86 protein-coding genes, 1 tRNA gene and 6 pseudogenes (2 of these 93 running past the window's edge) are annotated in these 115,343 nt (G+C 70.8%); 47 read left to right on the plus strand and 46 right to left on the minus strand.

Translation table 11 applies throughout. From position 1 onward, the window contains the following. The 6 genes from ACIHCL_RS15000 to ACIHCL_RS15025 form a co-directional block, all read right to left on the minus strand. Positions 1 to 419 carry the 5' portion of a hypothetical protein gene (locus tag ACIHCL_RS15000; protein WP_399861594.1) on the minus strand. It extends 37 nt beyond the left edge of the window, so the window shows 419 of its 456 coding nt (coding positions 1-419); it begins with the start codon at positions 417 to 419; the stop codon falls past the left edge of the window. A 55-nt stretch (positions 420 to 474) separates the two neighbouring features. Next, a complete protein-coding gene (locus ACIHCL_RS15005) occupies positions 475 to 1,704 on the minus strand; it encodes a helix-turn-helix domain-containing protein (protein ID WP_399861596.1) in 1,230 nt (409 codons plus the stop codon). Between the two features lie 259 nt (positions 1,705 to 1,963). Beyond that, positions 1,964 to 4,018 carry an NAD-binding protein gene (locus ACIHCL_RS15010; RefSeq protein WP_399861599.1) on the minus strand — a complete coding sequence of 685 codons (2,055 nt, stop codon included), beginning with the start codon at positions 4,016 to 4,018 and terminating at the stop codon, positions 1,964 to 1,966. Positions 4,019 to 4,056: 38 nt separating this feature from the next. Further along, entirely contained in the window at positions 4,057 to 9,132 is a 5,076-nt protein-coding gene (locus ACIHCL_RS15015; RefSeq protein WP_399861601.1) for a DNA repair ATPase, read from the minus strand. A gap of 416 nt (positions 9,133 to 9,548) precedes the next feature. After that, on the minus strand, positions 9,549 to 11,741 hold the full coding sequence (locus ACIHCL_RS15020) for a flotillin family protein (protein WP_399861603.1): 2,193 nt from the start codon (positions 11,739 to 11,741) through the stop codon (positions 9,549 to 9,551). 260 nt (positions 11,742 to 12,001) lie between these two features. Next, on the minus strand, positions 12,002 to 12,703 hold the full coding sequence (locus ACIHCL_RS15025; RefSeq protein WP_399861606.1) for a hypothetical protein: 702 nt from the start codon (positions 12,701 to 12,703) through the stop codon (positions 12,002 to 12,004). Between the two features lie 306 nt (positions 12,704 to 13,009). Here ACIHCL_RS15025 and ACIHCL_RS15030 point away from each other — a divergent pair, with 306 nt between their 5' ends. Beyond that, entirely contained in the window at positions 13,010 to 14,080 is a 1,071-nt protein-coding gene (locus ACIHCL_RS15030) for a PucR family transcriptional regulator (protein ID WP_399861608.1), read from the plus strand. Between the two features lie 272 nt (positions 14,081 to 14,352). Here ACIHCL_RS15030 and ACIHCL_RS15035 read toward each other — a convergent pair whose 3' ends face one another. The 5 genes from ACIHCL_RS15035 to ACIHCL_RS15055 form a co-directional block, all read right to left on the minus strand. Continuing rightward, positions 14,353 to 14,808, minus strand: a complete 456-nt coding sequence (locus tag ACIHCL_RS15035) for a tellurite resistance TerB family protein (protein WP_399861611.1) — start codon at positions 14,806 to 14,808, stop codon at positions 14,353 to 14,355. A 253-nt stretch (positions 14,809 to 15,061) separates the two neighbouring features. Continuing rightward, positions 15,062 to 16,402, minus strand: coding sequence for a cation:proton antiporter (locus tag ACIHCL_RS15040; RefSeq protein ID WP_399861613.1), 1,341 nt, complete (start codon positions 16,400 to 16,402; stop codon positions 15,062 to 15,064). Between the two features lie 2 nt (positions 16,403 to 16,404). Beyond that, on the minus strand, positions 16,405 to 16,875 hold the full coding sequence (locus tag ACIHCL_RS15045) for a cation:proton antiporter regulatory subunit (protein ID WP_399861615.1): 471 nt from the start codon (positions 16,873 to 16,875) through the stop codon (positions 16,405 to 16,407). Between the two features lie 363 nt (positions 16,876 to 17,238). Further along, the gene (locus tag ACIHCL_RS15050; protein ID WP_399861618.1) at positions 17,239 to 18,711 is read right to left on the minus strand and encodes a flotillin family protein; all 1,473 of its coding nucleotides are present in this window, start codon (positions 18,709 to 18,711) and stop codon (positions 17,239 to 17,241) included. 116 nt (positions 18,712 to 18,827) lie between these two features. Further along, positions 18,828 to 19,337, minus strand: coding sequence for a hypothetical protein (locus ACIHCL_RS15055; protein WP_399861620.1), 510 nt, complete (start codon positions 19,335 to 19,337; stop codon positions 18,828 to 18,830). A 391-nt stretch (positions 19,338 to 19,728) separates the two neighbouring features. Between ACIHCL_RS15055 and ACIHCL_RS15060 the strand changes: the two are divergent. Both ACIHCL_RS15060 and ACIHCL_RS15065 read left to right on the plus strand, forming a co-directional pair. Next, positions 19,729 to 20,460 (plus strand): annotated as a pseudogene (locus tag ACIHCL_RS15060) (alpha/beta hydrolase); the annotation flags it as partial. Positions 20,461 to 20,861: 401 nt separating this feature from the next. Beyond that, positions 20,862 to 21,134: a DUF1876 domain-containing protein gene (locus ACIHCL_RS15065; protein WP_399861623.1), complete on the plus strand. Its 273-nt coding sequence runs from the start codon at positions 20,862 to 20,864 to the stop codon at positions 21,132 to 21,134. Positions 21,135 to 21,352: 218 nt separating this feature from the next. On the opposite strand, the gene ACIHCL_RS15070 is transcribed toward ACIHCL_RS15065, so the two are convergent. Next, positions 21,353 to 22,159: an SDR family oxidoreductase gene (locus ACIHCL_RS15070; protein ID WP_399861626.1), complete on the minus strand. Its 807-nt coding sequence runs from the start codon at positions 22,157 to 22,159 to the stop codon at positions 21,353 to 21,355. An 819-nt stretch (positions 22,160 to 22,978) separates the two neighbouring features. Between ACIHCL_RS15070 and ACIHCL_RS15075 the strand changes: the two genes are divergently transcribed. Continuing rightward, on the plus strand, positions 22,979 to 23,752 hold the full coding sequence (locus ACIHCL_RS15075; protein WP_399861629.1) for a polyprenol monophosphomannose synthase: 774 nt from the start codon (positions 22,979 to 22,981) through the stop codon (positions 23,750 to 23,752). A gap of 148 nt (positions 23,753 to 23,900) precedes the next feature. On the opposite strand, the pseudogene ACIHCL_RS15080 reads toward ACIHCL_RS15075, so the two are convergent. Further along, positions 23,901 to 24,527 (minus strand): annotated as a pseudogene (locus ACIHCL_RS15080) (phosphoribosyltransferase); the annotation flags it as partial. Positions 24,528 to 24,862: 335 nt separating this feature from the next. Further along, positions 24,863 to 25,660: a VOC family protein gene (locus tag ACIHCL_RS15085; protein ID WP_399861632.1), complete on the minus strand. Its 798-nt coding sequence runs from the start codon at positions 25,658 to 25,660 to the stop codon at positions 24,863 to 24,865. A gap of 261 nt (positions 25,661 to 25,921) precedes the next feature. Between ACIHCL_RS15085 and ACIHCL_RS15090 the strand changes: the two are divergent. Continuing rightward, positions 25,922 to 26,650 (plus strand): annotated as a pseudogene (locus ACIHCL_RS15090) (ion transporter); the annotation flags it as partial. A gap of 412 nt (positions 26,651 to 27,062) precedes the next feature. On the opposite strand, the gene ACIHCL_RS15095 reads toward ACIHCL_RS15090, so the two are convergent. Both ACIHCL_RS15095 and ACIHCL_RS15100 read right to left on the minus strand, forming a co-directional pair. Then, a complete protein-coding gene (locus tag ACIHCL_RS15095; RefSeq protein WP_399861634.1) occupies positions 27,063 to 27,764 on the minus strand; it encodes a response regulator in 702 nt (233 codons plus the stop codon). After that, the gene (locus ACIHCL_RS15100; RefSeq protein ID WP_399861637.1) at positions 27,761 to 29,248 is read right to left on the minus strand and encodes a histidine kinase; all 1,488 of its coding nucleotides are present in this window, start codon (positions 29,246 to 29,248) and stop codon (positions 27,761 to 27,763) included. Before ACIHCL_RS15100 ends, ACIHCL_RS15095 begins: the two co-directional genes overlap by 4 nt. 292 nt (positions 29,249 to 29,540) lie before the next feature. On the opposite strand from ACIHCL_RS15100, the gene ACIHCL_RS15105 reads away from it, so the two are divergent. Continuing rightward, positions 29,541 to 29,993, plus strand: a complete 453-nt coding sequence (locus ACIHCL_RS15105) for a VOC family protein (protein WP_399861639.1) — start codon at positions 29,541 to 29,543, stop codon at positions 29,991 to 29,993. 239 nt (positions 29,994 to 30,232) lie between these two features. On the opposite strand, the gene ACIHCL_RS15110 is transcribed toward ACIHCL_RS15105, so the two are convergent. The 3 genes from ACIHCL_RS15110 to ACIHCL_RS15120 all read right to left on the minus strand — a co-directional run bounded on the left by ACIHCL_RS15110 (position 30,233) and on the right by ACIHCL_RS15120 (position 32,562). Continuing rightward, complete coding sequence (locus ACIHCL_RS15110; protein WP_399861642.1) at positions 30,233 to 30,388, minus strand: hypothetical protein; 156 nt, start codon at positions 30,386 to 30,388, stop codon at positions 30,233 to 30,235. Between the two features lie 97 nt (positions 30,389 to 30,485). Then, the gene (locus tag ACIHCL_RS15115) at positions 30,486 to 31,580 is read right to left on the minus strand and encodes a zinc-binding dehydrogenase (RefSeq protein WP_399861645.1); all 1,095 of its coding nucleotides are present in this window, start codon (positions 31,578 to 31,580) and stop codon (positions 30,486 to 30,488) included. Positions 31,581 to 31,785: 205 nt separating this feature from the next. After that, positions 31,786 to 32,562, minus strand: coding sequence for an IclR family transcriptional regulator (locus tag ACIHCL_RS15120; RefSeq protein WP_399861648.1), 777 nt, complete (start codon positions 32,560 to 32,562; stop codon positions 31,786 to 31,788). An 84-nt stretch (positions 32,563 to 32,646) separates the two neighbouring features. Here ACIHCL_RS15120 and ACIHCL_RS15125 point away from each other — a divergent pair, with 84 nt between their 5' ends. Continuing rightward, positions 32,647 to 34,113 (plus strand): aldehyde dehydrogenase family protein, encoded by a 1,467-nt coding sequence (locus ACIHCL_RS15125; protein WP_399861650.1) that lies wholly within the window; start codon positions 32,647 to 32,649, stop codon positions 34,111 to 34,113. A 195-nt stretch (positions 34,114 to 34,308) separates the two neighbouring features. On the opposite strand, the gene ACIHCL_RS15130 is transcribed toward ACIHCL_RS15125, so the two are convergent. Beyond that, positions 34,309 to 35,139 carry an enoyl-CoA hydratase/isomerase family protein gene (locus ACIHCL_RS15130; RefSeq protein ID WP_399861653.1) on the minus strand — a complete coding sequence of 277 codons (831 nt, stop codon included), beginning with the start codon at positions 35,137 to 35,139 and terminating at the stop codon, positions 34,309 to 34,311. After that, positions 35,136 to 36,266 carry a cytochrome P450 gene (locus ACIHCL_RS15135; protein WP_399861877.1) on the minus strand — a complete coding sequence of 377 codons (1,131 nt, stop codon included), beginning with the start codon at positions 36,264 to 36,266 and terminating at the stop codon, positions 35,136 to 35,138. Before ACIHCL_RS15135 ends, ACIHCL_RS15130 begins: the two co-directional genes overlap by 4 nt. A gap of 288 nt (positions 36,267 to 36,554) precedes the next feature. Between ACIHCL_RS15135 and ACIHCL_RS15140 the strand changes: the two genes are divergently transcribed. Next, positions 36,555 to 36,737 carry a hypothetical protein gene (locus ACIHCL_RS15140; RefSeq protein ID WP_399861656.1) on the plus strand — a complete coding sequence of 61 codons (183 nt, stop codon included), beginning with the start codon at positions 36,555 to 36,557 and terminating at the stop codon, positions 36,735 to 36,737. A 40-nt stretch (positions 36,738 to 36,777) separates the two neighbouring features. Here ACIHCL_RS15140 and ACIHCL_RS15145 read toward each other — a convergent pair whose 3' ends face one another. The 5 genes from ACIHCL_RS15145 to ACIHCL_RS15165 form a co-directional block, all read right to left on the minus strand. Further along, the gene (locus ACIHCL_RS15145) at positions 36,778 to 38,178 is read right to left on the minus strand and encodes a cytochrome P450 (protein WP_399861659.1); all 1,401 of its coding nucleotides are present in this window, start codon (positions 38,176 to 38,178) and stop codon (positions 36,778 to 36,780) included. 174 nt (positions 38,179 to 38,352) lie between these two features. Continuing rightward, a complete protein-coding gene (locus tag ACIHCL_RS15150) occupies positions 38,353 to 38,943 on the minus strand; it encodes a GTP-binding protein (RefSeq protein ID WP_399861662.1) in 591 nt (196 codons plus the stop codon). Further along, on the minus strand, positions 38,918 to 39,292 hold the full coding sequence (locus tag ACIHCL_RS15155; protein ID WP_399861665.1) for a DUF742 domain-containing protein: 375 nt from the start codon (positions 39,290 to 39,292) through the stop codon (positions 38,918 to 38,920). The genes ACIHCL_RS15150 and ACIHCL_RS15155 overlap by 26 nt, the downstream gene beginning before the upstream one ends. Continuing rightward, positions 39,289 to 39,693 carry a roadblock/LC7 domain-containing protein gene (locus tag ACIHCL_RS15160; protein ID WP_399861667.1) on the minus strand — a complete coding sequence of 135 codons (405 nt, stop codon included), beginning with the start codon at positions 39,691 to 39,693 and terminating at the stop codon, positions 39,289 to 39,291. The genes ACIHCL_RS15155 and ACIHCL_RS15160 overlap by 4 nt, the downstream gene beginning before the upstream one ends. Then, positions 39,690 to 40,925: an ATP-binding protein gene (locus ACIHCL_RS15165; protein ID WP_399861669.1), complete on the minus strand. Its 1,236-nt coding sequence runs from the start codon at positions 40,923 to 40,925 to the stop codon at positions 39,690 to 39,692. The genes ACIHCL_RS15160 and ACIHCL_RS15165 overlap by 4 nt, the downstream gene beginning before the upstream one ends. A 928-nt stretch (positions 40,926 to 41,853) precedes the next feature. Between ACIHCL_RS15165 and ACIHCL_RS15170 the strand changes: the two genes are divergently transcribed. Continuing rightward, the gene (locus tag ACIHCL_RS15170; protein WP_399861671.1) at positions 41,854 to 43,899 is read left to right on the plus strand and encodes a PA14 domain-containing protein; all 2,046 of its coding nucleotides are present in this window, start codon (positions 41,854 to 41,856) and stop codon (positions 43,897 to 43,899) included. Between the two features lie 429 nt (positions 43,900 to 44,328). Here the strand turns inward: ACIHCL_RS15170 and ACIHCL_RS15175 are convergent, their stop codons facing one another. From ACIHCL_RS15175 to ACIHCL_RS15185, 3 genes are all read right to left on the minus strand, one after another. Beyond that, positions 44,329 to 45,531, minus strand: coding sequence for an NAD(P)/FAD-dependent oxidoreductase (locus ACIHCL_RS15175; protein WP_399861673.1), 1,203 nt, complete (start codon positions 45,529 to 45,531; stop codon positions 44,329 to 44,331). Between the two features lie 113 nt (positions 45,532 to 45,644). After that, positions 45,645 to 46,589 carry an RNA polymerase sigma factor SigJ gene (gene sigJ / locus ACIHCL_RS15180; protein ID WP_399861676.1) on the minus strand — a complete coding sequence of 315 codons (945 nt, stop codon included), beginning with the start codon at positions 46,587 to 46,589 and terminating at the stop codon, positions 45,645 to 45,647. Between the two features lie 362 nt (positions 46,590 to 46,951). Further along, the gene (locus tag ACIHCL_RS15185; RefSeq protein WP_399861678.1) at positions 46,952 to 47,977 is read right to left on the minus strand and encodes a tetratricopeptide repeat protein; all 1,026 of its coding nucleotides are present in this window, start codon (positions 47,975 to 47,977) and stop codon (positions 46,952 to 46,954) included. A gap of 596 nt (positions 47,978 to 48,573) precedes the next feature. On the opposite strand from ACIHCL_RS15185, the gene ACIHCL_RS15190 reads away from it, so the two are divergent. Next, positions 48,574 to 48,726 (plus strand): hypothetical protein, encoded by a 153-nt coding sequence (locus tag ACIHCL_RS15190; RefSeq protein ID WP_399861681.1) that lies wholly within the window; start codon positions 48,574 to 48,576, stop codon positions 48,724 to 48,726. A gap of 95 nt (positions 48,727 to 48,821) precedes the next feature. After that, the gene (locus ACIHCL_RS15195) at positions 48,822 to 50,729 is read left to right on the plus strand and encodes a nucleotidyltransferase domain-containing protein (RefSeq protein WP_399861683.1); all 1,908 of its coding nucleotides are present in this window, start codon (positions 48,822 to 48,824) and stop codon (positions 50,727 to 50,729) included. A gap of 143 nt (positions 50,730 to 50,872) precedes the next feature. On the opposite strand, the gene ACIHCL_RS15200 is transcribed toward ACIHCL_RS15195, so the two are convergent. Further along, complete coding sequence (locus ACIHCL_RS15200) at positions 50,873 to 51,787, minus strand: hypothetical protein (RefSeq protein WP_399861686.1); 915 nt, start codon at positions 51,785 to 51,787, stop codon at positions 50,873 to 50,875. Positions 51,788 to 51,825: 38 nt separating this feature from the next. Between ACIHCL_RS15200 and ACIHCL_RS15205 the strand changes: the two genes are divergently transcribed. After that, positions 51,826 to 52,617 (plus strand): SDR family NAD(P)-dependent oxidoreductase, encoded by a 792-nt coding sequence (locus ACIHCL_RS15205; protein ID WP_399861689.1) that lies wholly within the window; start codon positions 51,826 to 51,828, stop codon positions 52,615 to 52,617. Between the two features lie 30 nt (positions 52,618 to 52,647). After that, entirely contained in the window at positions 52,648 to 53,085 is a 438-nt protein-coding gene (locus ACIHCL_RS15210; protein ID WP_399861692.1) for an NUDIX domain-containing protein, read from the plus strand. Positions 53,086 to 54,090: 1,005 nt separating this feature from the next. On the opposite strand, the gene ACIHCL_RS15215 is transcribed toward ACIHCL_RS15210, so the two are convergent. Then, positions 54,091 to 54,161: transfer RNA gene (locus ACIHCL_RS15215), tRNA-Gly, on the minus strand. A gap of 280 nt (positions 54,162 to 54,441) precedes the next feature. Between ACIHCL_RS15215 and ACIHCL_RS15220 the strand changes: the two genes are divergently transcribed. The 3 genes from ACIHCL_RS15220 (at position 54,442) to ACIHCL_RS15230 (ending at position 55,792) form a co-directional block, all read left to right on the plus strand. Further along, on the plus strand, positions 54,442 to 54,615 hold the full coding sequence (locus ACIHCL_RS15220; protein ID WP_399861695.1) for a hypothetical protein: 174 nt from the start codon (positions 54,442 to 54,444) through the stop codon (positions 54,613 to 54,615). A 94-nt stretch (positions 54,616 to 54,709) separates the two neighbouring features. After that, positions 54,710 to 55,285, plus strand: coding sequence for a dCTP deaminase (gene dcd, locus ACIHCL_RS15225; protein ID WP_399861697.1), 576 nt, complete (start codon positions 54,710 to 54,712; stop codon positions 55,283 to 55,285). 6 nt (positions 55,286 to 55,291) lie between these two features. Then, positions 55,292 to 55,792, plus strand: coding sequence for a phosphoribosyltransferase (locus tag ACIHCL_RS15230; RefSeq protein ID WP_399861699.1), 501 nt, complete (start codon positions 55,292 to 55,294; stop codon positions 55,790 to 55,792). A gap of 196 nt (positions 55,793 to 55,988) precedes the next feature. On the opposite strand, the gene ACIHCL_RS15235 is transcribed toward ACIHCL_RS15230, so the two are convergent. From ACIHCL_RS15235 to ACIHCL_RS15245, 3 genes are all read right to left on the minus strand, one after another. Beyond that, positions 55,989 to 56,981 (minus strand): Yip1 family protein, encoded by a 993-nt coding sequence (locus tag ACIHCL_RS15235; protein ID WP_399861702.1) that lies wholly within the window; start codon positions 56,979 to 56,981, stop codon positions 55,989 to 55,991. A 343-nt stretch (positions 56,982 to 57,324) separates the two neighbouring features. Continuing rightward, positions 57,325 to 59,592 carry a (Fe-S)-binding protein gene (locus ACIHCL_RS15240; RefSeq protein ID WP_399861704.1) on the minus strand — a complete coding sequence of 756 codons (2,268 nt, stop codon included), beginning with the start codon at positions 59,590 to 59,592 and terminating at the stop codon, positions 57,325 to 57,327. 102 nt (positions 59,593 to 59,694) lie between these two features. After that, positions 59,695 to 60,480 carry a sugar transferase gene (locus tag ACIHCL_RS15245; protein WP_399861706.1) on the minus strand — a complete coding sequence of 262 codons (786 nt, stop codon included), beginning with the start codon at positions 60,478 to 60,480 and terminating at the stop codon, positions 59,695 to 59,697. A 277-nt stretch (positions 60,481 to 60,757) separates the two neighbouring features. Between ACIHCL_RS15245 and dnaK the strand changes: the two genes are divergently transcribed. The 4 genes from dnaK (at position 60,758) to ACIHCL_RS15265 (ending at position 64,963) form a co-directional block, all read left to right on the plus strand. Then, positions 60,758 to 62,596 carry a molecular chaperone DnaK gene (gene dnaK / locus ACIHCL_RS15250; protein WP_399861709.1) on the plus strand — a complete coding sequence of 613 codons (1,839 nt, stop codon included), beginning with the start codon at positions 60,758 to 60,760 and terminating at the stop codon, positions 62,594 to 62,596. Beyond that, positions 62,593 to 63,246, plus strand: a complete 654-nt coding sequence (gene grpE, locus ACIHCL_RS15255; protein WP_399861711.1) for a nucleotide exchange factor GrpE — start codon at positions 62,593 to 62,595, stop codon at positions 63,244 to 63,246. The genes dnaK and grpE overlap by 4 nt, the downstream gene beginning before the upstream one ends. Before the next feature lie 93 nt (positions 63,247 to 63,339). After that, entirely contained in the window at positions 63,340 to 64,515 is a 1,176-nt protein-coding gene (dnaJ, locus tag ACIHCL_RS15260; RefSeq protein WP_399861713.1) for a molecular chaperone DnaJ, read from the plus strand. A 1-nt stretch (position 64,516) separates the two neighbouring features. Continuing rightward, complete coding sequence (locus ACIHCL_RS15265; protein WP_399861715.1) at positions 64,517 to 64,963, plus strand: heat shock protein transcriptional repressor HspR; 447 nt, start codon at positions 64,517 to 64,519, stop codon at positions 64,961 to 64,963. A gap of 547 nt (positions 64,964 to 65,510) precedes the next feature. Here ACIHCL_RS15265 and ACIHCL_RS15270 read toward each other — a convergent pair. After that, the gene (locus tag ACIHCL_RS15270; protein ID WP_399861879.1) at positions 65,511 to 66,362 is read right to left on the minus strand and encodes a helix-turn-helix transcriptional regulator; all 852 of its coding nucleotides are present in this window, start codon (positions 66,360 to 66,362) and stop codon (positions 65,511 to 65,513) included. A gap of 264 nt (positions 66,363 to 66,626) precedes the next feature. On the opposite strand from ACIHCL_RS15270, the gene ACIHCL_RS15275 reads away from it, so the two are divergent. Together ACIHCL_RS15275 and ACIHCL_RS15280 are read left to right on the plus strand one after the other, a co-directional pair. After that, positions 66,627 to 66,929 carry a 5'-nucleotidase gene (locus ACIHCL_RS15275; RefSeq protein WP_399861717.1) on the plus strand — a complete coding sequence of 101 codons (303 nt, stop codon included), beginning with the start codon at positions 66,627 to 66,629 and terminating at the stop codon, positions 66,927 to 66,929. Then, positions 66,926 to 67,246: a (2Fe-2S)-binding protein gene (locus tag ACIHCL_RS15280; protein ID WP_399861720.1), complete on the plus strand. Its 321-nt coding sequence runs from the start codon at positions 66,926 to 66,928 to the stop codon at positions 67,244 to 67,246. Before ACIHCL_RS15275 ends, ACIHCL_RS15280 begins: the two co-directional genes overlap by 4 nt. Positions 67,247 to 67,448: 202 nt before the next feature. Here ACIHCL_RS15280 and ACIHCL_RS15285 read toward each other — a convergent pair whose 3' ends face one another. Continuing rightward, positions 67,449 to 67,853 (minus strand): pyridoxamine 5'-phosphate oxidase family protein, encoded by a 405-nt coding sequence (locus tag ACIHCL_RS15285; protein WP_399861723.1) that lies wholly within the window; start codon positions 67,851 to 67,853, stop codon positions 67,449 to 67,451. Positions 67,854 to 68,047: 194 nt separating this feature from the next. Here ACIHCL_RS15285 and clpB point away from each other — a divergent pair, with 194 nt between their 5' ends. Together clpB and ACIHCL_RS15295 are read left to right on the plus strand one after the other, a co-directional pair. Then, positions 68,048 to 70,681 (plus strand): ATP-dependent chaperone ClpB, encoded by a 2,634-nt coding sequence (clpB, locus tag ACIHCL_RS15290; protein WP_399861724.1) that lies wholly within the window; start codon positions 68,048 to 68,050, stop codon positions 70,679 to 70,681. A gap of 295 nt (positions 70,682 to 70,976) precedes the next feature. Continuing rightward, positions 70,977 to 71,522 carry a YbjN domain-containing protein gene (locus tag ACIHCL_RS15295; protein WP_399861727.1) on the plus strand — a complete coding sequence of 182 codons (546 nt, stop codon included), beginning with the start codon at positions 70,977 to 70,979 and terminating at the stop codon, positions 71,520 to 71,522. A gap of 174 nt (positions 71,523 to 71,696) precedes the next feature. Here the strand turns inward: ACIHCL_RS15295 and metG are convergent, their stop codons facing one another. Further along, entirely contained in the window at positions 71,697 to 73,418 is a 1,722-nt protein-coding gene (gene metG, locus ACIHCL_RS15300) for a methionine--tRNA ligase (protein WP_399861729.1), read from the minus strand. Positions 73,419 to 73,763: 345 nt separating this feature from the next. Continuing rightward, positions 73,764 to 74,945 carry a pyridoxal phosphate-dependent aminotransferase gene (locus ACIHCL_RS15305; RefSeq protein WP_399861732.1) on the minus strand — a complete coding sequence of 394 codons (1,182 nt, stop codon included), beginning with the start codon at positions 74,943 to 74,945 and terminating at the stop codon, positions 73,764 to 73,766. A 1,107-nt stretch (positions 74,946 to 76,052) separates the two neighbouring features. On the opposite strand from ACIHCL_RS15305, the gene ACIHCL_RS15310 reads away from it, so the two are divergent. The 15 genes and pseudogenes from ACIHCL_RS15310 (at position 76,053) to ACIHCL_RS15380 (ending at position 95,076) form a co-directional block, all read left to right on the plus strand. Beyond that, on the plus strand, positions 76,053 to 76,577 hold the full coding sequence (locus tag ACIHCL_RS15310; RefSeq protein WP_399861734.1) for a DUF2617 family protein: 525 nt from the start codon (positions 76,053 to 76,055) through the stop codon (positions 76,575 to 76,577). Between the two features lie 194 nt (positions 76,578 to 76,771). Beyond that, positions 76,772 to 78,370 (plus strand): polyamine aminopropyltransferase, encoded by a 1,599-nt coding sequence (locus ACIHCL_RS15315; RefSeq protein WP_399861737.1) that lies wholly within the window; start codon positions 76,772 to 76,774, stop codon positions 78,368 to 78,370. A gap of 467 nt (positions 78,371 to 78,837) precedes the next feature. After that, complete coding sequence (locus ACIHCL_RS15320) at positions 78,838 to 80,130, plus strand: hypothetical protein (protein WP_399861738.1); 1,293 nt, start codon at positions 78,838 to 78,840, stop codon at positions 80,128 to 80,130. Between the two features lie 22 nt (positions 80,131 to 80,152). After that, positions 80,153 to 80,953 (plus strand): aldose 1-epimerase, encoded by an 801-nt coding sequence (locus ACIHCL_RS15325; RefSeq protein ID WP_399861740.1) that lies wholly within the window; start codon positions 80,153 to 80,155, stop codon positions 80,951 to 80,953. Between the two features lie 308 nt (positions 80,954 to 81,261). Beyond that, positions 81,262 to 81,801, plus strand: a complete 540-nt coding sequence (pyrE, locus tag ACIHCL_RS15330) for an orotate phosphoribosyltransferase (protein WP_399861742.1) — start codon at positions 81,262 to 81,264, stop codon at positions 81,799 to 81,801. A 211-nt stretch (positions 81,802 to 82,012) separates the two neighbouring features. Further along, positions 82,013 to 83,035, plus strand: a complete 1,023-nt coding sequence (fbaA, locus tag ACIHCL_RS15335; RefSeq protein ID WP_399861744.1) for a class II fructose-bisphosphate aldolase — start codon at positions 82,013 to 82,015, stop codon at positions 83,033 to 83,035. Positions 83,036 to 83,242: 207 nt separating this feature from the next. Beyond that, a pseudogene (locus tag ACIHCL_RS15340) lies at positions 83,243 to 84,487 on the plus strand (MalY/PatB family protein). Positions 84,488 to 84,665: 178 nt separating this feature from the next. After that, positions 84,666 to 86,447 (plus strand): MFS transporter, encoded by a 1,782-nt coding sequence (locus tag ACIHCL_RS15345; protein WP_399861747.1) that lies wholly within the window; start codon positions 84,666 to 84,668, stop codon positions 86,445 to 86,447. Between the two features lie 113 nt (positions 86,448 to 86,560). Continuing rightward, on the plus strand, positions 86,561 to 86,974 hold the full coding sequence (locus ACIHCL_RS15350; protein WP_399861749.1) for a DUF3151 domain-containing protein: 414 nt from the start codon (positions 86,561 to 86,563) through the stop codon (positions 86,972 to 86,974). 296 nt (positions 86,975 to 87,270) lie between these two features. Then, positions 87,271 to 88,119, plus strand: a complete 849-nt coding sequence (locus ACIHCL_RS15355) for a tryptophan 2,3-dioxygenase family protein (protein WP_399861751.1) — start codon at positions 87,271 to 87,273, stop codon at positions 88,117 to 88,119. Between the two features lie 148 nt (positions 88,120 to 88,267). Continuing rightward, positions 88,268 to 89,485, plus strand: a complete 1,218-nt coding sequence (kynU, locus tag ACIHCL_RS15360) for a kynureninase (protein ID WP_399861881.1) — start codon at positions 88,268 to 88,270, stop codon at positions 89,483 to 89,485. A gap of 421 nt (positions 89,486 to 89,906) precedes the next feature. Continuing rightward, positions 89,907 to 90,782 (plus strand): alpha/beta hydrolase family protein, encoded by an 876-nt coding sequence (locus ACIHCL_RS15365; protein ID WP_399861753.1) that lies wholly within the window; start codon positions 89,907 to 89,909, stop codon positions 90,780 to 90,782. Positions 90,783 to 91,204: 422 nt separating this feature from the next. Next, positions 91,205 to 92,524: pseudogene (locus tag ACIHCL_RS15370) on the plus strand (sensor histidine kinase); the annotation flags it as partial. A 347-nt stretch (positions 92,525 to 92,871) separates the two neighbouring features. Then, positions 92,872 to 93,567, plus strand: coding sequence for a response regulator (locus tag ACIHCL_RS15375; protein WP_399861756.1), 696 nt, complete (start codon positions 92,872 to 92,874; stop codon positions 93,565 to 93,567). A 243-nt stretch (positions 93,568 to 93,810) separates the two neighbouring features. Beyond that, positions 93,811 to 95,076, plus strand: a complete 1,266-nt coding sequence (locus ACIHCL_RS15380) for a cytochrome P450 (protein ID WP_399861758.1) — start codon at positions 93,811 to 93,813, stop codon at positions 95,074 to 95,076. A gap of 281 nt (positions 95,077 to 95,357) precedes the next feature. Here ACIHCL_RS15380 and ACIHCL_RS15385 read toward each other — a convergent pair whose 3' ends face one another. The 3 genes from ACIHCL_RS15385 to ACIHCL_RS15395 all read right to left on the minus strand — a co-directional run bounded on the left by ACIHCL_RS15385 (position 95,358) and on the right by ACIHCL_RS15395 (position 98,612). Continuing rightward, entirely contained in the window at positions 95,358 to 95,723 is a 366-nt protein-coding gene (locus ACIHCL_RS15385; protein ID WP_399861760.1) for a hypothetical protein, read from the minus strand. 235 nt (positions 95,724 to 95,958) lie between these two features. After that, entirely contained in the window at positions 95,959 to 97,593 is a 1,635-nt protein-coding gene (locus ACIHCL_RS15390; RefSeq protein ID WP_399861763.1) for an ABC transporter permease, read from the minus strand. Beyond that, entirely contained in the window at positions 97,590 to 98,612 is a 1,023-nt protein-coding gene (locus tag ACIHCL_RS15395; RefSeq protein WP_399861766.1) for an ATP-binding cassette domain-containing protein, read from the minus strand. The genes ACIHCL_RS15390 and ACIHCL_RS15395 overlap by 4 nt, the downstream gene beginning before the upstream one ends. Before the next feature lie 123 nt (positions 98,613 to 98,735). Here ACIHCL_RS15395 and ACIHCL_RS15400 point away from each other — a divergent pair, with 123 nt between their 5' ends. Continuing rightward, positions 98,736 to 99,326 (plus strand): GbsR/MarR family transcriptional regulator, encoded by a 591-nt coding sequence (locus tag ACIHCL_RS15400; RefSeq protein WP_399861769.1) that lies wholly within the window; start codon positions 98,736 to 98,738, stop codon positions 99,324 to 99,326. Between the two features lie 44 nt (positions 99,327 to 99,370). On the opposite strand, the gene ACIHCL_RS15405 is transcribed toward ACIHCL_RS15400, so the two are convergent. Next, positions 99,371 to 100,291 carry a diacylglycerol kinase family protein gene (locus ACIHCL_RS15405; protein WP_399861771.1) on the minus strand — a complete coding sequence of 307 codons (921 nt, stop codon included), beginning with the start codon at positions 100,289 to 100,291 and terminating at the stop codon, positions 99,371 to 99,373. 186 nt (positions 100,292 to 100,477) lie between these two features. Here ACIHCL_RS15405 and ACIHCL_RS15410 point away from each other — a divergent pair, with 186 nt between their 5' ends. After that, on the plus strand, positions 100,478 to 101,761 hold the full coding sequence (locus tag ACIHCL_RS15410) for an adenylosuccinate synthase (protein WP_399861774.1): 1,284 nt from the start codon (positions 100,478 to 100,480) through the stop codon (positions 101,759 to 101,761). A 114-nt stretch (positions 101,762 to 101,875) separates the two neighbouring features. Here the strand turns inward: ACIHCL_RS15410 and ACIHCL_RS15415 are convergent. Further along, positions 101,876 to 102,172, minus strand: a pseudogene (locus ACIHCL_RS15415) (phosphate ABC transporter substrate-binding protein); the annotation flags it as partial. A gap of 318 nt (positions 102,173 to 102,490) precedes the next feature. On the opposite strand from ACIHCL_RS15415, the gene ACIHCL_RS15420 reads away from it, so the two are divergent. Both ACIHCL_RS15420 and ACIHCL_RS15425 read left to right on the plus strand, forming a co-directional pair. Continuing rightward, positions 102,491 to 103,351 (plus strand): glycoside hydrolase family 19 protein, encoded by an 861-nt coding sequence (locus ACIHCL_RS15420; protein ID WP_399861883.1) that lies wholly within the window; start codon positions 102,491 to 102,493, stop codon positions 103,349 to 103,351. A gap of 357 nt (positions 103,352 to 103,708) precedes the next feature. Then, positions 103,709 to 104,602: a glycoside hydrolase family 19 protein gene (locus ACIHCL_RS15425; protein ID WP_399861777.1), complete on the plus strand. Its 894-nt coding sequence runs from the start codon at positions 103,709 to 103,711 to the stop codon at positions 104,600 to 104,602. A 146-nt stretch (positions 104,603 to 104,748) separates the two neighbouring features. On the opposite strand, the gene ACIHCL_RS15430 is transcribed toward ACIHCL_RS15425, so the two are convergent. After that, positions 104,749 to 106,677 (minus strand): PucR family transcriptional regulator, encoded by a 1,929-nt coding sequence (locus tag ACIHCL_RS15430; RefSeq protein ID WP_399861779.1) that lies wholly within the window; start codon positions 106,675 to 106,677, stop codon positions 104,749 to 104,751. 471 nt (positions 106,678 to 107,148) lie between these two features. On the opposite strand from ACIHCL_RS15430, the gene dnaN reads away from it, so the two are divergent. Further along, the gene (dnaN, locus tag ACIHCL_RS15435; protein WP_399861781.1) at positions 107,149 to 108,276 is read left to right on the plus strand and encodes a DNA polymerase III subunit beta; all 1,128 of its coding nucleotides are present in this window, start codon (positions 107,149 to 107,151) and stop codon (positions 108,274 to 108,276) included. Between the two features lie 290 nt (positions 108,277 to 108,566). On the opposite strand, the gene ACIHCL_RS15440 is transcribed toward dnaN, so the two are convergent. Then, complete coding sequence (locus tag ACIHCL_RS15440) at positions 108,567 to 110,672, minus strand: protein kinase (protein WP_399861783.1); 2,106 nt, start codon at positions 110,670 to 110,672, stop codon at positions 108,567 to 108,569. 518 nt (positions 110,673 to 111,190) lie between these two features. On the opposite strand from ACIHCL_RS15440, the gene ACIHCL_RS15445 reads away from it, so the two are divergent. From ACIHCL_RS15445 to ACIHCL_RS15455, 3 genes are all read left to right on the plus strand, one after another. Further along, a complete protein-coding gene (locus ACIHCL_RS15445) occupies positions 111,191 to 112,564 on the plus strand; it encodes an aspartate aminotransferase family protein (protein WP_399861785.1) in 1,374 nt (457 codons plus the stop codon). A gap of 229 nt (positions 112,565 to 112,793) precedes the next feature. Then, entirely contained in the window at positions 112,794 to 113,525 is a 732-nt protein-coding gene (locus tag ACIHCL_RS15450; RefSeq protein ID WP_399861788.1) for a GntR family transcriptional regulator, read from the plus strand. 113 nt (positions 113,526 to 113,638) lie between these two features. Then, a complete protein-coding gene (locus ACIHCL_RS15455; RefSeq protein ID WP_399861791.1) occupies positions 113,639 to 114,289 on the plus strand; it encodes a hypothetical protein in 651 nt (216 codons plus the stop codon). Positions 114,290 to 114,554: 265 nt separating this feature from the next. Here ACIHCL_RS15455 and ACIHCL_RS15460 read toward each other — a convergent pair whose 3' ends face one another. Further along, positions 114,555 to 115,343 carry the 3' portion of an SLATT domain-containing protein gene (locus ACIHCL_RS15460; protein WP_399861793.1) on the minus strand. It continues 9 nt past the right edge of the window, so 789 of the gene's 798 nt are visible here — the last part of the coding sequence; its start codon lies off the right edge, out of view — the gene reads right to left on this strand; the stop codon is at positions 114,555 to 114,557.

Raw genomic sequence — 115,343 nt, forward strand, 5'->3', positions numbered from 1 at the left:
GATTCCTGCGCCTCGATTAAATGGTCGAACTGCATGTAGTACAGCTCGACTTGCAGCGCGGTGAGCACGAGCAGCGTCTCGCAGACGCTGCCGTCCTCATAGTGCACGGTGACCGGCACTGCGGCCTGCTGGGCGCGGTGGTCGTATACGGCATCCCGCTTCATGGGGGTGACGTGTGTGACCGGGACGGGCACGGGGCGCAGCGTCCTGCCGTCGGACCTGGCCCGCCAGTCTTCACCACCGCCGGCAGGACGCAGTTGGTACGACGCCGAGATGTCACTCGGCAGAGCGACAACCACCCCGATCTTCCCGCCCTTGGCCAGGTCGAGAGCGAGGTCGCCGAGGCGGGGAAGGAACGGGGTGCCAGGGGTTAACTCGGCGCCCCGCATGGAGAGTTGCCGCGAGGTCTGTTCGGCCATATCCCGAAGCTATGAAGATACCCGGGGCCCAATATGAACCGCAGGAATACGACCCTCATCCGTCGAGGTGGAAGCGGTCCGACATGCGGCGCAGCTTTTCACGGGTGCTCGCCCGTTCGGCGTACACGATGCTGCGCAGGGTTGACCGTGCGATGGGGTGATTGCGGATGAGTTGGGGTGCGATGCGCTCGGCCGTCTCTAGTTCCTTCAGCGCCTTGTCACGGTTCCCATCCCACAGCCAAGCGCGGGCCAGGTCCATGTGGTGGTGTCCCTGACGGGAGTTGGGAAGCGATTCGATCAGCTCCTTATCCGTGCGCCGATTTATTGACAGCGCCTCTCGTTGCTCATGCACCTCCAGAGCGACGCTGATTGCGTGGATCTGCACGTTGCCCGGCGAGAAGGTCAGGCTGTGGCGGTCGTAGACCGGAGGGTCGACGGTCTCCGTCATCCGCTTGGCCGCACCCCGCGCGTGCCTGATCCGGTCCTTTGCTTCGGCCTTGCGACCGCTCCGCGCAGCCGAGACAGCCGCGCGCAGTTGTAGTGACCCCCACGCCCGCACGGCCAGCGGCTCGCCCTGCTCGTACGCCTGCTGCACGGAGCCAATCGCCTTGTCCGACAGCGTCATGGCGTCGTCCCAGTCCGCCGTGGCCCACATGTCCCAGACACGCATCCAGTCGGCGACGGCCGGCATGACGGAGTCGCCGGACAGCCGGGCAGACCACGCGGCCCGCTCACACGCCATGGCGATCAGCTCAGGGTGTCCGAGGGCGTGCGCGGAGGTGTGGGCGAACTTGCAGCACACGGCGTAGATGGCGAACGCCTCTTCCCGCTCGTGCCCCGTGGACACTTCGGCAAGGGCGCGTGCCTCACGGAACAGGTCGGGGAGAACTTCCGTGATCGCCACGTTGGCCGCGGCGTCGCGCAGGCGGTGAAGGCGAGTGGTTTCCTGCCAGAGCCGGCGCGCGGGTCGGGGTGTGCCGTCGAAGACGGGGGCGAGGTCGTAGCGGCGTAGCTCGCGCATGATGGCTGCGGCGGAGACCTGCCACTGATTCTCCGCCGGGGAGCTGTTGTACGGTCGCCCGATCAGGTCGTTCGGGTGTACGTGCAGCTCCGAGGCAAGCAGATTGAGCAGGCCGACACGGTCCAGCTCGATGTGTCCGCGTTCCATCTTCGAGACCCATCCCTGCGTCTTGCCGAGAGCGGCAGCGAGGTCGGCCTGAGTCATGCCGAGGCGGAGCCGTGCGCGGCGTGCGCGACGGCCGATCTCTTCGGCTTCTTCCAGCATCAGCGCGACCCCCTGTAGGTGAGGCGCCGGCGGTTCAGCGGGCGGTGAGGCATCATGCTCCATCCGTCGAGGCTTCTGCCCTTGACGGTACCCAGGCCGCGCCCTGTGTGTGGAGTGCTGAGCTTCGCGCGGACCTGCTGCGGCGATGTGCGCCGGACTCCATGAGGACCCGCCCAGCTCCTTCCGGCTGGGTGGTCCGCACGGAGAGCGTGGGGCATCGCTCGTTCCCGCCGCCGACCTGCCACGGCCCGGCGCCCCGCTAGGGCCGTACCGACGACACCCGGCGTCTGCGCAGCAGTTCGGCCAGGCCGCGCCGGGTCGCCGCGATCACCACGCGGTCCTCCGGGCGCAGGACGTACCCCGGACGCAGGTCCCACACCAGGCCCGACGGGTGGTCCGGGCCATCGGCAAAGGGGGCGGTCAGGTCCGGGCGGCGGTCCTCCGGCGGGGTGGCGTCCAGGGCCAGCACCCGCCAGGCACCCGCCTGGAACGCATGCTCGACCGTGCGGCCCTCCAGTTGCGGATGTCCCGCCACCTCGACCGCGGCGAACAGCATCACCTTCCGCTCCACCGGTATGGCGCCCAGGATCTGGCGGCCCATCATGGCGACCGCGAAGGACGGGGCGGCCAGGTGCGAGACGGACCGGGAACGGGTCACCGCCTGGGGGTGGGCGGTGCGCAGGGTGCGGTAGACCGCGGTCGCGAACTCGTCGTCGAACAGGCGCAGCGCCACCCGCAGGTCCGGCTTGACCGAGCGGGCGTAGAGGGCGGCCTCCAGGTTCGTGGTGTCGATGCTGGTCAGCGCCAGCAGGGCGCGGGCGCGGTGGATCTTCGCCCCCTCCAGCACGCCTTCCTGTGTGACGTCGCCGATGACCACCGGTACGTGCAGCCGCCGCGCCACGGGGATGCCCCGCGCGTCCGGGTCGTCCTCCACGCACACCACGGGGACGCCCATCTCGCGGAGCTGGACGAGGACCCGCGTTCCGATCTTGCCCAGGCCCAGCAGCACCACATGGCCGGACAGCCCCCGGGGCGGGCGGCGCAGCGACGACACCGTGCGCAGCGAGCCGAAAGCTTCCAGCACGGCCGCCACGAGCAGCGGGAGCAGCATCAACCCGGCTACACCGGACAGGAGTTGGATGATCTTACGGGCCGTCTCCTCGTCGGTCGCCGGGTCGCCCATGGCGAACAGGTCCAGCAGGGTCAGGTAGGCGGCGTGCAGCGGGGTGTCATCGGTGGTGAGCGTCAGGGCGATGGCCAGGGCGACGACACAGAGGCCGACACCCAGCGCGGACCAGCGCAGCCGTCGCGAGAAGATCCGGCCCAGCGGTGCGCCCCTGCCCGCCATCCGGGGCGGGGGCGCGTCGGGGTCGGCCCGGCTCACCGTCTCCAGCACGATCGTTCCGCGTCCCGTCGCGTCCGCCACCTGCCGCTCGTCCGGGAGGAGTTGGGGACCTTCGGCGCCGCTGCTGTCGGAACCCTCGGCACCCGCCGGGTCGTGGGTGGTGGAGGACAGCAGGGCGAGGGTGCACAGGCCGGGGTCGGCGACCCGGCCGTCCTCGGGCGGGGTGCGCTCGGCGGCGCGCAGCAGCAGGCCCTCCGCCTGGATCACCTTGCTGGAGCCGGTGAGCACGGTCGCGGCGAGGGCGGGTGCGGCGGTGTCGGCATCGGACAGCACGGTGGTGGAGGCGTCCAGCGCCGCCGGGTCGCGGCCGGGGGCGGCGACGGCGGCGGCCTGGTCGAGGAGCGTCGCCAGATGCTGGCCCAGCTTCCGGTTGTAGAGCCGGATCACCAGCCGCAGGCGGGGGTTGAGGCGGCGGGCGGTCAGCGCGGCGCGGATGTTGCGTTCGTCGTCCTCGTAGACCAGGGCCAGTGCGGCGGCCGATTCGACGTCCGCCTCTTCGAGTGCCTCGTCGGAGGGCTCGGCGGCCTCCAGGATGCGTACGGCCTCGACGCCCGCGTTGGTGTCGGAGCCGTCCAGGGTGATCACGCCGGAGCCGTCGCTGTCGCCGCCCGAGGCGGCCCCGCCGTGACCGCCGAAGCCGTACCCGCCGCCGTTCCCGCCCAGGTTGCGGTTCATCGCCGCCGACATCCGCCCGAACAGGGTGGCGGCCCGCCCCCGTCCCGTCAGCGGCAGTTCCGGGCGGCGCGCGTCGCGTCCGGGCGGGAGCAGCAGCGTGACCCGCTCCCCGTACACGTACCGCAGTTCCACCGCTAATCTGCGGGCGAGCGCGTCGTCGCCGCAGACGACCATGTGGCCGCCGGAGGAGGTGCGTTGGGGCTGCTGCGGAAGTGTGGACACGTGACCCAGCATGCCGTGCGCACCTCCGTTGTTCGACCGGTTCGGGCAGGTCAGTGATCTCCGTGTGGCATCGGTGGGTGATCGTTGAGGGGCGCGGGGCGCGGCGCGGCGGGGGGAGCCGCGTGCCGGGCCGTCGGGTTGGTGAGGACATGGCGCGGGTCGGCGACCCGGACGATCGCCGATTCCACCGCTGCGATCCGCTCCGCGAGCAGCCCCAGCGCGGCGACGGCCCGCCCCAGGGGGTCGTCGTCCGCGGCGCCGAGCGTCTGCGTGCGCACGTAGGAGGCGGTGATCTCGGCCCAGCGCGCGGCCTGTTCGCCGGTGAGCAGACCGCGCAGTGCGGCGAGCTTCAGCAGGTTGGCCTCGGCGCCCGTGGTGAGCGTCTGCGCCTCGCCGGTGTAGTGGTCGCCGATGACCGCCGACAGTTCGGCCGCGTTCATCACCGGCACGATCCGTTCGGCGATCTTGTTCATGTTGCGGTACGAGCCCTGGAGGCGGAAGGGCGGCTCGGTGCGCGACTCGTCGGTCTGCGCGGCGGAGGCGATGTACGCGCCGTTCACGGCCAGCACCGTGTCCCGGGCGGTCAGCAGATGGCGCAGCACCGCCGTGATCCGCTCCACTTCGGCGGGCGCGTACGGGTGGTCGAGCCGGTCCGGGCGGGCGGCCGGGTCGCCGGAGGCGAGGCGCACGAACAGCGCCAGGTCCTCGCGGGACCGCCCGGCGAGCGGGGCCAGTACCGGGTTGGCGGTCAGCGCGTTCTCGACGAAGCTCAGCGCGAAGACGTCCTCGCGGCCGGTCAGCACCTCGCCGAGGTTCCACACGTCGGCCCGGTTGGCGAGCATGTCGGGGATCTGGAACCTGGCCCCCGACTCGGTGTACGGGTTGCCCGCCATGCACACCGCGAACCGCTTGCCCCGCAGGTCGTAGGTGCGCGACTCGCCGTCTCGCACGCCCTCGATGCGTCGGGTGGCATCGCAGAGCGGGATGAACTTCTGGAGCAGTTCGGGAGAGGTGTGCTGGATGTCGTCCAGGTACAGCAGCGTGTTGTTGCCCGCCTCCAGCGCGAAGTTGATCTTCTCGACCTCCTGGCGGGCGGTCGCGGTGGGCGCCTGCGCCGGGTCGAGGGAGGTCACGTCGTGGCCGAGGTTCGGTCCGCTGACCTTGACGAGGACGAGCCCGAGGCGGTCGGCGACGTACTCCATGAGCGTCGTCTTGCCGTAGCCGGGCGGCGACACGAGCAGCAGCAGGCCCTGCGAGTCGGTGCGCCGGTCGGCGTCGGCGGTGCCGAGCTGCTTGGCGAGGCTGTCGCCGATCAGCGGCAGGTACACCTCGTCCAGCAGCCGGTTGCGGACGAAGGCCGACATGACGCGCGGGCGGTGGTCGTCGAGCCGCAGCCGGGCGCGCTCGGCCGTCACGAGCTCGGTGCGCAGACGCTGGTAGGCGCGGAAGCCGGGGACGGTCTCGGTGCGGAACTCGGCGGTGCGGGCGAGGAATTCGTCCAGCCGCAGGGTCATCCGGCCCCGGTCGACGCGCGGGTGGTTGCCGAGCAGCCCGTCCACGGTGGTGGTGAGCGGGGCCGCGCAGTCGTACCGGTCGAGCACCGATTCGGGGCACAGCTCCACGGCGACCGCCTCCGCGAGGTCGCCCGGCTCGACGCCGGTGCCGCTCGCCGCCGCGTATGAGGCGAGCCAGCCCTCGGCCAGCTGGCGGCGGGCCGGGAGGTCGTCGCGGAGGGCGGCCAGGTCCTCGTCGTAGGCCGAGGACCCGGTGGCGCGGCGGAACTTCTCCAGGAACGTGCGGACGGCGGCGCTGGTGACGAAGCCGTCGGGGCCGCTGGTCAGCTCCTCGAAGAGGTACGCGGCGACGGCCCGCGGATCGGCTTCCCCGTCCCCGGGCCCGCCGTCGGGGCCGGTGGCCGTGCCGTGGCGGCGGTCGCCGGGACGGGACTCCTCCCGGATACTGTCCGCCCACTCCTCCTGGAGCGCGGTCACGGCGGGTGCGAGCCCGAAGGTCTCGCGGGCGCGGGCCAGCGACACCGCCCGCCGGGTCCACGAGGCACGCCGGGCCTCGTCCGCCCGGTACGCCCAGAACAGCTGGGCCGCCGCCCGCACGGCGGGCGGGAAGTGCAGCAGACCGGCCCCGGGGAGGAGTTCGAGCAGGGCGGTGAGGATCGCCTTCGCGTCCTCGTCGTGCACTCCGCGCTGATGCCCCTCGTCGTACGCGGCGGCTGCGGATTCCCGTACCAGAGCGGCGAGTTCGGCCGGGTCCAGGGCGGCGAGGGAGTCCGCGCCGTGCTCGTCGAGGAGCCGCGCGGCCAGGTGCTCGGCGCGGTAGACGCGCGGCGACTCGGAGGGCAGCGTCTGGTCCCAGTACGCGCGGGTCGCCGCGAACTCGGGGGCGGTGACCGGTGACCGGTAGTCGGTGCCGGTCAGCGCGAAGGCCAGGCCCTCCCCGTGCGGGACGAGCGTCAGGTCGAACGGCTGGGTGTTCACCGCGAACCGGTGCCGGCCCAGCCGGATCGCGGACCCGCCGTCCGCGTACAGCTCGCTCCGGTCGCGCAGGGCCCGGCCGGCCTCCTGGCGGGCGGCCAGCAGGCGCCCGTCCAGCTCCTCGGCGCGTACCGGATCGCCCAGTTCCCGCAGTTCGTCCGCGGTGCGGCGGATCTTCGCCACCATCGGGTCGGAGGCGAAGTAGGTGTGGATGGCGTCCGGGTCGGGCAGCGCGGACACCCGCCGCGACACGGTCTCCAGGACCCGGGCGGCCGAGTCCGCCAGCCGCTCGGCCCGGCGGGCCCGCGCGTCCTGCAGGGCCTGCTTGCGGGCCGAGAACGCCTCGTACACCTCGGCACGCCGCTCGGCCAGTTGGGCGAGGAAGTCGTCGAACTCCGCGAACCGCGACTCCAGGTTCTCCAACTGGAGGAGCAATCGGGACAGTTGGTCGTCGCAGGCGTCGGGGGTGTCAGCGGCGGCCAGGGCCCCGGTGACGGCCTGCCCGAGCAGCGCGAACTCGGCGGCGAACTCGGCCCGGCCCTCGTGGTCCAGGAGTTCGCGGCGGCGCGCGTCGAGGGTGGCGCGGGCCCGGTTGACCTCGCCGAGCACCTCCGCGATCCGCTCCAGGATCGACGTACGGACCGTGGTGTCACCGATCTCCAGCCCGGCGACGACGTCCGTGACGGTGCTCAGGCCCTCCGTCATCCCGGTCAGCCGGTCGCCGAGCGCCGCGGCGTCGACGACGGTGGCCAGCGCGGACGCCTCGTCGGTCAGCCGGGCGATGTCGGCGTGGTAGTCGGCGAACGCGTCGTCCCGGCCGAGGAACGCGACGGCGCGCCGTCCGGCCGACTCGACGTCGTCGGCGGTGGCGGCGGTCAGTTCGGCGATCCGCTCGGTGTCCGCGTACCGCATCTCGGCGAGCGTCGCCAGATGCCCGTGCGCGCGCCGGAGTTCGGTGAGCTGCCCCACCCAGTCGGCGGCCGTGCGCGGGGCCTCGCCGCGCACGCGGCGAACCAGTGCGGTGATCCGGGCGGTGGTCTCGGTGAGGGCGTCGGCGGCCTGCCGGGTCAGCTCCCGCACGGTCTCGAACTCGCCGATGATCTGCTGCGCGGTCTCCCGCAGCTCGGCCAACGGGACGGCGATATCGCCCAGTTCGGGGTCGTCGAGCCAGTGGTAGCGGTCGGTGGTGCGGGTGCAGTCGGCGACCAGTGCCGCGTAGACGGCGGCGGTCGGGGTCGTCTCGGTGGCGCTGTGCGCCAGCGCCAGCAGATCGGAGATGCCGCGCACCAGATCGGCGTTGCCGATCCGGGCGAGCGGGCCCGTCCCGGTGGGGCGGGAGGCGGCGTACGTGTCGGCGACGTACGGGGTCCGCCAGCGCTGCACGGGGTGGACCCGGGCCGGTTCGTCGCTCCCGGCACCGGCCTTCAGCAGGACCAGCGTCCCGTCGTCGAGCAGGGCGTGGCCCCGCCCCTGGAGCGGGGTGTCGACCTCCTGCCGGATCAGGTTGTAGGGCAGGAGCAGGCTGCGGCCGTCGTCGGGGGAGCGGAAGACGTAGAGGACGTCCTCCCCGTTCGGGGAGCGGACCGCGCCCTCGAAGACCGGGTCGGTGAGCGGTTCGGCGATGTCGAAGGTCTTCGCGGTCCCGGTGGTGAGGTAGTAGCCGCCGGGGAAGATGATCCCCTGGTCCTCCGGGAGCCGGTGGCACGCGGGCCCGATGCCGTCGAGCCGCGTCACGACGCCGAGCAGCGAGTTGTAGACCAGGTACCGCCAGTTCTCCTCGTTGTACGGGCGCACGCGGAGCAGGACCAGCGGTCCGATGGCCGCGTGCTCGACATCGGCGTCGGCGAGGGACTGGAGGGGTGCGGCGACCGGCTCCTCGTAGATGCCGTCGGGGCTGTCGGTGTCGTTGACCGTCTTGATGGTGAGGGTGCCGCCGAGGGTGTCGACGAAGAGCACGCCCCCGTCCGGGTTGTCCGGGTCGCCGCCGATGGCGATGTGCGGGTGACGGCCCGGGACATGGGACTCGCGGCCCGCCACGGTCCAGGTGAAGTCGTGCGACGGCGGGAAGACGTGGTCGCGGTCGCCGCGCGCGTCGAGGAAGGCGCCGGGCGAGCCGTCCGCGCCCAGCGCCCAGCGCAGCACCCGGACCCCGTCGGCGTTCTCGCCGGTGCGGAAGACGGCGAGCAGCTTCCCTTCCACCCGGCGCAGCCGCAGCAGACGGGCGTCGCGGTAGTAGCGGTGCAGGGTGCCGAACTCGCGGACGAACGCCTCGTCGTCGAGCAGGCCGCCGTGCCCCGGGTACGGGTCCGGCTCGGCCAACTCCGGCCCGTACAGGGCGAGGACGTCGTTCACCTCGACCGGGTCCGCCGCCCCGGGGCCCCGTTCGAAGCCGAAGAGCAACCGCCCGCCCACGGCCACCAGGTCGCGGGGCACGCATGCCTGGGCGGTGTGGATCCGCTCGGTGCCGGTGAGGCGGAGTTCGGTCGAGCCGAACTCCTCGGTGCGGCGGGCGTTGAGCGCCTCGGAGCGGGCCGCGACTTCGGCGGCCCGGTCGTGGAGCCGGCGGCGCAGCACGTCGTACGTTCCCGCGTCCACGGGGCCGCCGGCGGACGGTGCGGTCGTGGTGTCGGTGTCCATGCGTGCGGCTTTCTGTGAGGTGTGCGGTGCGGGCGCCTGTGGGGCGGGCGGCGGTTCTGTGGTGCGGGGCGCCCGGGTGTGATTTCGGGTCCGGCGCGGCCGGCGGTGAGCCGCCTGCTGCGGGGCACGGCCTGGGGTGGAACGGTCGGGCGGGTGGTGAGGCTTTTTACGCCCCGTGCGTCGGGTGGCGGGGCGGTGCGGACCGTGCCGGGGCGATTCCGCGGTGGGGCGGCCCCGTGGCGGGCCCGTCCGGTGCCGGGGGACGGTTCGACGGTCACCGGACGGGCCCGGGGATGTCCGGGGCGCGGCCCGCCGCCCCCGCCCCGGACGGGTCCATGGCCGTTCGCGGCGCCCGGACCGGGCCGCCCGCGGGGCGAGCGGTGCCCGCGCGGGCGGCGCGATCCGGACGAGCGCGCCTACGCGATCGGCGTCCCGTTCTGCGCCGTGCGCGCGTCCGTGCCGGCATCCGGAGCGTTCACCGGGGCCCCGGTCCCCGTACCCGCGACGGCCGCGCCGACGGCTCCCGCCGCACCGGCGACCCCCGTCAGTGCGGAGACCGGCAGGTCCGCGAGGCCCGACTCCCGGGCGGCGGCCAGCAGCCGGCCCACCTGCTCCGGCGCGACCCCGGCCCCCGGAGCCCGCATGAGCTGCGTCAGCAGCGCCGACACCGTCAGGTTCCGCACGTCCCCCGTCGTCACCGAACCCACCATCCGGGTCAGGTCCTGCGTGAACGACGACGTTCCGTCCAGCCACGGCCCGGCGAGGGCCTTCGCGGTGTCCGAGTTCTCGACGAACCGGTCCAGGCTCTTGCCCATCGAGACGGCGGACAGCAGCCGGTCGAAGAAGACCGACTCCCCGCCGACGATGTCGATGTCGGCGTTCTCCAGGCCGGTGGCCAGCACGGTCGCCTGTGCCTCCGCGACCTGGCGCTGCACATCCAGCCCGGCCAGCCGGATCTCCTTCTCCGCGGCGAGCCGCAGTCGGTACTCCTCGTGTCCGCGCGAGGCGTCGTCCAGCGCCGCCATCGCCGCCGCCTTCTCGGTGAGTCCGGCCGCCTCGGCCTTCAGCTTCTCGCCGATCATCGCCGCGTCGGCGGTCGCCTGGGCCTGTGTGCCCTCCGCTTCCGCGAGGGCCTTGAGCCGGGCCCCCTCCGCCTCGGCCTTGAGCCGGGCGGACGTGGCCTCGGCCTCCGCGAGACCGGTCTTCTCGATGACCTCCGCCGCCGCGTCCTGCACCTGGACCTCCGCCAGGCCGGGCGCCGCGGACTCCGCCTGGACACCCTCCGCCAGCCGCAGCTTCGCCTGCGCGTCCAGATCCGCGGTCTTCAGCCGGGCCTCGGCGAGCGTGAGCTGCTCGGCGGCCCGGTGCGAGGCCGCGGCCTCCGCCGCCTCGGCGGCCTTGATGTCCTTGACCAGGTTCTCCTGCGCCTCGGCCTCGGCGGCGATGATGACGGCCCGACGGGTGCGCTCGGACTCCTCGACGGCCCGCAGCGTCTTGATCGACTCCTCCTGCTCCGCGACCGTGCGGTCCACGGCGATCCGCTCCCGGATGACGTCGGCGACCTCGCGGCGCTCGGACTCGACCTCCTTCGTCGCGGCGATCCGGTCGAGCTCCGTCTGCCGCTCGCGTGCGATGACCTCCAGCAGCCGGTCCTTCTCGATGCGCTCGTTCTCCACGGCGATGACCCGCTCGCGGTTCTTCTGCGCGACGGCCACCTCCCGGGCCTGGTTCTCGCGCTGGATGCCGAGCTGCTCCTCGGTGCGGATGAACGCGGCCTGGGCGTTCAGCCGCTCCTCCTCCTGGACCTTGGCGGTCACCGACTCCTCACGGGCCCGCAGCGTCTCGACCTCGCGGCGCTGCTTGATCTCGGCCTCGGACTGCCGCCGCTCCAGCTCCAGGATCGTCTCCCGGGCGTCGACGTTCTGCCGGGTGATCTCCTTCTCCTCGGTGCGCTGGAACTCATTGGTGCGCACGTGCTCGATCGCCGTCAGCTCGGTGATCTTGCGGATGCCCTGCGCGTCGAGGATGTTGGCGCCGTCGAGCTGCGCCATGGGCGTCTGCTCCAGGAAGTCGATCGCCGCGTCGTCCAGGTGGTAGCCGTTCAGGTCGGTACCGATGACCCGGATGATCCGGTCCCGGAACTCCTCGCGCTTGGTGTACAGGTCGACGAAGTCGAGCTGCTTGCCGACCGTCTTGAGCGCCTCGGCGAACTTCGCGCCGAAGAACTCCTGGAGCGCGGCCTCGTCGCTGGCCCGCTCCGTACCGATGGACTGGGCGACCTTGATGACGTCCTCGATGGTCTTGTTGACCCGGACGAAGAAGGTGATGTGGATGTCGGCGCGGATGTTGTCCTGGCAGATCAGGCCCTCGCGCCCGGTGCGGCGGATCTCGATGGTCTTCACCGAGATGTCCATGCTCTCGGCCTTGTGCAGCACCGGCAGGACGACGGCGCCGGTGAAGGTGACATCGACCTTCTTGGTCTTGGAGATGATCAGCGCCTTGCCCTGCTCCACCTTGCGGAAGAGTCGGCTGATGATGAGGAGCAGGGCGATGACGATGAGTAGGACGACGGCTATGAGCACGCCGAATCCCAAGGTGATGGCATCCATGGCAGTCCTTGACGCTGGTGCGGAAGGCGGAGAGATAGGGGAGCGGAGGGGCACGCCAGGCGGTTCGCCCGGTCGGCGGGCGGTCTGCCGACCATAACCGCGCCGAGCCCCGTGCGCTCGGATGGGCTCCGGTGAGGTACGGGCGCGGCCCCGAGCGCTCCGGTGGGTTCCGGTCGGCGGTGCGGGCCGGGCGGGAGCGGATCCGGCTCGACCTGTGCGCGGCGCGACCGGGGCCGGCCCGGCGGGGCGGCCCGTTCGGCTCAGGCGGAGTGACGGGGGACGCGTCGGGCGCCGGACCGTGCGGTCGCACGCGCGGTGGCACGACGCGCCGATAGGTCAGGTGACTTCGGCGGTCCGGGATCGAGCGCCTTGTCGTAGGGCGAGACCCAGAAGAACTCGCCGTCCTCGTCGTACGCGTACAGCAGCCCCGTGCTGCCCGAGACGAGCAGCGGGGCGTCCGTCGCACGCAACAGCCTGACCTGGACGATCGCGGTGGAACCGTCGTCCGCCACGACCTCGGCCTGACCGAAGTCGGCGCTCACGGAGCCGGTGTGGATCGTGCAGACCCGGCCGAGGAAGTCCTGCCGCGAGGGCGGAGGCACGTCCGGGAGGCGGCGGCGCAGCAGCCGTACCAGCGTCCGCGTGACGACCCAGGCGATCAGCAGCGCGCCGACGAGCACACCGCAGGCGAGCACCGCGCGGAGGGTACCCGTGGTCCCGCCGCGATGCAGCAGGACGGTACCGGTCAGGCTCGTGAACCAGCCGATGCCGATCAGCAGGGACACCGAGACGGTGACCGGCACTCCGCCGATCCCGGCCAGGCCGGTGTCGAGGTCCGCGTCGAAGGATTCATGGTCGGCCGCGCCGGCCAGCACCAGCAGCCAGAAGAAGATGACCACGATCAGTGCCGCACCGAACAGGACCGCCGGGAAGGCGGTCGCCGCGTTCAGGAACTCCTGCATCGGTCCACCCCTGTCTGTTCTGGCGGGGGCCGGTGGAGGAGGCGGGTGTGACCCTGGCGCCGCGGTCCGCGCAGAGCGGTGCCGCGGCAACCGGGTCGTCCCCCGTGTTCCCCCCGTGGGTCCCCCGTGTTCCCCCCGTGGGTCCCCCGTGTTCCCCCGTGGTGCTGGACCGATCGTGTCATCCGGGGCGGCTGCGCCGCACTGCCGGAATCCGGCAATCTTTATCCGTCCTTGATGCCGGGCACCGGCAGCACGGTGTGGGCGTTGGACGAGCGTCGGAGTCATATCGAGAAGTGAGGAGTGCGTGTGGCAGCGCCAGAGATTCCAGCGGATTATTTGGGGGATTATGTCAGTGTTCTGGCCGAAGTTGCGGCTACCGGCCGCCGGCTGACCCGGGATGAGCTGGATGCCCGTCGGGAGATGGGCCGTCAGGCCGCCGAGGCCGGTTTCCAGATACGCGCCCTGGTCGGCCTCCACCTCGCGGCGACCCGCTCCGACTGGCCGTGCGGCCCCTCGGCCGACGCCGCGACGACCGATTCCGTGCTGGCCGCGGTCGAGCAGGCCGTCGACGCCTTCGCCGACGGGTTCGAGCGGGCCCAGCGGCTGACCGTGCGACGCGAGGAGGCGGCACGCCGGGAGTTCATCGACGACCTGCTGTACGGGCGCAGCGATCTGGGGCGGCTCGCCGCGCGCGCCACCCGGTTCGGGCTGCGGCTCTCCCGTTCCCACGCCGTCGCGGTGGCCACCGGTCCGGACGCGTACACGGAGACCGACTCCGTGCCGCGCACGGTCGAGTCGGCGATGCTCACCCGGTTCAGCGGCCGGAAGATCCTGATCACGACGAAGGACGGGCGGCTGGTCTGCATCGCCCCGGCCGGCCAGCCCGATGTGCTGCGGTACTTCGCCAAGCAGTCGCACGCGGCGACGGACGGGGGCCGGGTCGCGGTGGGCCGCCCGCATCCGGGCCCGGGTGGCGTGGTCCACTCCTACGACGAGGCGCTCGAAGCGCTCGAACTCGCGGAACGGATGGACCTGGACGATCCGGTGCTGTACGCCGCCGATCTGCTGGTCTACCCGGTGCTGACCCGGGACCGGCAGGCCATGGCCGATCTGGTGCGCAGCCAGCTCGGCCCGCTCCGGCGGGCGCGCGGCGGGGCCGAGCCCCTGCTCAACACGCTCACCACCTACTTCGACGCGGGCTGTGTGGCCGCCGAGACGGCCCGGCGGCTGTCGCTGAGCGTACGGGCGCTGACCTACCGGCTGGAGAGGATCCATCAGCTGACCGGGGCCGATCCCTCCGACCCGATGCACCGCTACACGCTGCAGACGGCGGTGATCGGCGCCCGGCTGCTGGACTGGCCGACGAAAGACTTGTGACGCGGGCGGGGGAGTCGTGCCGCGGGGCGGGGGAGACGTGCCGCCGTGCCGCGGCGGAAACCCGGCCATGCCACGGGAGGGGGAGGCGGGGGAGGCGGCCTCCCGGGAGGGGAGGGGGCGGTGCGGACGAAGAGTGGCCGGGGGTGCGCATCGGGGGAATTGAACACCCCCGGCCTGCCGGGCGCGGATGCGGTGGTCGACCGGTCCGCGGCTGTCCCGGCGTACGGGGGGCGGGCCGGGGTGGCCGGCCCGCCGGGAGGGGGAAGCGCCGGCTACAGGTCGAACTCGTGCGGCGGGAGGTCGAGCGCGAAGCACGCCTCCCGTACGACGGCCCGCTCCGACTCGTCGAAGTGGCCGTCGGCACCGCCGATGACGATACCGATCTGGATGACGGCACGGGCCTCGGCCGGCTTCTTCTTCGCCTTGCCGATCTCCTGGAGGATGCTGACCTTCCCGAAGTCGAAGTCGGCGGTGAGCTTGCCCACGTAGTCGTTGAAGCGGCGGTGGAGGTCGTCGACCGGGAAGTTCTGCAGCACGTCGTTGGAGGCGATCAGCGAGGCGACCCGCTGACGCTCGGACGGATCGACGGAGCCGTCGGCGGCGGCGACGAGAGCGCACATGGCCATGCTCGCGTCACGGAAGGCGCCGCTCTTCAGCTCGTTCTTCTTCGCTTCCAGCTGCGACTGCATCGACGAAGCGGATTCCTTGATCCGATCCCACAGTGCCATGTCGTCTCCATACGTTGCGTTGCGTGGTCTGGCCGGAACCAAAATCAAACTCTACAGACGTGTAGAAGTTAGCAGCTGAGTGTGCTGCGTGTTCCGGAAACAGCACAGGGTGCAACGTGTGGCCGTCCGAAGAAGTGCCTCGACGGCGAAGCCCCGGTCGGCCGGACGGCGCCGCGCGGTGCGGGCGTCGTCCGGCCGACCGGGCGCGGTCACGGCCTGGTGCTGTGATGGGCAAACACCGCCGGTCACGGTATTAGTCGGCGGAGGCCGAGATCTCCTCCAGCGCGGCGGGGGCCGTGGGGGCCTCTCCATTTGCCGCGCTCGTGGCACCCAAGTCGCTCGCGGTCATCGCGGTGCTCGCGCCGACCGCGGTGGCGGCCTTGCTCGCGGCGCCCGCACTGCTCGCGGCGCCCGTGGCGGCGCCCGTGGCGGCGGCGCCACCGCGCCGGCTCAGCACCTTGGCGGCGATCGGCTCGGTCCAGCGGGCGGTGAGCGGTCCGGCGATCACGAGGATGAGGACGTACGCGGTCGCTATGGGCCCGATCCGGGGCTCGGTCGCCACGGCCAGCCCGGCGATGACGATGGAGAACTCGCCTCGGGCGACGAGCGTCCCGCCGGCCCGCCAGCGTCCCTTCGAACCGATCCCGGCCCGGCGGGCGGCGTACCAGCCGGTGGCGATCTTGGTGAGGGTGGTGACGACGGCCAGCAGCGCGGCCGGGAGCAGGGCCGGCGGAATCGCGGACGGATCGGTGGAGAGACCGAAGAACACGAAGAAGACGGCGGCGAACAGGTCTCGCAGCGGTGTCAGCAGCTTGCGCGCGCCCTCGGCGACCTCACCGGAGAGCGCGATACCGACCAGGAAGGCGCCGACGGCCGCGGACACCTGGAGCTCCTGTGCCACACCGGCCACCAGGACGGTCAGTCCGAGCACGACGAGCAGCAGCATCTCCGGGTTGTCGGAGGACACGGCCCGGCTGATCAGCCGTCCGTGGCGCAGGGCCAGGTAGAGCACGAATCCGACGGTGCCGAGCGCGATGAGCAGGGCGATGCTGCCTCCGGCCAGGCCGACGCCCGCGAGCATCGCGGTGAGCAGCGGCAGGTACACGGCCATCGAGAGGTCCTCGATGACCAGCACGCCGAGGACGACGGGCGTCTCCCGGTTGCCCAGGCGTCCGAGATCCGCGAGGACTTTGGCGATCACCCCGGAGGAGGAGATCCAGGTGACGCCGGCGAGCGCGACCGCGCCCACGGGCCCCCAGCCGAGCAGCAGTCCGGCCACCGCTCCCGGGGTGGCGTTGAGGGCGAAGTCCACGGCCCCGGACGGGTACTGGGTCTTGAGGCTGGTCACCAGCTCCGAGGCGCTGTACTCCAGCCCCAGCAGAAGCAGCAGCAGGATGACGCCGATCTCGGCGCCGACGGCCGTGAACTCCTCACTGGCCCCGAGGGGCAGGAGCCCGCCTTGCCCGAAGGCGAGTCCCGCCAGCAGATAGAGGGGGATCGGCGAGAGTCCTACCCGCGCCGCGAACCGCCCGATGATGCCCAGCCCCAGAATGACGGAGCCGAGCTCCACCAGCAAAGCGGTCATGTCATGCACTGTCAGCCCTCCGCGATGATGTTGGAGAGCGCGTCGACGCCCTCCCTCGTTCCGACGACGACGAGCGTGTCCCCGATGGCCAGCCGGAAGTCCGGCCCGGGCGACGGATGCGCACTGTGCGTCCGCAGCACCGCGACGATCGAGGCCCCCGTGCGGGTACGCGCCCGGGTTTCCGCCAGCAGCCGTCCGCCGTACGGGGAACGCGACCCGAGCGGGATGTGCTCGGTGACCAGGTCGATGCCCTCGGTCCGCACGGCGTCGATGGGCGCGGCGTCGATGAGGTGCGCGAGGCCGGTCGCCTCCTGTGGCGTCAGCGGTACCGAGAGGCGGCACGAATCAGGATCGTCCTGGTCGTAGAAGCCGAGGAACCGACGCCCGTCGTGGTGGACGACGACGGAGATGTGCTGGCCCGACTCGGTCGTGTAGTCGTACTGGACGCCGACTCCGGGCAGCGGGGTGCGGTGGGTCCCCATGGCTTCCTCCTGAGAGATGTGGTGACAAGTCGACACACGTGCTGATCTCTTTATCCGCGCATTACCTTAACCGGAGGGTTCCGCCGCCTCCGATACGTCGGTGCGGGAAAAGGTGGGAGGGCGCGGGGTTCGGGACCGGGCCCGAGGCTACGGGCACCGGGGAGACGGGACGTGTCCGTCCGGTGGTGGCCGGGGAACCGTTCCCGGCCGCTCGCGGGGATCGCGGGGATCGCGGGGATCGCGGGGACGGGAGGGGCACGGTGCGAGTGCCGTCCCGACATGCGTGTGCCCGGCCGGTGCGGTACCAGCCGGGCACATGCGGGGCGGGCCCGTGCGGATGGATCCGTACGGGGCGGGGCCCAGTCAGTCGGTGATCTCGATCTTCCCGTCGGCGGGTGCGACCTCGGCCCCGCCCGCCGGCCGGGCGGACGTGCCGTCCGACGCGGTCTTGCCCGTGGCGGCGCCGGTCGTGCCGCCCTTGAGGTTCTTCAGCAGCGAGGGGAGGTCGACGCCCGTGGCGGAGCTGAGGAGCTCCATCCCCTGGGCGACGTTGTCGGTGACCGTGCGCGACAGCTGGCTGGCGCCGTCCGTGGAGATCACGGTCATCTTGTCGACGGCGCTGAGCGGTTCCGACGCCTTGGCGACGACCTGCGGCAGCACCTCGACCAGCATCTGGAGGACGGCCGCGTCGCCGTACCGGGCGAAGGCGTCCGCCTTCTTCTGCATGGCGTCGGCCTCGGCGCCACCCTTGGCGGCGATGGCCGCGGCCTCCGCCTCACCCTCGATGCGCACGGCATCGGCGAGGGCCGAGCGGTGCAGCTTCTCACCCTGACCGGTCAACCGGGCGCGCTCGGCGTCCGCCTCGGCCTCCTTGACCTGGGCGATCCGGCGGGCCTCCGCCTCCTGCTCGGCCTGGTAGCGGGCGGCGTCGGCGGGCTTGCGGACCTTGGTGTCGAGCTCGCGGTCGGTCAGCGCGGCCTGGCGCTCGGCGACCTTCTCCTGCTCCGTGAGGATCTCCTGCTCGCGGGCGGCCTCCGCGAGCGGACCGGCCGCGTTGGCCTTGGCCGCGGCGGCCTCCGTCTCGGCCTTGATCTCCGACTGCTTGAGGTAGAACGTCCGCTCGGCGATGGCGATCTCCTCGGCGGCCTTCAGCCGGGCCTGCTCCGAGGCGCGCTTGGCGTTCGCCTCGGCGATGTCCGCCTCCTGCTTGGCGCGGGCGGCCTCGGGACGGCCGAGGTCTTCGAGGTAGGAGCCCTCGGTGGTGATGTCCTGGATCTGGAAGGCGTCCAGGATCAGGCCCTGGCCGGAGAGGCTGGCCTCGGCTTCCTCCGCGACCTGGCTGGCGAACGCGGCGCGGTCCCGGATGATGTCCTCGACCGACATCCGGCCGACGATGGCGCGCAGCGCGCCGGAGAGCACTTCCTGGGTGAAGCCGACGATGCCGTCCTGCTGCTGGAGGAAGCGCTGGGCGGCGGCCCGGATCGCTTCCTCGCTGCCGCCGACCTTGACGATCGCGACGCCGTCGAGGTTGGACTTCACCCCGCGCAGGGTGACGGCCCCGCGCACGGCCACCGGAATGTGCCGGCTGGACAGGTCCAGGGTGAACTTCTGCTGGACGAACGGGACGACGAAGACGCCACCGCCGACGACGACCTTCTGGCCGCTGTTGTCGATGCTGGTGCGGCCCGTCACCGGGTCGGTCGACTTCTTGCCGCGGCGTCCGGTGATGATGAACGCCTCGCTGGGCCCCGCGACCTTGTAGCGGGTGATGACGATGAGTGCGAGCAGTACCAGGAGGACGACGACTCCGATGACTGCGGTCACGACTGGGCTCATAGGGCTTGTCCCCCCTGCCTCCCTACGGGGGCGGCAGTTCGATTGCGGGTGGTGGTGCGACGGGTGGTGCTTCGGTTCGGGTGGGTTCGGCTGGGACGGTTCCGGCTGGGCCGGAGTCAGTGCTCGACGGGCCGGACCGCCACTGAGGTGGTGGACAGCACGGCCTCCACCCAGACCTCCGTGCCGCGTCCGATCGGCACCGGGCTTTTCGCCGCCAGTTTCACCGGCTGGCCCGCGAGCCGCACCAGGACCTCGCCGTAGCCGTCGACCGGAATGGCCGTGACGACCGACCCGGACGTGCCGACGAGATCGTCCCCGCGCGGAGTGACGCTGGTCTGGTCGCGCATCAGGACCCGACTCAACTTCCAGGTGAGCCAGGCTGCGACGATTCCGGCCAGGACACCGGCGATGGTCGCCACGACCGTGCCGGCGCCCGTCGTACCGAGCACGATCGCACCTCCGAAGCCGAGCATCGACAGGAACCCCGCGATGACGGGGAGGGACAGGAATCCGTCGAAAAGGCCGTCGAGCACACCGCCGAAGACACCTTCGAGGATGCCGTCGAAGACCAACGACAGAACGAGCAGGACGACTCCCGCGATGCCGAGACCGAGAAACAGGGTCATGCGCTCACCTTTCTCGATCCTCGAAATCCTCCGAACATGCATCCCCCGAACATCTCCGTCGAACTGGCTGGATGATCGCATACGGGGCAGCCGCAGGTCACTGCCGGACTCCGGAAAACTTTGCCGGGTGCTTGATGCCGGGTCGTTGCCGGGCGGTACAAGCGGCGATGCCGCCGGGTGCCGCGTACGGTTCGACCTTCCTGCGCCTGTCCACACCCTGTGGACGGCGGATCGCCCTGCCGCGGTTCCGCCGGCGGGCCGTGAAGCGGTGACACGGCCCCGGTTTGTGCCGCATGCTCGTCATGGACGCGGGGTACCGCACAGAGGGTACGAGGGGTATCGCGCAGGAGGCACGCGTGGAGGTGGGCATGGCCGGGCGCAGGGGGTACGCATGACGGGCCGTCGACCGCCCTCCGCGGCCGTGCTCCTGCTGCACGGCGGCCGCGAGACGGGCCTGGGCCCGCCCCCGCCCGGCCTCCTGAACCTGCCCGCCGTACGGATGCGGCCGTTCGCGCGGGCCGTCGCCCGGGCGGCGGGCGACGGCGGGGGAACGGGCGGCGACGGGGACGTGGACGGCGGCGGCGCCGGGGACGTCCTGGTGCGCAGCGCCCGCTACGCCCACCAGGGCTGGAACGGTGCCCGCGAGGACCCGTTCCACGACGCGGTGCGCGCCCTCGACGCCCTGCGGCGGGAGGCGGGCGACCTCCCGGTGGTCCTGGTCGGCCACTCGATGGGGGCCCGCGCCGCCCTCCGCGCCGCCGGCCATCCGCTGGTACGCGGGGTGGTGGGCCTCGCTCCCTGGTGCCCGGCCGACGATCCGGTCGCCCAGCTCGCCGACCGTGACGTCGTGCTCCTCCACAGCACCCGCGACCGCGTCACCAGTCCCGGGGAATCCCGGTCCTTCGCGACCCGTGCCCGCCGCGCCGGAGCCCGCTCCTGCCTGGTCGCGATCCGGAACAGCGATCACGCGATGCTGCGCCGCGCCGGGGCGTGGCACGCGCTGACGACCCGGATCGTCACCGGTCTGCTGGGCCTGGGGCCGCTGCCCGAGGAGATCGCGACGGCGCTCCGGCTCCCACCGGCCGCCCCGGCGACGCACGGCACCCTGGACCTGGACCGACTGGCTCTCGACGGGTCCGCCCTCGACCGGTTCGCTCCGGGCCGTCCGTTCGTCCTCGGCCGGTCCGTACGCGACCGATGGGCTCTCGGCCGGTCGGCCCTCGTGCGACTGCCGCACGTCTGGTCCGCCCGCAGCGGCGGACGCGGTCCCGCCTCCGGCCCGGACCCCGACTCCTGCCCGGCCGTCGGCCCCGCCTCCGCCGGAGGGTCCGGGGTGTCCCTCGGGAACCGGTAGACCATCGGCTCCCGGGTCCGGAACCCGGGACGTTCGTACCGCCGGCTCGTGGCGGCACGGTCCGGCCGGGAGGCGAGGGGTCCGGGGTACAGGCGTCATGCCTGTTCGCGAGGCTCCGCCGTGGTGCAGGGGCAACGGAACGGGCGCACCCTGGTAGGGAGGTGATCGAGATGATGCACACAGCTGTCGGGTGGCATGTGGATCTGCAATTCGAGGAGGACAGCACCCGCACCCGCGCCGCCGCTCTGGTGAGGCTGCCGGACGGTACCGAGGTGCGCGCCCACGGATACGCGAGCCGTCACCCCTCCGACAAGTCCCAGCCCAGGGTCGGTGAGGAGATCGCGGGAGCCAGAGCACTCAATGAGATGGCGATGAAGATGCTGACGAAGGCGCACGACGAGATCGACGAGGCGTCCGGCAGGACCTCGCACCCGCTCACCTGAGTCAGCGCCTCCAGGCTCCGAGCCCCGAGTTCCGGGCTCCTGGAGCCCCGGGGCGTGTGTGCGGCCTCCGGGGCTCCGGCGGTGGTGTCTCCCGGCCGGGGTGCACCGGTGGTGGACGTGCACCGGTGTGGGCGCGTGCCGGTCGGCGCGCACCGGCCTGGGCGGGAAAGGTCGCCTGTTCCGGCTCCCTGGTCCTGGTCGGCCCCGGCCTCGCGTGGCTAACGTCCGCCCGCGACCCGCAGCACCGCTCCGGTCACGTAGGACGCCTCGTCCGACAGCAGCCAGGCGATGGCCGAGGCGATCTCCGGCGCGGTGCCCGGCCGGCCGAGCGGGATCCCGGGCGAGGCGGCGTGCGCCCGGTCGGGGTCGCCCGCGGTGGCGTGCAGCTCGGTGTCGATCATTCCGGGGGCGACGGCGTTGACGCGGATGCCGTCCGGCCCCAGTTCCTTGGACAGCCCCACCGTCAGGGCGTCCACCGCCGCCTTCGTGGCCGCGTAGTGGACGAAGTCCCCGGGGCTGCCGAGGGTGGCGGCGGCCGAGGAGACGTTGACGACGGCGCCCGCCCCGGCGGCGGCCATGTCCCTCACGGCCCGGCGGCAGCACAGCAGGACGCCGAGGAGGTTCACGTCCAGGACCCGGCGCAGGGTATCGGTGGAGGCGTCGACGAGCCGCCCCAACGGCCCCGTCACACCGGCGTTGTTGACCAGGCCGGTGACCGGGCCGAGCCGGGCCGCCGCGAGGTCGAAGAGCCGTTCCACATCGGACTCCACGGCGGTGTCCACCCGTACCGTCTCGCAACGCGCCCCTGCCGCCCGGACCGCGGCGGCGGTCCGTTCGGCGGCCTCGGCGTCGTGCGCGTAGCCGAGTACGAGGTCATGGCCTTCGGATGCCAGATGGACACAGGTCGCGGCGCCGATGCCGCGGCTGCCGCCGGTGACGACGGTGACCGGCCGGGGCGGCGAAGCGGTGTCAGGGGCTCGCCCGCCGGTGTCGCCGGGCGGCGGAGCGGGGTTGTCTACGGCCACGGGAAACCTCTCGCTCTCGGGCGTACCGGTCGCTGCACGACTTCCGGGTGCGGCGGCGCGGGACGGTTCCGTCGGCCGGGCGGCGGGGCCGTCGCGGGTTCGCGCGGCGACACCGTGGTTCCGCGCGCGGACCGTGCCGTGGCCGCGTACGCGGATTGTACGGAGCGGGCCGCGCCGCCCGGGTGACGGCCGCGGCCCCGTGTACGCGACGGCCACCCCGTGGTCACCCCGTCCGCTGTTGGAGTGGAGCGTGGTGCGGCGGTCGGCGCGGTGCGCGGCGGGGGCGGGCTCGCGTGACTAGGGTCGGCGGCTGACGGACCGCTGTCGGCGTGTCACGGGTTGAATCGCCCGATGCCGGTGGCTGTTCCTCCTCAACGGCGTTCCCCTGCCATCGTCTCGCATCGCGTTGGTAGGGGACGCCGCCGTTGCGGCGTGGACGCGGCGCCTGGCGTGCCCGCCGCCGGCCCCTCCCGGAGACGGGATCACCCCCTTTCTCGTTCGGCGCTCCTGGCCGGGTCCGGCCTCGTCCGGTCCTGGCCCGGTTCTGCGGCTCCACCGTCCGGCGCGGGCGCGTACCCGGAGCGCGGGCGGGCTTCCCACCACACCGGCGGATGCCCGGAGAAAGAGTGCGGCGAGGCGAGGCTTTCCGAGGAGAATTCCCCGGCCGATACCCGGACATCGCTTTCGTCGCCGACCGAGAAAAACGGATGTTAGGCTCGCGCGATCCTGCGCGGAGAAGCGCCCGGAGAGCTTTCGGAGAGTGCGTGGAGAATCCGAGGGGGAGTCGGGGAGGAACAGCGGGATGTGGGGGAGCTGGACATGGGGAAGTGGGAAATGCGGCACGAGGAAAAGGCCGGGGCGAAGGAATCGCTGAAGATCGTGGTGGTGGTGCCCACCTATAACGAGCGGGCGAATCTGCCCGTCCTCGTGGATCTCCTGACCGGTCTGGAACTGCCCGGCCTGCGTGTCCTCGTGGTGGACGACAATTCGCCCGACGGCACGGGCGCGGTCGCGGAACGCCTGGCGGTGGACACCGGCGGCGTGGTCGGGGTGCTGCACCGCAAGGAGAAGGACGGACTGGGCCGCGCCTATGTGGCGGGGATGACATGCGCGCTCGACGAGGGCGCGGACATCGTCGTCCAGATGGACGCCGATCTGTCCCACCCCGCGTCGCGCCTCCCCGTGATGATCGAGACGCTGTTCGCGGAGGACGCCGCCGTGGTGATCGGGTCCCGTTATGTGGCGGGCGGTTCGCTCGCCACCGACTGGCCGTGGTACCGCAAGGCACTCTCCGCATGGGCGAATTTCTATGTCAACGCGATCCTGCGGTTGCGGGTGAAGGACGCCACCGCCGGTTTCAAGGCGTGGCGGGCGGCGACGCTGAAGGCGATCGATGTGTCTTCCGTCCGCAGCAACGGATATTCCTTCCAGGTGGAGATGAACCATCGCACGGTCCGGCGCGGTTTGAGGATCGTCGAGGTGCCGATCCGATTCGAGGAGCGGGTCGCGGGTCAGTCGAAACTCGGGCTGGGTGTGCAGCTCGAATCGGCCCTCGCGCCGTGGAGGCTCCTCTTCGGCAGGGAAGGCCGCTGAATCCGGCTCGGCTGTAGAGCCCTCACCGCCGGGCCGAAGCCGGCGGTGAGGGGCGAGCCCCGGGCAGCCGGACCGCCTCACGGCCGTGGTGGGCCCGCCCCGGTCGCAGTACTCAGTCGCTGCCCGGTGTCACGTGTCCGCCGTACCGGGCGCGGGCCAGCAGCGCGACGACCTCTTCGTCGGAGGTCTGGGAGAAGTCCCGGTACCACTCCCCGACGGCGTAGAACAGGGGCGGTACGGACAGGCACAGCACCTCGTCCGCGCACTCCCGCAGCCGGGCCACCGCGTCCGGGGGCGCCACCGGAAAGGCCGCCACCAGACGGGCCGGATGCTGTGCCCGGACCACTCGGCAGGCCGCCTCGGCCGTGGCACCGGTCGCGACGCCGTCGTCCACCACGATCACGGTCCGGCCCTCGACCGGTATCCGTGGCCTGCCCGCCCGGTACGCCTGCGCCCGGCGCGCCAGTTCCGCCGCCTCGACCCGTTCGACCGCCGCGAGATCCTGCTTCCTGGAGCTCAGACGGCTGATCACGTCTTCGTTGAGGACCCGGGTCCCGCCCTCGCCGATGGCGCCGAACGCCACCTCCTCGTGATGGGGTACACCGAGTTTGCGGACCACGATCACATCGAGCGGACCGCCCAGCGTCTGTGCCACCTCGAACGCCACCGGGACCCCGCCGCGCGGCAGTCCCAGGACGACGGGGTTCTCCCGCTCCAGATGACGGAGCGCCTCGGCCAGCTGCTGTCCCGCGTCCGCGCGGTCGACGAACAACACGGCGTGTCACCCCCAACCAAGGGAGCCGGGGACCTGACCGGGGGAGCCGGGGACCCGGCCGGTCGGGCCGGGAACCTCGCGGGCACGCGTGCCCGCCTCCCCCTTTGAAACAACCCCATGCGGGACGCCCCCGCAACTCGGTGGAGCCGCCACAGGAGTGGCAGTGCCGGGAGACACGGGGAAAGCCGCCCGGAGCCGCCCGGAACCGCCGTGTCGGGAACCGCCGTGGCGGCTCCCGACACGGCGGAGGGCGGTAGAGGCCGAGGCCAGGACGCCGGGAGCGTGGTCGGGACGCCAGAAGCGTGACCGGTACGCCGAGGACCGTCGGGGGACGGTCAGGTCACCGGGGACATCCGGGGCGCCTCGCCCTCGGTCGTGTGGACGTCGATCACGGAGAACGCCGCGCCCTGCGGGTCCGTCAGCGCGGCGAAACGGCCGAACGGCATGCTCATCGGGCCGAACCGGAGGACCGCCCCGCGCTCGGTCGCCTTCGCCACGGCCGCGTCGCAGTCCGCGACGGTGAAGTACACGTTCACATGCGACGGCACCTCCGGCGGGAACTCGTCGCCCATCCGCATCCGCCCCAGGACCGTCTCGTCGCCGAGGTTGTAGAGCCTGAAGTCGACGTGCTCGTCCTCCATCTTCATCATCGTGTACGGGAAGACGGCGGAGAAGAAGGCGTCGGACGTGCCGGGGTCCCGGGTGAAAACCTCGGCCCAGCAGAACGCGCCCGGCACCCGCTGGGCCTCGAAGCCCTTGTGGGAGCCCGCCTGCCACACGCCGAAGGTGACGCCGGCCGGGTCGCGGGCCAGCAGCATCGTGCCGAAGTCGCCGACCTGCATCGGGTCCATCAGGGTCTCGCCCCCGTTGTCACGGATCTTCACGGCGGTGGCGGCCGCGTCCGGCGAGGCGAGATACAGGCACCAGGCCCCCGGGCCCTCCTGGCCGGGCATCGACGGTACGACGGCGGCCACCGCCTTGCCGTCGACGTACGCCTGCGTGTAGTCGCCGTACTCCTCCGCGGACTCGCCGAACGTCCAGCCCAGCACGTCGCCGTAGAAGCTCTTCGCCGCCTCCGGGTCGGGGAACATCGCGTCGGCCCAGCACGGTGAGCCCTCCGCTCGCACAGCCATGGCTCGGCTCCTTCGCCCTCCGCAGGGTTGGTTCGCCTTCTCACGCTAGCCACTGGACCGCGAGAGCGCGCGCGGGAGAATTTCCGGGCACGGACCCGCCCTCGCGAGGGCCCCTCGTGGTGACCGGCCCGAACGTCGAGCGGGCCCACGGTCTCCCGCACCCTCCGTGACCGGTCGGTCTAAGATCCACTTCGGCCGGTGAGCGGGGGCCGGCCTGCGGAGGCAACGAACCCGCGAGTACGCGAGGAGCCGAGTCACACCATGTCCGAACAGGTCGCCGCACCCTTACGGCGCGTGATCGCCGCGCGTGGCCGCAGGGTCGTGGAATCCCCGGCCTTCACCGGCACCGTGTTCTGCCTCATCGTGACCAACGCGGCACTGCTGGGCGTCGAGACGTACAGCAGTGTCGTGGAGGAGTGGCACGGCGTGCTCAAGGCGGTGGAGTACTCCTTCCTCGCCGCGTTCACCGTCGAGATCCTGCTGCGCTGCGCCGCCCACGCCGACCGGCCCCGGGACTTCTTCCTCGACCCCTGGAACGTGTTCGACGTCCTCGTCGTGACCTTGGCCTTTCTGCCGTTCGCCCGCGAGAACGCCACGATGCTGCGGCTGCTGCGGCTGGCCCGGGTGCTGCGCGCCGCGCGGATCCTGCCCCAACTGCGCATCGTCATCGTGGCGGTGGGCAAGAGCCTGCCGGGCACGCTGAGCTTCCTGCTCGTCGGCACGCTCCTGCTGTACGTCTACGCCATGGTCGGCTGGGTGTTCTTCGCCGACGGCAACCCCGAGCACTTCGGTTCGCTCGGTCGTGCGGCGCTCAGCCTGTTCCTGCTCATCACGCTCGACGGACTCGGGGACGCGGTGCGCGAAGGGCTGGAGATCTCCCGTTGGGCGATCGTCTACTTCGCGTCCTTCGTCCTGCTCGGCTCGTTCCTTCTCGTCAATCTCCTCATCGGCGTCGTCATCAATTCGCTTGAAGAAGCGCGGGAGTTGGAGATGGCGCGCGAGCGGGAGGAGAACGGCGCTGCTTCTGAGGCCATCCGGGCGGTGGAGGCGTCCGGGGCGTCCGCCGCGGTGGTGGTACCCAGGGCGCCCGGGGCGGTGGAGGCTTCCGGGGCTGCGGAGACGATCGGGGTAGCTGAGGTGCCCCGGCCGACGGAGCCGTCCGGGGCGTTGAGGGCCGCAGGGGCCGCAGGGGCTGTCGAGGCAGCCGCGGCGCTGGAGGCGACCGAGGCGCTGCGGGCGCAGATCGCCATGGTCCGGCGGGCCCTGGACGGCATCGAGGCCAATCTCGCGCGTACCGGGCACCGGTGCGGCTGCCAGGAAGCGGACGAGGGGGAGCTCGTGGGGGTCGTGGAACCGGGCGTGTGGGGCGGGCACCCCACACGCCCCTGAGGGCGGAGCCCGGTCAGCCGCCCACGTTCCGGGAGTCCTGGCCCGGTCGGGGTGGGTTCACGCGCACCAGCCCTGACTGGTAGGCCATGGCGACCAGGTGGGCCCGGTGCCGGGCCCCCAGCTTCGTCATCGCCCGCCCGACGTGGGTGCGCACGGTCAGCGGGCTGACGTGCATCCGCTCGGCGATCTCGCCGTTCGACAGGCCCTCGGCCGCCTGCGCCATGACCTCGCGCTCGCGCGCGGTCAGGACGCCCAGTACGTCGGGCGCGGCGGGGCCGGCCTCGGGCAGGTCCAGGTAACGGCCCATCAGGGCCTTGGTCGCGGTGGGCGACAGCAGGGTGCCTCCGGCGGCCACCGTGCGGATGGCGCCCAGGAGTTCCTCGGGTGAGGCGCCCTTGCCGAGGAACCCGCCGGCGCCCGCGCGCAGGGACCGGGTCACGTATTCATCGATCTCGAACGTGGTGAGGATGAGGACGCGGGTGTCGCGCAGCGTCTCGTCGCGGCGGATCAGTTCCGTCGCCGCCACGCCGTCGAGTCCCGGCATGCGGATGTCCATCACGACGACATCGGGCTTCACGGCGCGGGCCTGTTCCACCGCCTTCCGGCCGTCCTCCACGACGCCGACGACCTCCATGTCGTCATGCGCTTCGATCAACAGCCGGAAGGTCCCGGCGAGCAGTGCCTGGTCATCGGCCAGCAGTACCCGGATGGTCACGGTGCCGTCCCTCTCCCGCCGTTGTTCGTCCCGTCGTTCGCTCCATCGCCCGTTCCGTCGCTCGTTCCGTAGCCTGGTCCGCCGTCGGGCCCGTTGTCTGTTCCGTAGCCCGGTCCGCCGTCGGTTTCGCCGTCCGGTCCGTCGCCCGACCTGTTGTCCGTTCCGCCGTCGTTCCGGAGAGGTTCCGGTTCTGTCATCTCCGCTCCCGTCGCCATCTCCGCCGTCGTCGTCGTCCTTGTCAGCCCCGTTGTCCTGGTCGACGCCGCCGGCCGTGTCGTTCCCGTTCCCGCGTCCCTGTCCGGTTCGGTCTGCGATTCCAGGGGGAGTTCCGTGGTCACCTCGAAGCCGCCGGCCGCCCGATGACCGGCGGACAGACGGCCCCCGACGGACAGGGCCCGTTCCCGCATGCCGATGAGGCCGTATCCGGGCGTGCTCGACGACTGCTGCTCCTGTCCGTCGTCGGTGATGCTGAGCGTGAGCAGGCGGCGCGAGTAGCCGAGCCGGACCGAGGCCGTCGCGGATCCGGCGTGCTTGGTCACGTTGGTCAGCGCCTCCTGCACGATCCGGTACGCGGTGAGGTCCGCGCCCGGTGACAGCGGTCGCTCCGTCCCCTCCACCGACACCTGGACGGTGAGGCCCGTCTGCTCGAACGAGGCGATCAGCTCCGGGAGCTGGGCGAGTCCGGGGGAGGGCTCCAGAGGTGTCTCGGGGTCGCCCTCGCTGCGCAGCAGCCCCACGGTCACCTTCAGCTCGCGCAGTGCGGAGGACGTGGTTCCGGCAAGCTGGTCCATCATCTGCCGCGCCTGATCCGGCCGGCTGCGCAGCAGGTACGAGGCGGTGGACGCCTGCGCGTGGGCGAGGGCGATGTGATGCGCGACGATGTCGTGGAGTTCGCGGGCGATCCGGGTCCGTTCCTCGCTCACCCGTCGGCGTGCCTCCTCCTCGCGGGTGCGTTCCGCGAGTTCGGCCCGTGCCTCCACGGCGGTCACGTAGTCGCGGCGGCTGCGCACCGACTCGCCGACCGCACCCGCCAGGAAGACGCAGGAGAGGATGCCGACCCGGTCGGGCCGCAGCAGCGCGCCGTTGCCCCAGACCGCCGAGACGGTGGCGAGGGTGGCGACCGCCCCGAGCGTGTAGACCGAGGTCGTGCGGAGGTCCGTGAGCAGGGCCAGCTGGTACAGGGCGACCAGGGCCGCGCCGGTGAAGCTCGGTGAGGGATCGAAGCCCATGCTGTTGCCCATCAGGCCCAGGGCGCTTGCGCACAGCGTCGTCACCACGACCACGGTGCGCGGGTAGGTGCGCTGTCCCAGGAGCAGGACGGCGGAGGGCACGGTGGCCGCCAGGGCGAAGGAGGGCGCCGGGGTGCGGACGATCTGGGCGTTGGTCACGGTGCTGGAGAAGACCGCGAAGACCCACAGCAACACGGCCACCGCCACGTCGACGGCCCGGGGGTGGCGTCGGGCCCACAACCGCCAGGTGAACATGCGCTCTTCCTTCTTCCTCGGTCACCCCATGATCGCTGACATGCGTGCCCGTTTTGCGCAAAATGCCCGGAGTGGTCCGCTGTGATGTACGGCGAACGGCCTCCGGACGCCCCGGCCTGGTCGTCGACCCGTGAACGATCATCGCCCGTGAGCGGCCCAGGGCGACGCGGGCGGGCCCGCGCGGATATCGGCGGCACGGACCGGGGCGGGAGCGGGGCGGTGTCGACTTCCGGGTTGTGAGGTGTCGACTTCCGGGTTGTGACGGGGTGGTGTAACCAATACTGTCGGTTACATGGCACTGGGTTGGAAGCTCGTCATTGACAGCACGAACGCGTCGGCTCTCGCGGACTTCTGGGCCGCGGCCCTGGAATACGAGGTGGAGGACCCCAGCGCGTTGATCGAGCGGCTGCGGGCCGCAGGGCACATCGGCGAGGAGGCGGTCGTCGAGCACGAGGGCCGAAGGACCTTCCGCGGCTATGCCGCGATCCGCCACCCCGACGACCCGTTCGACGAGATCAGCGGTGTCGGGCACGGCCGACGGCTGCTCTTCCAGGCCGTGCCCGAGAGCAAGTCCGGCAAGAACCGCCTGCACATCGACGTCCACAGCGGGCCCGACGGCCTCGACGCACTGGTGGCCCGGCTGGAGGGCCTGGGGGCGACCCGGGTACAGGAGGTCGACCAGGGCCCCGCCGGGCACTGGTGGATCATGCGGGACCCGGAGGACAACGAGTTCTGCGCGGCCTGACCGCGCCCCCGTTCCCCGCCACCGCGGCCCCTCCCCGCCGTTGCGGATGCTCTCCACCACCACGGACGCTCTGCGCCACCACGGACCCGCATCACCGCGGAGGGAAACGCGTCCGGGCGCGTCCGGCAGGTGTACCGGACGCGCCCCGTTACAGGCACATTGCTGATCCGGTGTCTCACTGTCCCGAGAGGAGCAGGGGATACGCGCCCGGCCCCGGCTCCCCGGTGCCGGGCGTCTGATCAGGCATCGAGTTCCTCGTTGTGGCGCACCTTCACGAAGGACACCGCGACGAACGAGAGAGCCGCGCACACGACGACGAACAACGCCACGGGGATCCAGCTGCCGCTGAACGCGGCGAGCAGCGCGGTGGCGATCAGCGGGGCGGGTCCGCCCACGACCGCGGCTTCGATCTGGTAGCCGAGCGAGGCTCCGGTGCAGCGGATCTCGGGTGCGAATGAGGGCGGGGGGTGTCTGGTGGGTCGACGTGCGCGTTCAGGGCACGAGGATCGGTCGCCCGATCGCGGAGACGCGCAGATGCTCGATCGCCTCGTTCGCCTCCGAGAGGGGGAACGAGCGGTCCAGAAGCTTGTCGAGAGGAATCCGGCCCGCGCGGTAGAGCCGCAGGATCTCGGGGAGCTGAAGAGGAGTGTTGGACGAGCCGTAGAGAGCGCCGACCAGCCGTCGGTCGCCCTGCACGAGCTGGTTGACCGGCACCGACAGCTCGTCGCCGACGGCGCCGAGGCCCACGACGATCTCGGTTCCGCCCGCGCGGAGCGCGTCGAAGCCGGCCCGGATGGTGGCCTGTCGGCCGATCGCCTCAAGCACGTAGTGCGCACCGCCGCCGGTGATCTCCATCACCCGGGCCGCGAAGTCCTCGCTCGAAGGATCGATGGTGTGGGTCGCGCCCAGCTCACGGGCCTTCTCCAGGCGTGCCGGAACGATGTCCGAGACGATGATCCGGGCGGCTCCGACGAGTTCCGCGGCGATGACGGCCGACAGCCCCACGCCGCCGGCGCCGATGATGGCGATGGTCTTGCCCGCGGCGTCGGGCATGCGGTTCAGCACGGTGCCCATGCCGGTGATCACCGCGCACCCGACGATGGCGGCGATCTGCGAGGGGATGTCCTTCTCGACCTTGACCAGTGACTCCTGCGATACGACGGCCTGCTCGGCGAAGCATGAGTCGCCCATCAGGTGGTGGTAGCGCACGCCGTCCTTGCTCAGGCGGGTACCGCCGCGCAGCAGCCCGTTGGTCTGGCCGTGTACGCGGCCGAGCGCGCACTGAGCAGGTCGGCCCGAGAGACAGAACTCGCACGCTCCGCAGCGCGGGCGCCACATGAGCACGACCTTGTCACCGGGGCCGTACGCGGTGACTCCCTCGCCGACCTCCTCGACGATGCCGGCGCCCTCGTGACCCAGCACGATCGGTGTGCGGGCGGGGAGCGCCCCCGTCAGGTAGTGCACATCGCTGTGGCAGACGCCCGCCGCCTCGATGCGCACGCGCACCTCGCCGGGCCCGGGACGGTCGAGACTCAGGTCTTCGAGCACCAACGGTGCGTCGACGTCGTACATGACCATCGCCTTCATGCGGGGTCGCCCCTTCGTGTCCGACTGCGCGCATCACTGCGCATCAGCTGCTGTGCGTCGCCCGAGTCCGGGCGGTCGGCAGACGCTAAGAGCGACGAGGGGCAGCCGTCCAAAGAGTGATCCGCTGAGCGGATCAGTCAGTGCGGCAACCGGCAGACGTCGTCGGGACGGCCTTCAGCGGCTTCAGACATCGCCGGAACGACCCTCAGAGACCGCTGAAGGCCGAGTTCGCACGGATGCGGCGGTTGAGTCCGAGGACGGCGATCCTGACGGCGGGCGCGAACTGCCTCATGTCGGTCTGGCCCGCGGCGCCGGTGACGGAGACGGCCGCGATCGGCGAGCCGTCCGCGCGCAGGAGGGCGCCCGCGGCGCACGCGATGCCGACCTTCGACTCCTCGCTCTCGTAGGCGACGCCCTCGGCGCGCACGAGCGCGAGCTGACGACGCAGCGCGGCGGGGTCGGTGACGGTGCGCGGTCCGAGCGGGACCATGTCGATCGCGAGCGCGCGTTCGACGACGTCCTCGGGCGAGTGCGCCAGCAGCGCCTTGCCTCCCGCCGTGACGTAGGCCGGCACGCGTCCGCCGACGCGCGAGCGGATGTCGAGGTGGGTGCCGCGTCCCTGCAGGATCTCGACGTACACCAGGTCGGTCGCCTTCAGCACGCCCAACTGCACTGTCAGGCCGGTCGCCTGACGCAGATCCGCCATGGCGCCGAGGGCGAGCTGGCGCAGCTCCTTGGAGCGCTGGGCCAGCTCGCCCAGCTCGAACAAGCGGATCCCCACCCGTACCCCCTGATCCGCTCGTTCGAGGAAGTCCTCGTCGATCAGGTCGGCGACGATGCGGGAGGTGACCGACTTGGCCAGCCCCGTGCGGCGGGCGATCTCGGACACCCGCAGGGTCGGCTGCTCCGCGGTGAAGGTGCCGAGCACGGCCGAGGCACGCGCGATCATGCCCGCTCTTGTGTTCCGCTCATCGGATCGCATCTGGTGATGGTAGGCCCGTTGCGGGTTTGAATGGGCTCAGCCGCGCGGTACCGGCGCCGCGCGCAGACACCAAGGAGCTCTCGTATGACCGACGACCGGTCCGACGTCGCTGCCGCGACGACGCGTGAGGCGGTGGCGGCGGTGGCTGCGGCCTCGGCGACCTGGGCCGCCGGCCCGTACGCCGACCGCGCGCGTGTCATTCGCGCGATCGCGGACGCGCTCGACAGCGCGGCAGACGATCTGATCACGACCGCCCGGGAGGAGACGCGCCTTCCCGAGGCACGCCTGGCGGGCGAACTCAAGCGCACCACCTTCCAGCTGCGTCTGTTCGCCGATGTCGCCGAGGACGGAGCCTTCCTCGACGTGCGCATCGACCGCCCCGACGCCGACTGGCCGATGGGGGCGCCCCGGCCCGACCTGCGCCGGATGCTCGTCCCGATCGGTCCCGTCCTCGTGTTCGCGGCGAGCAACTTCCCCTTCGCGTTCTCGGTCGCGGGCGGGGACACCGCCGCCGCGCTCGCGGCCGGCAACGCGGTGCTCGTCAAGGCGCACTCGGGCCATCCGCGCCTCTCGGACGCCACCGCGGCCGTCATCTCCTCGGCGGCGCGCTCCGCGGGCGCACCGGATGACCTGGTCCGTGTGATCCACGGCACCGAGAACGGCGTGGCCGCGCTCCGGGACCCCGCGATCAAGGCGGCTTCGTTCACCGGCTCGATCGCCGGCGGGCGAGCGCTGTTCGACATCGCCAACGCGCGCCCCGAACCGATCCCGTTCTACGGCGAGCTCGGCAGCGTGAACCCCGCCTTCGTCGCGCCCACCGCCGCGTCCCGCCGCGCCGACGAGATCGCCCAGGGCTATCTCGGCTCGATCACGGGCAGTCGCGGACAGCTGTGCACCAAGCCCGGACTCCTGCTGGTCCCGGCCGAGTCGCCCGTGCTCGCCACGCTGCGCGACGCGGAGGTACCCGATTCCGCGCCGCTGCTGAACGACCGGATCCAGCAGGGCTTCGTCGAGGGCCTGACCTCGATGTCGGAACATCACGCGGTGAGCGTCCTGCGCGGTGGATCCGACAGCATCGCCGATCCGCCCGGGACGACCCTGCTCTTCACGACGGTCGACGAGGTGCTGAACGACCCGGACGCGCTCATCACGGAGGTCTTCGGGCCCGCGGGACTGGTCGTGTCGTACGAGGACCCGGAGAAGCTGCCCGAACTCGCGCGCGTCCTGGACGGACAGCTCACCGCCACGATCGTCGCGGACGAGGACGCGGCGGGCGACATCGCGCTGGCCCGGACGCTGGTCCCGATCCTCACGGAGAAGGCCGGCCGCATCCTGTGGAACCAGTGGCCCACCGGGGTCTCGGTGACCCATGCGCAGCAGCACGGCGGGCCGTACCCGGCGACGACCGCTCCCACCACGACGGCCGTGGGAACAGCGTCCATCACCCGGTTCCTGCGCCCGGTCTCCTTCCAGAACTTCCCCGGCGCACTGCTTCCGGACGCGTTGCGGGACGGCAATCCGCTGGGCTTCCCCCAGCAGATCGACGGCTGACCGCGCCCGTGACATGGCTCCGGCGCATGCGACAGGTGGTGCGCCGGGGCCATGGGCGTGCGTCCGCCCGGGGCCACAGGGGCGCGTACGGCGCTCCGGGCACGCCCACGGGTACACGGCGGCGCGGATCCGGCCGCCCGCGTGTGTACCGGGCGCGTGAGGCGTTCCCACGCGTACACCGGCTCGCGCACCGGCTCAGCACACCGGCAACGCGTCCGCCGTGCCCTCCCGGGTGTCGCGCGCGTCCCGGGCCCGGCGGCTCGCGGCGGCGACGGTGGCCATGAGCTCCGAGTCCAGGATCGCGGGATCGGCCATCCGGTTCGCGGCCATGTACGAGTTGAGCAGGGCCTTCGTGATGCGTACCGCGGCCTCCGGGCGGCGCGCGATGGGCTTGGCCCACGCGGTGACGGCCGCGTCGAGTTCCTCCTCGGGCACGACGCGCTGGAGGACCGACAGCTCGTACGCCTCCGCGGCGGCGATGGGGCGCCCCGTCAGGATGATCTCCCGGGTCCGGGCGGCCCCCAGCTCGTGGATCAGCCGCGGCAGCATGCCGCCCCAGGCGGTGGGCAGGCCGAGGGCCAGCTCCGGCAGCCGGAAACTGGCGGTGTCGGCACCCACCCGCAGGTCGCAGGCCAGCGCCAGGGCCATCCCCGCGCCGATCGCCTTGCCCTGCACCCGGGCGATGGTGACGATCTGGCCGGTCGACAGCGCCTCGCAGACACGGCGGGCCTTGTCGCCCGCGATCCGGATGCCCCGCCCCTCCTGGTCCTCGTCGAGCCAGTCCGCGAACTCGTCGCGGTCACCGCCGAGGCTGAAGTCGTTCCCCGCCCCGCTCAGCACCAGCACCCGGGCTTCGGGGTCCGGGACAGTCAGGACCGCCAGCAGCTCGTCCAGCATCGCCTCGTTGACGGCGTTGCCCGACTCGGGGCGGTTCAGCTCGACGTGCAGGACGGGGCCCTCGCGCAGGACGCGCAGCGTGCGCGGACGCCGGTGGCCGGACAGACGTTCCGAGAACGAGAGTTTCATATCGTCACGCCCATCGAGGTCACACGGCGGAAGACCAGCCGGGGCGCGTACGCCGGCGGCGTCGTCACCTTCAGCGTGGGGAAGCGTTCCAGCAGCTGGATGAGGAGCGTGCGCGCCTCCAGCCGGGCGAGGGCCGCGCCCAGGCAGTAGTGCACCCCGCCACCGAAGGTGAGGTGGGCGCCGCGGCGCTGGACGTCGAAGGCGTCCGGGTTCTCGGTGCGGCGCGGGTCGTGGTTGGCGGCGCCGTACATGACGTGGACCATGCTGTCCTTCGCGATCGGGACGCCGGCCAGGACGGTGTCCTCGGCGGCGACCCGGGTGTTGATCTGGATGGGCGGGTCGTACCGCAGCACCTCGTCGATGACGGCGTCGACGTGCCCGGGGTGCTCCCTGAGCCACGCCCACCGGCCGGGCTCCCGGTGCAGCAGCCACACCATGGCCGACAGCAGCGTCGCGGTGGTCTCCAGCGAGGCGATGGTGACGAACATGGTGAGGCGGTAGAGGATCTCGTCGGCCGTCTCGCGGTCGGGCTCGCGCGCGTCCCAGGTGTGGATCCACCCGGTCAGGATGTCGTCGCCGGGGTTCGCGCGGCGCTGCCGCACCATCTCGGTGAAGTACGTGCGCAGATGTCCGGTCGCCTCGGCGGACACGTCGAGTTCGCTCTTGGTGGGGAGCAGCTCCTGGGCGTGCACCTGGTTGTGGGTGATCTCCAGGATGTGGGGATGGTCGGCGGCCGGGACGCCCAACCAGGACCCGATGGTGCTGATGGGGAGCTGCTCGCTGACCGTGCTGACGAAGTCGGCCTCGCCCCAGCGCAGTTTCTCGGCGAGCTCGTCGAGCAGGCGGGTGGCGTGCTCCTCGACGACCGGGGTCAGCCGTTCGATGGTGGAGCGGTCGAAGAGATTGCCGAGGCTGCGGCGCTGGCAGGTGTGCTCGGGCGCGTTGAGGCGGGAGAGCGTCCTGGTCATCTCCTGCGTGGCGACCGCCTTCCAGCGCTCGGAGTCCTCCTGGCGTTCCTGCCAGGCGAAGTCGGGCGCCAGCCAGTTCCGGCCGCGGAGCACCTCGCTGCAGGTGTCGAAGCCCGTGACGAAGTACGCGTCCCAGGGCGCGCGCACGACATCCCCCATGGCCCGTACGTCGGCCAGCAGGCCGTATGGATCAGCCTGCCCCTCCGGTGACTTGAGGCGCCGTATGAGGGAGATGAGGGCACGGCGTTCGTCGGCGGGCCTTTTCATGCCACTTGCAGCGCTCACGCAGAGTTCCTTGATCCGGGCTCATGGTTACGGCCAGAACCTACCCCTCCGTATATGTTCGCCAAGCGTCGATCCCTGTTGCTCCTATCACAGGTGAATGCCCGGGTGACCCCTTGTCATATGCCGATTGATGATCAACTGCACTTTTAAAGAAGGCAAGTTATGAGCGAAATTCGGCTCATTCCGATCGTCGGCGAAGAGGGCGATGAACGGGCGATGAACGTGTGCGGTGAGCGGACCGCGCATCGCGATCCGCTCACCGCACACCAAAGTCCGCTCACCGGACGCCATTTCAGCGATATACCGATACATCGCGCTGGTGAATCGTCCGCCACGTACTGGTGAACCACCCGTCCGTGCCCGGAAAGGTGCTCCGCCACGCCGGTCACATCCGGAAAACGTCCAGGAAGGAGCTCCACCAGCCCTTGTTCTTCCTCTGCGATTCTCCGCCGTCGTGACGCGCCGTGGTGACGTCGTCCAGGGTGGACATCCGGGGGGAGACGGGCGTGACGGCGCCGGCGCTCTGTACGTTCGCCATCCGGCGCGGCGCACCCGGGCTGAACCGGACGGGCAGCGACACCATGGCGCGGTGGAAGGGGCCCGGCCGCCATTCGACGCCGGAGGCCGGGATGGCGAGGGCCAGGTCCGGAACGCTGTTGAGGACCCGCTCGATCGCGGTGAGGGCGATGAGCTGGGCCGGGGACTTCGCCGGGCAGACGTGCGGGCCGGCGCCCCAGGCCAGATGAGCGCCCTTGCTCAGGGTCTGGCGGGATTCGGTGAGCGCCGGGTCGCTGTTGGCGGCGGCGAAACTGATCAGTACGGGCGTGTCCGCCTTCAGCGTCACGCCGCCCAGGTCCATGTCCTGGATGGGGTAGTGCGTCGCGTAGTTGGCGATCGGCGGGTTGTTCCAGAGCACGTCGTCGAGGGCGTCCTCGACGAGCATCCCGGTGCCGCGCCGCTGGGCGCTCCCCACGTCCTCGGACAGCAGGAGCAGCAGCGCGTTGGCGATGAGGTTGCGCTCCGGCTCGATGCCCGCGCCCATCAGCATGACCAGCTGGTCCTTGAGCTCCTCGTCCCGCAGACCGGCCGGGTGCTGGATGAGCCAGGAGGTGATGTCCTCGCCGGGCTGCCGGCGCTTCAGCGCCACCAGCTCCATCAGGCACTCCGTCATCTCGGCGTTGGCCCGCAGCACGTCCTCGCCGTCGAAGATCGCGGACATGGTGCGGGTCAGCCGGTCGCCGATGTCACCGGGGCAGCCGAACAGCTGGTTGAACAGCAGCAGCGGCAGCAGCTTGGCGTAGTCGCCCAGCAGGTCCGCGGAGCCGCGTTCGATGAACTGGTCGATCAGGTAGTCGGCGATGCGCTCGACGTCCCGGCTGAGCCGGGTGCTGTTGAGACGGGCGAGGCTCTCGGTGACCGCCTTGCGCAGCCGCAGATGCTCGGTGCCGTCCGTGAACAGGCAATTGGGCCGGTAGGCCATCATGGGGAGCACCGGGCTGTCGAGCGTGATGCGCCCCTCCCGGAGCGCCGCCCACCGCCGCGCGTCGCGGGCGAAGTACGAGGGGTTCTGCAGCACCCGGAGCGCGGCCTCGTGCTGCACGACCAGAGTGGCGTCCACACCGGGAGCCAGCTCGATCGGCGCGGCGGGCCCGAGCGCCCGGAGCGCGTCGTAGACATGCTGCGGATCGGCGGCGAACTCCGGTCCGTAGAGCGAGGCCTGCCGCTCACCGTGCATCGGGCACCCGCTGGGGGCGTTGTACGGGGTGGCTCCCGGCGACGAGTCCATGTTGATTCCTCGATGTGATCGCGGGCCGGTGGGCCCGCACGGCGGACGGAGATGGGGGCTCGGCCACCCGTACCGGAGGACGGCGCGGGGGCCGGATCGCCGTCCGGGGCACGAAGGCGCCGGACGGCGACCCGGCCGCACGGCGGGGGATACCCGCCGGTACGGGGGCCGCTGTCAGGCCACGCGCGCGAGAAGGTGCTGGACCAGCGTGATCAGCGCCTGTGCGGACGACTTCTCGTCCCGGGCGTCGCAGTACACGATCGGGGTGTCCGGCAGCAGGTCGAGAGCCTCGCGCAGCTCTTCCTCGGCGTGCTGGGAGTACGGGTCGAAACTGTTGACCGCGACCGCGTACTCCAGCCCGTACGTCTCGACCAGGTCGATCACCGGGAAGGTGTCCGCGAGCCGCGCCGGGTCGACGAGGAGCAGCGCGCCCAACGAGCCGCGCGCCATGTCCTCCCACAGTTCGACGAAGCGCTGCTGACCCGGCGTACCGAACAGGTAGAGCACCAGTTCTTCACTGAGGGTCAGCCGGCCGAAGTCCAGCGCGACCGTCGTGGTCACCTTGTCGGGTGCGCCACGCAGATCGTCGATGTGCTCACTGGCCTGCGTCATCCGCTCCTCGGTGCGCAGCGGAGTGATTTCGGAGAGGGTGCCGATGAACGTCGTCTTGCCCACGGCGAAGTGACCGATCACGAGGATCTTCGCCGCACGCCGCACCGCATCCGGCACATAGATGTTCTCAGCCGAACCGGACGTGGAGTCCATGCAACACCTCTTCGAGGATCTTCCTGTCAACGAGCTGAGCCGGCGGTGGCGCCTTGCGGCGCATCAGATGACCCTGTTCCGCTAAATCGTTGAGCAGCAGACGCGCCACACCGACGGGCAGTTCCAGGCGGCCCGCGACCTCGGCCACCGACAGGTAACCGCCCGAACACAGCTCCCAGATGGCCTTGATCTCGGGGCTCGCGTTCGACGGCGGCTGCCGGTCGGGGGCGATGGTCACGAGGGTCACCAGGGAAAGGCCCTGTGCGTCGGGAAGTCCGCGTCCTCCGGTGATGACGTAGGAACGGACGAATCCGCTGTTGACCGACTGCTCCTCGCCCGGGGCCGTCATATGTCGCTTCCGGCGCTCAGGCGGGGAGGTGTGGTCATCGCCTTCCCCAGCGCGGTGACCTGCTGCTGCATCCGGAACGACATGGCCTCCATGTCCACATCGGCCGCGGCGGCCGCCGCCAGGTAGGCGCCGGTCCCGGCCGCGATCAGGAAGATCCAGCCGTGCTCGTACTCCAGGAGCGTCTGGCGCCAGCGTCCCGGGGTCTGGGCCCCGATGAACGGTGCGACGGCACGGCTCAGCGACTGCATGGAGCTCATCGCCGCCGCCACGGTCTCCGCGTCGTCCCGGCCGATTTCGCTGGAGTTGGCCAGCAGCAGACCGTCGGCGGAGACGAGGATCGCGTGCCGCGCGCCAGGAACCTGGAGCACGTCGTTGAGCACCCAGGAAAGATCGGGGTTCACTGGATCTCGGGTCCTTCCATCGTCGTCATGTCACGTCCGGACCGGGTTCCGCGCTGGAACGCGCCCAGACGAGAAGCCGTCTCCTCATTGCTGCGGGCCGACGTCGGCTCGGCCGTGGGCACCACCGACACCGGGCTCTTGCGACGACGCTTGGGCAGCCCGCCCGCAGTGGTGAAGGGCGTCGTGGACTGAGGGGCGGCAGCGGCCGGCTGCGGGGCCGGCGGGAACAGCGGGGTAGGGGCCGTGGTCGACACGGGTCGGTGCGGCAGCGTCGACACACCCGCGTCCTGCGCCGCCGGGATCGCCTCGGCCGGCGCGGGCACGGGCGCATCGGCGGTGAGCAGTTCATCGGGCAGCAGGACCACCGCGCGCACACCTCCATACGGGGAAACGGAGTCCACCGAGACCATGAAGCCGTAGCGGGCGGCCAGCACACCGGAGACGGCGAACCCGAACTGCGGTGGAATACCCAGGCTGGAGACGCTGATCGCGGCCTGGGGGGCGAGGAGGGCCGCCGCGCGGTCCTTCTCCTCCTGGCCCATGCCGAGACCGGCGTCGTCGACGATGAGGCAGACGCCCTTCGGCACGGCCTGGATGTTGATCTCGACCGGGGTACCGGGGGCGGAGTAGTTGGTGGCGTTGGCCAGCAGTTCGGCGAGGACCACCGCGACCGGCTCCACGGCCTTGCTGACCACCGAGAAGTTCACCTGGCCGTTGACCCGCACCCGCTCGAAGTGCCGGATGCGCCCCTGGGCGCTGCGGGCCACGTCGAAGACGGAGGCGGAGGTCTCCCGGCGGCCGAGCCAGCCGCCACAGAGCACCGCGATGCCCTGCGCGCGGCGCCCGAGCTGGCTGTTGGCATGGTCGATGGCCATCAGGTCGGCGAGGATCGCCGGGTCGTTGCCGTACTTCTTCTGGGCGTTCTCGATGACCACCTGCTGCTCGTCCGCGAGCCCCTGGAGGGTGCGGACGGCCGCTTTCAGAACGGCCTTGGTCTCCTCCTCGGCGTCCTTGCGTACTTCGGAGAGTTCGGAGGATTGTCGATGCAGCAGACCGGTGTGAGCGGCGTGGAGTTCGTCCCGTTGCCGTTGCAGCGCTTCGCGCTCTTCACGGAATTGGGAGTTCTGTCTGCGAAGTGCGATGTTGGTGTTACGAGCCCGCAGAACGGCGCCGACGGCGACCAGTGCTACGACAACCAGCGCCCAGAAGAGCGGGCCCTGTACAAATGTCATGCGACTCACTTCAAGTGCCATGGCTGTGGAAACGGCTTGACGCTCCCTCGTGAGCCCCGTGGTCCGGGCTGGTCGGGCCACGGTCGGGTCACGCGGGGAAGGTCCCTCCGGAAGCGGGGCCGAGGAATTCATTCCTCCCGGAATGCCCCCACATGCCGTCAGCCCACTGGAAGTAAGATGATCTTAGCACCGGGCGCTCGGGTAAATGTCAAGACCGACACGCCAGTTGCGTGCTTGGCGTGGAATGTTCGCATTCGGCGCCGGAGGCGGCGCCCCCAGCAGCCCAGTTCCCGCCGCCACCGGTGACGGCCCGGCGGCGACGGCGGGTATATGGCCTGAACATGACGGAAATCCGGGGTGGCGAGACCTCCGGCGACGCGCCCACCGCCTCCGCTCCGCCCCGGCGGGTGTGCTGGATGTGACGGGTGTGCCGGGTGTGACAGGCATTGCGGGCGTGGCCTCCATGGCGGATGCAGTGCCTGCGGCCGTACGGTGGCGGGCGCGGCGGATCACGGCCCGCCACGATCTGTCCGGAACTCGTGCATGGCCCGTACCGCCTCGGTGTCACGGCGAGCCTGCCGGGGCCGCCGAGCCGGACCGGGTACTCCTCGTGCCCCTCGCCCTCGATCGCCACGCCGTCGTGGAGGGTGCAAAGGAGGCGCGGCGGCGCGAGAGCCTCGACCCGATGTGGGCTCCAGCCACCCGCCCGCCCGTTCCGAGACCCCGTTCCGAGCCCCCCTCCCGAGTGCCGCGTCCCGGAAGGGGCGGCGGGCTCGGGCGGACGACTCCGCGAGGCCGGATCCCCTCGGGGAAGGTCACCTGCTGGGATGCGGGAGCAATTACAGCAAGCCCTACAACCAGGCAAGCCCTTCATGAGTCATGGTCGTTGGCTGGATTTCTCAGCCGCCCGTTCACACCGAAGGAACGCATGAACCGACCCAGAGGAACGACGGTCGCCGCGGCCTGCGCCGTCGTGCTCGCCACCACAGGCGGCCTGCTCGGCGTGGCCCCCTCGGCCTCCGCCGCCGCTGTGACCTGCGCATCGCCCGTCTTCAAGCGGACGTTCTATGCGAACACCACCTTCTCCGGCACTCCCAAGCGCACGGACTGCGACTCCACGATCGACGAGAACTGGGGCACTCGCGCACCCGGTTACAAGGGCATGCCGCGCGACAGATTCGGCGTGCGCTGGACCATGAGCCGCGACTTCGGCTCCGGCGGGCCCTTCTCGTTCACCGTCTCCGCGCGTGACGGCATCCGCGTCTATCTCGATGGCGTCCGCAAGGTCAACGTGTGGAAGGACGGCTCCGCCACGGTCACCAAGACCGTCAACGTGACCATCCCGTCGGGCAAGCACAGCCTCCGCGTCGACTACGTCAACTGGACCGGCGCCGCGAACGTCAAGTTCCGCTATGCTCCGCGCACTTCGGCGAGCGTCGACAAGGTCAAGCCGCGCGTCCCGACCGGCGTCACCGTCAAGTACAGCACCACGAGCATGTCCGCGAAGGTCGGCTGGGCCAAGAACAAGGAGATGGACCTCGCCGGATACCGCGTGTACCGGCGGCTGAAGGGCACCTCCTTCCCCGCGAAGCCGATCGCGACGACGACGTCCACCTCGTGGACCGACACGACCATCCCGAGGGACGGCTACGTCTACTACTACGAGGTCCGCGCCTACGACAAGGCCGGCAACACCTCGGCGGGCACCGCGGACGTCGGCGTCACCACCGTCGACCGGACCGCCCCGGTCGCCCCGACGGGCGTCGACAAGAACTGGTCCATGAACTACCCGGCCCAGGTCACCCTCTACTGGGACGACAACGAGGAACCGGACCTCGCCGGCTACCGGGTGTACCGCTCGACCTCCCACCCGGTCGCCCTCACCCCCGAGAACCTGATCAGCGGCGTAGAGCCCTCGCCCTACAGCTACTCGACCGTGGACGTGCCGCAGACCGGCGACCTCTACTACTTCGTCGTCACCGCCGTCGACACCCACGGCCTCGAATCGGCCGCCTCGACCCCCGCGATGTACTACACCCGCGACAAGACGCCCCCGGTGGAGACCGCGTTCAACCTGCGGGCCGAGGAGGGCGAGGCGGGGGTCACGCTGACCTGGGACCCCTCCGAGGGGACCAGCAAGGACTTCGCGGGCTACTCGGTCTTCCGGAGGATCAGTACGGCCACCGGCACCGCGCCCACCGAAGTCGGCAGGGGAGTGAAGGGCACCACCTTCACCGACGCCGCCCCGCCCCCCGGCCGCACGTACCACTACTGGGTCCTCGCCCTGGACCACGCGGGGAACGGAGGCACCTCCTCCGACAATGTCACCGTCACGGTCACCGGCAACACGACCGCACCCGCCGCGCTCACCGGCGTGACGGCCGTTCCGAAGAAGAACGGCATCACCCTTTCCTGGGACGCGAGCGACGAGCCCGGCTTCGACCACTACCGCATTCTGCGCGGCACCCTCGCCGACGGGCGATGGACGTACGCCCCGATCGAGGAATCGCCGTCCCCGCGGCCGAAGGAGATCAGGGCGACGACGTTCCACGAGATGGCACCGGCCGATGGGCGGCAGGCCCGCTACGCCGTCGTCGCCGTCGACCAGTACGGCAACCAGCTCACCCCGGACACCGGCGCCACCGTCGTCGGCGTCACCGCACTGGACCTCCGCCCCACCGCCCCACCCGCTGCCGGCGGCCCGTTCAACTTCGTGGGCTACGGCACCAGCGGCTACATCTCCTGGGGGTTCGTCGACCCGGACGGGAACAGCAACCCGGCCACCCACATCGTCATCCGCCGCTGGAACCCGGGGACGAAGGAGTTCGACGTGATCGGCACCGAGCCCAGCAACACCTCCAGCTTCTGGGACCTCACCCAGCCCGCCGCCACCACGGTCTTCTACCGCCTCTCCGTCCGCTACGCCGACGGCACCGAGTCCGGCGCGACCGAGAGGGCGGTCGCCACGTACTGAGCCCCGCCTCCGGGCTCTCTCCGCTGAGTCCGCAGGCGCGGCACGAGGCGGCGGAGCGGAGTCCGGCCGCGGTGGTCCTGGACCCCGGGCCCGGGTTCGGGACCGAGTTCGGGACCGCGGGGTTCAGGGCCGGACCTGGCCCCGAACCCCGGCTTTCGTCGTGGACAGCCGACGAGAACCGAACACGCGCTCCGAGCTCGGGAATCACCCGGTCCTTCCCCCGTGCAAGGGCATATGGCCTGCGGCAACACCAGTCCAGAGGTGCTTTCCCGGCGTCTCGCCGGCTCCCTTGTTGTCCGGTGCCCACCGCCTCTACCGGCACGTTGTGGCACGCGTTCCTCGACGGAGAGGCGGCGGGGAAACCGGACAGGCGGACCTGTGACGTAGTGCATCACATCTGCTGTTACCGGCAGTTGGGCCGTGGTGAGGTCAGGCCGCCGCCTCCGCACGTGCGGGGCCCTGGGTCTTCCGCCGTGCGACACGGCGGCGCCGGGTCGGCATGCCCAAGGTCGGCTTGCCGACGCCCCAGGCCGCGCCCTTGCAGATCAGTTCCTTGTAGCGGGCGGCCATGCGGCCCGTCATGGCGCGGTCGACCGCCCGGTCGTCGGCGGTGACGAACTGGATCAGGCCCTCGTTGCGGCCGAGCGAGATGCACTGCTGGAAGTAGCGGATGGAGACGTGGGGGATCTTGATTTCGGCGAGGCGGGCGGCGATGGCGTCGGCGGCCTGCCAGGCCATGGGAACGCCCGAGGCGCAGGACATGCGGAGGGGCTTGTCGTGGGGACCGATCGCCATCGCCGCGTCGCCCACGGCGTACACGTCCGGGTGGGAGACCGAGCGCATCGTGGTGTCGACCACGATCTGGCCGCGGTCGGTGAGCTCCAGAGTGGTGGCCCGGGCGATCGGGTGGACGGCGAATCCGGTGGTCCAGACGGTGACCGCGGCGGGGATGGGCCGGCCGTCGGCGGTCGTGACGCGGTCCGCCTCCACACCGTCGACCGCGGTGTGTTCGTGGACCGTGATGCCGAGCTTGTCCACCACCTTCCACAGGTGGCAGCGGCCCTTCTCCGAGAGCCAGTCGCCGAGGGCGCCGTGGGTGGCCAGGGCGACGTCGAGCTCCGGGCGGGCCTCGGCGATCTCGGTCGCTGCCTCCAGACCGGTCAGGCCGCCGCCGACCACGACCACGGGCCGGCCGGCGTCCAGGGCGGCCAGGCGGTCGCGGAGGCGGAGGGCGCCGGGGCGGCTGGAGATCTCGTGGGCGTGCTCGGCGGTGCCGGGGACGCCGCCGTCGTTCCAGTCGCTGCCGAGGGCGTAGACCAGGGTGTCGTACTCCAGTTCCTCCGGCCCGAGGCCGTGCGCGGGGGCGACCGTCACCGTCCTGCGGTCCACGTTCACGGCGGTGACCTTCGCAAGCTTCAGTTCCACGCCCGTGCCCGCGAGCATCTCGCTGAACGGCCGCGGCTTGAGGTCCTGGCCGGCCGCGAGCTGGTGCAGCCGGACGCGCTCGACGAAGTCGGGCTCGGGGTTGACGAGGGTGATGGCGACGTCCTCGCGGCGCAGCCGCTTGGCGAGACGGCCGGCGGCGGCGGCACCGGTGTAGCCGGCTCCGAGGACGACGATGCGGTGCTGCATGTCCGTGCTCCTGTCTGGGCGGGGTCCGCCGTTGTCCGGCGTGGTGTCGCCCCTTGAACCGGACAGCCCCACGTTCCCTGACAGGATCGGGATATGGCGTGCGTCACACCCCGTCAAAGGGTGTGGAGCGGGGTCTCCCCATGGCCCGTGGCGGCCCACCGCTCGGTCGCGCGGACGAGCTTGTCGGGGTTGACCTGGCTGCGGACCGCCACGATGCCCTCCGGGCCGATCTCCAGGCAGGTGATACCGACGACCCGGCCGTCGACGGCCGCGACGATGGCGGGCTCGCCGTTGGCGGTCGCGGCGTAGATCTCGGGTGCACCGCCGACAAGGGCCCGCTTGGCCTTGCTGGGCTTGAACAGGCCGCGCAGGAACGTGGCGACGGCGAGCGCGCCCTCGAACCCCTTCGCGCGGGCCGGGACCTTGCCGCCGCCGTCGCCGACCGAGACGGCGTCCTGGGTGAGCAGACGGACGAGGGGTTCGGTACGGCCGCTGGTCGCCGCGGCCAGGAATTCCTCGACGATGCGCAGGGCGGCGGCCTCGTCGATCTCGGTGCGGGCCTTGCCGTCGGCGACGTGCTTCTTGGCCCGGTGGTAGATCTGCTGGCCGGCGGCCTCGGTGATGTCCAGGATCTTGGCGATCTCCCGGTGCGGGTAGTCGAAGGCCTCCCGCAGCACGTATACCGCCCGCTCGTTGGGTGACAGGCGTTCCAGCAGGACAAGAACGGCGTACGACACCGACTCGCGCTGCTCGGCGGTGTCGGCCGGGCCGAGCATCGGGTCCCCGGCGAGCAGCGGCTCGGGGAGCCACCTCCCCACGTATGTCTCGCGCCGGGCACGTGCCGAAGTGAGCAGGTTGAGACACCAGTTGGTGAGGACCTTCGTCAGCCATGCCTCAGGCACCTCGATGCGCCCGATGTCGGCCGCCTGCCAGCGCAGGAACGTCTCCTGCACGGCATCCTCCGCCTCACTCGCCGAGCCGAGCAGCCGGTAGGCAATGGCCTCCAGGCGGGGCCTGGCAGCCTCGAACCGGTCCACATCACTCACGGTCAGTGCCATGCCCGCGATCCTAGACGCCCCTGGGCTGGAACGGCGGGTGAGACAACACACCCCGGCGAGCGGCGAGGGGCGAGTGGCGAGCGGTTCGCGGCGAGGGACGTGGGGTTCGCGGCGAAGACGCCATGAGAGGCCCGGAAAACGCTGAAGGCCCGGGTCGCCGACCTGGGCCTTCTCTCAAGAGCGGGTGACGAGAATCGAACTCGCGCTCTGAGCTTGGGAATCACCCGGTACCTGGGTAAGAGAAGGGCATCTGACCTGCTGAAACGGGAGCCCTCGGCAGGACTCCCGCACGTCTTGCAGTGCCTGCTGTCGACCGCTGAACCCGGGCACGTACACCGTCGTTCGGATTGCGACGAAGACGATCAGGCGGCGAATCGGGTGGCCCGCTCGCGGAGCTCCTGGGCCTCCGCGACTCCGCTGTACCGACGCAGCCGGACACGCATGTCCTGGAGGGCGGCCTGGACCTTCACCGAGCGGATGCCGTCGGCGCAGTCCAGGAAGTCGCGCCAGGTGGCCATGGCCCCGTCGACATCGCCTTGGCGCAGGCGCACGCCGCCGAGGTCGGCGAGGACGATGGCACGGGTGCGGCGGCGGTCGAGACCGTGGGTGTCGAGGGCCAGGTGGAGGTGTTCCTCGGCGGCGTCGAGGTCGCCGAGGCGGGAGAGAATCATGCCGGACTCGTGGGCCCAGCGGCCGGGTGAGTAGTGCGCGGCCCAGGAGTCGCCGCCTGCGGCTGCCGGCTTGCTGATGGCCGCCTCGGACAGGGCGAGGTGCTTGGTGGCCATGCGGCGGTCGTCATCCTGGGCCGCCGCGTTGGCGAGGGTGGCCTCGTAGTAGGCGACGGCACGCGCGTTGTCGAGGTGGCGACCGTGGTCCACGCAGGCTTCGCCGAGCTGGACGGCCTCGGCCCGGTAGCCGAGGTCGACGCACTGCACGGCGAGGCCGCGGAGAGCCGTCGCTGACAGCTCCGGATCACCGGCTTCGGCGGCCAGGCGGAAGGAATGGGCGTAGTAGCGCTGGGCGAGCCCACGTAGTTCGAGGGTGTCGCCTTCGTCCTGGGCCATCCAGCCGGCGAGGTGGACGAGCTGAGAGGTAGCGGCGAACAGGTCCCGGCCGGTGGCCTCGGTGAAGCGGCCCTCCAGCCAGGGAGCGACGTCCTGGGTGAGGTAGCGGACGGCCAGGTGGCGCGCGTGCCCGCCGCCGAGTTCGGAGGCCGAGTCGCCGAGGGCCTTCACCATGTGGCGTACGGCGGCCACCTCGCCCTGGCCGACGCGGACGGCTCCGGGCAGGGCGGTCTTGGTCCGACGGGTGATGCTGTCCATGTCGGGCAGGCCGAGTGCGGACAGTGCGTATCCGCTGGAGGCGAGGATGAACTCCCGACGTTCCACGTCGCTCCTTCCCAGGCGCAGGACTGATGCAACGGTATCTGCGTGGAGTGCCGCAGGCATGGGCTCCGGAAGGTTGATCGCCTCGGGGTCCAGCCCCAGCACCTGCGCGATGTAAGGCCACCAGTGGTCGGGAGTGCGCTCGCCTTCGATCCACCGCCGTGCGTGCTGGCGCTGCAGACGGCGCGGGTCACCGCTTTCTGCCAGGCCAAGAGCACGCGCCAACCCCGAAGGCCCCCAGCCCCGTTCCTGGCATGCCTGCTTGATCAGACCTGCGACGGCCGGGTTCCTCGGCACCTCGTCACCCTCCCCACCTGGATTACGCGGGATTACGCAGGACTACATCGTGGCCCCTGTCTTGGGAGGGCGGACCGCCGTTCACTGAACATCACCCCGCAGATCTCCGAATGGCTCGAACAGGCACTGTTCAGGGCCTGTCGGCGCCTGCCCGGACACGTGAGAGGACCCGACAGTGGCGATGACCGCTGACAGCGCACCGACCCGCACGATCCCGCCTTCGCGAGAGGGCCTGTTGCGGCACAGGACTCCGCGGTCCGAGGAGCCGGCCGAGCCGTTCTCCGTTAACCGACCCGCTGGAGATGGCCCTGGGCTGGGCCTGGGCGCTAGGCACGGCTGCCGGATTCGCCCTGGTCGGGCTCCTGGTCCACGCCGAGCCCTCGGCCGCACAGACGCCGTTGGTGAATCTGCCGCTCAGCGCCGACGACATTTCGTTGGCCGACGGCGCCGGATAGGCACTCCGGCCTCGGCCCGGCCCACCCCCTCGCCGCAGGTCCTTCACGGCGCCTCGCCGGCATCCACGCTCCGCATCACCACTCAAGGGAAGCCGATGTCCAGCCAGTACAGCAGCGACATGTACCCCCTCCCCGTGTCGGTCGCGTTCAGCGGCCCCGACAACACCGGGAAGACCAAGCAGATCGGGATCCTCGCCCGGCGCATGGGACGGGCCGCGACCTCAGCGGGCCCGCTCGACCACTACGACCCCCGCTGGGCCGCCATCAAGGCCGATGGCATGGCCCGCTGGTGGTTCGAGAGCAGCCCGGTCGAGGAGATCGCCGACGTGCTCGCCACTTCCTACTTGGAACGCTCCCGACACCCCTTCTCCGCGCCGGTGCGCCTGCTGGACCGGGGCATCCCCATGCTGGAGGCGACCGTCGCCGCGACGGTCGCCGTACGGGAGGACCTGGGCGCCGCGCAGGCTGCGGACCGGGCACGAATCCTGCTGGCCCCGTACGAGACCGACCTGCGGGCCGCCGAGACAGGTGAGCACGCCCTCGTTCTCCTGCACTGCGACGACCCCGAGGAAGGCGCCCGCCGGAGCCTGGCCCACGAGGTGACCGTCACTGACATCTACGCGGCGTACCAGCGCCACCTCCACGAGCAGATCAACCGGCTCGTCGACGACGGTCGCTTCCCGATGTCGATCCGCATCGGCGACCGGCCTACCGTCACCATCCAGGACGAGGTGCGCCGGCTCCTGGCGCCCCTGCACCCGGACGTGCCCCGCCAGGCCCTGTCGGGAGTGCACGTCACCGCGCTGGGCGGCATGTCGGAGAGCGGCAAGAGCACGGCCGGCGAGTACCTGCGTACGCACCACGGCTACGCCCGCCTCAAGATCGGGTATCTCATCGAGGACGCGGCCGGGCGAGCGGCGATTCCCGATCCGTACCGAGTGGGTCCGATCGTGCAGGCAGAACTGATCGTGGACGCGCTGGACCGGTTCTGCCAGGCGCACCACTTCCTCGACTCCGTCAGCATCGAGTCGCTGCACGACTCCGACTCGACCGCCGAACTCGCCCGGATGCTCGGACCCCAGCTCACCATCGCCTACCTGGACGCCTCCGATACCACCCGCGCACGCCGGGGCACCGCCGAGGCCCAGGACGTCGCCGACCGCGACCTCGTCAAGAGCGCACGAGGTGCGGACAAGATCGTTTCCATCGCGCACGAGGTCATCGACAACGACGGACCGCGCCTGGAACTGGAGCGCCGACTGGACCGCATCGCGCTCGACCGCCGCTGGCCGGAGCACCAGCCCCGCACCATGCCGGTCAACGCACTTGGACTTCCCGTGCACCTGGAGTCCTACCTGGCCGAGTTCCTCGACCGCACCACCGGCCTGCGCCCGCTGATCGACCTGCTGGCGGTCACCGGCAGCGGTGCCCGGGGCAAGTACCAGCACGGCTGGAGCGACCTCGACGTCCTGGTCGTGGCCGACATCTCCTCTCTCGACGAGATGCGCCAGATCCTTGCGGAACTGGAGGCGGAACTCGGCGGGGTCAAACTGGGCATGACCGTACTGACCCGAGCCGAGTGCCGGGCCGGCGTCGTGACCTCCCGCCTCCTCCACGTCCTCGCGCTCATCGGCAGCGGGAAGTTGATCCCGCTGTGGTCCACCCCCGGTCTGGCCCTGCCCGCTCCGGACGCAGCCACCGACGTCGCCGTGAGCCTGCGCGACGGCATCCAGGCCGCCATCGAGATCCGTCGCCAACTCCTCAAGGGAGCACCCGACCTCCGCGACCTCTACAAGGTCACCGCGCTGCTCGCGAAGATCCAGCTCCGCTTCAGCGGGATCGAGCGCCCCTCCGACAGCGACGCCCTCACCGTCCTCCTCGACGCCGGACGGCAGGACACGAGCGTGGTCACCACCGCCCGCACCGAGCGGCCCGCCGCTCAGGCGCTCGCACGCCTCGTTCTCCAGGCTTGGCTGGATACCCTCCCCGGGGAGACGCGGTGAGCGCGAGCGCCCGGCGAGCCCCGACGCCGACGGGTGCCTTCCACAAGCCGGTGACGACCCACGAGCAGGCCGAAGCCGAGGCGAAAGGATGGGCGCGGCTTGCCTCCCGCATCGCGGTTCCGGCCCTTCACGGGCAGATCGCGTTACCGGACAGGCAAATCCTCGTCTACGAGGACGTCTTCGCCACCGGCCGGTGCGAGCTGCTCATGGGCGACGTGATCGCCCTCGCCGACCGCGATCCGGCCGTGCAGCCCCGCTTGGACTGCCTCGTGGACGGCGTCTGCACCGACCTGCGGGCAGCGGCCGAGGAGACGGGGAAGCGCGTGCCGCTGGCCGAGTGTGTCCCGGACCTCTACCTCGACCGCATCCGTCCCGGTGGTCGGCTGGACCGCTGGTACCTGCGCCGTGACCTGCCGCTCGCCCTGCCCCACACCGATACGGTCGTCACTCTCCGGGAGCTGGCGGACTTCACGCTCACCGCCAACGGCCGGCGACTGATGCTGAACGTCGCCGACATCATCGACAGCCTCCGCCACGCCCTGGCTCCCGACAGCCGCCGGCTCGCCGGTCTGACGCAAGGCGACCCCACGGAACCCAACATCGCCGACCCTCTGTGCTGGCTCGACTTCGAATTCGCCGGCCGCAACACCGCGGTGGGCGAGGCCGCCAACCTGCTCTGGTACCTGATGGCCCTGGGCGGCTGGCTCGTCCCCTGCTACCAGCCCGACGTGTACGCCCCGCACCCTCCGCCTCGCCCTGCCGCCACTGTCCCGTCCGTGCATCGAGCACCTGGAACTGCACCAGAACAGTCGGCACATCGACGTCCAGTACTCCTGGAACACCGGCCCCGGTCGCGGTGCGGCCATCACACGGGCCCTGGACGGTCTTCGTGGGAAGAACGGCAGCGGCCTGGAGGAGATCCACGCTTTCCTCGCCCTGCGCATCCTCGGGGTCATCCCGGCCTTCCGGCTGACCGGACACGACCTCCTGCTCGTGCTGATCAAGCTCGCCGAGAGCCAGGACCCGCTCACGACGATCGACACCTTCTTCACCACCACACCGGCCCCTCACCCCCACTCCGGCGAACGGACCAGCGATGTCCCTCCCTCTGCTTGAGACCCCTCTCCTGGCCCGCCCGCTCCAGGGCCGCAACGCCCTCGTCACCGGCGGGGCCACCGGCATCGGTGCCGAGATCGGACGGGCACTCGCCGCCGCCGGCGCGACCGTCGCGGTCAACCACCTCGGCCAGGACTCCGACGCCCACACCCTCCTCGCAGCCCTCGAACGCGACGGCAGCCCCGGCATCGCGGCGAATGCCGACCTGACCGACCCCGGCGCCGTCCAGACCATGGTCGACCTCGTTCGCGCCGAGGTCGGCACCATCGACATCCTGGTGAACAACGCAGGATCCTCCCCCCGCGTCCCCTGGCGGAACACCGACGAGGCCGCGTGGAACTACTCCCTCGACGTGAACCTCACCGCCCACTACCGCACCTGCCACGCGGTGACCCCAGGGATGGTCGAACGCCGGTGGGGTCGGATCGTGAACATCGGCAGTGTCAACGCCCGTGCCGGCCGGACGAACCTCGTCGCATACAGCACCGCGAAGGCTGGGCTGCTGGGCCTGACACGCTCCCTTGCCCGCGAACTGGGCCCGTACGGGGTCTGTGTGAACACGGTTCTGCCCGGCGCCATCCAGGTCGAGGCCGAGAACGCCATCCCCGCCCAGCACCGTGTGTGCCCGGAGGACCAGATCAAACGCCAGTGCGTCCCTCGCCGTGGGCGGCCCGAAGACGTCGCGGCTCTGGTGGCGTTCCTCGTGGGGCCTTCCGCGTCGTTCATCACTGGGCAATCCGTCCACGTCGACGGTGGCTGGCTGCTGCACTGAGACCGCCAACAAGCAAGGAGACAGACCGACATGATCGAACGAGTCCGCGCCGTCCTCGTCACCGCTGACGACACGATGCTGGTCATTCGCCGCACCAGGCCCGACATCCCCGAGTACTGGGTCCTGCCCGGCGGCGGCGTCGAGGCCAGCGACGAGTCCCGGGAGGCCGCCCTTCACCGGGAGATCTACGAGGAGATCGCGGGGAAGGCCGACATCATCCGCCTCCTCCACACGATGGAGTCTGAAGACGAGCGTCAGCTCTTCTACCTCGCCCGCATCGCGACCTGGTCCTTCGACGACCGCACCGGTCCCGAGTTCAGCGCCGAGGGCCGCGGCGAATACGCGCTGAAGGAGATCCCGCTGACCGTGGAGGGGCTCGACGGCATCGACCTCAAGCCCGAGGAGATCGCCCACGTCCTGCGGGGCGCCATCGGTACCGGAAGTCTCGGAGGCGAGGCAACACTCTGAGCCTTCGAGCGCATCGACACGCCACCAGGGCCGGCACTGAGATGTGTCGGCCCTGGTGGCATGCCCATGCGCTGCCGGCACAGCAGCGTCTTAATGATTGGAGGGCCGCTGCGGAGTGCCGGGCGGCAGAACCTCGCCTGCGACTCCCGAGGCCGAGTGGCGACCGCTACTGGACCAGGCGGAGCACCGGCCCCTGTTCCTGGACGCCCAGCATGTCCCGCACCCTCGCGCCTGTCCAGGCCAGTTCATGTGCCGGTGGGGGGAACCGAGAGGTCCGCTTCCCTGGCAGCCGGGGCACCGCGTGGTCGGCGCTCCCCAGTCCCGGGCGGGCAGGCGGGAGATCGTGTTGCCGTCCTTTCTGCATGAGAATGTGAGTCTGCATCTGAAGTGGTTCGCTCAGCGGGAGCCGGACAGGCTGGTGTTCGTCGGTGAGAGGGGAACGGTGCTGCGCGGCACCACCTTCGGCCGCAAGGCGCAGGACCCGGGACAAGGCCGGGCTGCCCGAGGCTTTCGCTTCTACGACCTGCGGCACACGAGCAACACGCTCGCGGCTGACACCGGGGCCAAGCTCAAGGACCTCATGGGCCGAGCCGGCCAGTCGTCCGAACGCGCGCAACTGATCTACCAGCACCAAGGAGCACCAGCGCAGGCTCGCCGCCGACATCGATCTCGATGTGCGCCGCCAGCAGTCGTCCGCAGCCTCGCGGACTGGTGGCGCGACCGATCACCCGCTGGTGCCACGCCCGCCCGGACCATCCGCCCCACGGGCTGCGCGGCGTTGATCGCACAGGGGTGCAGATTGCCCGTACCGTGCATGTGATGCAGGCCACTTGGAGTGGAGCTCGGGATATGGGACTGAACGGTGGGGCTCTCACCCTCAGGGGAGCCATGCATGCCATTGACGCAGGTCGGAAGGGCCCTTATGACACACGGAGGGCACGACACCCCGCAAGGGGGCTAGGCAACAAGAAAGGCCCCTGTCACTGACCTGGGCCCTCTTAGAAGAGCGGGTGACGAGAATCGAACTCGCGCTCTGAGCTTGGGAAGCTCATGTTCTACCATTAAACTACACCCGCAAAGCACAGTGATCATCGGCGATCGTTTGAGGTCGACCGATCCTCCATGCAGCGCTGCACACTCTACCCCATGCCAGACCCCCGGCGGCGCCGCGGGTCTTTTCCGCTGTGCGGAGAGACCGGTTTCGGTGTGTGGAGGGGGGCGGGCCGGGGGCGGACACGGGTGCTGTGCGTGGGAGTTGGAGGCGTAGCGTAGGGCGTCGGAGTGCCGCCTGGAGTGGCGTCCCGTTCATCCCCTAATGTGGCGTTCTCGTCCACGTCTTGATGGGGAAGGGACTTGATGGACTCCATGGAGCACACCGTCGTCCGCTGTGCCGAAGGGCACGTTTTCGCTACCGCCTCGTTCCCGATGCAGCAGCTCGGCTCCGCGCGGATCGGCCCCGGGCGGCTCATCCGCTGTCCTCGTTGCGCGCGGCTGCGGCATGCCGTGCCCGTGGCGTTCGAACAGCGGTAGCGGGAGGCCGCGGACGACGCGGCGGAAGCGGTGACGGGCGCGCGGAGTGGTCCCTGGTTGGGGCGGCTCCGCGCGTTCTGCGTATCCTCGGGGAGTGCTTCTCTCAGACAAGGACATCCGGGCCGAGATCGACGCCGGACGTGTACGCATTGATCCATTCGATGCGTCGATGGTGCAGCCATCGAGTATCGACGTGCGGCTCGACCGCTACTTCCGGGTGTTCGAGAACCACCGTTACCCGCATATCGACCCCGCCGTCGAGCAGACCGATCTGACGCGCATGGTCGAGCCGGACGGGGACGAGGCGTTCATCCTGCATCCCGGTGAATTCGTGCTCGCTTCGACGTACGAGGTCATTTCGCTGCCCGACGACCTCGCGTCGCGGCTGGAGGGAAAGAGTTCGCTGGGGCGGCTCGGGCTGGTGACGCATTCCACCGCCGGGTTCATCGACCCGGGCTTCTCCGGGCATGTGACGCTGGAGCTGTCGAATCTCGCGACCCTGCCGATCAAGCTGTGGCCGGGCATGAAGATCGGGCAGCTGTGCATGTTCCGGCTGAGTTCGCCCGCCGAGTTCCCGTACGGCTCCGAGCGGTACGGATCCCGGTACCAGGGCCAGCGCGGGCCGACCGCCTCGCGTTCGTTCGTGAATTTCCATCGGACCCAGGTGTGACGCCGAATGAACAATGACGCGCGGGAGAACCTGACGTACGAGGCGTTCGGTCATGCCGTGCGCGAGCTGGCGCAGACCGTGGCCGACGACGGATTCGAGCCCGATGTCGTGCTGAGCATCGCCCGCGGCGGGGTGTTCGTCGCGGGCGGTCTCGCCTATGCCCTGGACTGCAAGAACATTCATCTGGTGAATGTCGAGTTCTACACCGGGGTGGGGACCACCCTGGAAATGCCAGTCATGCTGGCGCCCGTTCCGAACGCGATCGACTTCTCGGACAAGAAGGTGCTGATCGCCGACGACGTCGCCGACACCGGGAAGACGCTGAAGCTCGTCCGTGATTTCTGCATCGATCACGTGGCCGAGGTGCGCAGCGCGGTCATCTACGAGAAGCCGCAGTCGCTCGTGAAGTGCGAGTACGTGTGGAAGAAGACCGATCGCTGGATCAACTTCCCGTGGAGTGTGGACAAGCCCGTCGTACAGCGTGGCGGACAGGTCCTCGACGCCTGAGACCCGCCCCCCCCCGCAGGGTGGGCCCGCCGCCCGCGCGGTAGGTGCGGCGGCAGTGGGCGCGGCGTCCGTGCGGGACGTGTGCGTGTGACGTGTGCGTGTGCATACGGCGGGACGTGCGCGTGCGTGTACGCCGACGGCCCCGGCACCGTTTCATCGGTGCCGGGGCCGTTCCCGTGCGTTCGGGCCGTGGGGCTCAGATCGTGCCGAGCTTGATGATCGAGAGCAGGGCGATCAGCTGGATCGCGGACGCGCCCAGGGCCTTCGGCCACGGCAGGTCGTGCGACCTGCTCACCATCATGGTGAAGAGCGCCCCCGAGGCCAGCCAGGTGACCCAGCCGAGGAGCTGGACCAGGGGGTTCTCGCCGCCGAGGAACAGCGCGAAGATCAGGCGCGGAGCGTCCGTGATCGACATGATCAGCATGGAGAGGCCCACGGTCGGCTGCCAGGAGCCGTCGCCGCCGAGCTGGCGGGCGAGCGTATGCGTGACCGCGCCGAGGACCAGGCCGCCGATGACGAAGCAGACGCCCGTGACGACGACATAAGGGATCGCCGTGGAGAGCGTCGCGTTGATCGCGTCTTCCCGGGCCTGGTCGAAGCCGAAGAGCGCGAGCAGGCCGTACAGGAACGTGACGATCAGCGCCGGGCCCCAGACGGGGTAGTCGCGCATCTGCCAGAACGTCGGCCCGGGGCGCAGCACGATGCCGCTGAGCAGGTCCTTCCAGTGCAGTCGTGGGCCCGCGGGCTGGGCGGGGGCCTGACCGGCGCGGTAGGTGCTGCCGTCGCCGTACGGGTCCTCGCCGAGGCTGAACGCCTGGGTGTGCCCCGGGGAGTTGGCGTACGGGTCGCCCTGCCGGGGGCCCGCGTGCGGGTGGGGCTGCTGGTACGGGTCGCCGAAGTACTCCGGCTCGCCGTGACCACCGGCGTTGTGGTGGCCCGCGTGGTGGCCGCCGGGGCCGGGGCCGTAGGGGTAGCCGTCGCCCTGGTAGGCGTTGCCGTTGCCGGCGTAGCCGCCGCGGTCGTACGGGGGCGGGGCGCCGTTGCCGCCCGCCGGCGGCCATGGCTGCCGCCCGTACGGCGGTGATGCCTGTGTGCCGTACGGCTGCTGCTGCGGTTGCTGCTGCGGTTGCTGCTGCGCCTGTTGAGGGGTGCGGTTGTCCCGGCCGCGTCCGATCCTGAATCCAGCCACTCGTCGAACGTACCTGGTCTGTGCGGGTGCGGTGAGAGGGCCGGGGAAACCGGGCCGCCATTGCGGCCGAGCTGTGACATCCCCTAGGGGGTTCCCAGGAGGGATTCCAGGGGACGGCCAGGCGTCGGAGGGGATTGCTCCGGGACCGGGCCGGCAGGGTCGCACCGGCCCCTGGGAGCCGTCCGGGCGTGTGCGCACGAGCACGAGGAGCGGCACGGCGGTGTCCGCGCAAGGGCGCATGGCCGTTCCGCACCGGAAGGCGTCCGTGCGGGAACGCGGAAGCGGCCGGACCCGCCCCGAGGCAGGTCCGGCCGCTTGTGTCCGTACAGCGGGTCCGGTCGGTCTACTTCACCGGCTCCGGCTCCGGCTCGTCCGCCGCCTCGTCCTCGCCCGCCGGGTCGGCCGGGGTCTTCACGGAGTCCAGCAGCAGCTGCGAAACGTCGACCACCTGGACCGACTCCTTCGCCTTGCCGTCGTTCTTCTTGCCGTTGACCGAGTCGGTCAGCATGACCAGGCAGAACGGGCAGGCGGTGGAGACGATGTCCGGGTCGAGGGACAGGGCCTCGTCGACGCGCTCGTCGTTGACGCGCTTGCCGATCCGCTCCTCCATCCACATCCGGGCGCCGCCCGCACCGCAGCAGAAGCCGCGCTCCTTGTGGCGGTGCATCTCCTGCTGGCGCAGCCCGGGGACCTTGTCCATGATCTCGCGGGGCGGGGTGTAGATCTTGTTGTGACGGCCCAGGTAGCACGGGTCGTGGTACGTGATCAGGCCCTCGACCGGGGTCACCGGGATCAGCCGGCCCTCGTCGATGAGGTGCTGGAGCAGCTGGGTGTGGTGGATGACCTCGTACTCGCCGCCGAGCTGCGGGTACTCGTTGGCGATGGTGTTGAAGCAGTGCGGGCAGGTCGCGACGATCTTCTTCGCAGACTTGGCCTTCTTCGTGGACTCGTCCTCGTCGTCCTCGCCGAACGCCATGTTCAGCATGGCCACGTTCTCCTGGCCGAGCTGCTGGAACAGCGGCTCGTTGCCGAGGCGGCGGGGCGAGTCACCGGTGCACTTCTCGTCGCCGCCCATGATCGCGAACTTGACGCCCGCGATGTGGAGGAGTTCCGCGAACGCCTTCGTGGTCTTCTTGGCCCGGTCCTCCAGGGCGCCGGCGCAGCCGACCCAGTACAGGTAGTCGACCTCGGTCAGGTCCTCGACGTCCTTGCCGACGATCGGGACCTCGAAGTCGACCTCCTTGGTCCACTCGACGCGCTGCTTCTTGGCGAGCCCCCAGGGGTTGCCCTTCTTCTCCAGGTTCTTGAGCATCGTGCCCGCCTCGGACGGGAACGCGGACTCGATCATCACCTGGTAGCGGCGCATGTCGACGATGTGGTCGATGTGCTCGATGTCGACCGGGCACTGCTCCACGCACGCACCGCAGGTGGTGCAGGACCACAGCACGTCCGGGTCGATGACGCCGTTCTCCTCGACCGTGCCGATCAGCGGGCGCTCGGCCTCTGCCAGCGCGGCGGCCGGGACGTCCTTCAGCTGCTCCTCGGACGCCTTCTCCTCGCCCTCCATCGTCTTGCCGCCGCCGGCCAGCAGGTACGGGGCCTTGGCGTGCGCGTGGTCGCGCAGGGACATGATCAGGAGCTTGGGGGAGAGGGGCTTGCCCGTGTTCCAGGCCGGGCACTGCGACTGGCAGCGACCGCACTCCGTGCAGGTGGAGAAGTCGAGGATGCCCTTCCAGGAGAACTGCTCGACCTGGGAGACACCGAAGACGTCGTCCTCGCCCGGGTCCTCGAAGTCGATCTCCTTGCCCCCGGACGTCATCGGCTGCAGCGCGCCGAGGGCCGACTCGCCGTCCGCGTTCCGCTTGAACCAGATGTTCGGGAAGCCGAGGAAGCGGTGCCAGGCCACACCCATGTTGGTGTTGAGCGAGACCGTGATCATCCAGATCAGCGAGGTGCTGATCTTGATCGCCGCGACGAGGTAGATGAGATTCTGCAGCGTGCCGAGCGTGAGGCCCTGGAACGCGAGCACCAGCGGGTACGAGATGAAGTACCCGGCCTCGTAGCCGTCGACGTGGTGGATCGCGCCTTCGAGACCGCGCAGGGCCAGGATCGCCAGGCCGATGGTGAGGATGACGTACTCGACGAAGTACGCCTGCCACGCCTTGGAACCCGCGAAGCGCGACTTGCGGCCGGCCCGCGAGGGCAGGTTCAGCAGCCGGATGGCGATCAGCGTGAGGATGCCGACCACCGTCATCAGGCCGATGAACTCGGTGTACATCTCGAACGGTGCCCAGTTCCCGATGACCGGCAGCACCCAGTCGGCCTTGAAGAGCTGCCCGTACGCCTGGAGCAGGGTCGGCGGCAGCGTCAGGAAGCCGATGGCGACGAACCAGTGCGCGAAGCCGACGATCCCCCACCGGTTCATCCGGGTATGGCCGAGGAACTCCTTGACCAGGGTGATGGTGCGCTGCTTCGGGTTGTCGGTGCGGCTGCCTGCCGGGACCGGCTGTCCGAGTGTGACGAACCGGTAGATCTGCGCGACGGCTCGGGCGATGAGCGCAACGCCGACCACAGTCAGCACCAGCGACACGATGATCGCGGCGAGTTGCATTTGGGGGCTCCTCGGGCCTGCGAGGGTGGGATCCAGCGTCTACGAGCGAATACTGGCATCTACTAAGCAGTAACTTAATCAGTCTGTGCTGACACTATCCACTTATTCCGCGGCGATGTAGCCGCACCGGCGGTGATCTGTGTCGCTCAGGTGCGCCTTGCCGGGCCGGGCGATCCCGCGGAGCGCCCGGAGCAGTGCGATCCGTGCGGCGCGGGCCAGGATGGCCAGATCGAGGCCCGGCCCGCGGTGCTCGGCGTAGTGCTGGTCGAGCAGGGCGGGTTCGTCCCACGGCATCCCGGAGCCGGAGCGGATCTGCGCCAGGCCGGTGAGGCCCGGTTTCAGTTCCTTCCGCCAGTCTCGCGCGATGGATGCGGCGATGGGGGCGGCAGGGCCACAGGGGGCGCCGGGACTGTCGGGGTCGGTGGGGCCCGCGGGGTGGGTCCGGGGGTCGCCCGGTGCCAGGGGCTCCGGGCCGACGAGGGAGAGGTCTCCGCGGACGACGTGCGGCAGGCGGGAGAGCACGTCGAGCCGCAGCCGCCGGGTGCGCAGCGAGCGCAGGACGAACACCCTGCCGCCCTGGCCCACCCGGGGTGAGCGCTCGATGATCCCGCCCGGCGGCCGTCGCACCGCGAGGGCGAGGGCGCCCGCGGCGAGTGCCGGGGCAGCCAGGATCAGCAGGACCGACCCGAGGGCCAGGTCCAGGGCCCGCTCGGCCGACGGGTGCCGCCTCGGGAGATGTTCCGGGCGGCGCTCCCGGAGGTGTTCCCGGAGGTGCTTCGGGGGCCGGGCCGCCCCGAGCCGGTCCGCGGGGCGCTGTCGTGTGTCGCCCCGTGTCCGTGTTCGTGCCTGCGCCCGTTGTCGTCTGTGCTGTCTCTGTTGTCTCTGCATCGTTCACACCTGCCTGGTGGGACCGGCCGGGCCGGAGTGCCGGGTTTGCGTGACTCACTGCGGTTTATGACAGAACGATCCCATAGCGCAATGATGAGGGAGGGTTTGTGGGGCTCCCGGTGCGGAGTGGGTGTCGTCCGTCGCCTCGGAGTGGCCGACGCGAGCGGGGCAGGTGCACGATAGTTGAGTCTGCTCGACTCAACTCTGTTGACACTGGGATGCGTCTCGTGCATTCTTGAGTGAGTTCCACTCAAGTAGTCATCCTGGAGGAATCGAAATGGCACGTGCGGTCGGCATCGACCTGGGCACGACTAACTCCGTCGTCAGCGTTCTCGAAGGCGGGGAGCCCACCGTCATCACCAACGCAGAGGGCGCCAGGACCACGCCGTCCGTCGTCGCCTTCGCGAAGAACGGTGAGGTGCTCGTCGGAGAGGTCGCCAAGCGCCAGGCGGTGACCAACGTCGACAGGACCATCCGCTCGGTCAAGCGCCACATGGGCACCGACTGGAAGATCGAGCTCGACGGGAAGAACTTCAACCCGCAGCAGATGAGCGCCTTCATCCTGCAGAAGCTGAAGCGTGACGCCGAGGCCTACCTGGGCGAGAAGGTCACGGACGCGGTCATCACCGTTCCCGCGTACTTCAACGACTCCGAGCGCCAGGCCACGAAGGAGGCCGGCGAGATCGCGGGCCTGAACGTCCTGCGCATCGTCAACGAGCCGACGGCCGCCGCGCTGGCGTACGGGCTCGACAAGGACGACCAGACGATCCTCGTCTTCGACCTCGGTGGCGGCACCTTCGACGTCTCGCTGCTGGAGATCGGCGACGGCGTCGTCGAGGTGAAGGCCACCAACGGCGACAACCACCTCGGTGGTGACGACTGGGACCAGCGGGTCGTCGACTACCTGGTGAAGCAGTTCGCCAACGGGCACGGCGTGGACCTGTCCAAGGACAAGATGGCGCTCCAGCGTCTGCGCGAGGCCGCGGAGAAGGCGAAGATCGAGCTTTCCTCCTCGACCGAGACCACGATCAACCTGCCCTACATCACGGCGTCCGCCGAGGGCCCGCTGCACCTGGACGAGAAGCTCACGCGCTCGCAGTTCCAGCAGCTGACCGCCGACCTCCTGGAGCGCTGCAAGACGCCGTTCAACAACGTCGTCAAGGACGCGGGCATCCAGCTGTCCGAGATCGACCACGTCGTCCTCGTCGGTGGCTCGACCCGTATGCCGGCCGTCGCCGAGCTCGTCAAGGAGATGACCGGTGGCCGCGAGGCCAACAAGGGTGTGAACCCGGACGAGGTCGTCGCCATCGGCGCCTCGCTCCAGGCCGGTGTTCTCAAGGGCGAGGTCAAGGACGTCCTGCTGCTCGACGTCACCCCGCTGTCCCTCGGTATCGAGACCAAGGGCGGCATCATGACGAAGCTGATCGAGCGCAACACCACGATCCCGACCAAGCGTTCCGAGATCTTCACGACGGCCGAGGACAACCAGCCGTCCGTCCAGATCCAGGTCTACCAGGGCGAGCGCGAGATCGCCGCGTACAACAAGAAGCTCGGCATGTTCGAGCTGACCGGCCTGCCGCCGGCCCCGCGCGGTGTCCCGCAGATCGAGGTCTCCTTCGACATCGACGCCAACGGCATCATGCACGTCACCGCCAAGGACCTCGGCACCGGCAAGGAGCAGAAGATGACCGTCACCGGCGGCTCCTCGCTGCCGAAGGACGAGGTCAACCGGATGCGTGAGGAGGCCGAGAAGTACGCGGAGGACGACCACCGCCGCCGCGAGGCCGCCGAGTCGCGCAACCAGGGCGAGCAGCTCGTCTACCAGACGGAGAAGTTCCTCAAGGACAACGAGGACAAGGTCCCCGGTGATGTGAAGACGGAGGTGGAGGCCGCGGTCGGCGAGCTGAAGGAGAAACTCAAGGGCGAGGACTCCGCCGAGATCCGTACCGCCACCGAGAAGGTCGCGGCCGTCTCCCAGAAGCTGGGCCAGGCGATGTACGCCGGCGCCCAGGCCGACGGCGACCCGCAGCCGGGCGCCCAGCAGGCCAAGGCGGACGATGACGTCGTCGATGCCGAGATCGTGGACGAGAAGGACGCCAAGGGCGGTGCGGTGTGACCGAGGAGACTCCGGGCTTCGAGGAGAAGCCCGACGTCCCTTCCGGCGCCACGCCTGACGGAGCCGAGCCGAAGGACGCCCCTTCCCCCTCGAAGGAGGAAGAGGCGGCCCCGGCCGGGGACACGGTGGAGACCGTCGGCCTGACGGCCCAGCTGGACCAGGTCCGTACCGCGCTCGACGAGCGCACGGGCGACCTCCAGCGGCTCCAGGCCGAGTACCAGAACTACCGTCGCCGCGTCGAGCGGGACCGGGCCACGGTCAAGGAGATCGCGACCGCGAATCTGCTGTCCGAGATCCTGCCCGTGCTCGACGACATCGGCCGGGCCCGGGACCACGGCGAGCTCGTGGGCGGGTTCAAGTCGGTGGCGGAATCGCTGGAAACGGTCGTCGCCAAGCTGGGCCTGCAGGAGTTCGGCAAGGAGGGCGAGCCCTTCGACCCGACGATCCACGAGGCCCTGATGCACTCGTACGCGCCGGACGTCACGGAGACGACCTGCGTGGCGATCCTGCAGCCGGGGTATCGGATCGGCGACCGCACCATCCGTCCCGCACGGGTGGCGGTGGCCGAACCGCAGCCGGGCGCGGCTCCGGCCGCGGCCAAGGAAGAGAAGGCAACCGACGAGGAGAGCGGTGGCACCGAGGAGGTCTGACGACCCGTCTGACCATCTCGTGACGCACCGCCCGGCTGTGCGGCCGGCCCACGGGCCGGCCGCACAGCCGATCGTCCGGAAGGAGGGACGTCGATGAGCACGAAGGACTTCGTCGAGAAGGACTACTACAAGGTCCTCGGCGTCCCCAAGGACGCCACCGACGCCGAGATCAAGAAGGCGTACCGGAAGCTCGCCCGCGAGTTCCACCCGGACGCCAACAAGGGCGACGACAAGGCGGAGGAGCGCTTCAAGGAGATCTCCGAGGCGAACGACGTCCTCGGCGACGCCAAGAAGCGCAAGCAGTACGACGAGGCGCGCGCCCTCTTCGGCAGCGGCGGGTTCCGGGCCGGGCCGGGAGGCGCCGGCGGCAACTTCAACTTCGACCTGGGCGACCTCTTCGGAGGTGCCCAGGGCGGGGGCCAGACCGGCGGATTCGGCGGCGGCGGTCTGGGCGATGTGTTCGGCGGCCTGTTCAACCGGGGCGGTACCGGTACGCGGACGCAGCCGCGCCGCGGCCAGGACATCGAGTCCGAGGTGACGCTCAGCTTCAACGAGGCGGTCGAGGGCGCCACGGTCCCGTTGCGGATGTCCAGCCAGGCGCCCTGCAAGGCGTGCTCCGGCACCGGTGACAAGAACGGCACCCCCAGGGTCTGCCCGACCTGTCTCGGTACCGGCCAGGTGTCGCGCGGCAGCGGCGGCGGCTTCTCGCTCACCGATCCCTGCGTGGACTGCAAGGGCCGGGGCCTCATCGCCCAGGACCCCTGCGATGTCTGCAAGGGCAGCGGGCGGGCGAAGTCCGCCCGGACCATGCAGGTCCGGATCCCGGCGGGCGTCTCGGACGGCCAGCGGATCCGGTTGCGCGGCAAGGGCGGCCCCGGCGAGCGCGGCGGACCGGCCGGCGACCTGTACGTGGTGGTGCACGTCGACGCGCACCCGGTCTTCGGGCGCAAGGGCGACAACCTCACGGTCACCGTGCCCGTCGACTTCGTGGAGGCGGCGCTCGGCGGCGAGGTGAAGGTGCCCACGCTCGGCGGCCCGCCGGTCACCCTGAAACTGCCGGCCGGCACCCCCAACGGGCGCACCATGCGCGCCCGCGGCAAGGGCGCGGTACGCAAGGACGGCACCCGGGGAGACCTGCTGGTCACCATCGAGGTGACGGTGCCCAAGGACCTCAGCGCAGAGGCCAGGGAAGCGCTGGAGGCCTATCGGAAGGCGACCGCGGGCAGTGATCCGCGGGCGGGACTGTTCCAGGCTGCGAAGGGAGTTTGAGGTGGACGGCCGACGACGTAATCCGTACGAACTGACCGATGAGACACCGGTGTACGTGATCTCGATCGCGGCCCAGCTCTCGGGCCTCCATCCGCAGACACTGCGCCAGTACGACCGTCTGGGGCTGGTCTCGCCCGACCGCACGGCCGGGCGCGGCCGGCGCTACTCGGCCCGTGACATCGAACTGCTGCGCACGGTTCAGCAGCTGTCGCAGGACGAGGGCATCAACCTCGCCGGTATCAAGCGCATCATCGAACTGGAGAACCAGGTCGCCGCGCTCCAGCAGCGCGTCGCCGAGCTCACGGCGGCGGTGGACGGCGCGGCGGCGGCGATGCAGCAGCGCGAGGCCCAGGTGCACGCCTCGTACCGCCGCGACCTGGTGCCGTACCAGGACGTCCAGCAGACCAGCGCGCTGGTGGTCTGGCGGCCCAAGCGGTCCAGGGACTGAGCGGTCCAGGGACTGAGTGGGGCGGGGACTGAGCGGGGCGGGCGCGTCCAGGGGCCTCTGGAGCGCCCCGGAGCCCCGGGAGGTGCCACGGGGTCGCCCGGAGCGCAGGGAAGCGCCACGGGCCGGCCGGAGCGCCGGGGGGACGGCTGACAGCCGCCTCCCCGGCGCTCTGCCGTGTGCGTCCGCACGCTGCCACTCGTTCCTGCCCGTGTGAGCCGCACGAGCCTTCCTGGAGGCGTCCTGGGCCCGCCGCGCCGCTCGCCCGGGGCCGCACAGGGCAGGGCGGGCCCGGGGAGAGCGCGACCGGGAGGCGCCTCGGCCGTACGGGGGTGGCCGGCGGCCCTTCGCGGCCCGCAGGGTGTCGGCCCACTCACCTCGCGGTGGGGGCGGTACGCGTGCGTGTAGGCGTGCGAGGAGTCGGACGGGCCGGGGCGGGGCCGCCCGTACGGGGCACCGGGTGCTCGGCGGGCGCTGCCCGGTGCTTCGCGATCGCGACGCGACGTGTTGCGCGACGGGCGATCCGACCTGTTTCGCGACCGCGCCCCCGTCAGTCCGGGTCCTGCTCCAGAATCCCCGAGCGCGCGATCAGATAGCCGAGCTGGGCCCGGCTGTTGCTGCCGAGAACGGCGGACAGCTTGGCGACGTGCGCACGGCAGGTGCGGACGTTCATGCCGAGGCGGCGGGCGATCGAGTCGTCGACGTGCCCCTCCACGAGGAGTTGGGCGATGGAACGCTGAACACCGCTGATCCCCTTGGGAGTCGGTTCGTACTTCACCTCCTCCAGGAGCGGTGCCGCACGGCTCCAGAGCTGCTCGAAGACCTTGACGAGGTATTCGACCAGCCCGGGATGGCGCAGTTCCAGGGCGACTTGGCGGTCGTCCTGCGCGGGGATGAACGCGACGGTGCGGTCGAAGATGATGAGGCGCTCGATGAGTTCTTCGAGCGTACGGATCTCCACGTTGTCGTCGGCCATCCGCTCGGCGTAGGCCAGGGTGCCGGGGCTGTGCCGTACGGTGTGCTGGTAGAGGGTGCGGATGCTGACACCCCGGTCCACCACGGAGAGACCGCGTTCCAGGGCTTCGCTGAGGCGATCCTCGCTGCGTCCGCCGCCGGGCTGGACGGTGAGCACTTCCGAACGGCACTCCGCAGTGGCGAGGTCGAGTGCCGCGTTGATGCGGTTGACCCCCTCCAGCACGGTGATGGCGTGAGTGGTCGGCGGGTCCTGGGCGCTGATGTCCATGAACGGCTCGAAGCACTCCGTGAGCAGCACCGAATGCCGTCGGCGCTCCTGGATCTCGCGTTCGATGGGGTGCAGGTGTTTCGCCAGGACGGCGGACGGCTGAACGGGCCGCAGCCAGTCGGCGTCGTCGGGGTCGGGGTGCAGCAGGGCGAAGTCCATGAGGCAGGGGGCCGGCCCCACTTCGCTCCTGGCAATACGTCCCAAGCGCAAAGCGCTGGCGTACAGCCGGGCTCCTGGCTCGCAGAGTTCGGCGATCCCATGAGGATGTGTCGGATTTGTATTGCTTGTGACCATATTCTCCACCCCCCAGGTTCCTGAACATGCAGGAACATGATGCATCGACCCAGTGGTGTTCGTGTGCCCAGGTGAGACATCGTCTTAGGTGCGGGGGAGAAGAATCCACAAGTGAGGACGAAGCCGACTATGTATAAGCGAATGCTTCGCTCGGCGCTTGCCGTTTCGTTCGCCGCAGCCCTGGGACTCGGGGCAGTGAGCGGCAGCGACATCGCATGGAGCAGCGAGGCGGCATCCTCGCCGGGTGACATTGCGTGGTCCACCCAGGCGGCGGCGCCTGGTGACATTGCCTGGTCCACCCAGGCGTCCGCGCCTGATGACATCGCGTGGGGCACACCGGCCTCCGCCCAGGACGACATCGCATGGGGCGTCCGGGCGGCAGCCGCGCCCGATGACATCGCCTGGTCCACGCCGAATCACCTGGGCGCATGACCATCCCGCCGGACGACCGGAGCTTCCGGCGCGAGATGGCCACGGCCTACCGATCGGGTTGGCATTTCATCGATCTCGTCACAGCACTCCCCGGTCGTGGCGACTCGCTGATGGTCACTCTGTTCGGCGACCCCATCGTTGTCGCACGCGAAGAGGACGACGAGGTGCGTGCGTACCGTTGCCTGCGCAAGCCGCGCGGAGCGCCGCAGCCCGTCCGCTGTGCGATCCGGTACGACATGATCTTCGTCAACCTCGACCGGCGGGACCACCAGCTGATCGAGCCAGAAACCATTTCCGCCACCCCCCGCAGTGCCTGAGCGATCCCCCGTCGTTACACGTCGCTCAGTCACTCCCCCACACAACGGCGTCATCGTGACCTGAACACGATGGCGCCGTTGTGCTTTCCCGTGCTCGCGGTCCTCATGCCCTCGGCCGGGCGCCGTCCCGCCGTGCAGGACTCACGCCCGACGGCCCGCCGCCGTGCTGCTCGCCGGGGCGTCCCGGCGACCCTCCCGGGCTTCACGCCCTGCCGAGGGCCCGGTCCAGGGTGATCTCGATGACGACCCGGTCCGGATTGGGTGCCGGTGTGCGCCCGTAGCGTTCCGTGTAGCGGCGCACGGCGCCGTCGACCGCCTCCTGTTCGGTACGGATCCTCGCGCGCCCCTCCAGCGTCGCCCACCGGCGCCGGTCGACCTGGCAGACCGCCACGCGGGCGCCGTCCGGACCGGCGGCCAGGACGTTGGCCACCTTCCGGCTGCTCTTGTCGCTGATGACGCGGGCGATTCCGGTCTCGGGCTCGTACGTCACACCCACCGGCACCACGTGCGGAGTGCCGTCGGGGCGGGGTGTGGTCAGGGTGCACAGGTGGCGCTCGCGCCAGAACGCGAGGTACTCGGGGGCCGGGTCCATCGGGTCGACTGCCATGGGCCCAGAGTAGGCAGGGCCTCGGACATCCCGGTCGGCGCGGGGCGGTCGGCCGGGCGCACTCCGATCCCGCGCACACGCGGGGCGATGAGGGTGAGCGAAAATCAGGTTGAGTGGAATAGACTCAACTTAGTAGACGTTGGCAAAGTCAGTGTTGTGGAGAGAGCAGCCACCGCAGGGAGGAGACGACACACGTGGACGCAGAGCTGACCAACAAGAGCCGGGACGCCCTCAACGCGGCGACCAGCAGGGCCGTGAAGGACGGTCACCCGGATCTGACTCCGGGACACCTGCTGCTGGCGCTGCTCGCGGGCGAGGACAACGAGAACATCACCGATCTGCTCGCCGCCACCGAGGCCGACCAGATCGTGGTGCGTACCGAGACCGAACGGCTCCTGGGCGCGCAGCCCAGCGTGACCGGCTCGACCGTCGCCCCGCCGCGGCCCGACCGCGAGCTGCTGGCCGTCATCGCGGACGCCGCCCAGCGCGCGAAGGACCTCGGCGACGACTACATCTCCACGGAGCACCTGCTGATCGGCATCGCCGCGAAGGGCGGCCGGGCCGGTGAGATCCTCTCCGGGCAGGGGGCGAGTGCGAAGAGGCTGCTGGACGCGTTCGAGAAGAGCAGGGGAGGGCGCCGGGTGACCACACCCGACCCGGAGGGGCAGTACAAGGCGCTGGAGAAGTTCGGCACGGACTTCACGGCCGCCGCGCGGGAGGGCAAGCTCGACCCGGTCATCGGCCGGGACCAGGAGATCCGGCGGGTCGTCCAGGTGCTGTCCCGCCGTACCAAGAACAACCCGGTGCTCATCGGCGAGCCCGGCGTCGGCAAGACGGCCGTCGTGGAAGGACTCGCACAGCGCATCGTGAAGGGCGACGTCCCCGAGTCGCTGCGCAACAAGCGGCTGGTCTCGCTCGACCTCGGCGCGATGGTCGCGGGCGCGAAGTACCGCGGCGAGTTCGAGGAGCGGTTGAAGACCGTCCTCTCCGAGATCAAGGAGAGCAACGGCCAGATCATCACGTTCATCGACGAGCTGCACACCGTCGTCGGCGCGGGCGCGGGCGGCGACTCCGCCATGGACGCCGGCAACATGCTGAAGCCGATGCTGGCCCGCGGCGAGCTGCGCATGGTCGGCGCCACGACGCTCGACGAGTACCGCGAGCGGATCGAGAAGGACCCCGCCCTGGAGCGGCGCTTCCAGCAGGTGCTGGTGGCCGAGCCCAGCGTCGAGGACACCATCGCGATCCTGCGCGGCCTCAAGGGCCGGTACGAGGCGCACCACAAGGTGTCCATCGCGGACTCCGCGCTGGTGGCCGCCGCGACCCTGTCCGACCGCTACATCACCTCCCGCTTCCTCCCCGACAAGGCCATCGACCTGGTCGACGAGGCGGCGTCCCGGCTGCGCATGGAGATCGACTCCTCGCCCGTCGAGATCGACGAGCTCCAGCGCTCCGTCGACCGCCTGCACATGGAGGAGCTGGCGCTCAGGAACGAGTCCGACGCCGCCTCCAAGGAGCGCCTGGAGAAGCTCCGCCGCGACCTCGCGGACAAGGAGGAGGAGCTGCGCGGCCTCAACGCCCGCTGGGAGAAGGAGAAGCAGGGCCTCAACCGGGTCGGCGAGCTGAAGGAGCGCCTCGACGAACTGCACGGCCAGGCCGAACGGGCCCAGCGCGACGGCGACTTCGACACCGCCTCCAAGCTGCTGTACGGGGAGATCCCGAGCCTGGAGCGGGAGTTGGCGGAGGCGACCGAGGCCGAGCAGGTCGCGGCCAAGGAACCCAAGGAAAAGCTGGTGAAGGAGGAGGTCGGCCCGGACGACATCGCGGACGTCGTCGGCTCCTGGACCGGCATCCCCGCCGGGCGCCTGCTGGAGGGCGAGACCCAGAAGCTGCTGCGTATGGAGGACGAGCTCGGCAAGCGCCTCATCGGCCAGACCGAGGCCGTGCGGGCGGTGTCGAACGCGGTACGGCGCACCCGCGCCGGGATCGCCGACCCCGACCGGCCCACCGGATCGTTCCTCTTCCTCGGCCCGACCGGGGTCGGCAAGACGGAGCTGGCGAAGGCGCTCGCCGACTTCCTGTTCGACGACGAGCGGGCCATGGTCCGCGTCGACATGAGCGAGTACAGCGAGAAGCACAGCGTGGCGCGGCTCGTCGGTGCCCCGCCCGGGTACGTCGGCTACGAGGAGGGCGGCCAGCTCACGGAGGCGGTCCGCCGCCGCCCGTACAGCGTCGTGCTGCTGGACGAGGTGGAGAAGGCCCACCCCGAGGTCTTCGACATCCTGCTCCAGGTCCTGGACGACGGCCGGCTCACCGACGGGCAGGGCCGGACGGTGGACTTCCGCAACACCATCCTGATCCTGACCTCGAACCTGGGCAGCCAGTTCCTGATGGACCCGTCCCCAAGCTCTCGACCTCGTTCGAGCGGGGGAGACCCCATCTTTGAGCCCGAGGTGAAGAAGGAGCAGGTCCTGGAGGTCGTACGGGCCTCGTTCAAGCCGGAGTTCCTGAACCGTCTGGACGACCTGGTGGTCTTCTCCGCGCTGACCGGCGACGAACTCGCGCACATCGCGAAGCTCCAGATCGACCGGCTCGCGAAGCGGATGGCCGACCGCCGGCTCACCCTCGACGTCACGCCGGAGGCCCTGGCCTGGCTGGCCGAGGAGGGCAACGACCCGGCGTACGGCGCCCGGCCGCTGCGCCGCCTCATCCAGACGGCGATCGGGGACCGGCTCGCCAGGGAGATCCTCGCGGGCGAGGTCAGGGACGGGGACACGGTCCGGGTGGACCGGGCCGGGGACGAACTGCTCGTCGGCGCCGCGCCGTGACCGCCCTGGGGCCTGCGTCGTGACCGTTCCGGTCCCCGGGTGGTGACCGCTCGGGGGCCGGGGGTGTCACCGCTCCGGCCCTGCGGCGTCACCGCCCCGGCCCCCGGGCCGCCTCCGGTCCGGGGCCGGGGCGACGGCGCCCCGTCGCCGTGTCGGGCGCCCTTCCCTCGGGGCCCCGGCAGGACCGGCCGCACCGGCTGCTTGTCAGCTCGTGGCGGATCGGGGCCGTCTGGGCTTGCCATCCCCCGCCCGCCATGGGGGAGGATGTCGGCAACCGCACGAAGGGAAAACCACGGTGAGCATCGATCCGTCCTCGATTCCTAATTTCGGGGGCCAGCCCGAACCGCAGGCCGCAGGACCGGAGGGCCCCGTCGTCCCTGACCAGGACCTCGTCAAGCAGCTCCTGGAGCAGATGGAACTGAAGTACGTCGTGGACGACGAGGGTGACCTCGCCGCGCCGTGGGAGGACTTCCGTACCTACTTCATGTTCCGCGGCGAGGCCGAGCAGCAGGTCTTCTCGGTCCGTACGTTCTACGACCGCCCGCACGCCGCGGACCAGCGAGCGGTCCTCCTCGACGCGATCGACGACTGGAACCGCCGCACCCTGTGGCCGAAGGTCTACACGCACACCCACGAGGCCGAGGAAGGCTCCGAGGACACCGAGGTCTCGATCCGCCTGATCGGCGAGGCCCAGATGCTCATCGGCACGGGCGTCAGCCTGGAGCACTTCGTCTCCTCGACGGTGAGCTGGGTGCGTGCCTCGATCGAGTTCGACAGGTGGCTCCAGGAGCGTCTCGGCCTGATCCCGGCCGAGGAGAACCCGGAAGCCACGGACGCCTGAGACGCATGACCGTGCGGGCCGCCCGGCCCACCCAGGTCCCGCACGGGAACGACGGCCCGGCCCGGGGCGGCGGTATCCATCAGCCATGGACCGCCGCCCCGGGCCGGGCCGCGTCGCTTCTCACCCCCGTACTGCCCGATGAGCACACGGACGGTACGGGCTGGAAAGAGAGAGTCAGGCGTCCGGGGCACCGCCGAAGCGCTCACGGTAGGACCCCAGGTCCTCCTCCGTGATCTTCGCGAAGAGCACCGGCGGCACGGTGAACGCGGTTCCGGCCGGTACGGCGTCCAGGGACATCGCCTGCTCGGCGGTCACCCAGGTCGCGGTGTCGTTCTCCAGGGCGAAGGCCCCGCGCATCGCGGCGGCCGAGGCCGGAATGAACGGCTTGGAGACGACCGCGTACAGGTGGATCAGGTTCATCGCGGTGCGCAGGGTCTGCGCCGCGCCGTCCGCGTCGGTCTTGATCTCCAGCCAGGGGGCCTTCTCCTCCAGGTAGGAGTTGCCCGCGGACCACAGGGCGCGCAGGGCGGCGGCAGCCTTGCGGAACTGGAGCGCCTCCATGTGCTCCTCGTACTCGGCCAGCAGGTGCGCGATCTCCTCGCCCAGCTTCGCCTCCGCCTCACCGGCGGCCCGGCCGGCCGGGACCTCGTCGCCGAACCGCTTCCGGGAGAAGGACAGCACGCGGTTGACGAAGTTGCCGAGGGTGTCGGCCAGGTCCTTGTTGACCGTGGCGGTGAAATGCTCCCAGGTGAAGGACGAGTCGTCCGACTCCGGGGCGTTGGCGATCAGGAAGTAGCGCCAGTAGTCGGCGGGAAGGATCTCCAGGGCGGCGTCCGTGAAGACGCCCCGCTTCTGGGAGGTGGAGAACTTGCCGCCGTAGTACGTCAGCCAGTTGAAGCCCTTGACGAAGTCGACCATCTTCCACGGCTCCCGGACACCGAGTTCGGTGGCCGGGAACATCACGGTGTGGAAGGGGACGTTGTCCTTCGCCATGAACTCGGTGTAGGTGACGTCGGTGGCGTCGTACCACCACGACTTCCAGTCGCGGGTCTCGCCGTCCGTGGCGGCGTCCGCCCACTCCTTCGTCGCGCCGATGTACGCGATCGGGGCGTCGAACCAGACGTAGAAGACCTTGCCCTCGGCTGCGAGCTCCGGCCAGGTGTCGGCCGGGACGGGCACACCCCAGTCCAGGTCGCGGGTGATGGCACGGTCGTTCAGGCCCTCGGTCAGCCACTTGCGGGCGATGGACGAGGACAGGTGCGGCCACTTCGCGCCGACGGTGGCGACCCACTCCTCGACCTCCTGCTGCAGCTTGGACTGGAGCAGGAACAGATGCCTGGTCTCGCGGACCTCCAGGTCCGTGGAGCCGCTGATCGCCGAGCGCGGGTCGATCAGGTCGGTCGGGTCCAGGACGCGCGTGCAGTTCTCGCACTGGTCGCCGCGGGCCTTGTCGTAGTCGCAGTGCGGGCAGGTGCCTTCGACGTACCGGTCCGGCAGGAAGCGGCCGTCGACCGGCGAGTACACCTGGCGGATCGCGCGCTCCTCGATGAAGCCGTTCTCGTTCAGCTTGCGTGCGAAGTGCTGGGTGATCTCGATGTTCTGCTGCGAGGAGCTCCGGCCGAAGTGGTCGAAGGCCAGCTCGAAGCCGTTGTACACGGCCTTCTGGGCGTCGTGTGCCTGCGCGCAGAACTCGGCGACGGAGAGCCCGGCCTCCCTGGCGGCCAGCTCGGCCGGCGTTCCGTGCTCGTCGGTCGCGCAAATGTAGAGGACGTCGTGACCGCGCTGGCGGAGGTACCGGGAGTACACATCCGCCGGAAGCATCGACCCGACCATGTTGCCCAGGTGCTTGATCCCGTTGATGTAGGGAAGCGCGCTGGTGACCAGGTGTCGAGCCATCCTCGGATGCTCCATTTCGTACGTACGGCGCCGGTGACGGTGCCACGGCGGGCCCAAGTCGGAAAGCTGCAGCCGATGCGGTCACTCGGATCGCACTCTGACGTCACATATGGTGACGGAACGGTCTACATGCCACCGGCATCGTATCGAACCGGGGTTTCCCCGACCCCACGGATTTCAGGCCGCCCGGGGCGGAATGCTCAAGGCACTCGGCCGTCCGAGACAGGCGGCCGAACGGGTCTCGGACGGCCGAGGCGCTCCTCATCCTGGATTCGGCACTCCGCCGAAAGCCCGCGCCCGCTGTGCCCATCCGCACGCTCGGCACGACACGAATGGAACGTGCGTTCAGGACGCCAGGCGTTGGAGGCGGCCGACCGCCTCGTGGAGGACGTCGTCCTTCTTGCAGAAGGTGAAGCGGACCTGGCTGCGACCCGCGCCCGGATCGTCGTAGAACACGGAGTTGGGGATGGCGACGACGCCGCAGCGTTCGGGGAGGGCGCGGCAGAAGGCGTAGGCGTCCTTCTCCCCGAAGGGGGTGATGTCGGTGGTGACGAAGTACGTGCCCTGGGGCTGGTAGACCTCGAACCCGGCCGCGCGCAGGCCGTCGGTGAGCAGGTCGCGCTTGCGTCGCAGGTCGGTGCGGAAGCCGTCGAAGTACGCGTCCGGCAGACGGAGCGCCTCGGCGATCGCGTACTGGAAGGGGCCTGCGTTGACGTAGGTCAGGTACTGCTTGGCGGTTCGGACGGCGGTGATGAGCGGGGCGCTTGCCATGGCCCAGCCGACCTTCCAACCGGTGAACGAAAATGTTTTGCCGGCCGACGAGATGGTGACGGTGCGCTCGCGCATCCCGGGGAAGGCGGCGAGGGGGAGGTGCTCGCCCTCGAAGACCAGGTGTTCGTAGACCTCGTCGGTGACGACGAGGAGGTCCCGTTCGCAGGCCAGTGCGGCGATCGCGCCCAGTTCTTCGCGGGTGAGGACGGTGCCGGTGGGGTTGTGGGGGGTGTTGAGCAGGATCAGCCGGGTGCGGGGGGTGATGGCGGCCCGCAGCTCGTCGAGGTCGAGACGGTAGGTGCCGGCGGCCGGGTCGGGGTGGAGGGTCACGGGCACGCGGACTCCGCCTGCCATGGCGATGCACGCGGCGTACGAGTCGTAGTACGGCTCCAGAGCGATGACCTCGTCGCCGGGCTCCAGCAGCGCCAGCAGGGCCGCGGCGATGGCCTCGGTGGCGCCCGCGGTGACCAGGACCTCGGTGTCGGGGTCGAGGGCGAGCCCGTAGCGCCGTCGCTGGTGGTCGGCGATCGCGGTGCGCAGTTCGGGGATGCCCGGGCCCGGCGGGTACTGGTTGCCGTGTCCGGCGCGCAGGGCGCGCACCGCGGCCTCCCTGATCTCCTCCGGGCCGTCGGTGTCGGGGAAGCCCTGACCGAGGTTGATGGAGCCGGTCCGCACGGCGAGTGCCGACATTTCCGCGAAGATCGTCGTGCCGAACCCGGCGAGGCGGCGGTTGAGCAGCGGTCGTCCCTGAGTCATGGCGGCCATCCTGCGCGCAAGCTCTGGAGTTGCTCAAGTCCGCTTTCGGGGGAACGGGGGCGGGGCATCCGCCGTAGGAGAGCGGCGCCATCATGTGTCGAACGGCACGACGACGTGTCGGCTGGACACGGCGGCGCGCGAAGAAGCGGGGGACCTCGCTTCGGGGGAACGGAAGGACGTGAGGTCGATGGAGATTTTCGTCGGAGTGGTGATAGCGGTCGCCGTGATCGGGTTGATCGTCTCGCTCCTGGTGAAGGCCGGGAACCGGAAGAAGGCGCGAGGGAAGGGCGGGCGTCGCGGCCGGGGCGGCAGTGGTGGCGGTGGCGACAGCTGGTGGGCGGGCGGCAGCAGTGGTGGGTCCTGCGGGACCGCCGGTGACTCGGGTGGTCACTCGGGTCACTCCGGAGGTCATTCGTGCGGGGGCAGCCACTCCTCGTGCGGTGGGGGTTGCGGCGGCGGAGGCGACTGACACGGTGCGGCCGGCTTCCGGTCGGTGCCAGGTGGCGCCGTGGGGTCGGCACCGTACGGTCGGCATGGCGGTCGGCATGGCGGTCGGCACCGTGCGGTCGGCATGGTGCGGTCGGTACCGCGCCGGTGTCACCTGGTGGGTGAGGACGTGGGTCGCCATCGAGCCCTTGGTGAAGCGTTGTCGACGTGCCGGAGGGCGTAACGCGATGACCGCCGCAGGGAGTTGAAGCGGATCGGGCGTTCTGGAACGGGCGAAGGAGGGTCGCGCCCGGTGCACGGTGCGCGATGCCCGGCGTCGGCGGCCGGCGGACGGCCGGCCATCGAGTCCGGTAGCCGTGTCCGGCGTCAGGGCAAGGAAGGCGCCCGCTGGGTTGATTCCCGCCGGGCACCCTTTTTTCGGCGCTTTCGCGAGTTATCCGGTGAACAGATGAACTGAGGGGCCCCCGGGGGGATGGAAACCACGTCAAGTTGGTCAAAAACGCTGTGGATGCGGCTTACTTCGTGATTCCCTCGGTGGAGAGAACATCCAGCCCTCGGACCCGAGTTGGACCTGATCGGGCGCTTCCCAACCCCCCACGGTGCATCGCGTCGGAGGCGTCCCCTGTCCCATGCGTCCACGCTTTCTTGCGGAGCCGACCCATGCTCACGACCCTCCAGACGGCCTACTCCGACACCCGCGCTGTTGACCTGGCCTGGGCGTTGGGGCGCGAACCGCTCCCCGCCCTGGCCGTGCTCGACCTCGATCTCGCGGGAGCCCGACTGCAACTGCGCCTGCTCGGCGCCTCCCACCAGGTGATCCTGGAGGAGGAGCACGGCACTTGTTCCGAAACCGTCGCGTGCATTCCCGGCAGCAGCACGCCGCTGCCGCTCGGGGTCGCCAAGCGGCTCGGCGAGTGGGAGTACGAATTCGCAGCCCGTGTGGAGACGCTCTCGGCGGGTTCGTTCGCGGGGCGCGCCCAGGAACTCCTCGCGCTGGTGGCCGACCATCCGCACGGTCTCGCCGGGACGTTCCCCGGCAGCCCGCACGCCTTCACGGCGATGCTGGCCCGGCGGACCGGGGAACAGGTGCAGTGGCGGACCTGGCACGCGTACCCGCAGGAAGGGCAGTTGGTGGTGACGCGCACGCGCGTGGGGGTGCGGATGCCGGCGGCGGCGACGCTCTGAATCGGACGGGTCTCCTTCGGGGAGATTCCTCCGGGACCGCCTCCCCCGGAGGTGACTCCCTCGGAGGTGACTCCCTCAAGGGCGACTTCTCTGTGGCCGGAAACCCTTGCGGGGCCCAACTTCCGTTGTGAGGACGCCACTTACACACGTGTGGGTGACAAAAAGCCACCTTCTCGTAACGTAGCGTTCGCAACATGATCGACCAGCAGGTATCGCTGCGAGGGGGCGCGACGCATCTTTCCGTACGGCCGAGGGCCGGCCGCTGGCTCGTGCTGTCCGCCGTCTTCTTCTGTGCCGCCTGCGGCCTGGTGTACGAGCTCGAACTGGTGGCGCTCGCCTCGTACTTGATCGGCGACTCCGTCACCCAGGCGTCCGTCGTGCTCTCCGTGATGGTGTTCGCGATGGGCGTCGGCTCGCTTCTCGCGAAACGTTTACGCAGCCGGGCGGCGGTGGGTTTCGGGCTGATCGAGGCCGTGCTCGCGCTCGTCGGGGGTTCGTCGGCGGTGGTGCTGTACGCGACGTTCGCCTGGTTCGGGGAGGCGCGGTACGCCCTGGTGGGGTTCTCGCTCGCGATCGGGATCCTGATCGGTGCGGAGATCCCGTTGTTGATGACGCTGATCCAGCGGGTCGACCGGCAGGACGCCGGGGGCGCCGTCGCGGATCTCTTCGCCGCCGACTACGTGGGCGCGCTGGTCGGCGGACTGGCGTTCCCCTCCGTGCTGCTGCCGGTGCTCGGGCAGCTCACCGGCGCGCTGTTCACGGGCGCGGTCAACGCGGCGGCGGGCGGGGCGCTGGTGCTGTGGGTCTTCCGGCGGGACCTCACCCCGCGTTCCCGGTGGCTGCTGATCGTCGTCAACGTGGCCGTGATCGCCGCGCTCGCCGTCGCCACCGCGCTGGTCGGCGACTTCGAGCGGGCGGCGCGGCGCGCGGTGTACGGGGACGGGGTGCGGGTCGCGGTGCAGACCGACGTGCAGGAGGTCGTGCTGACGGGGTCGGGGCGCGGCTCCCTGGACCTCTATCTGGACGGGCGGCTGCGGGTGAGCGCGCGTGACGAGTACCGCTATCACGAGGCGCTGGTGCACCCGGCGATGGGCGGTCCGCATGGCCGCGTGCTGATCCTGGGCGGCGGCGACGGTCTGGCCGCCCGGGAGGTGTTGCGCTACCCGGACGTGCGCGGCGTCACCGTCGTCGAGCTCGACCCGGGTCTCATCCGGCTGGCCCGTACCGACCGCGCCCTATCGGCGCTGAACCACCACGCGTACCGCGATGCGCGGATGACGGTCGTCGGCGCGGACGCCTTCACCTGGCTACGGAGCGCGCGCGGCCGCTACGACGTGGTGATCTCCGACCTGCCCGATCCCGGGATCTCCGCCAGTACGAAGCTCTATTCGGCGGAGTTCTACGGGCTGGTCACCGAGGTCCTGGCGCCGGGCGGGCGGTTGGTGGTGCACGGCGGCCCCCCGGTGTCCCGGCCGCGTACGTACTGGACGGTGGAGGCATCGATGAGGGCGGCGGGTCTGCGGACCCGACCGTACCGGATCAGTGGCCGGCTTACCGATTTCGCGGCCGGACCCGACCGGGCCACGCACCGGGCGCAGGCCGAGCACGGGTGGGGGTTCGTGCTCGCCGGCGCGGAGCGCGATCCGGCGCTCCGGCTCATGGCGTCGGCGCCGAGACTGCGCTCGCTGACGGGGCCCTCGCTGATGCGCGCGGGGCGGGACGCGGAGGGCGCCCGGCTGCGCGGGCTGCCCCCGTCGACGCTGGTCCATCCGCGGTACTGGGAGGAACGGTGAGTGGTGAGTGGTGAGTGGTGAGCGGTCTGGGCAGGGGAGCGTACGTCCCCGACCGGCGTGGTGGTGTGCGTATGTCCAGGGCGGCGATGTTCAGGACGGCGGCGAGTGCTGGATGGGGGCGAGTGCTGGACGGGGGCGGAGGTATGTCGGTCGGAGGGCGGAGGCGTGTAGTCCGGGGCCGGAGGCGGTGTGCAGGTCGGTGGAGGGGGAGCGTGTTGTCCGGGCGGGGTCGGTGTGCTGAGCGGACGCCCGGTCCGGGCCGGGGGCGTGCCGTATCCAGCGGGAGGGCTCTGCCGTCCGGGCGTCGGGCGGGCGGGCGGGACGGGGCGGGGCGAGTCTCGGGGAGACCGATGAGCCCGCACACAGGGGAGGAACACCGGGCCGTACGAGGAATGCCGAGCCGCGCCCCACACCTCGTGACGCGGAACCGCTGACGTGACGGCCGGGGCTGAGTAGGCTCGTTTTTCATGGAGCATGAGGTGTTCGTTCCGGTTTCGGTCCCGTCCCTGCGGCGGACGCTGAGTGATCCCGCCCGTGTCGCCCGCTGCGTGCCCGGACTGCAACAGGACGCCGACGCGTCGGCCGACCCGTTGTCGGGCCGGCTGAGGATCCGGGCCGACGGCCACACGATCACGTATCGAGGTGCGCTGCGGCTCACCGTCGTGCCGCAGGACGGCCCTGGCGGCACGGCGGACTCTGAGGGGCGGGAAGCCCCCGAAAGGCCCGGGGGCTCGGGAGACACCGGGGGCCCGGAAGGGCCGGCGGGCCAGCAACGCTTGCGGCGGTGCGAGGTCCTGGTCGTGGGCGAGGGTGTCGAGGCCCGGGGCGGTGGCTCGGCCAAGCTGACGTTGACGGTCGCCCTGACGGAGAGGGACAGCGGGACGGCCATCCGGTTCACAGGTACGGCGACCGGTGATGGCCGCATTCTGGACCTGGACCCATCGGCAGCGCTCACGGCCGCTGTCCGGCTGCTGGACCGCTTCACACAGCAGCTCGTGACGGAAACGCTGACGGACGGCGAGGCGGTCGAGGGTCCGCAGGCTGGCGCCGCGGGTGGCCCGGCGGAAGAGACCGAGGCGGGTCCGGTGAACGGGCCCGCGGATGGCCCGGCGACCGGTGCGGAGACCGCTCGGGAATCCGGTGCGGAGGCCGGTCGGGAATCCGGTGCGGAGGCCGGTCGGGAGGTCGGCCCGGAGGCCGGTGCGGAGCGTGAGGCGGTTCACGGATTGGACGACGCGGCCCTCGACGAGGCCGAGCGATCCGTCGGGGAAGCGGTGGAGCAGGCCATCGAGGAGGGGGCCGAGGAGGCCGACACGACGGGAGCGGCCACCGTGCGGCCCGCCGCTCCCGCCCCGGGAAGCTCCGGCGATGACGAGACCGACGGCGTGGACGACGGCGTCGACGACGACACGCCGCCCACGCCCGAGGCCGCCCCGGACGAGGCTCCCTCCGCCGAGGGGCCCCCGGGCACGGGCTCCGTCTTCGACGCCCCCGTGCCTCCGCCGTCGCTCGACCCGGAGGACGAGGTCGGGTTCACCGTCCCCGACGGCCCCCCGGCCGAGGCCGCGCACGCCAGGCGCACCATGATCGGCCGCAGTGCCGAGGAGGTCGACCACGCGCCGCCGCGCGGCAGATACGCGCCCGTGCCATCACCCGAGTCCACCACCACGGGAGTCCCACTCCGCTGGGTCGCCCCCGCCGCCGCGCTCGCGCTCGCGTCGGCCGTCGTGGTCGGCCGCGCGTTGCGACGACGGAGGTAGCCGCGCCACTAATGTCGTTTGCGTGAGTAGCAGTGAGAAGGACGTCCGGCTGTCCGTCGGCGACGCAGAGCTGACCGTGAACCCCGCCAACGGCTGCCGCATCGGCAGCCTGCGGATCGGTGGTACCGAACTGCTGCGGCAGGGGGAGCGGTACGGCTGCTTCCCGATGGTGCCGTGGTGCGGACGCACCGGATACGGGGTCTTCCGCAACGGCGATGTCCCGCACCGGTTGCCGCGGAACGCCCCGCCGCACGCCATCCACGGGACCGGCCGGGACACGGCGTGGCATACCGCCCGAGTGGGCGAGCGGGACGGCTCGTTCTACTACGACCTCGCCGACCCCTGGCCGTATCCGGGACGGGTAACCCAGACCTTCGAGCTGTCCGAGGACTCGCTCGTGCTCGCGTTCGGCATCGAGACGTACGAGAACTCGTTTCCGGCACAGGCCGGCTGGCACCCCTGGTTCCTGCGGAATCTCGGTGGCGGGGGCAAGGACGTGCAGGTGAGCTTTGACGCGGCCTGGCAGGAGGAGCGGGGCGAGGACCATTTGCCGACCGGGCGCCGCATCCCGCCGCTGCCCGGCCCGTGGGACGACTGCTTCGGGATGCCGGACGGCGTCGATGTGACGCTCACCTGGCCGGAGCAGCTGGAACTGAACGTGAAGAGCCGGGCCGAGTGGGTCGTGATCTATGACGAGCAGCCGGAGGCGGTCTGTGTGGAGCCGCAGTCCGGACCGCCGAACGGACTGAACACCACACCCCGGTACGTCACCCCGATCGAGCCGCTGGAGATCACGACGACCTGGAGCTGGCGCAGGCTCTGACCTGGAGCCGACGCAGGCTCTGACCGGGAGCGGTACGTGGACGGGGCCGGCGGTGGGACGAGGAAGGGGCCGGCGGCGGTACCGCGATGGCAGCGGTACGAGGAGGGGCCAAGGGCAGCGGCGCGGGGACGAGGAGGGCGACGCGGGGAGGGCGACGCGGGGACGGTGGCGGTACGAGGACGGGGCCGAGGTGGGAGGGGGCGCAGGGCCCTCCGCCCGCCTCGTGCCGGTGCCCTGCCCGGTGCCCTGACCGGTGTCCGGCTTTGGCCCGCCGCTGGCCCCGACGCGTGCGCTTTAAGCTCGTAGCCATGACTGACGTACGTGCTGAGCTGCTCCAGCAGATCAAGGACAAGGCCGTGGTACACGGCAAAGTGACCCTCTCCTCGGGTCTTGAGGCCGACTGGTACATCGATCTGCGCCGCATCACGCTGGACGGCAAGGCCGCTCCGATGGTCGGGCAGGTCATGCTCGATGCCACCGCCGACCTGGACTACGACTGCGTGGGTGGGCTGACGCTGGGCGCCGACCCGGTCGCCACGTCGATGCTGCACGCCTCCGCCGCGCGCGGCCAGGAGCTGGACGCGTTCGTCGTCCGCAAGGCGCAGAAGGCGCACGGGATGCAGCGCCGCATCGAGGGCACGGATGTGAAGGGCCGGCGCTGCCTCGTCGTCGAGGACACGTCGACCACGGGCGGTTCGCCCCTGACGGCCGTCGAGGCGGTGCGCGAGGCCGGTGGCGAGGTCGTCGCCGTTGCCGTGATCGTGGAGCGGGGTGCGGCTCCGGCGATCGCCGAGGCAGGTCTGCCGTACATCCACGTGTACTCGGTGGCCGACCTCGATCTGGCCTGACACTTGGTCTGACCTGCGATTTTCTTCAGGGGTGGGCGGTTTCACGTGAAACCGCCCACCCCTGGCGCATGCCTCGGGCCGTCCGGCCGGGCCTCGTGGGCGCGGGCCGGGTGGAGCCGCGGCGGGAGTCTGGGAAGATGGGGGCGACGATGATGTCGCCCCCAGGTCAGGGAACCAGCACGCACACCCGCATATCCCAAGGAGCGGACAGATGCCCATCGCAACCCCCGAGGTCTACGCCGAGATGCTCGATCGGGCGAAGGCAGGCAAGTTCGCCTACCCGGCCATCAATGTGACGTCGACCCAGACCCTGCACGCTGCGATGCGTGGCTTCGCCGAGGCGGAGAGCGACGGCATCGTCCAGATCTCCACCGGCGGTGCGGAGTTCCTGGGCGGCCAGTACAACAAGGACATGGTCAGCGGTGCAGTCGCGCTGGCCGAGTTCGCGCACATCGTCGCCGCCAAGTACGACATCCAGGTCGCACTGCACACCGACCACTGTCCCAAGGACAAGCTGGACGGCTACGTGCGCCCGCTGCTCGACGTCTCCGCCGAGCGTGTCGCCAAGGGCCAGAACCCGCTGTTCCAGTCCCACATGTGGGACGGCTCCGCCGAGACCCTCGCCGACAACCTGGCCATCGCCCAGGAACTGCTGGCCAAGGCTGCCGCCGCCAAGATCATCCTTGAGGTCGAGATCACCCCGACCGGTGGCGAGGAGGACGGCGTCTCGCACGAGATCAACGACGAGCTGTACACGACCGTCGACGACGCGCTGCGTACCGCCGAGGCGCTCGGCCTGGGCGAGAAGGGCCGCTACCTGCTGGCCGCCTCCTTCGGCAACGTCCACGGCGTCTACAAGCCGGGCAACGTCGTGCTCCGCCCCGAGCTGCTGAAGGACCTCCAGGAAGGCGTCGCCGCCAAGTACGGCAAGGCCGCCCCGTTCGACTTCGTCTTCCACGGCGGCTCCGGCTCCACCGAGCAGGAGATCGCCACCGCGCTGGAGAACGGCGTCGTGAAGATGAACCTCGACACCGACACCCAGTACGCCTTCACCCGCCCGATCGTGGACCACATGTTCCGCAACTACGACGGCGTGCTGAAGGTCGACGGCGAGGTCGGAAACAAGAAGGTCTACGACCCGCGCAGCTGGGGCAAGTCCGCCGAGGCGAGCATGGCCGAGCGCGTGACGAAGGCGTGCGCGGACCTGCGTTCCACCGGCACCAAGCTGAAGTAGCGGGCGGAGTCGCTGGAGCGGCGGGCGGACTGTCCGTGTGCCGCGCGAGGCGATACACGACGCGTTTGTGGGCCCGGCGCCCCTGGAACCATTCAGGGGCGCCGGGCCCACGGCATGTCGGGCGCTGGGCCCGGGACACGGCAGGGGACCTTGCGGTGGGTCCGGAGACCGTTCCGGGAGACCGGATTCCGAGAGAAGGCATGAGGAATGACAGTGAGCGCCGGCGCACGCTATGACTTCGACACCGTCGTCGACCGTCGCGGCACCTGGTCCATCCAATGGGACGGGGTCGCGGACCGGTTCGGGGTGGACGGACTGCTGCCGTTCACCATCTCCGACATGGACTTCGAGACCGCCCCACAGGTGCTCAGGGCGCTGCGCGCCCGGCTCGACCACGGGGTCTTCGGATACACGACCTGGCAGCAGGACGACTTCCGCTCCGCGATAGCCCACTGGTACGAGACCCGGCACGGGGTCCGGATCGACACCGGGCAGCTGGTGTACGGGCCGTCCGTGCTCAGCCAGCTTTCGCAGCTGCTCCAGATGTGGACCGGCGAGGGCGAGGGCGTCGTCGTCCATACCCCGGTGTACGACGGCTTCCGCAAGGCGATCAACGGGCTCGGGCGTGAGCTGCGGGGCGTTTCGGTGGGGGACGTGGCCGCGCTGGAACGTGAGCTCGCCCGCCCCGACAGCAAGGTCCTGGTCGTGTGCTCGCCGCACAACCCGACCGGCCGGGTGTGGACGCGGGACGAGCTGAGCGGGATGGCGTCACTGGCCGCGCGTCACGGTGTCGCCGTGATCAGCGACGAGATACACGCCGACTTCGCGCACGACGGGCATGTGCATGTGCCGTGGACGTGCGTCGCCGCTGAGAGCGACAGGCAAGTCACCGCTGAGAGCGACGGACCAGGGGAGAGGGAGCGGAAGGGGCGCTGGGCGCTGCTCTCCTCCGCGTCGAAGGCGTTCAACTTCCCCGCGCTGACCGGCTCGTACGGTCTGATCGGTGACCCGGACGACCGGGCGGAGTTTCTGCGCCGCATGGAGACGGCGGAGGGACTGGCCTCCCCGGCCGTGCTGTCGCTGACCGCGCACATCGCCGCGTACCGGGAGTCCGCGGGCTGGCTGGACCAGGTCCGTGCCTATGTCGGTGAAAACCTTGCGCTGGTGGGGTGACAGCTGAACGAGGCGTTCCCGGACCTGGGGTGGAAGCCGCCGCAGGCCGGGTACCTGGCCTGGATCGACCTGCGGCCGGTCGGCATCGACGGTGCCGACCGCGACGAGGCGTTGCAGCGGGTGCTGATCGAGCGCGAGAAGGTCGCGGTGATGCCGGGAGCGGTCTACGGGGCGGAGGGCTTCGTACGGCTGAACGTCGGGTGCCCGCGTTCCAAGGCGGAGGCAGGCGTTCAGGCGCTGATCCGGGCGGTACGGGCGGTCACAGGAGTCGGGTCATAGGTCTCCCGGAGGTGCGCCCAAGGCCGCGTTCGCGTACTCCTTCGCGTCCATGTGTCAGTGCCCGTTCGCGTTCATGCTCCTATCGGATGCGGATGCGGATGCGGATGCGGATGCGGATGCGGATGCGGGCGGGTCCGCTCCGATGGCTCCGGTGCGCCGGAGCGGAGATGCTGCTCATATGCGTGACGCAGAGACGGGAGACATTCGCGTCGCCTCCCCTGTGGGGCGGTGGGTCGTTCTCACCACGGTGCTCGGCTCCAGCATGGCCCTGCTGGACTCCACCGTGATCAACGTCGCGCTGCCCCGCATCGGCAAGGACCTCGGGACCGATCTGGCCGCGCTTCAGTGGACCGTCAACGCCTACATGCTGACTCTTGCCGGGCTGATCCTCCTCGGAGGCGCCCTCGGCGACCGGTTCGGGCGGCGACGGGTCTTCGTGGTCGGGGTCATCTGGTTCGCCGCCGCGTCCGTGATGTGCGGGGCCGCGCCGAATGCCACGGTCCTGGTCATCGCCCGGGCTCTCCAAGGTATCGGCGGGGCGCTCCTCACGCCGGGTTCGCTTGCGCTGATCCAGGCCAGCTTCCATCCCGACGACCGGGCCCGTGCGGTCGGACTGTGGTCGGGGTTCGGCGGGATCGGGGCCGCGGTCGGGCCGTTCGTCGGCGGTTGGCTCGTCGACGGGCCGGGCTGGCGGTGGGTGTTCCTCCTCAATGTGCCGGTCGCCGCGCTCTGTGTCCCGGTGGCGCTGCGCCACGTCCCGGAATCACGTGACCCGCGGGCGCATGGGCCCTTCGACGTACCGGGCGCCGTACTCGCGGCCCTCGCCCTGGCCCTGGTGACCTACGGGCTGATCGAGGCGCCCGGGCGGGGCGCGTCCGGCGTGGTGGTCGGGTCGGCCGTCGCCGGGGTCGTCGCCGGGGCCCTGTTCGTACGGGTGGAACGCCGACGGCGCAATCCGATGCTGCCGCCCTCGGTGTTCGCGTCCCGGCAGTTCACCGTCGTCAACGTCATCACCCTCTGTGTATACGCGGCGCTGGGCGGTTTCTTCTTCCTCGCGGCGATCCAGCTTCAGGTCGTCGCAGGGTACTCGGCGCTCGGCGCGGGCACGGCCCTGCTGCCCACAACCTTGCTGATGCTGCTCTTCTCCGCCTCCTCGGGCGAGCTGGGACAGCGCATCGGGCCCCGCATCCCGCTCGCCGCCGGCCCTCTGGTCGCCGCTGCGGGAATGCTGCTGATGCTGCGGGTAGGGCCCGGGGCACATTCCGTCTCCGCCTACCTCACGGACGTGCTGCCGGCTGTCGCCCTGCTCGGCGCCGGAATGGTCACCCTGGTGGCACCGCTCACCGCGACCGTCCTGTCCTCCGTGGACACCGCACGGGCCGGTCTCGCCAGCGGGATCAACAACGCGGCCGCCCGCGCCGCCGGGCTGATCGCGGTGGCCGCGCTGCCGCTGCTCGCCGGCATGGGGCCGGAGGCGTACCGGAACGCCGGGGAGTTCGCGGTGACCTTCCGGCGGGCCATGCCCATGTGCGCCGGGCTGCTCGTGCTGGGCTCGTTGATCGCCTGGGTGGCCGTACGGAACCCACCGATGGCGGTGGCCGGGGCCGGCAAGGAGGAGGCGGTGAAGAAGGAACGACCCGAGTGCACGGTGCACTGCGGCATCGTCGCCCCGCCCCTGGAACCCGCACACGAGAAGCCCGCGTGCGGGGGACCTGCCGGGGACGAGCCCGCACGTGATGGGCTCGCACGCCGCGGGCCTGCGGCTACGAGACCCGCCCGGGGCGAGTCGGCACGCGAGCCATCCCCTCACGACGGCCTCGCGCACGAGAAGCCCGCGCACGAGAAGCCCGCGCACGGTGAATCCGGGCGCGACGATGGGCCGGGAGCCCCGGGAGCCCCGGGAGCCCCGGGAGCCCCGGGGAGCGCAGGAGGCATGGGAGGCAGAAGGAGCGCCGGGTGACACCCGGCGTGAGCCCTCGCAATCGCACGGTGCCGGCCCGCACCGGCGTGAACCGGCCTTGGCGCCATACGCCCGGGTACCCCGGATCGCATGTGCCAGGCACACTTGAACCCATGTCGATCCATGAGAACCTGCTCGGGGGACCGCCCCCGACCCACCTGCCGGACGACCCGGAGCCCCGCGAACTGCTCGCGAGCGGCGCGGCCCCCGTCGAGGTGGCCGCGAAGTACCCGGCCTCTTCCCTGGCCTGGGCGCAGCTCGCCGACGAGGCGTTCGAGGCCGGTCGCGTCATCGAGTCGTACGCCTACGCCCGCACCGGCTATCACCGCGGCCTCGACGCGCTGCGCCGGGCCGGATGGAAGGGCCACGGCCCCGTACCGTTCGAGCACGAGCCGAACCGGGGCTTCCTGCGTGCCCTGCACGCGCTCGCACGGGCCGCCGGGACGATCGGTGAGCAGGAGGAGTACGAGCGCTGCACGACGTTCCTGCGCGAGTCCTCGCCGACCGCCGCCGAGACCCTCGGATAGCGCACCTTCGGGACAGCTCCCTCGGAGGGATCCTCGACCGGGCGTTCGTTCGTGCGGCGTGGGTCCACACGGTCCACGTGCGGAACGCTCCCATGTGCGCGACGCGCACACGTACGCACACGTCCACGCGCACACGTATGCGCGTGGTGCTCCGGCCCCGCGGGCGGCGGCACTCGCCTCCGCGGGGTCTGCGTGCTCTCCCGGCCTCCGTTTAGGATGCCGACAGGGGACCGGAGCTCCACCACCTCACGGAAGGGGCGGACCGCTACCCGGAAGCTTGTGTCGAGGAGACAGCAATGTCGACGTTCCACCCCGACCCCGAAGCCACCGGTGCGGAGACCCCGCATCTCGACTTCGAGGGAACGACCCCGTACGAGGACTATGTCCAGGCGGATGTCCTCACCCACCTCCAGCACCCTCTCTCCGATGACCCGGGCGAGATGGTCTTCCTGGTCACGACCCAGGTCATGGAGCTGTGGTTCACCGTCATCGTGCACGAGTGGGAGACCGCCGCACACGCCCTGCGCGAGGACCGGCTGACGGTCGCACGCGACGCGCTCAAGCGGTCCGTGCGCGAACTGGAGGCGCTCAACGCCTCCTGGACGCCGCTCGCCCAGCTCACCCCCGCCCAGTTCAACTCCTATCGGGGCGCCCTCGGCGAAGGTTCCGGTTTCCAGTCCGCGATGTACCGGCGGATGGAGTTCCTGCTCGGTGAGAAGTCCGCTTCCATGCTGGTGCCGCACCGGGGCGCGCCCCGGGTCCACGCCGAACTGGAGAAGGCGCTGTCCGAACCGGGCCTGTACGACGAGACGCTCGCCCTGCTGGCCCGGCACGGCCACCCGGTACCGAGGTCCGTGCTCGAACGAGATCTGACGCAGAGGTACGAGCCGTCGTCCGAGGTCGAGGCCGTCTGGGCGGAGATCTATGCCAACCCGGACCAGAACGACGAACTGGTCCGGCTCGGCGAGGCGCTGACCGATGTGGCTGAACTGGTGTGGCGTTGGCGCAACGACCACCTCGTCGCCACCCGCCGCGCGATGGGCTCGAAGACCGGGACCGGTGGTTCCGCCGGGGTCGCCTGGCTGGAGAAGCGGGCGATGAAGAACGTCTTCCCCGAGTTGTGGAGCGCGCGCAGCCATGTCTGAGACCTTCACCGAGCACGCCTCGGAGCCTGGTGGTCGCGCCGAGCACGCCTCGAAGCCCGGCGGTCGCGCCGAGCGCGTTTCGGAGTCCGGCGGTCGCACCGAGTATGCCTCGGGGTCCGGCGTCGGTGGCCGCTCTGAGCAGGACCTGGTGTCCGATCGCCTCGTCGCACGGGCTGCCGGGCTCGATGCGGCCGACCCGCTCGCCGGCAGGCGCGAAATGTTCGCCCTCGACGACACCGTCTACCTGGACGGCAACTCGCTCGGGGCGCTGCCCGTCCACGTGCCCGACCGGCTGCGGGAGGTACTCACCCGCGAATGGGGGGAGCTGCGCATCCGGTCCTGGGACGAAAGCGGCTGGTGGACCGCGCCCGAGCGGATCGGCGACCGGATCGGCCCGTTGGTCGGCGCCGCCGCAGGGCAGATCGTCGTCGGCGACTCCACCAGCGTGAACGTGTTCAAAGCCCTTGTCGCCGCGACCCGGCTGGCGCCCGAGGGGCGGGACGAGATCCTCGTCGACGCGACGACGTTCCCCACGGACGGGTACATCGCCGCGTCCGCGGCCCGGATGACCGGTCACCGGATCGTCCCGGTCGCTCCCGCCGATGTGCCGGACGCCCTCGGCCCACGTACCGCGGCCGTCCTGCTCAACCACGTCGACTACCGCACCGGCAGGCTCCACGACCTGCCCGGACTCACCGCCGCCGTGCGTGCCGCGGGCGCCGTCGCCGTCTGGGACCTGTGCCACAGCGCGGGTGCCCTGCCCGTGGGGCTCGACGCGCACGGGGTGGACCTGGCGGTCGGTTGCACCTACAAGTACCTGAACGGCGGGCCCGGTTCGCCCGCCTTCCTGTACGTCGCCGAGCGCCATCAGGCGGACTTCGACTCCCCCTTGCCCGGCTGGACGTCGCACGCCGATCCGTTCGGGATGACGTCCGGGTACGTTCCGGCGGAAGGGGCCGTACGGGGCCGGGTCGGCACGCCCGACATCCTCTCCATGCTCGCGTTGGAGGCGGCGTTGGACGTGTGGGACGGGGTGTCGATCGACGCGGTCCGGGCCAAGTCCCTGGCGCTGACGGACTTCTTCCTGGAGTGCGTCGACGCCTACGTTCCCGAAGGCCGGGTCACCTCCGTCACCCCGGTCGCGCACGCGGAACGCGGCAGCCAGGTCGCGGTGCGGTGCGCGGACGCGGAGCCGGTCATGGACGCCCTCATCGAGCGGGGAGTCGTCGGTGACCTGCGACGTCCTGACGTGCTGCGGTTCGGATTCACCCCGTTGTACGTCGGGTTCGCGGACGTGGAGCGCGCGGCACGGGTGCTGAGCGACGTGCTGGGCGACGCACCGGGCGGCGTACCCGGCCGGGCATAGGCGCGAGGTCGGGGACCGGGGCCGGTGGTCCGGACCGGTCCCCGGTGGGCGGGGCCGATCTCCGGTGTTCTGGGTCGCCCGGTGTTCGGAGTCGGCTCCCGGTGTTCGGGGGCCGATGGTCCTGGCCGGTTTCCCCTCGTGTTGGGGGGCTTGGTGGTCGGTTCCTGGTGGTTGTTTCTGGTGGCCGGTACCGGAGAGCGGCTCCAGGGCCGGCCCGGATCACCGGATCACCGGATCACCGGGTCGGCGGCCCCGGCGGTCCAGGTGCTGTCGTGATCTGTCGGCGGGGACGGGAACCATCGGTCCTGGTACCGTCCCCGCAGGTCAGGCCAGTTGGACTGGGGGACCGTCGAGCACACGCCATCGGCTCGCCGGGCAGTCGGGCCCAGCAGACGAGACGGACAGGACGGGTTGGAGCAGTATGTCGGATTCCGCCGCGCGTGATCGGGACGCAGCCGAGACCGAGTCGGCCTTCTCTCATCCACCGGTCGCCCCTGACGCGTCCGCCGCCTATGGGCACCACCCCGACCAGCTGATCGACTTCTACACCCCGCGGGACGGCCGGTCCGGGGCGCCGGTCGTGGTCGTCCTGCACGGCGGGGCCTGGCGGGCGCAGTACGACCGGCAACACGTCTCGCCCTTCGCGCACTTCCTCGCCCGGCGCGGGTTCGCCGTGGCCAGCGTCGAGTACCGGCGCGGCGGCGAGATTCCGCAGCAGCGGGGGGACGGCCCGGTCGCGGGCCGCTGGCCGGAGACGTTCGACGACATCGCCGCGGCGATGGACGCGCTGCCGGAGCTGCTGGTTCGGGAACTCCCGGAGGCCGATGTCCGGCGGATCGTCCTCACCGGGCACTCGGCGGGCGGGCACCTCGCCCTGTGGGCAGCCGCCAGGCACGTACTGCCCGAGGGAGCGCCCTGGCGGCTGCCCGTGCCGCCCCCGCTGCGGGGTGTCGTCGCCCTCGCGCCGATCGCGGACTTCACCAAGGCCGTCGAACTCGACGTGTGCTCGGGGGCGGTTGGCCAATTCCTCGGCCGCGAGGAGGACTTCGAGGAACGGGCCCGCCACGCCGACCCGGCCGTACTGCTGCCCACCGGCATCGCGACGGTCGTGGTGCAGGGCGCCACCGACCTCGTCGTGCCCCGAGCCGTCTCGGAGGCGTTCGTCGACACGGCGGCGCGGGCGGGGGAGACGGTGGGGCTGACCCTGCTGCCCGAGGTCGGCCACTTCCCGCTCATCGACCCGTCGAGCGACGCCTGTGCCGTGGTGGCGGAAGAAATCGCCCAACTGGCTTGGTGATACTCGAAGATGACAGGGCATGAGGGCACGGATCAGCGGTGACGGAGGCAGGGTTCACGGATCAGCGGTGACGTGGCCGGGATGCGGATCAGCGATGACGGATCGCGGGGCACGGCTGGTGGCTTGCGGATGAGCGTGCGCGGGTCAGGGGCCATGAGCCGGGGGCCGCGGATCGCGGATCACGGGTCGCGGATCACGGATCGCGGGATCACGGATCGCGGGATCACGGGGCGAGGAGCGCAGGCAGAGGAGCGCAGGTCGAGGAACGCGGATCGCACCCCCGCCGCGTGCCACCGGCCGTACCACGCACACTCACTTCCCCTCCGTGGGCGGGGGCCGGGCTCCGTAGTACTTGCGACGGACGGCGCAGGATCCGCATCACTGCTGACGACCCGACCCGGACCGGCCCCTACCGTGGAAACGTGACCGAGACCAAAACCAGAAGCCCCGAGCTCAGGCTGGCCGCCAAGGTGTTGGGCGGACTGCGGCAGGACCTACTCAGCAACGCCTTCGCCTACCGTCCGCTGGAGCGGATGCGCACTGATGGGCCCCTGACCGGCAGGCTTTCCGACCGGATGCGGGAAAGGGTTGCCTGGACACCCCACGCGCTGGTCGGTACGGCCGCGTTCTTCGCGGCAGTCGTGGGCCTCACCTCCGTGAGCTCCTCCGGACCGTGGTTCGTGATGCAGGCCGTCATGATCGCGCTGCTCCCGGCGGCCACGGTGCTGATGACGCTCGTCCGGCCGGCCGGTGCGTTCTGGGCCTCTCTGGTGGTCACCCCGTTCGCGGCGGCCGTCGGCCGCGACTCCTGGCCCTGGACGTCGAGCACTCTGGTCTCGCACCTGACGGTGATGGTGGTGGTCACGGCCCGGACCCGGCCCCGTACCGCCGCCTGGATGTGGGTGATCAGCGGGCTGTTCGGCACCCTGCTGGACAACGTCGGCGGCTGGCAGCTCTCCTCCACCACCGGCCCCTTCTCCGTCTTCTCCGCCGTCGCGCTGCTGCTGGTCGCCGTGGTACAGATCCGCCGTGACGCGGAGCGCGAGGTCACCGTGCAGCGCACGGTGACCGCCGTCGAACGCGACCGGCGCACTCAGCTGGAGGAGCGCACCACCATCGCCCGGGAACTCCACGACGTGGTCGCCCATCACATGTCGGTCGTCGCGATCCAGGCCGAGGCCGCTCCGTACCGGGTGGAGAACCCGCCGCCCGAACTGGAGCAGGCGTTCGCCACGATCCGCGAGAACGCGGTCTCCGCCCTCACCGAACTGCGCCGGGTCCTCGGCGTCGTCCGTGCCGACGACGAGCGCCTGCCGGACGCCCCGCAGCCCACCCTCGCCCAGCTCGACGGGCTCCTCACCAATGTGCGCGAGGCGGGGCTGGAGACCGAGAAGACGGTCACCGGAGCGATACGTGAACTCCCGCCGGGCGTCGAGCTCTCCGCGTACCGGATCATTCAGGAGGCGCTCAGCAACACGCTGCGGCATGCGCCGGGTGCGACCGCGAAGGTGGAGATCGGTTATGTGCTGGCTGGGTTGGGGCTGCGGGTCGTGAACGGGCCGCCGACCGCTCTGGTGAAACCCTCGCAGGGGGCCGGGCACGGGATCACCGGGATGCGGGAGCGGGTCACGATGCTGAACGGCACGATGACGGCCGGGGCGACCGAGGAAGGCGGCTACGAGATCGCCGCGTTTATCCCGGTACCGCTCGATCCCGAGCCGGGCGCGGCGCATGAGGCGGATGAGACGGCACGTGCGACGGGTGCGGCAGAGGCCGCACGCAAGGCGAGCGTGCCAGAGACGGTGCACAGGACGCGGACGGCAGAGGGGGCGCGGATGGTACAGGCGGACGAGGCGGACCAGGTGGAAGCCACGGACCAGGCGGACCAGGCGGACCATGTGGAGGCTGTGGACTGGGCGAAGGCTGCGGACCGGGCGGACCAGGCGCACCAGGTGGAGGCTGCGGACCAGACGCACCGGGTGGAAGCCGTGGATCGGGAGGGCAGGGCAGAAGGCGAAGAACAGGCGGAAGACCTGAGTCGGGTTGATCCGGCGGACCGGCCGGGCCGGGCGGACCTGGCGGGTCGGGCATGACCCCGGTTCCCGCTTCCGCATCCGCCTCCGCCCCGTCCATCCGAGTGCTGATCGTGGACGACCAGATGATGGTCCGCGAGGGCTTCTCGGTCCTGCTCAATGCCATGCCGGGAATCGAAGTCGTCGGCGAGGCGGTCGACGGCCGACAGGCCATCGCGCAGGTCGCGGCGCTGCGTCCCGATGTGGTGCTGATGGACATCCGGATGCCGGAACTCAACGGTATCGAGGCCACCCGCGAGATTGTCGCCGCCGACGCGGACGCCAAGATACTGGTGCTGACCACGTTCGATCTGGACGAGTACGTGTACCAGGCGCTGCGCGCGGGGGCGTCCGGCTTCCTGCTGAAGGACGCCTCCGCGCGCCAGCTCGCGGAGGGCGTTCGGGTGGTGGCCGCCGGTGAGGCGCTGCTCGCCCCGACCGTCACCAAGCGACTGATCAACGAGTTCTCCAAGCTCGCCGATGTCCCGCGCCCGCCCGCCTACGCTCGGATCGGAGACCTCACGGAACGTGAGACGGAGGTCCTTGTCCTCATCGCCCAGGGCCGGTCGAACGCGGAGATCGCCTCGCACCTGGTGGTCGCCGAGTCCACCATCAAGACGCATGTCAGCCGCATCCTGGTGAAGCTGGGGCTGCGCGACCGCACCCAGGCCGCCGTCTTCGCCTACGAGGCGAGGCTGGTCACGCCCTCCTGATCTTCTCGCCCCGCCCGTCCGCCTGACGCTCTCGTCCCGCCTGTCCGCCTGACGCTCTCGTCCTGCCCGTCCACCCGGCGCTCCCGTCCCGCCTGGCGGGCGCCCGGCCTTTCCGCTCCGAAGCGGGTACGGGGCGGGAACGGTCAGGGGCGGGGTGGAGGCGGCCCAGGGACCGGTGCGGATGGGCGGGTCGACCGGGCACGGGGCTGGTCGGCGGTGACCTTGGCCGGTTAGCGTCCGTATATGTGCCCGTCTTCCCCTTCCGCGGCCGATGTTCCCCTCCGGTCGTCCGAGCCCTCCGGCTCCCGCGCGTCCTTTGACCCCTGGTCACCGGCGTTCGTCGCCGACCCGTACCCGGCCTACGCCGCATTGCGGGCGGCCGGACGGGCGCACTATTTCGAGCCAAGCGACCAGTGGCTCGTCCCGCATCACGCAGATGTGTCGGCACTGCTGCGCGACCGTCGTCTCGGTCGTACGTATCTGCACCGCTTCACCCACGAGGAGTTCGGCCGCACCGCCCCGCCCGCCGAGCACGAGCCCTTCCACACCCTCAACGGACAGGGGCTCCTCGACCTGGAGGCACCCGACCACACGCGGATCCGGCGCCTGGTCTCCAAGGCGTTCACTCCGCGCACGGTCGAGCGGCTCGTCCCGACGGTTCGGCGGCTCGCAGCCGAACTGGTCGACTCGTTCGTCGAGGCGGGCGGTGGCGATCTGCTGACGGCGGTCGCCGAACCGCTGCCCGTGGCCGTCATAGCCGAGATGCTCGGTATCCCGGAGTCCGACCGTGCCCCGCTGCGCCCCTGGTCGGCGGCGATCTGCGGAATGTTCGAGCTGAACCCGTCCGAGGACACCGCCCGTGCGGCCGTACGCGCCTCGCTCGACTTCTCCGCGTACCTGCGTGAACTGATCAAGGAACGACGTAAGAACCCCGGCACGGATCTCATCTCCGCGCTCATCGCCGCCCATGACGAGGGGGAGCGGCTGAGCGAACAGGAGATGATCTCCACCTGTGTACTGCTGCTCAACGCCGGGCACGAGGCGACCGTCAACACCACCGTGAACGGCTGGTGGACGCTGCTGCGCCACCCCGAACAGCTCGCCGCCCTGCGCGCCGACCACGGACTGCTGCCGACGGCGATCGAGGAACTGATGCGGTACGACACCCCGCTCCAGATGTTCGAGCGTTGGGTCCTCGATGACATCGAGATCGACGGCACGGTCATCCCGCGCGGCTCCGAGGTGGCCCTGCTCTTCGGCTCCGCCAACCGTGACCCCGCCCGCTTCGAGGCTCCGGACACCCTGGACCTGAGCCGCCGCGAGAACCCGCACATCACCTTCGGTGCGGGCATCCACTTCTGCCTCGGCGCCCCGCTGGCCCGGGTCGAACTCGCCGCATCCTTCGGTGAGTTGCTGCGACGGGCCCCGGGCCTCCGGCTGGTGGCCGAGCCAGAATGGAACCCGGGCTACGTGATCAGGGGGCCGAAGGAACTCCGTGTCGAGCTCTGAGCGAAGCGGTCGAGCTCTGACCGAAGCGAAGGCTGAAGGGGGACAGGGGGCCGGGCCCTGCGCCGCGCCCCGGCTCCCCGGGCCCGCCCCCGGGCTCGGTCCCCCGGCTCATGCGGCCGGACCCGGCCCCGGGCTCAGCGCCTCTGAGCTCAGCGCTCCCGGGCTCAGCGCTCCCGGGCTCAGCGCCCCTGGGCTCAGCGCCCCTGGGCTCAGCGCCCCTGGGCTCAGGAGCCGTGGCCCTGCGGATTTGGTCCGGTGGAGGGGGCAGGACGGCCCACCGCTCAGCACCCGGGACCGCAGAGCGGTGGGCCGGCCAGCACGTCGAAGGCCAGCCCGAAGGCCACGAGCCCCGCGAGGGCTGCCGCCGCCCCGAGGGCCGACCGCCACTTTCCTCGCAGGAGGGCGAAGAGCGCGATCCCGGTCGCGATGCCGCCGAGCACCATGACGGGAAGCCCGAGCCAGAGGACGTTCCACTCCGACTCCCCCTCGAAGCCGCCGAAGATGCCGCGTCGGCCATAGGGGGTCCAAGCGAGCACGCCGGCCGTCCCACCGACGGCGACGACCAGACAGCCGACGATCCCTCGAATGGCCTCGCTGCGGTTCTCCATGACCGACGTGACGCGGGCGGGCCATGGGACGGTTGCCACGAGGCCCGCCCGTATCACCGCTTCTCCCCTTTGACCTTCGCTTCTTCTTTTCTTCTTAGAGCTTCGCTTCTTCGCCGCGTCATCTCATCGTCGGTTCACCGCTTCGCCTCTTGTCGTCCTCGTCGCTTGTCGTCTCGCCTCCTGCCGCCTCGCCTCCTGCCGCCTCGCCTCCCGCCGTCTCGTTGCTTGTCATCTCGTGTCGCTTCGTCGTTTCTTGACAACGTTTGCCACCTGATCAGGTCAGGACATCGCGTCGTCGCAGCGCCACCATCCCGGCGACCACCAGTGCCACCGCGACCGCTGTCAGTGCGAGCACAGGGCCCCACTCCATCCCCGTGCCCCCTGGCAGTTTCGGCAGATGGGTGAACGGCGACGCGTCCATCAACGGTTGCGGCAGATCCAGAGCGGGCCCGATCCACCCCAGCGCCAGACATACCCCCGTCACGCCCCAGGACGCCGCTGCGGCCTTCGGGAGCGCCCCGTACAGCAGGACCGCGACGCCACCCAGCAACCAGATCGCGGGCACCTGCACCAGTGACGCCCCCAGCACCGCTGGGAGGTCGTGGCCGTATCCGGCGGACAGGCCGAGGCCACCCACCACCATGATCAGCACCGCGCCGCCGAACGCGACCCCCAGGTGCCCCGCCGCCCACCGCAGTCGGCTCACCCCGCACGCCAGCACCGGCTCGGCGCGACCGGCCGTCTCCTCGCTGTGCAGCCGCAGTACCGAGGCCACGACGTACAGCGCGGCGACCATGCCGAGCATGGAGACCATCGCCGCGAGGAACGCGTCGGTCAGCCCGGACTGCCCGCCCATCCGCTCGAAGATCTCCCGTGCCTTCGGGTTGTCACCGACCAGGTCCGCCGCGCCATCGGCCAGCCCGCCGAAAACCACACCGACGACGGCGAACGACAGCGTCCACCCGATCAGCGCGCCCCGCTGGAGCCGCAGCGCGAGTCCGGACGCCGACGATATCCGCCCCCGCACGGGCCCCGGCCGGGCCGCCAGAAAGCTCATACCGACATCCCGCCTCCCCGCCAGGGCGTACGCGAGGACGGCCTGGACCGCGATCGCGGTCGCCATGATGAGCAGCACCCACCAGCGTGTTCCGGCGTACGCCCGCACGTTCTCCGCCCAGCCGAGTGGGGAGAGCCAGGTCAGGACGGACGAACCGTCGTCCGTCGCCGCGTCGCCCGCCGCCTTCAGGACGAATGCGGCACCGATCACCGCCGCCGTGAGCCCCTTCGCGAGCCGTGCGCTCTCGGTGAACTGCGCCGCCGCCGCGGCCGTGCAGGCGAACAGCACACCCGTCCCGGCGACCGCCGTGGCGAGTGCCACCGCACCCGCGCCGCCCGCCCCGGATCCGGCCATGCCGGCCGCGATGACCAGCGACATGGCGGCGTTGGCGATCAACGCGGTGAGGAGTGCGGCGGTCAGCGGCGCGCGGCGCCCCACCATCGCGGAGGAGAGCATCTCCTGACGACCGGTCTCCTCTTCCTCGCGGGTGTGCCGCACGACGATGATCAGGCTCATCACGGCCGCCAGCGTCCCGGCGAAGCAGACCATCCGCCAACTGACGAGACCGCCGACGGAGTCGGCGAAGACCGGTCCGTACAGCGCCCGGAGGGAGCTGTTGCCGTTCATCGACGCGGCCAGTGCGGCACGTTGGGCAGGGGTGTCGTACAGCGAGGCGAAGGACGTGGCGACGGCGGAGAAGGAACCGCCGAGCAGGAGCACCCACAACGGCAGCATGATCCGGTCGCGTCGCAATGCGAGCCGCAGCAGCGTTCCGGTACCGGCGAACTGCCGGGCCGCGGTTCTGGTCCGGGGCCCCGCGTCGGCCGGGGTGGTCATGGTCGCGGCAGTCATCGATCGGTCACCTCCGCGCCTTCGCCGCTTTCCGGCCCGCTCTGGTCGGCGTGCGGTCCGCGGACGCCGCTCTCCCTGTGCGATGTGTCCGCCGGGCGGGGCGCCGCCGCGTGCCGTGAACCCCCGGCATCCGGAGGGGCCGTCGTGTAATGGCGGAGGAAGAGCTCCTCCAATGTGGGCGGCGTGCTGGTCAGGATCCGGACACCCGATGCGGAGAGCTTCCTGAGCACCGCGTCCAGCTTGTCCGTGTCGACCTGGAGCGTCACGCGCAGGCCCTGTATCCGCAGGTCGTGGACGCCGGGAAGGTGCGCGAGCCCGTCGGGCGCGTTGGCCAGTTCGGCGCTGATGTTCGTGCGGGTCAGATGCCGCATGTCCGCCAGCGAACCTGTCTCGACCGTCTGTCCCTGGCGGATGATGCTGACCCGATCGCAGAGCGTCTCCACCTCGCTGAGGATGTGGCTGGAGAGCAGAATCGTCCGGCCGCGCGCGCGCTCCTCGGCGACGCACTCCTGGAAGACCTCCTCCATCAGCGGATCGAGGCCGCTGGTCGGCTCGTCGAGGATCAGCAGATCCACATCGGAGGCGAAGGCGGCGACGAGAGCGACCTTCTGCCGATTCCCCTTGGAGTACGTGCGCCCCTTCTTCGTCGGGTCGAGTTCGAACCGCTCGATCAGCTCGGCGCGTCTGCTCCGGTCGAGGCCGCCGCGCAGCCGCCCGTACAGATCGATCACCTCGCCGCCCGACAGGTTGCGCCACAGCGTGACGTCACCCGGGACGTACGCCACTCTCCGATGCAGCTCCACCGCGTCGTTCCACGGATCGCGGCCCAGCAGCCGGGCGGTGCCGGAGTCGGGCCGCAGCAGCCCCAGCAGGACCCGGATGGTGGTGGACTTCCCCGAGCCGTTGGGACCGAGGAAGCCATGGACCTCACCGGTCTCGACCGTGAGGCCGAGGCCGTCCAGCGCGCGCGTCCGGCCGAACGACTTGTGCAGCTCGGCCACCCTGATTGCCTGCGTCATGTTTTTGAACGTACGCTACTTTCACAAATTTGTGAAGTTAAGGAAGTGTATAAAGTTGGGGGCAGGAGCCGCGGCGGGACCGGAGGAGCGGTGGGGCCGAAGCGGCAGGGGAGAGAACGGGCGATGGCTGGCGAAATCGAACAAACAGAACGCGAACAAACCGAACGTATAGAGCAGGTCGGCCAGGTCGGCCAGGCCGAACGGAGCGAGGGTGCCGAGCGGGATGTGGAGGCCGTGTCCCGGTTCGTCGAACGGTTCGCGTCCGATTTGACGGACGCGGGGATGCAGCGGATGGCGTCCCGCGTCTTCGCGGCGCTCCTCGCGGACGACGAGGGGGCGATGACGTCCGCCGAGCTCGCCCTGGCACTGCAGATCAGCCCCGCCGCGGTGTCCGGCGCGGTCAACTACCTCACGCAGGTCAGCATGGTCGGCCGGGAGCGCGAGCCGGGCTCGCGGCGCGACCGCTACCGCGTGCACAACGAGCTCTGGTACACCACCTTCGCCAACCGCGACCGGCTGCTCACCCGCTGGGAGAACACCCTGAACGAAGGCGTCCACACCCTGGGTGAGCGCACCCCGGCCGGGGCCAGACTCGCCGAGAGCGCGGCGTTCTTCGAGTTCATGCAGGCGGAGCTGGCCGGGATGCTGGACCGCTGGCGCGAGTATCGCAAGACGCTCGACCTGTCGACCGCCGACAGGGACCAGGAACCCTGACGGGGTGCACCCCGGCCCCGTGCTGGGGTGCACCCCGGATCCGGCTACCCCTCAGCCTCGGCCCGAGGCCGGGCCGCCGGGAGTATCAGTCCCCAGGCCCCCGCCCGTACCGTCCACGTGCGTGTCCGGACCGGGCCGCCGATCTGTACGTCCGCCCGGTAGCGGAAGTCCGCGCCCGAGACCGTCACCGCCTTCGCCTCCGCGGTGACCGGGTCGGCCGCCGGAGGGCGTATCACCACCTCCGCGAGACCGTCGTCGCCGCGCGAGGTGACCGTCACGGACTCGACCGGTCGGTCCAGGTCGTTCAGCAGGACGCCGTCCGCCTCGACCCGCAGCCGGCGTGTGGAGGGCGGGTCCGGGGGTTTCGAGGGGGTCGGGCGCACCAGGGAGCGGACCAGCGAGCGGCAGGTGTCCCACACCGTCGTGGCCCCGGTCGGGACGGCCGCCGCATCCGGCGGCGCGCTCCACCCCGGAGCACGGCCCGGGACGTGGCCCGGCGTGCGGTCCGGTCCATGGGCCGGGATGTGCAGAGCACCCAGTACGAGGCCGTCGCTGTCGTCGACCAGCAGGTCGAGCTTGCGCACGGCACCGTCCAGGGCGGTGCGCGCCGCCGCCACCGCGCCCCGCGGCACGCCGAGTGAGTGAGCGAGTTCCAGATCGTCCGCGGCGCCGACCGGGATCAACGCGAGCGACTTCCCGGCCGGCTCCCGTTCGCGGTGGAGCAGGGCCACCGCCCTGCGCAGCGCGTGGTCGTCGCCGACCACCACCGGGCGCCGAACACCCCGGCGGGACAAGGCCCGTGCGAATTCCTCAGGTCCTTCGGGCAGGCAGATCTTGGCATGCGAACCGGCGCTGAGCACGTCCTTCGCGATGCGAACGGACTCGCCGTCGGTCCGGCGAGCCGCCGGATCGATGACCACCAGCAGTTGGTGCGCACCGTCGCCGGGGGGCTGGGCAGCCGACACCTCGGTCCTTCCTCGGGTAGCATCTTGGTGCAAGAGCCCCTTGCGCTATTGCGCCAGGGGCTTCGTCTATTCCGGGGCACCCGGTTCAACGGTTCAGGCCATGCCGTACATCGTCGTACGTTCCGTACGACATTCATGTACGCCCCCTGACCTTGGACATGCCCCGCCCGGAAGGGGTGTACGCCTGTGCCCGCACTTGTGCTGCTCGGCGCTCAGTGGGGTGACGAGGGCAAGGGAAAGGCCACCGATCTACTCGGTGGTTCCGTGGATTATGTGGTGCGCTACCAGGGCGGCAACAACGCCGGCCACACGGTGGTCGTCGGTGACCAGAAGTACGCACTTCATCTCCTCCCCTCCGGGATCCTGTCGCCGGGGTGCACCCCGGTCATCGGGAACGGTGTCGTCGTCGACCCGGCGGTCCTGCTCTCCGAGCTGAGCGGGCTGAACGAGCGTGGCGTGGACACGTCCAAGCTGCTGATCAGCGGTAATGCCCATTTGATCACCCCGTACAACGTCACGATCGACAAGGTGACGGAACGGTTCCTCGGCAAGCGCCGGATCGGCACGACCGGGCGCGGAATCGGGCCGACGTACGCCGACAAGATCAACCGCGTGGGCATCCGCGTCCAGGACCTCTATGACGAGTCGATCCTGGAGCAGAAGGTCGAGGCGGCCCTGGAGCAGAAGAACCAGCTCCTGGCCAAGGTCTTCAACCGGCGCGCCATCGAGCCCGGCAAGATCGTGGAGGAGATGCTCCAGTACGCGGAGCAGATCAAGCCCTACATCGCCGACACGACGCTGATCCTGAACAACGCCATCGACGAGGGCAAGGTCGTCCTGTTCGAGGGCGGTCAGGGCACGCTGCTCGACGTCGACCACGGCACGTACCCCTTCGTCACCTCGTCGAACCCGACGGCGGGCGGTGCCTGCACCGGTGCGGGCGTGGGCCCGACGAAGATCAGCCGGGTCATCGGCATCCTCAAGGCGTACACCACCCGCGTCGGTGCGGGCCCGTTCCCGACCGAGCTGTTCGACGAGGACGGCGAGGCGCTGCGCCGGATCGGCGGCGAGCGCGGGGTCACCACCGGCCGTGACCGTCGCTGCGGCTGGTTCGACGCGGTGATCGCGCGGTACGCGACCCGGGTCAACGGTCTCACCGACTTCTTCCTCACCAAGCTGGACGTGCTGACCGGCTGGGAGCAGATCCCGGTCTGCGTCGCGTACGAGATCGACGGCAAGCGGGTCGAGGAACTGCCGTACAGTCAGACCGACTTCCACCACGCGAAGCCGGTCTACGAGATGCTGCCGGGCTGGTCGGAGGACATCACGGAGGCCAAGACCTTCGCCGACCTGCCGAAGAACGCGCAGTCGTACGTGAAGGCGCTGGAGGAGATGTCCGGCGCCCCGATCTCCGCGATCGGTGTCGGCCCCGGCCGCACCGAGACCATCGAGATCAACTCCTTCCTGTAGGGCTCCCCGCGGGAAGCAGCGTGCGTGGCGAGGGGCCGGAACCGCGTGTTCCGGCCCCTTGTGCGCGTCCCGGACCCGGCGCTGGAATACCTTGCGGGTGCCGGAGTCGGCGCTCCGGCTGGCCAGGATGACGGGCAGGTCGGGACCGCCGTGGGCCTTCCGGTTGCGGATGTCGCCCCGATAGATCCTCCGGATGGCGTCGAGGGCCAGGTTCTTCAGCGGTACGCGGTCGCTGACGACGAGCCGGAAGAGCGGGACGGCGACCCTGTTCTCGCGGAATTCCGGGAAACCGTCCGGTCCGGGCCCGTCGGAGAAGGCGATCAGCGCGGGTGAACCGGACTTCCCTGCCTTCGCCCCGCGGTTGGCCGGCTCCCGTACGCCCGCGGTGCTGCCGTGCGGGTCGACGGAGATGTCGGAGCCCTCGCAGCCCTTCTCGTACTTGTCCGCCGTGCGTGTCCGTGGTCCGCGTCCTGCCCGGTTCCCTGGTCTGGCCGATTCCGGCCGTCCGAAAACGAGGGAGTTGGTCTAGACCTTGACAGGTTCGCGTCGGCAGGACTTGAGTGACGGCAACGTGCAGACGGTTCGCCGACGCGCTCGGCGCGCCCCTCGGAGGAGTGTGAAGCGCTGAAACGCATCAAGAGTCTTCTGGCCGTGCTGGGAGCCGTCGCCGCGACGGTGGTGTTCCTCCCCGCGTCCGCAGCGGCCTCGGCGCCCGCCGCCTCGGCTTCCGTGCCCGCCGCTTCCGTTTCCGCGTTTTCCGTCTTCCCGGTTTCCGTCTCCGCGTCCGGCCCCGTCGGGCAGAACGCGAACGCGTCGTGTGCGCCCGTGTGGAGTGCCTCGACCGCGTACGCCGCAGGTGGCGCCGTCTCGCATCACGGGCGCAACTGGACGGCCAAGTGGTGGACGCGGAACGAGAATCCGGGCGCCACCACCGTATGGGCCGATCAGGGCGCCTGTACGGGAGGCGTGTCCGACTTCGTCATCAGCGAGGAACAGTTCGACCGGATCTTCCCGGACCGGGACCCCTTCTACACGTACCAGGGCCTGATCGACGCCCTGCACGCCTACCCGCGCTTCGCGAACACCGGAACACCGGAGACGCGTGCCCGGGAGGCCGCGGCGTTCCTGACCCACGCCGACTTCGAGTCGGTCGGGCTGCGGTATGTGAAGGAGATCAACGAGGCCAACTACTGGCGCAAATGCGACTACAGCATGCCCTACGGCTGCCCGGCCGGTCAGGCCGCGTACTACGGCCGCGGCCCGATCATGTTCAGCTGGAACTTCAACTACAAGACCGCGGGCGACGCACTCGGTCTCGACCTGCTCAACGACCCCTGGCTGGTCGAGCGGGATCCGTCCGTCGCCTGGCGCACGGCCCTCTGGTACTGGAACACCCAGAACGGCCCCGGCACCATGACCTCGCACGATGCCATGGTCGGCGGCGCGGGCTTCGGCGAGACGATCCGCTCGTTGAACGGGGCCCTGGAGTGCGATGGCGGCAACCCCGACTCGGTCGCGGCACGGGTCGCGGCGTATGAGCGGATCACCGGCATCCTCGGTACGGCGCCGGGCTCCCGGCTGTCCTGCTGACTGCGACTGACCGCCACCGTCGTCACCACTGACTGCGACGGCTACCGCGACCGGCCGTCACCGCGACGGCAACTGCGATCGCGTTCCGCATGCTGGACGGGCCCGGAGGTTTCTCCTCCGGGCCCGTCGGTTCTTTCCGGCCACGATCCAGACCAAGTCCTTCCAACCTTTTCCCTGTTGAAGGCGGGTGGGGCTGGAACGGTGCGCTGTCAACCGGGCCCGGAGGTGCGGGGACGGGAAGATTTCACAGGCTGGTCTAGACCTTGACGGTCTGGGCCGGTGGCGCTTGAGTAACCGTCATCCCCCCATGGCGGCGCACCGTCTTGCTACGGTGCGCCGCGCCGAAGGAGTGATCACGTGATCAAACGCGTCATGGGCCTGTTCGCCGCGCTGGGCGCGGTCGTCGCCATGGTCGTGGCTCTCCCGGCCACCACCGCCGCCGCGGCGGCTGACTGCGCGGCCCCCTGGAGCCCCTCGTCCGTCTACACCGGTGGCGGAACGGTCTCCCACAACGGGCACAACTGGACCGCCAAGTGGTGGACCCAGAACGAGGCCCCCGGAAGCTCCGATGTCTGGGCCGACCAGGGAAGTTGCGGTAGTGGCGGTGGCGGTACGGACCCGGGCGATCCGTCCGGATTCGTCGTCAGCGAGGCGCAGTTCAACCAGATGTTCCCGAACCGGAACTCCTTCTACACGTACAGCGGTCTCACCGCCGCGCTGAGCGCCTACCCGGGCTTCGCGAACACCGGGAGCGACACCGTCAAGCGCCAGGAGGCGGCGGCGTTCCTCGCCAACGTCAGCCACGAGACGGGCGGCCTCGTGTACGTGGTCGAGCAGAACACGTCGAACTACCCCCACTACTGCGACAGCAGCCAGCCCTACGGCTGCCCGGCCGGTCAGGCCGCGTACTACGGCCGCGGCCCGATCCAGCTCAGCTGGAACTTCAACTACAAGGCCGCCGGTGACGCCCTCGGCATCGATCTGCTGCGCAACCCGTACCTGGTCGAGCAGGACGCGTCGGTCGCCTGGAAGACCGGCCTCTGGTACTGGAACACCCAGAACGGACCGGGCACCATGACCGCCCACCAGGCCATGGTGAACGGCGCCGGATTCGGCGAGACCATCCGGTCCATCAACGGATCCCTCGAATGCAACGGCGGCAACCCCGCCCAGGTCCAGAGCCGCATCGACCGTTACAAGGCGTTCGCGCAGATCCTCGGAACCACCCCCGGCAACAACCTGAGTTGCTGACGTCGGTGGTCCTGCCCGGGCCGGTGGTGGTGCCGGTGGGCGGATTCCGCACCCGTACGTGACGCGGGGGCGTGCCCGGCTCGGCCGGACACGCCCCCGTTCGCATGTCCCCGTTCCGGTTTCGGGGAGGGGCATTTGGGGTGGGGTCAGAAGGCGGCTGACTCGCCCGCGATCTCCAGGGCGCGGAGGGCCAGCCACAGGTCGTAACGGGCGCTGGGTGCCTGGAGCAGTGAGCGCTGAAACACTGATTCGAGACGCATGAGGCGTTTACGCGCGCCTGGTACGGAGATCCCCAACGCGGCGGCCGTCTGCGCAAGCTGGGCCTCGCAGCCCAGCCAGACGCGGAGGGTGGCGCGGGGGTCGGCGGTGCTCCGGGAGCCGTTCGACTCCACGAGCGGGCGCAACTGGTGCATCGCCCATTCCCGGACGGCCGGGCCGCGCAGGATGTGGTCCAACCGTTGTGACGGAGCGGGCACCGGCACCGTCTCGCCCCGGCCGACCGGCTTGTGCGGCGCGTCCCGCTCTTTCCGCTCGTCCTGCTCTTCCTGTCCCGTCGGCCTGCTTTGGCCGGCCTGGCTGTCCTGGCCGCCCTGGTCACCCCGGCCGTTCGGGTCTGGTGTCCGGGGCGTGTGGGACACATGGGGTGTGCGGTCGGTGCGGGGTGCGGTGGGCGTGGCGCGGATACGCAGGGCGAGATCGAGGGCGGCCTGGTCGGCGAGCCGGTTCAGGTCGAGGCCCAGCAGTTCACCGATCAGTCGCAGTCGCGCCGCGAGGGTGTTCCGGTGGATCTTCAGATGCTGGGTGGCGTGCGAGGAGAAGGAGAGCCAGGAGGAGAGCGTCGCCGTGAGCTCCTGACTTCCCGGGTCGTGGCTGCGGCGCGGCACATGGGTGAGCAGCGGGTTCAAAAGCGCGTCCGCCCACCGCGCACCGGCCGTGCCGACGACCAGGGCCGCCTCCGGCGCCGCCCCGAACCGGGCGTGCCGGGAGGGCAGCCCACGGGCCACGGCCAGGGCGTGGAACGCCTGACGGTACCCGGTCGCCGTGTCGGACAGCGGTACGTCCTCGCTCGCCCCGACGACGCATTCGTCCACGGCGTCGGCGACCCGGCGCCCGACCGGAGGGTCGGCCGAGTCCGGACCGGCCGGCACGACCAGGATCAGATGGCGCGCGTACACCGGGCACCGCACGATCCAGGACCTGCCGCCGGAGATCTCCGCGCAGACCCGGGCCACCTCGCCACGGCGGCCCACGGGGCACTCCACGACGCACACCCTCACCGGGTCGGGTAGTTCGGGCTTCAGCGCCCCCGCGACCTGATGCGCGATGGAGAGCTGGCCGGTCATGAGCAGGTGCAGCACCGCCTCGCGGCTGCGGGACTCCGCCAGCTCGACGCGGCGGCGGCTGCGTTCCACGGTCTCCGCCGCCCAGCACATGGCGAGCGGCACGGCGACATCGGAGACCAGCGTGGCGAGCCCGTCCGGCAGCGGGCGCGGAGCGACGACGGCCAGAAGTGGGGCGAGGGTGTCGGGCGGTCCGTCCAGAGGGAACAGCAGCACGGTGTGCGGTCCCTTGTCGAACGAGAAGGAGCGCGCGCCGAGCGATGCCAGCTCCTTGGCGCCGTCGGTCGCCAGCGTGGCGGCCTCGGCGGCCCACGCGTCGGTTCCGGCGGCTGGTCCGTCGGCTCCGGAGGGGTCGGCGTCGGCGCCGCCTCCGGCTGCTGGGCCGCCGGTTCGGTGCGGCGGTTTGCCTGCTTTGGGAAGGGGTGTGCCGATTCCAGCGGGCGCGCTGTCAAGTCCAGTGGACCGTGTGCCGGTTGTGGCGGGTGGTCTGCCGGTTCCAGCGGATGGTGTGCCCGTCCTCGTCTCCGACCGGCCGGCCGTCTCCGCGGCGGTGCCGTTCTGCCCTCGGGTCGCGCCGTGCAGGACGTCGCCGCCCGCGTCGAGCAGACCGGCCCAGCCCTCGGCGCGGCCGGACAACCAGCGCAGAAGTTCCCGCGATCCACCGGTCCGGGCCAGCCGGTACATCTTCAGTACGTCGTCGGCCCGTTGCCGCCCGTGCACCCGTCCTCCGCTCATCGAGCCGCCGTGCTCCCGTGCTCCCGTGTTCCGGGGCTTTCACGTCCAGGCGCCCTTGCCTTCGCGCTCTTGCTGCCCCGAGCCGCCGCGCTCGCCGAAACCGGAGCGCAACATACCGGTTTCATTGTGCGAACTGATACCTCAGGCGGCCCACGCAGTGCGAATTGAAGCTTTCTGTCGTCTACCCGACGCTTTAGAGTCCGAACACGGTTGCGGCGCCTTTCGGGGGGAAGTGCACGGGGGCGACGGCAGCGGCTCACGGGGGTGGCCGCTGTCGTCGGCCGCAACCGTTCTTTCTCTTTCGCTCTCCTCCTGTTTTGTCCTTTTCTGGCCATCTTTGGCTTTTGTTGGTCTGCTTTTACCTCTTATCGGCGGCGGTGTCGGTACTTCGCTGATCGTTGTCAGTGGTGGTCTTTAGGGTCTCCTCACGACCAGGACCGTGAGCGGAGCCGACCGGGAGAGACCATCGCCATGGAATTCCGTATTGACTGCAGGGAACTGACCGACGCCGTGATCTGGGCGGCCCGGGTGCTTCCGGCTCGTTCGACCGTTCCGGTGCTGGGTGGGCTGCTGCTGAAGGCGGAGGGGAACCGACTGCGCATCTCGGGACTCGACTACGAGGCGTCTGCGTGCATCGAGGTGGACGCGGAGGTCCTGCGCCCCGGACAGGTGCTGGTCATGGGCCGGCGGTTGGTGGATGTGGGCCGGGTGCTGCCCGACGGCGTGGTGGAGTGCGCGATCGAGGGGGCGCGGTTCTCCCTGACGGGCGGTGATGCCCGGTTCGGGCTCTCGATACTGCCGCTCGACGACTATCCGGCGTTGCCCGACCTGCCCGCGGTGCTCGGCCAGGTGGACGCGGAGGAGTTCGCCGGGGCGGTCGCCCAGGTGTCGGCGGCGGCGGGCTGGGACGACGCGCTGCCGACGCTGACCGGTGTGCGGCTGGCACTCGACGGCGACAGGATGACGCTCGCCGCGACGGACCGTTACCGGTTCGCGGTGCGCACGATTCCGTGGAAGCCCGAGGTGGAGGACGTCTCGGCGGATGTGCTGGTGTCCGCCCGCAGACTGTCCGAGATCACCCGCTCCTTCGGCCGGTCCGAGGCGTGCCGGATAGCTCTGGACGGCGGTTCCGTCGGCTTCGAGCAGAGTGGTATGCGGACGACGGTGCGGCTGCTCGACGGCCGGCTCCCGCACCATGACAAGCTGTTCGCGATGACGGACCCGGTCCGCGCGGTTCTGGACTGGGCGGAGCTGACGGCAGCGGCCAGACGGGTCGGCGTGGTCGCGGAGGGCGGCAGCCCGTTGCAACTGACGTTCTCGGGCGGCTCGGTGCTGCTTCAGGCGGGGTACGAGGACGACGTGGCCTCTCAGCGTCTGGACGCCGAGCTCATAGGCGCCGATGAGATGACGGTCGCGTTCGATCCGGTGTATTTGTCGGACGCGCTGGGCTCGTTCCGCTCACCGGTGGTCCGACTCGACCTGATGGGCCCGGGACAGCGCGCGATGGTCACCGCCTGGGCATCCCGGGAGGACGCGGTCCGGTCGGAAGCGTCCCCCGACCACCAACATCTCCTGATGTCGGTCAGACCTCTGGTCTAAGGGCTGTCCCGTACCCCGTGGTGGATCGGCGTGTGGCGTCGGCTGTGATGCGGCGCGAGGCGGAGGAGCGCCCGCATACCGGATGTGTGCGCAGGCTCCGCCAGCGCGGTGAGGTGCCCCGGTTGTCGGCGGGCGCCCGCCAGGGATGACGGACGGCCCGTGGGGCAGGGGCTGGGAGGGACGCGGGGCGGCGATCCGTGGGGCGTGGTCTGTTCCCCGTGCGGGAGCGGCCCCCTGCCGTATCCGACGGCGCTGGTGCCGGGAGGAGCACTGACCGGGGGCAGGAGACGTCAGCCGGACCGTGTGTAGGTCAACTGGCCGCTGCCGTCCGTGTTCTCGCGACGCAGCGAACCATCCGGTAGCAGTGTGAGCACGGTCGGTTTGCCCGCCGTGCAGGACGGCATCGGCTCACCGACGACCACCGCGGAGGCACCGACCTCCATCGGGCCGGACGCGGACGGTTCTGCGGCCAGAGCGGCCTCGAAGACGCAGTGGTACGAGCCACCGCCGTCCAGCGGCCCGTCCGCGGTGAGGGTGAGCACGGTCTGGCCGACCGCGCCCTGGCGGATGACGAGTTCCCGGGTCGAACGGCCCGAAGGGCTGTCGATGGCCCCCGCCCAGCTGCCCAGGTAGCCGGAGGGTATGGGGCCGTCGCCGCTCCGCCGGTCGCCGGAGGGCGAACCGTCCGAGGCCGGGGAAGCCGGGATGTCGGGGCCGTTCGCCCCCGCGGAGGTTCCGGCCGATGGCGGTGACACGGTGGCGGAGGGAGCGGGCTTCTGGCCCTTGTCGCTCATCAGCGCGTAGACGGAACCGCCCGCGCCGATCGCGACGAGCACGGCCACCGCGATGAGCGCGATCGTCGCCCCGTTGCCGCGACGGACGGGTTCCGGCGCGGGCTGCGAGGCGGTGGTGTAGAGCGGTCCGTACGGGGGCGTCGCGTCGAACCCGGGCTGCTGGTAGTCGAACCCGGGCTGTTGACAAGGGAGTGACTGCTGCGGATAGCCATGGCCCGCGCCGCTCTGCTGCGTGCCGAACGCGACCTGACCGGGGTGCGGGTGCGCGGGCTGCTGGGGCGGATATCCGTACGCGTGGGAAGGCGGTGCGGGAAGGGGCTCGGGCACGGGGGTGCCGACCATGGTGGGCATCGTATGGACGGCATCGGGCGGGTACGGGGCGGTCCGGTCCGCCGACGCATCCGACGTGACGGAACCATCGGGCGCGGAGGAGGCAAGGGAGGCTGAGGAAACGGGAGAGGCAGGAGAGGTGGAGGAAGCAGGAGAAGCAGCAGAAGTAGGAGAGGCAGGAAGGGCGAGGGAAGCAGAAGAAGCAGAAGGGGCGGGAGGTCCGGAGGTGACCGGAGGGGCCGAGGGGGCGCCGTCCACCGTGGCCGGCAGGTTTGCGGCCAGAGGCTGCTCGGGGTCTTTCTCGGGGTCCTCCTCCGGGTTCTCGGAGTCCAGCAGTTCCACGGCGTGGCGCCCGAGCTGGGCGATGAGCGCGGCCGGGAGCCATGGCTCCGTTGCGTCGTAGTCCGCCAGGCGGTCCAGGATCGCGTCCGTCGACGGGCGGGCGGCGGGATCCTTGTGCAGGCAGTCGCGGACCAGCTCGACGAGATCCACCGGGACGCCGGTCAGATCCGGTTCCTCCTGGGCGATCCGGTACATCTGCGCGTGCGCGCCGCTGTCGGACGCCCCGAACGGAAGTCGGCCGGTCGACGCGTACGCCAGCACCGAGCCGAGGCAGAACACGTCGCACGCCGGGGTCACCCGCTCGCCGCGCACCTGCTCGGGCGACATGAACCCGGGCGAACCGACGAGCGCCCCGGTACGGGTGAGGCCACCGTCGGTGACGGTGTCCAGTGCCCGGGCTATACCGAAGTCGATGACGCGCGGACCATCGATCGTCAGCAGGATGTTGGAGGGCTTCAGGTCGCGGTGCACGAGCCCGGCGGCATGGATGGCGCGGAGCGCGTGGGCGAGCCCGGTCCCCAGGATGTGGACCGAGCGCTGGGGCAGCGGGCCGTACCCGCCCGCCACCGATGCCGCACCCATGACAGGACCCGTTGCCGCGGCGGGACCCGGCCGCCCGGAGACCGTGGCCTGGAGGGAGGGACCCGCGACATAGCCGGTCGCCACCCAGGGCACGGCCGCCTCGGTGTCGGCGTCCAGCACCGGGGCCGTCCAAGCGGAGCCGATCCGGCGCGCCGCCCGTACCTCCCGGCGGAACCGGTCACGGAACTCCTGCCGCTCGGCGAGCTCGCCGCGTACCAGCTTGATCGCGACGGTGCGGCCACGGTCGGAACGGGCCAGATAGACCTGTCCCATCCCACCGGCGCCGAGCCGGCCCAGCAGGCGGTAGCCGTCGATCCGCAGCGGGTCGGCGGGCCCGAGCTTGTCCATGGTGTGCGTCCTCCCCCTGCGGCGAATGCGCCGGAACGCGTTGAGGATAGCGGCGCACGCTGCCGCCCCGAAGGGGCTGGAACCAGGCCCCTTTGGGGGGCAACTCCCCGGTCTCCGGCCGCCCGGCCGCCGGGCTGTTCCCGTCGCCGGTGACCACGTGAACCGGCGGCCGTCACGTGAAGCCGGATCGTGCCGCTCGTGGTCCACGTCGGTCGTGGCCCACGCTGACCGTGGCCACGTCAGCCGGTGCCCGCACTCGTGAACCGGCAGCCGTACTCGTGAACCGGCAGCCGTACACGCGGGCCCGTGCCCGTCACGCGAACCGGCGGGGCCGGATGCCGGGTGCGGCCCGGTGACCCGACGGCCCGGCCGCACAGCGGCGCACCGTTGTCGTGGTGGCGTCGTGCCACCGAGGCCCGAACGTGTCGTGCCGCGACGCGACACCCTGCCCACCAAAGCGCCGCACGCCATACAAGGTGGCCATGTCGGTCCCCTCCCGGCGCATCTACGCTCGCCGCATGACCCCTCATGTCTCGCATGCCCCGCATGTCGATCCCGCCGCAGGAGCGGCCGTGAAGGCCGCAGACCGTGCGCACGTGTTCCACTCCTGGTCCGCCCAGGGCCTCATCGACCCGCTCGCCGTCGCCGGCGCCGAGGGGGCGTACTTCTGGGACTACGACGGCAACCGCTACCTGGACTTCACCAGCGGCCTCGTCTACACCAACATCGGCTACCAGCACCCCACCGTCGTCGCCGCGATCCAGGAGCAGGCGGGCAAACTCGCCACCTTCGCCCCGGCGTTCGCGATCGAGGCGCGCTCCGAGGCCGCACGCCTCATCGCCGAGCGCACCCCCGGCGATCTGGACAAGATCTTCTTCACCAACGGTGGTGCGGAGGCCGTGGAGAACGCCGTCCGGATGGCGCGGCTGCACACCGGGCGCACCAAGGTGCTCTCCGCGTACCGCTCGTACCACGGTGCCACCTCCACCGCGATCAACCTGACCGGCGACCCGCGCCGCTGGCCGTCCGACAGTGGCTCGGCGGGCGTCGTCCACTTCTGGGCACCGTTCCTCTACCGCTCGCCGTTCCACGCCGAGACCGAGGCGGAGGAGTGTGCCCGCGCGCTCCAGCACCTGGAGGACACCCTCGCCTTCGAGGGCCCCGGAACGATCGCCGCGATCATCCTGGAGACGATCCCCGGCACGGCGGGCATCATGACGCCGCCGCCCGGCTACCTGGCCGGCGTCCGCGAGATCTGCGACCGGTACGGCATCGTCTTCGTCCTCGACGAGGTCATGGCCGGCTTCGGGCGCACCGGCAAGTGGTTCGCGGCCGACCACTTCGACGTCGTGCCCGACCTGATGACCTTCGCCAAGGGCGTCAACTCCGGTTACGTACCGCTCGGCGGGGTCGCGATCTCCGCCGAGATCGCCGCCACCTTCGAGACCCGCCCCTACCCGGGTGGACTGACCTACTCCGGTCACCCGCTGGCGTGCGCGGCCGCCGTGGCCACCATCCGTGTGATGGAGGACGAGAAGGTCATCGAGAACGCCGCCCGCATCGGCGAGACGGTGCTCGGCCCCGGGCTGCGCGAGCTCGCCGAGCGGCACCCGTCGGTGGGCGAGGTCCGCGGCCTCGGCGCGTTCTGGGCGCTGGAACTGGTCCGCGACCAGGAGACCCGCGAGCCGCTGGTCCCGTACAACCCGACGCCCGAGGCCAACGCGGCGATGGCGGCCTTCGGCGCGGCGGCGAAGAAGAACGGCCTGTGGCCGTTCATCAACATGAACCGCACGCACGCCGTTCCCGCCTGCAACATCACCGAGGAGGAGGCCAAGGAGGGGCTGGCGGCCCTCGACGCGGCGCTGTCGGTCGCGGACGAGTACACGGTGTAGGCGAGTACTCCGCGACGGTACCCATGTGCGCATGCGGCCGCCCACCCGCGCCACCGGCCCCAGGGGCCGGTGGCGCGGGTGACTTTCAGAGGCCGGTGCGGGGTGCCTTCGGGGCCGTTACCGGGTGCTTTCCGCCACTCGCCCTCCCAGTGCCTCTCCCTCTGCCCGGATCCGGGCACAGCGCCCCTGCCTTAAGGTTGCCGGGAGCGGAAAGCAGGGGAGGGGCACCATGCGCGCGAGCGGAGCTGTGACCCGCAGCACGCTGCGGCAGCAGATCGCGGACGCGCTGCGCGACGAAGTGCTTGCCGGACGATTGCAGCCGAGGCGGGAGTTCACCGTCAAGCAGATCGCCGAACAGTACGGCGTCTCGGCGACACCGGTGCGTGAGGCGCTCTTCGACCTCTCGGCGCAGGGCCTGCTCGAATCCGACCAGCACCGCGGCTTCCGGGTACGCGAGTTCACCGTCGCCGACTACCGGGCGATGGTCGAGGCCCGGACCCTGGTCATCGACGGGGTCATCCGCAGCGTCTTCCAGGGATACGGCCCCGGGCGGTCGGCCGTGAGATCGGCGGTGTACCAGGACGGTCTGGTCTCGGTGCGCCGCAGGGCCCAGGAGGCCGCACGGGCGGCGCAGGGCGGCGACCTGGACATCCTCATCGGCTACGACCTGCGCTTCTGGCGGGAGTTGGGCACCCTCGTCGGCAACGAGTACATCAGCGACTTCCTGCACTGGCTGCGCGTTCAGGCGTGGGTGTTCGCGGTGCCGTATCTGCGCCATGACGCGAGCGCCCGGGACTGGCTCTGGCATGGCCATCCGGAACTCGTCGCGGCGATCACACTCTGCGACGAGGGCGCGGTCCGAGTCGTCATGGAGAGCTACAACGCGCTCTCACTGAGCTGGGCCGACCGGCTCGCGGACGCGAACCGGGTCCCCGGCCGGCCGTGCTCTCCGGCGGGCTGACCACCGTCCGCTCCGCTCAGGGCCCCGGGCACTGTGCGCGACGTGCCGGCCGCATTACGCTGTTCCGACTGTTGTGAATATTTCGATGCGCACCTGCGGGAGAGCGAGACTTCGTGGCCTGTGACCTGTGGCTGGTCCCCCTCGTCGATGTGCTGTGCCACAGCCCCGACAACCCGTTCGCCGAAGAGATCGCCGCCTACGACAAGGTGCTGGGCGAGGCCGGACTGCCGCCCGTCCCCGTGTACGCGTACATGCCGGGCCTGACCGGCGACGTGGCCCCGGTCGCGGCCTTCGACTACGACGCCCTGCACTTCCTGCGCCGCGCCTACCTGCTCCAGCTCAGCGGCCTCGCCGTCACGCCGGTCGACGAACTCGGCGGGGACTACGAGCAGTTGCTGGAGATGTTCGAGGCGACGGCTCGGCAGTCCCATCTGGTCTGGCACTACGACCACGCGGGGGCGTACGTTCCGCTGGACTTCGCCGCCCCGCTCTCCGACGACGACCTGCTCGAGGGTGGCGGGCCCCTCGGATCCAGCCATGGGCTGCTGAGGGAGCTGGAGTTCGTCGCCCCATCCCTCGGCATCGACCCGGCGAACCCGCCGGCCGCTCCACTGCCGCCCATCGCACCGACCGAACTGGAGGAACCGGCAAGCCCGATCCCCTACGACGACAGCCCGTTCGCCCGCGAGCGGCACGTCTGGCTGGGCCTGCACGCGGCCGCCACCCGCAGCCTCGCCCAGGGCTCGATGATCGTCTTCAGCTGACCGTTCGCGGTTGCGGAACCGGCCCTGGTACGGCCTGGCCCGGGCACGGTACAGCCGGCCACGGCGGCCCGGTACGGAACCACGACCGCAGCCCGCGGTGGAGCCTGGAGAAGGAGCCGGAACGGAAACCGGCACCCGGAACGGAAACCGGCATGGAACCGGATCCCGGGACGGAACCAGAGCCCGGAACAGGGCTCTGGGCGGAACCGGAGCCCGGGGCAGGGCTCCGAGCGGGACCGGATCCCGGAACAGCCCCGCGGTGGTGTCACCGCGGGGACTCCGGGGGCCGCTGGCGCGGCATGTTCGGCCGGGCGATCGTCTGCATCGGGAACCGCCCCGGCTGCGTGCCGTGGTCCGTGCGTCCGCCGCTCCCGCTGCCGGACGACAGGGCCTGGAGGCCCATCGGCGTCGGCCCGGCACGGAACTCCACCATCCAGTCCGCCGTCTCGGCCCGGACGAGGTCCGTGACGTCCTCCGAGAACCGCCGCAGCACCCCGAGGCAGCGCTCGGCCGCCTCGCTGGCGGTTCCCTCGGTCGGGCCCAGCACCTCCCGTACGGACTCCGAAGCCCAGTCGAACTGGAGTACCTGCAGGCGCCGCTGCACGGCCTGGGCGGTGGCGAGACTCCTTATCCAGCCCGACGTGAGCCCGAAGTACCGGTCGCACGCCATGCACGCGGCCCCCAGCAGCAACGACAGATAGCCCCACCCCGCGGCCCCGGCGAGCGTCCCGGTGAGGTCGAGCAGGGGCAGGGCGGCGCCCGCGACCGCGCCGACGGCCGTACCGACCCGCAGCGTTCTGGCCGCGCGCCGTTTCCAGATCCGGTCGTTCAGATACCACTCCGCTGTGTGCAGTGCCTCGGCCTCGACCCAGCGATACAGCTCGTCGAGACGTTCCGCGGGTTCACCCCAGTCGCCGAGCGGTAACGGTGTACCGGTCAGGTCCCCGCGCCGGCCCCGCGCGACCCGGCCGCGTACGCCGGAGCCCGAACCGGAGGAGCCGGGCGAGCCGGACGGACCGGACTCGTTGCGTGGTCCTTCGGGCTGCATCTCCGG

This window comes from Streptomyces sp. NPDC052042, from assembly GCF_044548345.1.
Lineage (GTDB): Bacteria > Actinomycetota > Actinomycetes > Streptomycetales > Streptomycetaceae > Streptomyces.

Bases quoted from the DNA above. Each gene is read 5' to 3' on its own strand.
- ACIHCL_RS15045 (WP_399861615.1), bottom strand. From the start codon at position 16,875: ATGGGGACCCACCGCACCCCGCTGCCCGGAGTCGGCGTCCAGTACGAC.
- ACIHCL_RS15240 (WP_399861704.1), bottom strand. From the start codon at position 59,592: ATGCAACTCGCCGCGATCATCGTGTCGCTGGTGCTGACTGTGGTCGGC.
- ACIHCL_RS15365 (WP_399861753.1), top strand. From the start codon at position 89,907: ATGTCGGATTCCGCCGCGCGTGATCGGGACGCAGCCGAGACCGAGTCG.
- ACIHCL_RS15275 (WP_399861717.1), top strand. From the start codon at position 66,627: ATGTATAAGCGAATGCTTCGCTCGGCGCTTGCCGTTTCGTTCGCCGCA.
- ACIHCL_RS15380 (WP_399861758.1), top strand. From the start codon at position 93,811: ATGTGCCCGTCTTCCCCTTCCGCGGCCGATGTTCCCCTCCGGTCGTCC.
- ACIHCL_RS15105 (WP_399861639.1), top strand. From the start codon at position 29,541: ATGGCACTGGGTTGGAAGCTCGTCATTGACAGCACGAACGCGTCGGCT.
- ACIHCL_RS15310 (WP_399861734.1), top strand. From the start codon at position 76,053: ATGCTCACGACCCTCCAGACGGCCTACTCCGACACCCGCGCTGTTGAC.
- pyrE (WP_399861742.1), top strand. From the start codon at position 81,262: ATGACTGACGTACGTGCTGAGCTGCTCCAGCAGATCAAGGACAAGGCC.
- ACIHCL_RS15395 (WP_399861766.1), bottom strand. From the start codon at position 98,612: ATGACGCAGGCAATCAGGGTGGCCGAGCTGCACAAGTCGTTCGGCCGG.
- ACIHCL_RS15315 (WP_399861737.1), top strand. From the start codon at position 76,772: ATGATCGACCAGCAGGTATCGCTGCGAGGGGGCGCGACGCATCTTTCC.
- ACIHCL_RS15115 (WP_399861645.1), bottom strand. From the start codon at position 31,580: ATGAAGGCGATGGTCATGTACGACGTCGACGCACCGTTGGTGCTCGAA.
- ACIHCL_RS15355 (WP_399861751.1), top strand. From the start codon at position 87,271: ATGTCGACGTTCCACCCCGACCCCGAAGCCACCGGTGCGGAGACCCCG.
- ACIHCL_RS15085 (WP_399861632.1), bottom strand. From the start codon at position 25,660: ATGGCTGTGCGAGCGGAGGGCTCACCGTGCTGGGCCGACGCGATGTTC.
- ACIHCL_RS15165 (WP_399861669.1), bottom strand. From the start codon at position 40,925: ATGACATTTGTACAGGGCCCGCTCTTCTGGGCGCTGGTTGTCGTAGCA.
- ACIHCL_RS15100 (WP_399861637.1), bottom strand. From the start codon at position 29,248: ATGTTCACCTGGCGGTTGTGGGCCCGACGCCACCCCCGGGCCGTCGAC.
- ACIHCL_RS15400 (WP_399861769.1), top strand. From the start codon at position 98,736: ATGGCTGGCGAAATCGAACAAACAGAACGCGAACAAACCGAACGTATA.
- ACIHCL_RS15125 (WP_399861650.1), top strand. From the start codon at position 32,647: ATGACCGACGACCGGTCCGACGTCGCTGCCGCGACGACGCGTGAGGCG.
- fbaA (WP_399861744.1), top strand. From the start codon at position 82,013: ATGCCCATCGCAACCCCCGAGGTCTACGCCGAGATGCTCGATCGGGCG.
- ACIHCL_RS15050 (WP_399861618.1), bottom strand. From the start codon at position 18,711: ATGAGCCCAGTCGTGACCGCAGTCATCGGAGTCGTCGTCCTCCTGGTA.
- ACIHCL_RS15220 (WP_399861695.1), top strand. From the start codon at position 54,442: ATGGACTCCATGGAGCACACCGTCGTCCGCTGTGCCGAAGGGCACGTT.
- ACIHCL_RS15120 (WP_399861648.1), bottom strand. From the start codon at position 32,562: ATGCGATCCGATGAGCGGAACACAAGAGCGGGCATGATCGCGCGTGCC.
- ACIHCL_RS15145 (WP_399861659.1), bottom strand. From the start codon at position 38,178: ATGGACTCGTCGCCGGGAGCCACCCCGTACAACGCCCCCAGCGGGTGC.
- ACIHCL_RS15015 (WP_399861601.1), bottom strand. From the start codon at position 9,132: ATGGACACCGACACCACGACCGCACCGTCCGCCGGCGGCCCCGTGGAC.
- ACIHCL_RS15130 (WP_399861653.1), bottom strand. From the start codon at position 35,139: ATGAAACTCTCGTTCTCGGAACGTCTGTCCGGCCACCGGCGTCCGCGC.
- sigJ (WP_399861676.1), bottom strand. From the start codon at position 46,589: ATGGCACTGACCGTGAGTGATGTGGACCGGTTCGAGGCTGCCAGGCCC.
- metG (WP_399861729.1), bottom strand. From the start codon at position 73,418: ATGGCTCGACACCTGGTCACCAGCGCGCTTCCCTACATCAACGGGATC.
- ACIHCL_RS15195 (WP_399861683.1), top strand. From the start codon at position 48,822: ATGTCCAGCCAGTACAGCAGCGACATGTACCCCCTCCCCGTGTCGGTC.
- ACIHCL_RS15305 (WP_399861732.1), bottom strand. From the start codon at position 74,945: ATGACTCAGGGACGACCGCTGCTCAACCGCCGCCTCGCCGGGTTCGGC.
- ACIHCL_RS15190 (WP_399861681.1), top strand. From the start codon at position 48,574: ATGGCCCTGGGCTGGGCCTGGGCGCTAGGCACGGCTGCCGGATTCGCC.
- ACIHCL_RS15170 (WP_399861671.1), top strand. From the start codon at position 41,854: ATGAACCGACCCAGAGGAACGACGGTCGCCGCGGCCTGCGCCGTCGTG.
- ACIHCL_RS15320 (WP_399861738.1), top strand. From the start codon at position 78,838: ATGGAGCATGAGGTGTTCGTTCCGGTTTCGGTCCCGTCCCTGCGGCGG.
- dnaN (WP_399861781.1), top strand. From the start codon at position 107,149: ATGGAATTCCGTATTGACTGCAGGGAACTGACCGACGCCGTGATCTGG.
- ACIHCL_RS15035 (WP_399861611.1), bottom strand. From the start codon at position 14,808: ATGGCACTGTGGGATCGGATCAAGGAATCCGCTTCGTCGATGCAGTCG.
- ACIHCL_RS15150 (WP_399861662.1), bottom strand. From the start codon at position 38,943: ATGGACTCCACGTCCGGTTCGGCTGAGAACATCTATGTGCCGGATGCG.
- dnaK (WP_399861709.1), top strand. From the start codon at position 60,758: ATGGCACGTGCGGTCGGCATCGACCTGGGCACGACTAACTCCGTCGTC.
- ACIHCL_RS15205 (WP_399861689.1), top strand. From the start codon at position 51,826: ATGTCCCTCCCTCTGCTTGAGACCCCTCTCCTGGCCCGCCCGCTCCAG.
- ACIHCL_RS15005 (WP_399861596.1), bottom strand. From the start codon at position 1,704: ATGCTGGAAGAAGCCGAAGAGATCGGCCGTCGCGCACGCCGCGCACGG.
- ACIHCL_RS15280 (WP_399861720.1), top strand. From the start codon at position 66,926: ATGACCATCCCGCCGGACGACCGGAGCTTCCGGCGCGAGATGGCCACG.
- ACIHCL_RS15210 (WP_399861692.1), top strand. From the start codon at position 52,648: ATGATCGAACGAGTCCGCGCCGTCCTCGTCACCGCTGACGACACGATG.
- ACIHCL_RS15430 (WP_399861779.1), bottom strand. From the start codon at position 106,677: ATGAGCGGAGGACGGGTGCACGGGCGGCAACGGGCCGACGACGTACTG.
- ACIHCL_RS15450 (WP_399861788.1), top strand. From the start codon at position 112,794: ATGCGCGCGAGCGGAGCTGTGACCCGCAGCACGCTGCGGCAGCAGATC.
- dnaJ (WP_399861713.1), top strand. From the start codon at position 63,340: ATGAGCACGAAGGACTTCGTCGAGAAGGACTACTACAAGGTCCTCGGC.
- ACIHCL_RS15230 (WP_399861699.1), top strand. From the start codon at position 55,292: ATGAACAATGACGCGCGGGAGAACCTGACGTACGAGGCGTTCGGTCAT.
- ACIHCL_RS15285 (WP_399861723.1), bottom strand. From the start codon at position 67,853: ATGGCAGTCGACCCGATGGACCCGGCCCCCGAGTACCTCGCGTTCTGG.
- ACIHCL_RS15245 (WP_399861706.1), bottom strand. From the start codon at position 60,480: ATGCAGAGACAACAGAGACAGCACAGACGACAACGGGCGCAGGCACGA.
- ACIHCL_RS15440 (WP_399861783.1), bottom strand. From the start codon at position 110,672: ATGGACAAGCTCGGGCCCGCCGACCCGCTGCGGATCGACGGCTACCGC.
- ACIHCL_RS15020 (WP_399861603.1), bottom strand. From the start codon at position 11,741: ATGGATGCCATCACCTTGGGATTCGGCGTGCTCATAGCCGTCGTCCTA.
- ACIHCL_RS15270 (WP_399861879.1), bottom strand. From the start codon at position 66,362: ATGGACTTCGCCCTGCTGCACCCCGACCCCGACGACGCCGACTGGCTG.
- ACIHCL_RS15445 (WP_399861785.1), top strand. From the start codon at position 111,191: ATGACCCCTCATGTCTCGCATGCCCCGCATGTCGATCCCGCCGCAGGA.
- ACIHCL_RS15390 (WP_399861763.1), bottom strand. From the start codon at position 97,593: ATGACTGCCGCGACCATGACCACCCCGGCCGACGCGGGGCCCCGGACC.
- ACIHCL_RS15065 (WP_399861623.1), top strand. From the start codon at position 20,862: ATGATGCACACAGCTGTCGGGTGGCATGTGGATCTGCAATTCGAGGAG.
- ACIHCL_RS15075 (WP_399861629.1), top strand. From the start codon at position 22,979: ATGGGGAAGTGGGAAATGCGGCACGAGGAAAAGGCCGGGGCGAAGGAA.
- ACIHCL_RS15025 (WP_399861606.1), bottom strand. From the start codon at position 12,703: ATGCAGGAGTTCCTGAACGCGGCGACCGCCTTCCCGGCGGTCCTGTTC.
- ACIHCL_RS15140 (WP_399861656.1), top strand. From the start codon at position 36,555: ATGAGCGAAATTCGGCTCATTCCGATCGTCGGCGAAGAGGGCGATGAA.
- ACIHCL_RS15155 (WP_399861665.1), bottom strand. From the start codon at position 39,292: ATGACGGCCCCGGGCGAGGAGCAGTCGGTCAACAGCGGATTCGTCCGT.
- ACIHCL_RS15350 (WP_399861749.1), top strand. From the start codon at position 86,561: ATGTCGATCCATGAGAACCTGCTCGGGGGACCGCCCCCGACCCACCTG.
- ACIHCL_RS15345 (WP_399861747.1), top strand. From the start codon at position 84,666: ATGCGTGACGCAGAGACGGGAGACATTCGCGTCGCCTCCCCTGTGGGG.
- ACIHCL_RS15055 (WP_399861620.1), bottom strand. From the start codon at position 19,337: ATGACCCTGTTTCTCGGTCTCGGCATCGCGGGAGTCGTCCTGCTCGTT.
- ACIHCL_RS15175 (WP_399861673.1), bottom strand. From the start codon at position 45,531: ATGCAGCACCGCATCGTCGTCCTCGGAGCCGGCTACACCGGTGCCGCC.
- ACIHCL_RS15010 (WP_399861599.1), bottom strand. From the start codon at position 4,018: ATGCTGGGTCACGTGTCCACACTTCCGCAGCAGCCCCAACGCACCTCC.
- ACIHCL_RS15135 (WP_399861877.1), bottom strand. From the start codon at position 36,266: ATGGGGGATGTCGTGCGCGCGCCCTGGGACGCGTACTTCGTCACGGGC.
- ACIHCL_RS15375 (WP_399861756.1), top strand. From the start codon at position 92,872: ATGACCCCGGTTCCCGCTTCCGCATCCGCCTCCGCCCCGTCCATCCGA.